Annotated in this window: 101 protein-coding genes and 14 pseudogenes (2 of these 115 only partly in view); 15 read left to right on the plus strand and 100 right to left on the minus strand. The window is 39.5% G+C overall.

Annotated features, from left to right (window positions below; all coding sequences use genetic code 11):
- A pseudogene (locus NDM98_RS03185) lies at positions 1–376 on the plus strand (aminopeptidase); it begins 855 nt to the left of the window's first position.
- Between the two features lie 109 nt (positions 377–485).
- Here NDM98_RS03185 and NDM98_RS03190 read toward each other — a convergent pair.
- The 3 genes from NDM98_RS03190 to NDM98_RS03200 all read right to left on the minus strand — a co-directional run bounded on the left by NDM98_RS03190 (position 486) and on the right by NDM98_RS03200 (position 3,695).
- A complete protein-coding gene (locus tag NDM98_RS03190; RefSeq protein WP_251604552.1) occupies positions 486–1,880 on the minus strand; it encodes an alanine/glycine:cation symporter family protein in 1,395 nt (464 codons plus the stop codon).
- Between the two features lie 157 nt (positions 1,881–2,037).
- A complete protein-coding gene (locus tag NDM98_RS03195; protein ID WP_251604553.1) occupies positions 2,038–2,313 on the minus strand; it encodes an acylphosphatase in 276 nt (91 codons plus the stop codon).
- Positions 2,314–2,366: 53 nt separating this feature from the next.
- Positions 2,367–3,695, minus strand: a complete 1,329-nt coding sequence (locus NDM98_RS03200; RefSeq protein WP_251604554.1) for a S8 family peptidase — start codon at positions 3,693–3,695, stop codon at positions 2,367–2,369.
- A 241-nt stretch (positions 3,696–3,936) separates the two neighbouring features.
- Between NDM98_RS03200 and NDM98_RS03205 the strand changes: the two genes are divergently transcribed.
- Positions 3,937–4,215: a spore morphogenesis/germination protein YwcE gene (locus NDM98_RS03205; protein WP_251604555.1), complete on the plus strand. Its 279-nt coding sequence runs from the start codon at positions 3,937–3,939 to the stop codon at positions 4,213–4,215.
- A gap of 661 nt (positions 4,216–4,876) precedes the next feature.
- Here the strand turns inward: NDM98_RS03205 and qoxD are convergent.
- The 8 genes from qoxD to NDM98_RS03245 form a co-directional block, all read right to left on the minus strand.
- Complete coding sequence (gene qoxD, locus NDM98_RS03210) at positions 4,877–5,188, minus strand: cytochrome aa3 quinol oxidase subunit IV (RefSeq protein ID WP_251604557.1); 312 nt, start codon at positions 5,186–5,188, stop codon at positions 4,877–4,879.
- Between the two features lies 1 nt (position 5,189).
- Positions 5,190–5,807: a cytochrome aa3 quinol oxidase subunit III gene (gene qoxC, locus NDM98_RS03215; protein ID WP_251604559.1), complete on the minus strand. Its 618-nt coding sequence runs from the start codon at positions 5,805–5,807 to the stop codon at positions 5,190–5,192.
- A complete protein-coding gene (gene qoxB, locus NDM98_RS03220) occupies positions 5,808–7,754 on the minus strand; it encodes a cytochrome aa3 quinol oxidase subunit I (RefSeq protein WP_251604569.1) in 1,947 nt (648 codons plus the stop codon). It abuts the gene before it with no gap.
- Positions 7,755–7,861: 107 nt separating this feature from the next.
- Positions 7,862–8,767: a cytochrome aa3 quinol oxidase subunit II gene (gene qoxA, locus NDM98_RS03225; protein ID WP_251604576.1), complete on the minus strand. Its 906-nt coding sequence runs from the start codon at positions 8,765–8,767 to the stop codon at positions 7,862–7,864.
- Between the two features lie 328 nt (positions 8,768–9,095).
- Positions 9,096–10,268 carry an alpha/beta hydrolase gene (locus NDM98_RS03230; protein WP_251604577.1) on the minus strand — a complete coding sequence of 391 codons (1,173 nt, stop codon included), beginning with the start codon at positions 10,266–10,268 and terminating at the stop codon, positions 9,096–9,098.
- Between the two features lie 107 nt (positions 10,269–10,375).
- Complete coding sequence (gene msrA, locus NDM98_RS03235) at positions 10,376–10,894, minus strand: peptide-methionine (S)-S-oxide reductase MsrA (protein ID WP_251604579.1); 519 nt, start codon at positions 10,892–10,894, stop codon at positions 10,376–10,378.
- Between the two features lie 20 nt (positions 10,895–10,914).
- Positions 10,915–11,790: a UV DNA damage repair endonuclease UvsE gene (uvsE, locus tag NDM98_RS03240; RefSeq protein WP_251604581.1), complete on the minus strand. Its 876-nt coding sequence runs from the start codon at positions 11,788–11,790 to the stop codon at positions 10,915–10,917.
- A gap of 26 nt (positions 11,791–11,816) precedes the next feature.
- Positions 11,817–12,116 (minus strand): HesB/YadR/YfhF family protein, encoded by a 300-nt coding sequence (locus NDM98_RS03245; protein ID WP_251604582.1) that lies wholly within the window; start codon positions 12,114–12,116, stop codon positions 11,817–11,819.
- A 161-nt stretch (positions 12,117–12,277) separates the two neighbouring features.
- Here NDM98_RS03245 and NDM98_RS23405 point away from each other — a divergent pair, with 161 nt between their 5' ends.
- On the plus strand, positions 12,278–12,412 hold the full coding sequence (locus NDM98_RS23405) for a hypothetical protein (RefSeq protein WP_285803877.1): 135 nt from the start codon (positions 12,278–12,280) through the stop codon (positions 12,410–12,412).
- A gap of 51 nt (positions 12,413–12,463) precedes the next feature.
- Here NDM98_RS23405 and NDM98_RS03250 read toward each other — a convergent pair whose 3' ends face one another.
- The 3 genes from NDM98_RS03250 to NDM98_RS03260 form a co-directional block, all read right to left on the minus strand.
- The gene (locus tag NDM98_RS03250; RefSeq protein ID WP_307728626.1) at positions 12,464–13,363 is read right to left on the minus strand and encodes a chemotaxis protein CheV; all 900 of its coding nucleotides are present in this window, start codon (positions 13,361–13,363) and stop codon (positions 12,464–12,466) included.
- Positions 13,364–13,726: 363 nt separating this feature from the next.
- On the minus strand, positions 13,727–14,473 hold the full coding sequence (locus NDM98_RS03255) for a SurA N-terminal domain-containing protein (RefSeq protein WP_251604584.1): 747 nt from the start codon (positions 14,471–14,473) through the stop codon (positions 13,727–13,729).
- 197 nt (positions 14,474–14,670) lie between these two features.
- On the minus strand, positions 14,671–15,615 hold the full coding sequence (locus tag NDM98_RS03260; protein ID WP_251604586.1) for a dipeptidase: 945 nt from the start codon (positions 15,613–15,615) through the stop codon (positions 14,671–14,673).
- Between the two features lie 66 nt (positions 15,616–15,681).
- Between NDM98_RS03260 and NDM98_RS03265 the strand changes: the two genes are divergently transcribed.
- On the plus strand, positions 15,682–16,077 hold the full coding sequence (locus tag NDM98_RS03265; RefSeq protein ID WP_251604594.1) for an Hsp20 family protein: 396 nt from the start codon (positions 15,682–15,684) through the stop codon (positions 16,075–16,077).
- 13 nt (positions 16,078–16,090) lie between these two features.
- Positions 16,091–16,390 (plus strand): YppG family protein, encoded by a 300-nt coding sequence (locus NDM98_RS03270; RefSeq protein WP_251604596.1) that lies wholly within the window; start codon positions 16,091–16,093, stop codon positions 16,388–16,390.
- A 3-nt stretch (positions 16,391–16,393) separates the two neighbouring features.
- Here NDM98_RS03270 and NDM98_RS03275 read toward each other — a convergent pair whose 3' ends face one another.
- From NDM98_RS03275 to metA, 5 genes and pseudogenes are all read right to left on the minus strand, one after another.
- Positions 16,394–16,696 (minus strand): iron-sulfur cluster biosynthesis family protein, encoded by a 303-nt coding sequence (locus NDM98_RS03275; RefSeq protein ID WP_251604598.1) that lies wholly within the window; start codon positions 16,694–16,696, stop codon positions 16,394–16,396.
- A gap of 32 nt (positions 16,697–16,728) precedes the next feature.
- Positions 16,729–16,884, minus strand: coding sequence for an EAL-associated domain-containing protein (locus NDM98_RS03280; protein ID WP_251604599.1), 156 nt, complete (start codon positions 16,882–16,884; stop codon positions 16,729–16,731).
- A 13-nt stretch (positions 16,885–16,897) separates the two neighbouring features.
- Entirely contained in the window at positions 16,898–17,950 is a 1,053-nt protein-coding gene (locus NDM98_RS03285; protein ID WP_251604601.1) for an EAL-associated domain-containing protein, read from the minus strand.
- Between the two features lie 59 nt (positions 17,951–18,009).
- The gene (locus NDM98_RS03290; protein ID WP_251604603.1) at positions 18,010–18,840 is read right to left on the minus strand and encodes an alpha/beta fold hydrolase; all 831 of its coding nucleotides are present in this window, start codon (positions 18,838–18,840) and stop codon (positions 18,010–18,012) included.
- A 103-nt stretch (positions 18,841–18,943) separates the two neighbouring features.
- A pseudogene (metA, locus tag NDM98_RS03295) lies at positions 18,944–19,856 on the minus strand (homoserine O-acetyltransferase MetA).
- Between the two features lie 123 nt (positions 19,857–19,979).
- Here metA and NDM98_RS03300 point away from each other — a divergent pair.
- On the plus strand, positions 19,980–20,648 hold the full coding sequence (locus NDM98_RS03300; RefSeq protein WP_251604605.1) for a reverse transcriptase-like protein: 669 nt from the start codon (positions 19,980–19,982) through the stop codon (positions 20,646–20,648).
- Between the two features lie 24 nt (positions 20,649–20,672).
- Here NDM98_RS03300 and NDM98_RS03305 read toward each other — a convergent pair whose 3' ends face one another.
- The 8 genes and pseudogenes from NDM98_RS03305 to acnA form a co-directional block, all read right to left on the minus strand.
- Positions 20,673–21,539: a PHP domain-containing protein gene (locus tag NDM98_RS03305; RefSeq protein WP_251604607.1), complete on the minus strand. Its 867-nt coding sequence runs from the start codon at positions 21,537–21,539 to the stop codon at positions 20,673–20,675.
- Positions 21,540–21,565: 26 nt separating this feature from the next.
- Positions 21,566–22,396 carry an NAD(+) synthase gene (nadE, locus tag NDM98_RS03310; RefSeq protein WP_251604615.1) on the minus strand — a complete coding sequence of 277 codons (831 nt, stop codon included), beginning with the start codon at positions 22,394–22,396 and terminating at the stop codon, positions 21,566–21,568.
- Positions 22,397–22,458: 62 nt separating this feature from the next.
- Positions 22,459–22,763: pseudogene (locus NDM98_RS03315) on the minus strand (hypothetical protein).
- Between the two features lie 2 nt (positions 22,764–22,765).
- A complete protein-coding gene (locus NDM98_RS03320) occupies positions 22,766–23,194 on the minus strand; it encodes an acyl-CoA thioesterase (RefSeq protein WP_308807674.1) in 429 nt (142 codons plus the stop codon).
- Between the two features lie 86 nt (positions 23,195–23,280).
- Positions 23,281–25,584, minus strand: coding sequence for an AAA family ATPase (locus tag NDM98_RS03325; RefSeq protein ID WP_251604617.1), 2,304 nt, complete (start codon positions 25,582–25,584; stop codon positions 23,281–23,283).
- Between the two features lie 149 nt (positions 25,585–25,733).
- Positions 25,734–25,874 (minus strand): acid-soluble spore protein N, encoded by a 141-nt coding sequence (locus tag NDM98_RS03330; protein WP_143850241.1) that lies wholly within the window; start codon positions 25,872–25,874, stop codon positions 25,734–25,736.
- 72 nt (positions 25,875–25,946) lie between these two features.
- Positions 25,947–29,240, minus strand: coding sequence for an efflux RND transporter permease subunit (locus NDM98_RS03335; RefSeq protein ID WP_251604619.1), 3,294 nt, complete (start codon positions 29,238–29,240; stop codon positions 25,947–25,949).
- Positions 29,241–29,408: 168 nt separating this feature from the next.
- Positions 29,409–32,121: pseudogene (gene acnA / locus NDM98_RS03340) on the minus strand (aconitate hydratase AcnA).
- Between the two features lie 198 nt (positions 32,122–32,319).
- Here acnA and NDM98_RS03345 point away from each other — a divergent pair.
- Together NDM98_RS03345 and NDM98_RS03350 are read left to right on the plus strand one after the other, a co-directional pair.
- Positions 32,320–32,457, plus strand: coding sequence for a small acid-soluble spore protein P (locus NDM98_RS03345; RefSeq protein ID WP_251604621.1), 138 nt, complete (start codon positions 32,320–32,322; stop codon positions 32,455–32,457).
- 88 nt (positions 32,458–32,545) lie between these two features.
- Entirely contained in the window at positions 32,546–32,635 is a 90-nt protein-coding gene (locus NDM98_RS03350; protein WP_251604623.1) for a YjcZ family sporulation protein, read from the plus strand.
- Between the two features lie 434 nt (positions 32,636–33,069).
- Here the strand turns inward: NDM98_RS03350 and ykzS are convergent, their stop codons facing one another.
- Entirely contained in the window at positions 33,070–33,261 is a 192-nt protein-coding gene (gene ykzS, locus NDM98_RS03355; RefSeq protein ID WP_251604625.1) for a protein YkzS, read from the minus strand.
- Between the two features lie 56 nt (positions 33,262–33,317).
- Between ykzS and NDM98_RS03360 the strand changes: the two genes are divergently transcribed.
- The 3 genes from NDM98_RS03360 to NDM98_RS03370 all read left to right on the plus strand — a co-directional run bounded on the left by NDM98_RS03360 (position 33,318) and on the right by NDM98_RS03370 (position 34,476).
- Complete coding sequence (locus tag NDM98_RS03360) at positions 33,318–33,677, plus strand: GNAT family N-acetyltransferase (RefSeq protein ID WP_307728627.1); 360 nt, start codon at positions 33,318–33,320, stop codon at positions 33,675–33,677.
- Positions 33,678–33,760: 83 nt separating this feature from the next.
- Positions 33,761–34,195, plus strand: a complete 435-nt coding sequence (locus NDM98_RS03365; protein ID WP_251604627.1) for a DUF2621 domain-containing protein — start codon at positions 33,761–33,763, stop codon at positions 34,193–34,195.
- 113 nt (positions 34,196–34,308) lie between these two features.
- On the plus strand, positions 34,309–34,476 hold the full coding sequence (locus tag NDM98_RS03370) for an aspartyl-phosphate phosphatase Spo0E family protein (protein WP_251604629.1): 168 nt from the start codon (positions 34,309–34,311) through the stop codon (positions 34,474–34,476).
- Positions 34,477–34,498: 22 nt separating this feature from the next.
- Here the strand turns inward: NDM98_RS03370 and NDM98_RS03375 are convergent.
- The 8 genes and pseudogenes from NDM98_RS03375 to NDM98_RS03410 all read right to left on the minus strand — a co-directional run bounded on the left by NDM98_RS03375 (position 34,499) and on the right by NDM98_RS03410 (position 42,367).
- Positions 34,499–36,281: pseudogene (locus tag NDM98_RS03375) on the minus strand (ABC transporter ATP-binding protein).
- Positions 36,278–38,034, minus strand: a pseudogene (locus tag NDM98_RS03380) (ABC transporter transmembrane domain-containing protein). Before NDM98_RS03380 ends, NDM98_RS03375 begins: the two co-directional pseudogenes overlap by 4 nt.
- 54 nt (positions 38,035–38,088) lie before the next feature.
- Positions 38,089–38,304, minus strand: coding sequence for a YneF family protein (locus tag NDM98_RS03385; protein ID WP_088105199.1), 216 nt, complete (start codon positions 38,302–38,304; stop codon positions 38,089–38,091).
- Between the two features lie 102 nt (positions 38,305–38,406).
- Positions 38,407–38,865, minus strand: coding sequence for a sporulation inhibitor of replication protein SirA (gene sirA, locus NDM98_RS03390; RefSeq protein WP_251604630.1), 459 nt, complete (start codon positions 38,863–38,865; stop codon positions 38,407–38,409).
- A gap of 140 nt (positions 38,866–39,005) precedes the next feature.
- Positions 39,006–41,000: pseudogene (gene tkt / locus NDM98_RS03395) on the minus strand (transketolase).
- A 130-nt stretch (positions 41,001–41,130) separates the two neighbouring features.
- Entirely contained in the window at positions 41,131–41,370 is a 240-nt protein-coding gene (locus tag NDM98_RS03400; protein ID WP_251608908.1) for a DUF896 domain-containing protein, read from the minus strand.
- A 77-nt stretch (positions 41,371–41,447) separates the two neighbouring features.
- A pseudogene (locus NDM98_RS03405) lies at positions 41,448–42,126 on the minus strand (YneB family resolvase-like protein).
- Positions 42,107–42,367 (minus strand): hypothetical protein, encoded by a 261-nt coding sequence (locus NDM98_RS03410; protein ID WP_251604631.1) that lies wholly within the window; start codon positions 42,365–42,367, stop codon positions 42,107–42,109. The pseudogene NDM98_RS03405 and the gene NDM98_RS03410 overlap by 20 nt, the downstream one beginning before the upstream one ends.
- A 151-nt stretch (positions 42,368–42,518) precedes the next feature.
- On the opposite strand from NDM98_RS03410, the gene lexA reads away from it, so the two are divergent.
- Positions 42,519–43,148 (plus strand): transcriptional repressor LexA, encoded by a 630-nt coding sequence (gene lexA / locus NDM98_RS03415; protein WP_251604632.1) that lies wholly within the window; start codon positions 42,519–42,521, stop codon positions 43,146–43,148.
- Between the two features lie 633 nt (positions 43,149–43,781).
- Here the strand turns inward: lexA and NDM98_RS03420 are convergent.
- The 4 genes from NDM98_RS03420 to NDM98_RS03435 all read right to left on the minus strand — a co-directional run bounded on the left by NDM98_RS03420 (position 43,782) and on the right by NDM98_RS03435 (position 48,217).
- Positions 43,782–44,675: a carbohydrate ABC transporter permease gene (locus NDM98_RS03420; protein ID WP_251604633.1), complete on the minus strand. Its 894-nt coding sequence runs from the start codon at positions 44,673–44,675 to the stop codon at positions 43,782–43,784.
- Positions 44,656–45,537 carry a carbohydrate ABC transporter permease gene (locus NDM98_RS03425; RefSeq protein ID WP_251604634.1) on the minus strand — a complete coding sequence of 294 codons (882 nt, stop codon included), beginning with the start codon at positions 45,535–45,537 and terminating at the stop codon, positions 44,656–44,658. The genes NDM98_RS03420 and NDM98_RS03425 overlap by 20 nt, the downstream gene beginning before the upstream one ends.
- Before the next feature lie 73 nt (positions 45,538–45,610).
- Positions 45,611–46,888, minus strand: coding sequence for an ABC transporter substrate-binding protein (locus NDM98_RS03430; protein ID WP_251604635.1), 1,278 nt, complete (start codon positions 46,886–46,888; stop codon positions 45,611–45,613).
- Positions 46,889–46,918: 30 nt separating this feature from the next.
- On the minus strand, positions 46,919–48,217 hold the full coding sequence (locus NDM98_RS03435; RefSeq protein ID WP_251604636.1) for an alpha-glucosidase/alpha-galactosidase: 1,299 nt from the start codon (positions 48,215–48,217) through the stop codon (positions 46,919–46,921).
- A gap of 275 nt (positions 48,218–48,492) precedes the next feature.
- Here NDM98_RS03435 and NDM98_RS03440 point away from each other — a divergent pair, with 275 nt between their 5' ends.
- Positions 48,493–49,266 carry an AraC family transcriptional regulator gene (locus tag NDM98_RS03440; RefSeq protein ID WP_251604638.1) on the plus strand — a complete coding sequence of 258 codons (774 nt, stop codon included), beginning with the start codon at positions 48,493–48,495 and terminating at the stop codon, positions 49,264–49,266.
- A gap of 77 nt (positions 49,267–49,343) precedes the next feature.
- Here NDM98_RS03440 and NDM98_RS03445 read toward each other — a convergent pair.
- The 4 genes and pseudogenes from NDM98_RS03445 to NDM98_RS03460 form a co-directional block, all read right to left on the minus strand.
- Positions 49,344–50,218 (minus strand): annotated as a pseudogene (locus NDM98_RS03445) (PhzF family phenazine biosynthesis protein).
- Between the two features lie 10 nt (positions 50,219–50,228).
- Positions 50,229–50,745 (minus strand): annotated as a pseudogene (locus NDM98_RS03450) (GNAT family N-acetyltransferase).
- 38 nt (positions 50,746–50,783) lie between these two features.
- Positions 50,784–51,560, minus strand: coding sequence for a YtvA family blue-light photoreceptor (ytvA, locus tag NDM98_RS03455; RefSeq protein WP_251604641.1), 777 nt, complete (start codon positions 51,558–51,560; stop codon positions 50,784–50,786).
- A 660-nt stretch (positions 51,561–52,220) separates the two neighbouring features.
- Positions 52,221–52,472 (minus strand): hypothetical protein, encoded by a 252-nt coding sequence (locus NDM98_RS03460; RefSeq protein WP_251604643.1) that lies wholly within the window; start codon positions 52,470–52,472, stop codon positions 52,221–52,223.
- A 221-nt stretch (positions 52,473–52,693) separates the two neighbouring features.
- Here NDM98_RS03460 and NDM98_RS03465 point away from each other — a divergent pair, with 221 nt between their 5' ends.
- Positions 52,694–53,011 (plus strand): TM2 domain-containing protein, encoded by a 318-nt coding sequence (locus tag NDM98_RS03465; protein ID WP_251604645.1) that lies wholly within the window; start codon positions 52,694–52,696, stop codon positions 53,009–53,011.
- A gap of 626 nt (positions 53,012–53,637) precedes the next feature.
- On the opposite strand, the gene glnA is transcribed toward NDM98_RS03465, so the two are convergent.
- The 4 genes from glnA to spoVK all read right to left on the minus strand — a co-directional run bounded on the left by glnA (position 53,638) and on the right by spoVK (position 58,680).
- Positions 53,638–54,987: a type I glutamate--ammonia ligase gene (gene glnA, locus NDM98_RS03470; RefSeq protein WP_251604647.1), complete on the minus strand. Its 1,350-nt coding sequence runs from the start codon at positions 54,985–54,987 to the stop codon at positions 53,638–53,640.
- Between the two features lie 145 nt (positions 54,988–55,132).
- Positions 55,133–56,386 (minus strand): methionine gamma-lyase family protein, encoded by a 1,254-nt coding sequence (locus NDM98_RS03475; protein WP_251604649.1) that lies wholly within the window; start codon positions 56,384–56,386, stop codon positions 55,133–55,135.
- A gap of 6 nt (positions 56,387–56,392) precedes the next feature.
- A complete protein-coding gene (gene hflX / locus NDM98_RS03480) occupies positions 56,393–57,658 on the minus strand; it encodes a GTPase HflX (protein WP_251604651.1) in 1,266 nt (421 codons plus the stop codon).
- Positions 57,659–57,735: 77 nt separating this feature from the next.
- The gene (gene spoVK / locus NDM98_RS03485) at positions 57,736–58,680 is read right to left on the minus strand and encodes a stage V sporulation protein K (protein ID WP_251604653.1); all 945 of its coding nucleotides are present in this window, start codon (positions 58,678–58,680) and stop codon (positions 57,736–57,738) included.
- 153 nt (positions 58,681–58,833) lie between these two features.
- Here spoVK and NDM98_RS03490 point away from each other — a divergent pair, with 153 nt between their 5' ends.
- The gene (locus NDM98_RS03490) at positions 58,834–59,838 is read left to right on the plus strand and encodes a tyrosine-type recombinase/integrase (RefSeq protein WP_251604655.1); all 1,005 of its coding nucleotides are present in this window, start codon (positions 58,834–58,836) and stop codon (positions 59,836–59,838) included.
- A 51-nt stretch (positions 59,839–59,889) separates the two neighbouring features.
- Here NDM98_RS03490 and hfq read toward each other — a convergent pair whose 3' ends face one another.
- The 52 genes and pseudogenes from hfq to NDM98_RS03750 form a co-directional block, all read right to left on the minus strand.
- Positions 59,890–60,123, minus strand: coding sequence for an RNA chaperone Hfq (gene hfq, locus NDM98_RS03495; RefSeq protein ID WP_251604657.1), 234 nt, complete (start codon positions 60,121–60,123; stop codon positions 59,890–59,892).
- Between the two features lie 40 nt (positions 60,124–60,163).
- Positions 60,164–61,081 carry a tRNA (adenosine(37)-N6)-dimethylallyltransferase MiaA gene (gene miaA, locus NDM98_RS03500; protein ID WP_251604659.1) on the minus strand — a complete coding sequence of 306 codons (918 nt, stop codon included), beginning with the start codon at positions 61,079–61,081 and terminating at the stop codon, positions 60,164–60,166.
- Between the two features lie 10 nt (positions 61,082–61,091).
- Positions 61,092–61,886 carry a class I SAM-dependent methyltransferase gene (locus NDM98_RS03505; protein WP_251604660.1) on the minus strand — a complete coding sequence of 265 codons (795 nt, stop codon included), beginning with the start codon at positions 61,884–61,886 and terminating at the stop codon, positions 61,092–61,094.
- 15 nt (positions 61,887–61,901) lie between these two features.
- The gene (mutL, locus tag NDM98_RS03510) at positions 61,902–63,737 is read right to left on the minus strand and encodes a DNA mismatch repair endonuclease MutL (protein ID WP_251608910.1); all 1,836 of its coding nucleotides are present in this window, start codon (positions 63,735–63,737) and stop codon (positions 61,902–61,904) included.
- A gap of 24 nt (positions 63,738–63,761) precedes the next feature.
- Entirely contained in the window at positions 63,762–66,374 is a 2,613-nt protein-coding gene (gene mutS, locus NDM98_RS03515; RefSeq protein WP_251604663.1) for a DNA mismatch repair protein MutS, read from the minus strand.
- Between the two features lie 114 nt (positions 66,375–66,488).
- Positions 66,489–67,055: an outer spore coat protein CotE gene (locus NDM98_RS03520; protein ID WP_251604665.1), complete on the minus strand. Its 567-nt coding sequence runs from the start codon at positions 67,053–67,055 to the stop codon at positions 66,489–66,491.
- Positions 67,056–67,717: 662 nt separating this feature from the next.
- On the minus strand, positions 67,718–68,128 hold the full coding sequence (locus tag NDM98_RS03525) for a YlbF/YmcA family competence regulator (RefSeq protein ID WP_251604666.1): 411 nt from the start codon (positions 68,126–68,128) through the stop codon (positions 67,718–67,720).
- Between the two features lie 6 nt (positions 68,129–68,134).
- Positions 68,135–69,739, minus strand: coding sequence for a tRNA (N6-isopentenyl adenosine(37)-C2)-methylthiotransferase MiaB (gene miaB, locus NDM98_RS03530; RefSeq protein WP_251604667.1), 1,605 nt, complete (start codon positions 69,737–69,739; stop codon positions 68,135–68,137).
- A gap of 160 nt (positions 69,740–69,899) precedes the next feature.
- Positions 69,900–70,160 carry a stage V sporulation protein S gene (locus NDM98_RS03535; RefSeq protein WP_251604668.1) on the minus strand — a complete coding sequence of 87 codons (261 nt, stop codon included), beginning with the start codon at positions 70,158–70,160 and terminating at the stop codon, positions 69,900–69,902.
- 131 nt (positions 70,161–70,291) lie between these two features.
- Complete coding sequence (locus NDM98_RS03540; RefSeq protein ID WP_251604669.1) at positions 70,292–71,089, minus strand: TIGR00282 family metallophosphoesterase; 798 nt, start codon at positions 71,087–71,089, stop codon at positions 70,292–70,294.
- A 56-nt stretch (positions 71,090–71,145) separates the two neighbouring features.
- A pseudogene (rny, locus tag NDM98_RS03545) lies at positions 71,146–72,715 on the minus strand (ribonuclease Y).
- A gap of 159 nt (positions 72,716–72,874) precedes the next feature.
- Positions 72,875–73,534, minus strand: a complete 660-nt coding sequence (locus NDM98_RS03550) for an AAA family ATPase (RefSeq protein WP_251604670.1) — start codon at positions 73,532–73,534, stop codon at positions 72,875–72,877.
- Complete coding sequence (locus tag NDM98_RS03555) at positions 73,524–73,778, minus strand: hypothetical protein (RefSeq protein ID WP_251604671.1); 255 nt, start codon at positions 73,776–73,778, stop codon at positions 73,524–73,526. The genes NDM98_RS03550 and NDM98_RS03555 overlap by 11 nt, the downstream gene beginning before the upstream one ends.
- A gap of 23 nt (positions 73,779–73,801) precedes the next feature.
- A complete protein-coding gene (locus tag NDM98_RS03560; RefSeq protein ID WP_251604672.1) occupies positions 73,802–75,226 on the minus strand; it encodes an AAA family ATPase in 1,425 nt (474 codons plus the stop codon).
- A complete protein-coding gene (locus NDM98_RS03565; protein ID WP_251604674.1) occupies positions 75,219–76,208 on the minus strand; it encodes a metallophosphoesterase family protein in 990 nt (329 codons plus the stop codon). The genes NDM98_RS03560 and NDM98_RS03565 overlap by 8 nt, the downstream gene beginning before the upstream one ends.
- A gap of 62 nt (positions 76,209–76,270) precedes the next feature.
- Complete coding sequence (gene recA, locus NDM98_RS03570) at positions 76,271–77,320, minus strand: recombinase RecA (RefSeq protein ID WP_251604676.1); 1,050 nt, start codon at positions 77,318–77,320, stop codon at positions 76,271–76,273.
- Positions 77,321–77,572: 252 nt separating this feature from the next.
- Entirely contained in the window at positions 77,573–79,183 is a 1,611-nt protein-coding gene (locus tag NDM98_RS03575; protein ID WP_251604678.1) for a DEAD/DEAH box helicase, read from the minus strand.
- Positions 79,180–80,427, minus strand: coding sequence for a competence/damage-inducible protein A (locus NDM98_RS03580; RefSeq protein WP_251604680.1), 1,248 nt, complete (start codon positions 80,425–80,427; stop codon positions 79,180–79,182). Before NDM98_RS03580 ends, NDM98_RS03575 begins: the two co-directional genes overlap by 4 nt.
- A 16-nt stretch (positions 80,428–80,443) precedes the next feature.
- Complete coding sequence (gene pgsA / locus NDM98_RS03585) at positions 80,444–81,022, minus strand: CDP-diacylglycerol--glycerol-3-phosphate 3-phosphatidyltransferase (protein ID WP_251608912.1); 579 nt, start codon at positions 81,020–81,022, stop codon at positions 80,444–80,446.
- Positions 81,023–81,197: 175 nt separating this feature from the next.
- Positions 81,198–82,085, minus strand: a complete 888-nt coding sequence (locus tag NDM98_RS03590) for a helix-turn-helix domain-containing protein (protein WP_251604682.1) — start codon at positions 82,083–82,085, stop codon at positions 81,198–81,200.
- 20 nt (positions 82,086–82,105) lie between these two features.
- A complete protein-coding gene (locus NDM98_RS03595) occupies positions 82,106–82,873 on the minus strand; it encodes a DUF3388 domain-containing protein (protein ID WP_373370352.1) in 768 nt (255 codons plus the stop codon).
- Positions 82,854–83,006, minus strand: a complete 153-nt coding sequence (locus tag NDM98_RS03600) for a hypothetical protein (RefSeq protein WP_251604686.1) — start codon at positions 83,004–83,006, stop codon at positions 82,854–82,856. Before NDM98_RS03600 ends, NDM98_RS03595 begins: the two co-directional genes overlap by 20 nt.
- A gap of 77 nt (positions 83,007–83,083) precedes the next feature.
- Positions 83,084–83,332 (minus strand): DUF3243 domain-containing protein, encoded by a 249-nt coding sequence (locus tag NDM98_RS03605; protein WP_251604688.1) that lies wholly within the window; start codon positions 83,330–83,332, stop codon positions 83,084–83,086.
- Between the two features lie 80 nt (positions 83,333–83,412).
- Complete coding sequence (locus NDM98_RS03610) at positions 83,413–83,718, minus strand: SDR family oxidoreductase (protein WP_251604690.1); 306 nt, start codon at positions 83,716–83,718, stop codon at positions 83,413–83,415.
- A 46-nt stretch (positions 83,719–83,764) separates the two neighbouring features.
- Positions 83,765–84,139 carry an SDR family NAD(P)-dependent oxidoreductase gene (locus NDM98_RS03615; RefSeq protein ID WP_251604692.1) on the minus strand — a complete coding sequence of 125 codons (375 nt, stop codon included), beginning with the start codon at positions 84,137–84,139 and terminating at the stop codon, positions 83,765–83,767.
- Positions 84,136–85,422 carry an EF-P 5-aminopentanol modification-associated protein YfmH gene (gene yfmH, locus NDM98_RS03620; RefSeq protein ID WP_251604694.1) on the minus strand — a complete coding sequence of 429 codons (1,287 nt, stop codon included), beginning with the start codon at positions 85,420–85,422 and terminating at the stop codon, positions 84,136–84,138. Before yfmH ends, NDM98_RS03615 begins: the two co-directional genes overlap by 4 nt.
- A pseudogene (gene yfmF, locus NDM98_RS03625) lies at positions 85,403–86,696 on the minus strand (EF-P 5-aminopentanol modification-associated protein YfmF). The gene yfmH and the pseudogene yfmF overlap by 20 nt, the downstream one beginning before the upstream one ends.
- Before the next feature lie 146 nt (positions 86,697–86,842).
- Positions 86,843–87,562, minus strand: a complete 720-nt coding sequence (locus NDM98_RS03630) for a GntR family transcriptional regulator (RefSeq protein ID WP_251604696.1) — start codon at positions 87,560–87,562, stop codon at positions 86,843–86,845.
- Positions 87,563–87,593: 31 nt separating this feature from the next.
- Positions 87,594–89,972 (minus strand): FtsK/SpoIIIE family DNA translocase, encoded by a 2,379-nt coding sequence (locus NDM98_RS03635; protein WP_251604698.1) that lies wholly within the window; start codon positions 89,970–89,972, stop codon positions 87,594–87,596.
- 117 nt (positions 89,973–90,089) lie between these two features.
- On the minus strand, positions 90,090–90,311 hold the full coding sequence (locus NDM98_RS03640) for a YlzJ-like family protein (RefSeq protein WP_251604700.1): 222 nt from the start codon (positions 90,309–90,311) through the stop codon (positions 90,090–90,092).
- Positions 90,308–91,027, minus strand: a complete 720-nt coding sequence (locus NDM98_RS03645) for a ClpP family protease (RefSeq protein ID WP_251604702.1) — start codon at positions 91,025–91,027, stop codon at positions 90,308–90,310. Before NDM98_RS03645 ends, NDM98_RS03640 begins: the two co-directional genes overlap by 4 nt.
- Positions 91,028–91,283: 256 nt before the next feature.
- A complete protein-coding gene (locus NDM98_RS03650) occupies positions 91,284–92,951 on the minus strand; it encodes a ribonuclease J (protein WP_251604704.1) in 1,668 nt (555 codons plus the stop codon).
- A 235-nt stretch (positions 92,952–93,186) separates the two neighbouring features.
- Entirely contained in the window at positions 93,187–94,050 is an 864-nt protein-coding gene (gene dapA / locus NDM98_RS03655; RefSeq protein WP_251604706.1) for a 4-hydroxy-tetrahydrodipicolinate synthase, read from the minus strand.
- 4 nt (positions 94,051–94,054) lie between these two features.
- Positions 94,055–95,302 (minus strand): aspartate kinase, encoded by a 1,248-nt coding sequence (dapG, locus tag NDM98_RS03660; RefSeq protein WP_251604708.1) that lies wholly within the window; start codon positions 95,300–95,302, stop codon positions 94,055–94,057.
- Positions 95,303–95,316: 14 nt separating this feature from the next.
- A complete protein-coding gene (locus tag NDM98_RS03665) occupies positions 95,317–96,363 on the minus strand; it encodes an aspartate-semialdehyde dehydrogenase (protein ID WP_251604712.1) in 1,047 nt (348 codons plus the stop codon).
- Positions 96,364–96,468: 105 nt separating this feature from the next.
- On the minus strand, positions 96,469–97,062 hold the full coding sequence (gene dpaB / locus NDM98_RS03670; protein WP_251604714.1) for a dipicolinate synthase subunit B: 594 nt from the start codon (positions 97,060–97,062) through the stop codon (positions 96,469–96,471).
- A 2-nt stretch (positions 97,063–97,064) separates the two neighbouring features.
- Positions 97,065–97,957: pseudogene (gene dpaA / locus NDM98_RS03675) on the minus strand (dipicolinic acid synthetase subunit A).
- Between the two features lie 689 nt (positions 97,958–98,646).
- The gene (locus tag NDM98_RS03680; protein ID WP_251604716.1) at positions 98,647–98,889 is read right to left on the minus strand and encodes a YlmC/YmxH family sporulation protein; all 243 of its coding nucleotides are present in this window, start codon (positions 98,887–98,889) and stop codon (positions 98,647–98,649) included.
- Between the two features lie 87 nt (positions 98,890–98,976).
- On the minus strand, positions 98,977–100,215 hold the full coding sequence (locus tag NDM98_RS03685; RefSeq protein WP_251604718.1) for a M16 family metallopeptidase: 1,239 nt from the start codon (positions 100,213–100,215) through the stop codon (positions 98,977–98,979).
- Positions 100,199–101,209, minus strand: a complete 1,011-nt coding sequence (locus NDM98_RS03690) for a polysaccharide deacetylase family protein (RefSeq protein ID WP_251604720.1) — start codon at positions 101,207–101,209, stop codon at positions 100,199–100,201. The genes NDM98_RS03685 and NDM98_RS03690 overlap by 17 nt, the downstream gene beginning before the upstream one ends.
- Positions 101,210–101,306: 97 nt before the next feature.
- Positions 101,307–103,421 carry a polyribonucleotide nucleotidyltransferase gene (pnp, locus tag NDM98_RS03695; RefSeq protein ID WP_251604722.1) on the minus strand — a complete coding sequence of 705 codons (2,115 nt, stop codon included), beginning with the start codon at positions 103,419–103,421 and terminating at the stop codon, positions 101,307–101,309.
- 140 nt (positions 103,422–103,561) lie between these two features.
- Positions 103,562–103,831, minus strand: coding sequence for a 30S ribosomal protein S15 (rpsO, locus tag NDM98_RS03700; RefSeq protein WP_251604724.1), 270 nt, complete (start codon positions 103,829–103,831; stop codon positions 103,562–103,564).
- A 140-nt stretch (positions 103,832–103,971) separates the two neighbouring features.
- Positions 103,972–104,922: a riboflavin biosynthesis protein RibF gene (ribF, locus tag NDM98_RS03705; protein WP_251604726.1), complete on the minus strand. Its 951-nt coding sequence runs from the start codon at positions 104,920–104,922 to the stop codon at positions 103,972–103,974.
- Positions 104,922–105,857 (minus strand): tRNA pseudouridine(55) synthase TruB, encoded by a 936-nt coding sequence (gene truB / locus NDM98_RS03710; protein ID WP_251604727.1) that lies wholly within the window; start codon positions 105,855–105,857, stop codon positions 104,922–104,924. Before truB ends, ribF begins: the two co-directional genes overlap by 1 nt.
- A 74-nt stretch (positions 105,858–105,931) precedes the next feature.
- Positions 105,932–106,288 (minus strand): 30S ribosome-binding factor RbfA, encoded by a 357-nt coding sequence (rbfA, locus tag NDM98_RS03715; RefSeq protein WP_251604728.1) that lies wholly within the window; start codon positions 106,286–106,288, stop codon positions 105,932–105,934.
- Positions 106,289–106,308: 20 nt separating this feature from the next.
- Positions 106,309–106,590, minus strand: a complete 282-nt coding sequence (locus tag NDM98_RS03720; protein WP_251604729.1) for a DUF503 domain-containing protein — start codon at positions 106,588–106,590, stop codon at positions 106,309–106,311.
- A complete protein-coding gene (infB, locus tag NDM98_RS03725) occupies positions 106,587–108,764 on the minus strand; it encodes a translation initiation factor IF-2 (protein WP_251604732.1) in 2,178 nt (725 codons plus the stop codon). The genes NDM98_RS03720 and infB overlap by 4 nt, the downstream gene beginning before the upstream one ends.
- 16 nt (positions 108,765–108,780) lie before the next feature.
- A complete protein-coding gene (locus NDM98_RS03730; protein ID WP_251604733.1) occupies positions 108,781–109,092 on the minus strand; it encodes a YlxQ family RNA-binding protein in 312 nt (103 codons plus the stop codon).
- Positions 109,089–109,367 (minus strand): RNase P modulator RnpM, encoded by a 279-nt coding sequence (gene rnpM / locus NDM98_RS03735; protein ID WP_308807675.1) that lies wholly within the window; start codon positions 109,365–109,367, stop codon positions 109,089–109,091. The genes NDM98_RS03730 and rnpM overlap by 4 nt, the downstream gene beginning before the upstream one ends.
- A 22-nt stretch (positions 109,368–109,389) precedes the next feature.
- Positions 109,390–110,523, minus strand: coding sequence for a transcription termination factor NusA (gene nusA, locus NDM98_RS03740; RefSeq protein ID WP_251604734.1), 1,134 nt, complete (start codon positions 110,521–110,523; stop codon positions 109,390–109,392).
- 35 nt (positions 110,524–110,558) lie between these two features.
- On the minus strand, positions 110,559–111,029 hold the full coding sequence (rimP, locus tag NDM98_RS03745) for a ribosome maturation factor RimP (RefSeq protein ID WP_251604735.1): 471 nt from the start codon (positions 111,027–111,029) through the stop codon (positions 110,559–110,561).
- Positions 111,030–111,204: 175 nt separating this feature from the next.
- Positions 111,205–115,343: pseudogene (locus NDM98_RS03750) on the minus strand (PolC-type DNA polymerase III) (it continues 161 nt past the right edge of the window).

Consider the following 115,343-nt stretch of genomic DNA (forward strand, 5'->3'; position numbering starts at 1 on the left):
CGGAAAAATTGTGGAAGCTACAGCAAAAAAAGGTCAAGAAACGTTAGATCGTTTACTTGAAAATGATGAAAACTCTCGCTACATTGGTGAAGTTGCACTCGTGCCTCACAAATCACCTATTTCAGATACAAATATCATTTTCTTTAATACACTTTTTGATGAGAATGCTTCAAATCATTTAGCGATTGGTAGTGCTTACGCCTTTAATATTGAAGGCGGTAAAGAAATGTCCAATGAAGAGCTTGAGAAAAACGGCATTAACACAAGCCAAACTCACGTTGACTTCATGGTTGGATCAGCTACTATGGATATTGATGGAATTCAAGAAGATGGAAGCCGTGTTCCTGTGTTCCGTAACGGAAACTGGGCTATCTAATCGTAAAAGAAACAACAAACGACGAACATCCCAATGATGTTCGTCGTTTGTCTGTCATTTCTTAGATTTTTTTACTAATAGTATTTTTAGTTATCTCCTTTTCTAGTTATTACGGTTCAAGACGTTCGCCTCTTCTAAATTCTTGGAATTTCTTTGTCTCCTTCACAATAACACCAGATAAAAACAGTAACGCAATTAAGTTTGGAATTGCCATTAAAGCATTAAAAATATCCGCTATACCCCAAATCAAATCCAGTTGTGAAACTGCACCTACAAAGACAAACAGTACATAAACGACTTTATAATAGTGAGCATTATGATCACCAAATAGATAACCAAAACACTTCTCACCATAATAAGACCAACCAAGTACAGTTGTGAAGGCAAAGAATACAATACCAAATGTTACAATATATCCACCAAAACCTGGCAATAATGCATTAAACGCTTCTCCTGTTAAAACGCCAGATCTATCAGATTCCATTCCTGAATATAATCCACTCATCACTATTACTAGGCCAGTAATTGAACAAATAATGATTGTATCTAAAAATGTGCCTGTCATAGAAACGAGAGCCTGTCGCCCTGGATAATCTGTTTTAGCAGCAGCTGCAGCAATTGGTGCAGATCCTAAACCTGCTTCATTAGAGAATACACCTCTCGCTACACCATAACGTATAGCTGTACCAAGAATACCTCCAGCTACTGATTCTCCAGTAAAAGCTGCTGTAACAATTGTTGAAAGAGCTTCGGGAACCATTGAAATATTCATAAAAATAATGATTAATCCGCCAACTAGATAAACAACTGCCATAAATGGGACTACAATAGATGCCACTCTACCAATTCGCTTAATCCCACCCAAGATAACTAAGCCTGCCAATATCGTTAATACGATCCCCGTTATCCAGGGGGTAATATTAAAACTAGATTCAAGTGATGCAGCAACTGTATTTGACTGCGTCATATTTCCAATCCCAAACGAAGCTAAAAATCCAAATAATGCAAAAAGAACCGCCAACCATTTCCATCCTAATCCTTTTTCTATGTAATACATCGGACCACCGGAAATTTCTCCTTTTTCATTTACAACTCTGTATTTAACTGCCAGTATAGCCTCTCCATATTTGGTTGCCATACCGAAAAATGCTGCGACCCACATCCAGAAAACAGCGCCAACACCGCCTAGTAGAATTGCAGAAGCTACTCCAGCAATATTACCAGTACCGATTGTTGCTGCTAATGCAGTCATTAATGATTGAAAATGAGAGATATCACCATCTTCTTTGATATCTTTTTGCTTTTTCTTAGAAGGAAAAAACACAAGCTTTAAAGCGTAAGGGAGATTAAATATTTGCAAAAAACCTAAACGTATTGTTAAAAATATTCCCGTTCCTACTATTAGTACTAGTGTGATTGGTCCCCAAACTATATCACCGAGTACTGAAACGGTAACCTCCAGTAAACTTATAAAAGAAGACCAGACATTAGAAATCAGATCCATATAAACTCTTCCCCTCTCCAATCACTGTCTTAATGTACATCGTTAAAGTTTACTTATTTCACTACCTCCAGTCAATATGTTTGTCATATAATTCGACACGAACATTTAATCTCCTCCATAAAAAATGGGATCCATTGAGGATCCCTAATTGCTGACGTTAATGTTTAATGTCAAATGATCTTTCGGAAATGGTTTCCTCTTTTAACCTCCGCTGGATGTTATTTACTTTTGCAAATCGATTCTTTGTTTTTAATGCATGAAGAAATGGTTCAAATAGCTGGTCTTCACCTTCGGCTTCTACTTCAACTGTTCCATCTGGTAAATTGCGCACCCAACCAACTAAACCAAACTGTTGTGCTAGCTCTTGTGTAAAGTAACGAAAACCAACACCTTGTACCCTTCCTTCAACGATCAGATGATGTCTTTTGATCATCAGAATCCCTCCAAATAAACTGGCTCCTATTCTATGACCGATACAAGGTTGTTTTAAACATTCCTTCTCCTTAAAAGATCTAATGATCGCTCCACATCTATCTGACCTACTCCATCTGCATTTACAAATGATGTTCCTTCAACAAGTAATTGTTTAATCATATTAGGTGTTAAACTTACATCAGATTGAAGCAACATGGCCGCAGCTCCAGCACAAAATGGTGTGGACATTGAGGTACCTGACATTTTTGTGTAATGTTTCTCATGACGATTCGACTTTTGAAATCGATCGATAAATGAGCCAGGCGTTCGCAAAGAAATAAGATCAACACCTGGCGCTAATAGATCTGGTTTTCTCTTTCCATATATGGTTGGTCCTCTACTTGAAAACGGTGCTGTGTTAAATGTCTCGCTTGGATAAATATGACTTGTATCAAGTGATCCAACCGTTATAACTTCCTCACTTACACCGGGACTAGCTATTGTAAATGGATCAGGTCCGTCATTACCTGCAGCCGTAACAACTGTAATTCCAGATTTCCATGCTTCCTCCACCATTCTGACTATAGGGTCATCTTGTTCTGTCATATATTTGGTTGCATGTGTTCCTAGCGATAAAGAGATAATGTGAATAGGATGACTAGGATGATTTTGATTATATTTTATACACCACTCCACACCCTGGATGATGGATTCAATCGTTCCCGTACCTGTTCGATCAAGAACTTTGATTCCAATAATATTTGCTTCTGGTGCCATTCCGTTATACGTTCCATTTGATAATAAGCCATTACCTGCAGCTATACCTGCACAATGTGTACCATGTCCATTATCATCATAAGCATTAGCTCGACCATTGATAAAATCTACAAATCCAGAGATTCTGCCTGCCAAATCTTCATGTTGAAAGACACCTGTATCGATAATCGCGATCGTAACTCCTTTACCTGTTAACAAACCTGGAGTATTTTTAGTTGGTTGTCCAGGTTTTTGTGCTTTATGACCAAACCTTAATGCTTTAATCTTCCTGTTAAGATAAATTCGTTTTATTGAAGGACAATGCGATAAAATAAATTCTAATCTTTCAGGTGTTATATATGCACTACAACATGAAATACTAGAGAAACGATTCCGAACACAACTTTTACCGTGACCATTTAACAATTGTTCCATTAGAAACGAATGAAAAAAAACAGCGGTCCTCTCAAACTCGATAATCACTGAAAGCTTCTGCTTTGTTTGTAGTCTTTTCTCAAGAAATCGATGAAGAAAACAGGGAGTAAAACGGAATGGTTTGTAAAGGTCAAGTATCGCTTCACGTAGCGGTTTATCTAGCTTTGTCGAATGTCCTCTTACTAATTTAACCATAGAATAATTAAACATAAGATCCCTCCATCCTAATTACCCTACCCTATACAATATGAATTCTAGAATAGAGCGACCGGATGTGTGTCCTTACACATGTGACAAAAGGCATATGTGCGAATAATAAAAAATATAAATGTAAGGGTTTTCAAAATGAGTTTAATGGGGTATACTAAAAATATCACAAAAAAGACACAACTTAGACACTGAATGTTCATACAATGATACAATTAGACTTTTTGAAGGAGATGAGAAAAAAATGGGTATTTTCTTTTTCTATATGTTTGTAGCAAGTGCCACTCCTCTGTTCTTATGGCTTGAGTATCATAAATTGGCTGTTGCAAGTATTCCTGGAATTTTCGCGATGTGGATTCTTGGTGCGATTTATATAATTAGTCCTTCGTGGTGGTTAGAGGCTTGGTTTATCTTTACATTTTCAGTTAACGTTGTTCTTGCACATTATGCGGCAATCGTTTTATATGGTATGCCTTATATCAAACAAAAACGACTTGAGCGTCAGCCTAAACGTTTGATTTGATCAAATACAGTGGCTGAACGAAAGTATACGGATAACACATAGAGACGGACGATCCTAAATTCAGGGTCGTCCCTCTTTTTGGTTTCAAGTTACAAATGAGAGAATGGATAAATTGCAGTCTCGCCGCTCCCGGAATATGGGTGGCACGCTTTCCGTGGGAGGCGTTGACCTAAATTGGCTACGCCATTTTAGATGAACCTTGCCTTTTAGTCCCACTGGAGTCAGCCTCCCCCATCCCGTGCGCTTTGAGAGAGCGCCAAATTATTTAACAGATTATTATTGGAAATAATACCTGGTTAAATTTATTAAATCTGGTATTTCTATATACTAGATGGTTAAAACTTCAGATGTATTTATGTACTCTTCAAAGTTCCAAGATTAGAGAGTACGAACGAATCTACATGTAATGAACCTAGGGCATAACGAAATGAATGTATCTCAAGATGAACAATTTTTAAAAAAACATTACTATTTAAAAATTTCGCTAAACTAAAAGGTGACTCATCAGCCTCCATGTTGGCGTTGCGGAGTGGAGGTTCCGAAGCTATAGACATCGGTTATTAATTTTGACAAACAAAAAAACGGACCATTATGTGAAAGTAACATCATAATGGTCCGTTTTTTATATTAGCTGAAACACTTATGTCCCAACCTCTTATTCTTACTGGTGCTGCGGTAAATGAATTCCAAATTCTAAAACAAAGTATGAGCCAATAACAATGATGACAGCGATAAAAATCGCAAAGATTGTATGGCCTGACTGTGTAACTCCGTCTTTTCCTTCACGCATATGCATGAACATAAATAATTGAACTCCTGCTTGAACAAAGGCAAACAAGAAAATAACAATTACTTTAACGAGTGAAGATAGATCTGTATAAAGTGCTATCCATACAGCAAACAGTGTTAATAGAATGGATCCAAGAAAACCAATAATATGTGACCAAGGTGCATGAGATTTATTTTCGCTCATCCTATAATCCCCCCAGACCCATCAGGTAAACACCTGTGAAGATAAAGATCCAGATAACATCAAGGAAGTGCCAGTACAAACTTGCAATAAACACTTTTGACGTTGTTCGTGGCGTGAAACCACGACGTTTTACCTGAATGAGTAATAACGTAATCCAACCAATACCAACGGAAACGTGCAATCCGTGTGTTCCAAGTAGAACAAAGAACGCAGACCAGAATGCACTTGTTGATAATGTGGCACCTTCGTGAGCGTAATGCCAGAACTCATAGATCTCAAATCCAACAAATCCTAACCCAAGAATCAAGGTAAGAATCATCCAATTAATCATCTGTTTCACTTTACCAGAACGCATCGCATGAATGGCTAATCCACAAGTGAAACTACTTGTTAATAGAAGGAACGTCATAATTAACACAAGATCTAGTGCAAATAAATGCCCAGCTGAAACACCACCAACCGTACGATTTACGAGTACAAAGTATGTTGCAAACAGCGTTGAAAAGAGGGCAAACTCTGCTCCGATAAAAATCCAGAAGCCAAGAATATTATTCCGTCCTTCTGCTGATTGAAATTCAAGCGGTTCATTGGCGTATTCTGCGTCTTCAGCATGTGCCATTTACTTCGCCTCCCTTGCACGTTTTTCAGTTTCTTCTATTTCTTCAACACTTACATAATAACCATCGTTGTAATCAAATGAACGGAAAGCCATGCAAGCAAAAATTCCGATTCCGCCTACAATACCCATCCAGAACCATTCGAATACGAGTCCAAATCCGACTAAGAACATAAAGCAACCCATTACAAATGGTAATGCTGTATTACTCGGCATATGGATCTTTTCATATTTCTCAATTTTATTAGGATCAATGCCTTCTTCTTTCATTTTCCAATAGGCATCCATTGAAGTAACTTCTGGTACCTTCGCAAAGTTATAATGCGGCGGAATCGCAGACGATGTTGCCCATTCAAGTGTACGTCCATCCCATGAGTCTCCAGTTGTCTCTCTTGGAGAGTAACGGAAGCTGTAATAGATGTTGTAAACAAGAATGATAAAAGCAAGCCCCATAATAAAGGCACCTACTGTTGAAATAAAGTTTAGTGCAAACCAACCATCTTCTACGCCATATACATTAATACGACGAGGCATACCATCAAGTCCTAGGAAATATTGCGGGAAGAAACAAATGTTGAATCCTGCAACAAAAATCCAAAAGAACCATTTTCCAATTCGCTCGTTTAACTTGTGACCAAACATTTTTGGGTACCAGTAAATAAGACCGGCAAAACAAGCAAATACTGTGGCTGCAATTAGAACATAGTGAAAGTGTGATACTAAGAAATACGTATTATGGTACTGGTAATCAGCTGCTGCCATCGCAAGCATAACACCTGTTACCCCACCAATAACAAAGTTCGGAATAAAAGCAATCGACCAAAGCATAGGTGTTGTAAAACTAATTCGACCTTTGTGCATGGTTAATAGCCAGTTAAAGATCTTAACCCCTGTTGGAATCGAAATCGCCATCGTTGTGATGGAGAAAAACGAATTAACAACAGCGCCAGACCCCATTGTAAAGAAGTGATGCACCCATACCAAGAAACTTAGTACGGAAATCGCAATAATGGAGTAAACCATTGCATTATATCCAAACAAACGTTTTTTCGAGAAGGTCGAGATAATCTCAGAGAAAATACCGAATGCAGGTAATGCCACGATATATACCTCAGGGTGACCCCAAATCCAAAATAAGTTTGCCCAAAGCATTGGCATACCACCGTTTGTTAAGTTAAAGAAATGTGTACCAAACAAACGGTCAAATGTCATTTCAGCAAGTGCAATTGTTAATACTGGGAACGCAAGAACAATAATCATTGAGGTGATCAAAGTTGTCCAAGTAAACATTGGCATCATAAACAATTTCATGCCTTTAGCACGCATCTTAAAGATCGTAACCATCATGTTAACACCAGTTGCTAGTGTACCAATACCTGAGATCTGTAAACCAAGAAGGTAATAGTTTTGACCTGGACCTGGGTTTAGCTCATTTGACGCAAGTGGCATATAACTAGTCCAACCTGCTGATGGTGATCCACCGATGATAAATGAGATGTTAAAAAGCCCCATCCCAATGACAAATGTCCAAAAGCTCAAGTTATTCAAAAACGGAAATGCAACGTCACGTGCTCCAATTTGCAATGGAACAACAACGTTCATTAACCCAATTAGAAACGGCATCGCCATGAAAATAATCATGATCGTACCGTGTGTTGTAAAAATTTCATTATAGTGCAACGAATCTAAAAATGTCATATTTGGTGCAGCTAACTGTGTGCGCATCATTAAGGCATCTATTCCACCGCGGAAAAACATTAAAATCGCGATTAGAATATACATAATCCCTAATTTCTTATGGTCAACACTTGTAATCCATTCATCCCAAAGCCATTTCCATTTCTTGAAATATGTGAGCACAAATACTGCTCCAATTCCAGAAATAAGGATGGAGATTTGGGCGCCTAAAATTAGCGGATCTCCAGTTATTATAAATTCATCCCATTTCAAAAGTAGCGTCCCCTTTCATTTGAAAGTGCCTCACTTGCTATTCTGTAGCAGTTTGACTTTCAAACCCTTCTATCTCTCCAGATTCTGATTGTGTCAGCTCAGGCATCTCATATGCTTTTCCAGGCACGGGAATGTGGATTTAATGGTACATAACCCATACGGTCCCACGCATTAATGGCATATTCTGCGTCTGTTGAATGATCAACCCAATCCAAATGTGTTGAACTAAATGTCATCTCTGAAGCAGAACCAGGAACCATCAGTTTGTCGTATTCATCTTGAGTTAACTCAGGGGCATCATTTTGTGTTTCTTCCACCCAAGTATCAAAATCACCTTGCTCTAACGCCACAACATCAAACCTTTGATCAGCAAATCCTTCACCTGTGTAGTTAGCATTACGCCCTGCGTATGTGCCAACCTCATCGGCTTGAAGGTAAAGCTGAGTTTCCATTCCGGCCATATTGTATTTTTGGCCACCAAGCTGAGGAATCCATAATGCTGCCATTGAATCGGCAGACGTTAACTTAAAGAGGATCGGTCGATCAGTTGGGATATTCAAATAATTAACCGTCTCAATTCCCTCTTCTGGATAGCTAAAAATCCACTTCCAGTTAACGCTTGTTGCGTGTACGACAACTGGTTCTTTGTGCGAGGTTGCAGCAGGTGCTTCCTCTAACTCAAAGATTGTCATAATAGTAGGTACAGAAAGAATAATAACGATAATGACAGGTATGATCGTCCATATAATTTCTAACTTGTGACTTCCTTCAATATCAGGTTGATATCCTTTATGGTCATCTCGTTCCCTATATTTCACAAGAATAACTGTTAGCAGAATGAAGACTACTAAAACAATTAATAGCATGAATCCAATAGAGAACAAAATTAGCCAAGCTTGCGATTCCGCAACCGGACCTTTTGGATCCAATACCGTCATATTTCCACATCCGCTCAAAAATAGGCTTAACGCAAGGAACGCCAACCACTTAAGAGACTTTCCATTTTTCAGCAAAGGTATCACCCTTCTTCCTAAGACGTAATTGCATAAACTTTTTTGTGAACCCTTGAACATACCTTTCATTGCTTTTATCCTACCATAAATCAGGATAGGTGCGGGTAGCAATCACATAAACTCTCACAAAAATATCACAAATTATGTGGCGTGATTTACTGACTTTGCCACATAATTGGAAGTTGATTCCAACATGTAAAACACATACCGAAATTCACCATTTTTATGTAAAAGATTATGCTTGTTTATGTACAAAAGACTTATTGATTGTGCCATATATCCGGACAAAAGTACAATTTTTTATCTTACAAAATTAAAAAGCTCTGTCTTACCTCCCAAAATTAAATGGGAACATAGACAGAGCCTGTTTGCTGACTAAATAACTACCAATCGTATACGCCTCTAATTCATCTTGAAGTGAAGATTTTATATCTCCGTGATCATAATAAGTGAGTTCATATTGTTCGGATATTCCATCATCATTAAATGTGTTATTAAGAAAACTTGCCGTTTCGTTTAAACCATGTTTTCCACTCTGCATGACTTCAAAAAAGGAGACAAAACCATGCATCACACCATTGTAACGTGTAGCTTTAACAGGCACACCAGCATCTGCTAGCCTTTGCGCGTAAGCCTCACCTTCATCTCTTAATGGATCAAACTCCGCCGTAATAATAAATGTTTGAGGCATATTCTTTAGATCAGCTTCTAATGGAGAACTATAAGGCGATATCCACATCTCTTCATCGGGTGTATAATTCAGTCTAGCAAGTTCCATCACATGACGAGACAAAAGATAATAGCCACTTGAATAATGATCACGAGAATAAAATTCTTGATCAAGGAATGTAGTGAGTGGATACAATAGTGCTTCAGCTTTCACTTCTGGACCATTTTGATCTCTTGACATCATGGTCACTGCCGTCGCAATATTTCCACCTGAACTATCTCCAACTAACGCGATATTGTTCACATCCCCACCAAGCTCATCTGCATGGTCATACACCCAGTTCAGTGCATCATAGCCATCGTGAATAGCTGTAGGAAACGGGAAGTCAGGTGCTAAACGATAATTAACTGCTAGAACAATACTATTTGTCTTTGCTGCAAGCGATCGAACAATATTATCATGTGTATCAATATTCCCGTACCCTTCCATAAAAGCACCACCATGAAAATAAAGAATCATAGGATGTGGCCCTTCTTCTTTTGGAAGATACAATCTTGCTTTTACAGAACTATCATCTGATGTTGGTATATCAATTAGAGACCGTTCAAACCGCGAAGGGCCTTTTGCTGCTAAAAAAGATGGTGCCTTAAGATCAGTTGGTAACAAATTATTTGCTACCGCATGAAGAATGACAGCCGTTTTCACCGGCACTTTCCCGGATTCTGTATGTGTCCAAGCCTGTACGGTAATGGTAACTGTGAGTATTAGCATGATTAATCCTAAAGAAAATGAGGCAAAAATGACAAGCCCTTTACGAAAAAAAGCCTTCAATAAAAATCTCCTCCATCAAATCGTAATCATGCTATTTAGTATATCAGAATAAAACGAAAAGAATAAGATCCACTTGTGACATTTTTACTGATTGTCACACATTCACCTTAATTCTTCCAGTTTTCATCAATAAATTCGTCACGACCAGATTGCTGCCGATCTTCTTTATATGCTTTTCTTTGTTTCTTATAAAAGTCTTGGTGTTCTTCTTCAGCAGGGTAAAATCGAGCAGCTGGCAATATCTCTGTTACGATTGGGTTTTTAAAGCGTCCACTGCTCTCGAGCTTTTGTTTGGATAAATCAGCAAGTTGTTTTTGCTCTGCTGTATGATAAAAAATCGCTGTGCGATATTGGTCCCCACGATCTTGAAATTGACCACCGGCATCTGTTGGATCAATTTGTACCCAGAATAAATCTAACAAACGTTCATAAGAAAATAACTGTGGATCATATTCTATTTCAACCGCTTCATAGTGACCTGTCTCCCCAGTTTTCACTTGTTCATACTGAGGATTCTCGAGATGTCCTCCTGTATAACCAGAAATAATTGAATGAATGCCAGGCATTTCATCAAATGGTTGCACCATACACCAGAAACACCCTCCAGCAAAGATCGCTTTTTCCATTTTAAGTTTCTCCCTTTTTTCTAAAGCTGCTCTCTTAATGATTGTAAAGCTAGCTCTTTTGATTTTGCTTCAAGCATACAGTCAACATCAATCTCTTGAATCACAGATTGTAGTCGCTTGAAATCCTCCAAACGAATATAATCCGCATGAGCAGGATCACTTTCAGAACGTTTACCAGAACTTATATGTACTTTCGGAATCTGTCCTGAGTTTTTCCACGTTTTATTCACTCGATAAAAAAGCTCTGTTAATTCCTCTTCCGTTCGCTTAAAACACATTTCATGGTGAATATCAAAACAAACCGTGACTCCACATTTCTCGAAAATCTCGAGCACATCCTGAGTATGAAACACCTTATCATCATTTTCTAAACGAATCATGCCTTGGATAGGAACAGGCAGTTTCTCGAATACTTGAATAAATGCTGCTTTGGCCTTCTCCTTATCCCCGTAAGCTCCACCTGTATGCAGAATAATATCTGTTCCACCAACTGCCTTCATAAAATCATAATGATAGTGAAGATCTTTAATCGCATTACCTACAACATGCTCTCTTGGCGAGTTTAATACTGTGTACTGTCCTGGATGCATGGAGAGTCTCATGTTCCACTTCGACTGCAGATCGCGGATCTCATGAAGTTCTTTTAACACCTCTTTATCCTCTTGCCAGTTCCAAGTCATTTCCGCATGTGTAGCGAAAGGAATCATATCACTTGAAATTCTGAAGAAAAAAATGTCATTCTCTACATTCCATTCAAGGACCCTCTTTAACTGATTAATATTGTGTAAAGTAAGCTCCTTAATAACACCCATTCCATTTTCCTGCATCGTTTTTAAACGACAGGTTTTAAACACAGTTGGTAACGTAAGGTTTTGACAGGGATAACCAAGGCGCATCTAATAATCCTTCCTTCTCATGGGATTTAACGAGTAACTTCTTGGGACTCAAATTCAATTTCATCATGTGTACGACTATACTTTACCTTTAAGTCATGTTGTCCAAAATACCAAGCATCCTTCTCTTCAACAAAAAAGATAAAATTATCAACCTCTATTTTTGCCAATGGATTTTCAGGTTCTTCTTGACTGATTCCCAAAGAGAAACCACTTTGAAAAGAACCACAGCCACCATAACGTGCAAAAAATCGAATATGTTTATGTTCACTTTCATTAAATTCTTCCTTAAACCATTTTACCGCTGGTTTTGTCACTTCAATATTCATTCTACTCACTCCTCCATCAATTCATTTTCTATCATATCAATTATTTGTTTAAAAAACCATGAATCCGAACAAGCTATACTCCAAATAAGTTTACTTGAGGAAACTTTTTTTGTTTGGTGCATATTCTAGATTAACTACTTTACAGTCTAGGGGGAGCATCCATGAATTATATCAAATCAATTGGCTATGCCGCTATTCTTCATTCATTAGGTGGACTAACCGAGGGCCAAAAAGAAACGTTCCTTGAAAGTCTAAAAAAGAGAAAACCAGTAATAAAAAAACGACAAGATCATTAAAAAAGCACCACAAACATTTTTAACGTGTTTGTGGTGCCTTTCTTGACCGGTTTATTTTAGAAGAAGTGAATCAACTAATTCGATTAATTGCACGATCTCCGGTTTGCTTATTTGGCCATCTGCTCCGACAGCTTGACCTTTGTGGAATAAATCATCTGAAATAATAGATGAAAAGATGACAATCGGTGTCTGTTCGTATGATGGGTGTTCCTTCACAAGCTTTGTTAAACGATGACCATCCATACGTGGCATCTCTATATCAGTAATGACTAAATCTACGGTAGCGACTGAATCTACGTTACTTAGTGCATCCCAAGCTTCTTGACCATTTTCATATAATGTAAGCTGATTATAACCTGCCTCTGTTAACGTATCTTTTAATAACTGCCTTAGAATACCTGAATCCTCAGCAATCACAATATGTTTTCCTTCACGATTACGTGGTTCAAGTGAATGAAGTGTTGACCGTTTGATTCCAGCATCAGGGTGTACTTCAACGACAATTTTTTCATAATCAAGCATAAAAGCAACATACGCTTCCATCTTCACGATGCCAGTTACATGACTGAATTCACCTTGAGAGAGCTCATTTGGCTTTTCAACTTGACTCCACGAGACACGATGAATCCTCGAAACATTATGGACACGGAAAGCAACCTTTAACTTATTTAATTCGGCCACTACAAACTTATGGTTTGTTTGATCCGTTTCTTCATTCACTTGAAGAACAACGGATAGATCAATTAATGGGATGATTTCATCACGGATTCGAATAACTCCTTCAACATAGGGATGTCTATTTGGAGTAGTTGTCACTTCAACTGGTTGAACAATCTCACGGACTTTTAATACGTTAATGCCATACGTTCCTTTTCCTACCTCAAACATAACTAACTCTAATTCGTTTGTACCGCTCTCTAATAATATATTTGATTGTGACATTTGGGTCATTTCATTTCCCCCGTTTTTTAGACTGCTGGCATAGTCAATCCTCTAAAGACTATCCTCATTAATATTTTCGGCCATTATAGACCAACAGTTAAGTCTATATACAAAAAAAGCTTGGAGAGAAGTTTATAAACAAATCAAAAAGGATGAAGTCTGAAAGAATGAATATCAAAATGTCTCAAATTCGTAAGTAACTACATGCATCTAGACTCTGGATGGTCATAGAATTTGGTTCAACTCAGAAGTAGTGAACCTCCGCTCTTATTTTAGATAAAACAAAAAACCGGACCATTATGTAAATGACACAACATAATGGGTCCGGCTTTGGTCATACTCGAACATCTCTGTCTGAGCTTTTATGTCCTATTAAACAAAGATCTCAACTTCACCTTGTTCTTTTAACTCGTTAATGATACCTTCTGCTGCTTCATTTGTTTGTTCACTTTTGATCTGAGCAACAATGTCATCTCGTACTTCTTCAAGTTCTGGTACATCTTCCTCTGTTGCAGAGGCAAATTCATCATATTTTGCTTCAATTTCTTCATCTGTTGGTTCTTCAATTTGTGCTTTCTGTTCAATGTACTTTTGCGGTTTCATACTTTCTTTTATTTCTTCTCTAAATTCATCAACAGTTGTATCTTGCTGACTTAAAATTGCTTCTAAATCTTCATCTGATTCAATTTGATTTACTGCTTTTAATTGGTCAAGTTGTTCATTGGCTTCTTCATCTGAGATCTCTATATCTTCTTCGTTAGAAGCCTGGACAAGCAACTCTGAGTTCACTAATAGGTCAACAGTTTGATCTTTAATTGCTTCATCTACTTCTGTTGATTCAGGATCAGCGGCTCCACCCATCATCATTTGATTTTGTTTTGCCGTATTATATTGTGAGACAAACTCGTCCTTAGACAAATCGACACCATTTATTGTTGCAATCACATCTGGAATGTCGTCAAAGTTTGTCTGTGCAACGGATGCTTCCTCCGTTTGCTCATCAGCTTGATCTGGCTGTTCGTTTGTGGAATCGGCATTCTCATCTGAATCTCCTGAGCAAGCTGCTAGCCCAACTGCCAAGGCAAAAGCTGAAATTCCTAAAACAAATTTATTGTACATGTATGTTGACCCCTTTCTTTTTCGCAAGTCTAGGGGCAGTGTAACATAGCTTGGACAGCTGTAAAAATCCATACAGTCACGCGTTAGCAACAATGTGTAATGATCTCAAAAAACAAATCGCAAAATAGCCCGTAAAATCTCGTCGTTAAAAGGTTTATACCTCAATTAACAAAAATATTGTGAAATCACCTACAACGTTATTTTGGCAGAGACCTTAGAAAATTCTCTGAACAAAAGCCTCTAATTTGTTCATCAGAATAATACCTTGATAATGCATCAATTAGCGCAGGGTAGCAGCCTGGATGATTTAGCTCATGTACATAGCTAGAAATACCATCAAAATCCGAGCCGAATCCAATCGATTTCTCTCCACCAATCGAACAAAGATACTCAATGTGGCGGATAACGTCTGTAAGACCCGCCTCTTCTTTATCGGTCAAAAATTTAGGCAAAAACACCATACCCATGTACCGGTTTTGTTTAAATAATGCTTGGGCCTGCTCATCATTTAAATTCCGCTGATGACCGCATATTGTTGCCGAATTGGAGTGACTGGCAATCACATAGTCAGCAGCCTCAAACGTATCCCAAAAACTTTTGATACTTAGGTGAGAAACATCTGTTAACAACTTGTGCTGGTTATGTCTTTCTATCACCGCTCTACCAAAGTCGGTGATACCGGCTCCTCTTGACTCTTCGACACCATCAGCACACAAATTTGCATCATTCCACGTTAATCCAACAGACAAAACACCTTGCTCAATTAAGATCTGATGTTTTTCTTCATCAGCCCCTACTGCATCCATTCCTTCTAAAGTTAAGATGGCTCCAATCTCACCGTCTTTTAAACTGTTAAGTTCTTCCCAACTTCTGATGTGTTTCATCTGTGGAAATGGTCGGATTACTTTTTGATGAAATAAGCGAATTTGTTCGAGTGCTGCTTGAAATTTTAATTCTTGTTTAATAAAAGGTTCAATAAATATAGCGAAGCATTGGACTCCTACACCTCCTGCAATCAAGCGGTTGAGGGTGACATCTAAGTGATGACTATCCAAAAAAGACTGTTGTGGGTTCATCCATAATTTTAATAACACATCACAATGTGTATCAATTACGTATTTTTTGGGGGCGTTTTGTACCATTCTACCAGCACCTTTCATTGAGAGTTTACATAGAAATAGATAAGAATGAGTAATGGGGGAATTTGAATGAGTGACCATAAATCCAGTGATTCTAAAAACTCGCTTGGCTATCAAGATGTGATGCGTTCCATTGATGATTTTTTTCACCAAACATATAGACGATTCCAATCTCCACCTTTATTCGCTCAATCCATTTCAATTCGGACATCTGATTCAACCGATGCATATACAATCCATGCTGAACTACCAGGTGTAGATAAGCAGCTTATACGGTTAGAGGCACTGCCTCACGCACTTGCCATCCGAGTTTTATCGAACGAATCTTCTGAACAATTAGTCGAAAAAGAACGCTTGGTTTCCATTCCTTTTGTATATAGTGATAAGGATATTAAAGCGAGCTATCAAAATGGATTATTAAGCATTACCATAACTCGGCATCGACAAAATATTAACATAGATTAAGGAGGAAACGACGATGCTTCATCAAAATCATGACCGCCGTAACCCACACCACAACTGGCCAAACCAAGGCAGGCAGCCTTATTATCACCAGGGGCACGGGCCAGTTCCACCTCGAAGAATGCGTGGTGGAGCTGGTCGCCCCCAACCTAGTTCACCTTCCGTCTCACGAACTGGGTTTATCAAAAAAGCATTTACCTCAGAAGATGGAAAATTTGATGTATCCAGAACTGCACAAACGGTTGATCAAGTCATTAAAACGGTCCAGCAAGTATCGCCATATGTGCGTAAAGTTGGTTCATTTTTTATCAGGTAAACCTTATTTTAAAGTGAGTCCATATGCAAGGGTTTGATTTTGATTCATCATCTTAAGACCTTGTGTAGATTTATAATCAATTTTAATCTGCGAGCCTATCTCATCGCTCGCTTTTTTGTTGTAAACAAACGTTTGACCTGCTATTTGTTCTTGTTTATCTTCTTCTGGGTTATAGCTGTCACGCTTTAAATAAAATTCAATCATAGTACTACACTCAAACGTATCACGTGCTACGATTCGAATGGCTTCAACTGGATCTATTTGATTAAAATACTCTTTAGCTGCATCCGTTACAGTAATGTTCATATGACCACTCCATTCTTAAAATCTCTCAGGTGTTAGATTAAATCATCTTGTTCATACAAGTATTCGTAAGGAATATCTATAAACAGATACAACGAATCTGAAATAGGATAGGCGAATGTTCGAATCTGTTCATCACGTTCAATATCCGTATAGAGGTCTGATAAGATTCCTTTTTTCTCAACGTTCATTCGAACAATATTTTCAAGAAAATAAGGTCTCCAAGCTCCAGTTTTTATTTAATCCTTCTTTTTTCAAAAGCCACTTTCCCTCTTCATCCTTCTCCACGTTGGATGTTTGTTGGAAGCCTTCTTCATTACATATATATATTCGGAACATATATTGGCTTAAATCCATGGCTACACTTAAGATCATTTCGTCTAATGTGTCTGATGTTTTCACTTGTTTCAAAGTGGTGCGTAAAGCTGAACCTAATTCATTAGAAAGTTCGTGCTGCGCCTGCATTTTCCTACGTTCATACGTAATAAAATGCTGAAAATCTTTTTGCATACGTTCTTTACATGCATCCTCTTCGATTAATTCACTAGAAGACGCCATTAAATAAGGTCCTTGATAATAACGTGCTCCATTCCGCCACGCGTAATTAAGCTGATTAAAGGTTGTGATGCCATCAAACAGTAAAGTTGCTCCAATTTTCCTTGAGAGCATAGCAAGTGATTGATGAACATCATTATATAATTGTGGCAATGAATCCTGATTTAAAAACGAAACATTCACACGAATAACATTTGGATGCACCATAGCAATTTGGTCCATTTGACTACTACTCTGTCCAAAGTTATCAATGCCAATGCGAATACCAAGACTTTGTAAATACGTTAAGACATGTTTGATTTCTTTATAATAAGTATGAACATCCTTTTCATTTAAACCAAGAATGATTTGATTATACGTTATGGATTGATTATCAATGTAGGGTTGAATACGATTTAAAAAACTCTCCCCCGCGTCTTTTACTAGCTGCCTGGCATCATAATTAAAGTACATGGTTCCTTTAAAATTTGATGCAGAATAATGATCAAGTGCAAGCTTTTGTAAATGATCATCTAATTCATTCCGATATTCAGAAGGAATGCTTTTATCTGTGAAAAACCAACCCAGCCTCTTCACCCCATCTGGAGTAACTAGTCTTGCAACAACTTCATATCCAACAACAATCTGTTTTTCTGCACTAAAAATCGGCAAAAAATATGGAATAACATGATCTTTTTCCATCATGACGTCCAACGGGTCCACGTTCATCCCTCCTCACATGCAAGCATAACCATTTTAGTATAGCATACGTGTGGCACCTATTAGGTAAGGAAACGTCTGATTATCTTCGCAGCTTTTTTCGGCTGTTCCTCGGGAATGAGATGGCCGGTGTGACTTAATACCACTAAAGCAGCATTTTGTAAATCTTGTTTTAACTTATAACCCGTTGAGACAGGAATGAGTGGATCTTGATCTCCCCAAATAATAAGGCATTTTTGAGTAATCTTTTGCATATCTTCAGAACTCATATCACCCTCCCTTTGTCTCATTAGATACATAATGGATTCATAAAAGGCTTTTTCTTTTAATGGTCTGCCATATTGCTGAACCATTTCATCTGATACGGAATGCTTTTTGTACATTAGCTGTTCAATATAGGTTTCACAGTTTTTTCTACTTCCCCATGTATACAGTAATGTAGGGAAGAAGGGGATATATGAAGCGTATGAATATATTTTTTTTACTCGATGAAAATAAGCGGAGGCTGAAAGAAGTACAAGAGAATCAACTAACTCTGAAGAATATCTTGCTGTATTTAACGCAACCTGACCACCCATAGAATGGCCAATAATTGTGACGTTTTTTAAATTGTACAAAGTGATGACCTCAGCTACTAGTTGAGCATAATTCTTACACTCATAACAAAATGATTTTTGTTTGCCACTACGACCAAACCCCGGTAAATCAATACAAATTAATTCATAATTTGTTGGCATTAATGGTAGGAGTTTGCGGAAACTAAAGCTTGAAGACAGGAACCCGTGAATAAATAACAAGGTTCCCTTAGGTTGGTCTACTGTGTGCGACCATCGCTCAATATAGACATGAGTTCCCCGCATATATAAAGTGGTATGTGTGTGTGTTCTCTTCAACCAATTCTCCTCCCTTTTTATGTATAGGTTCTCCTCTCTAAGATGGTTTACTCTTTTTACTCATAAAAAAAGACATGCCAGGGTTCCAAGCATGTCTTTAGATCTATTTTGATAAATCATAAGGTGTTTCTTGATATACATAATAGTTCAACCAATTTGTAAAAAGTAGATTAGAATGGGCGCGCCAACGTAGGGCAGGTGGAACGCTTTGATCATTATCTGGAAAGTAATTGATCGGCGGTTGGATGTCGACACCCTTACTAACATCTCGTTTGTATTCTTCATCAAGAGTTGTGACATCATATTCTGAATGACCCGTTACAAAAATATGCTTACCATCCTTCGATGCTGCTAAATAAAGTCCCGCGTCCTTTGATGTACTTAAGATATCAAGCTTACTTTCCTTTTCAATATCCGAAATTCTCGTCTCTGTATGTCTAGAATGCGGGGCTAAAAAGATGTCGTCAAAACCACGGAGCAATTTAATTGGTTCTGGATTCACTTCGTGTTCAAAAACACCAAATAATTTCTCATTTATTGGATATTTCTGAATTCCATAATGATGATAAAGTCCAACCTGTGCTCCCCAACAAATATGTAAGGTAGATGTAACATTATCTTTACTCCAGTCCATAATCCATTTCAGTTCATCCCAATAATCTACATCTTCAAATTCTAGCTGCTCAACAGGTGCTCCTGTTATGATCATCCCATCAAACTTACGCTTTTTAATATCATCCATTGTTTTGTAAAATAGGGTAAGATGATCGTGTGTTGTGTTTTTTGAGACATGTGTAGATGGATATAAAAAGGATACATCAAGCTGCAGGGGTGAATTACTAAGTAAGCGTAAAATCTGAGTTTCTGTAGTCTCTTTAACTGGCATCAAATTTAAGATCACTATGGATAAAGGACGAATATCCTGACTATATGCTCTACTTTCATCCATGATAAAAATATTCTCAGCGTTTAGTATCTCTCTAGCCTGGAAGATGGTCCGGTATTTTGATTGGCATAAAACTCTCCCTCCATGACGAAAAATAACGATTGATTAGCACACTACATTTGGCTATTTATGTTGATAAACTTATCATGAAACTAAACAATCTGCAATAATTCAGAAAAAGGAGCCATCATATATGAACATACGAATCGAATGGGTGTATAAGCTTCCTAAAAAGAATAATACGTATAAGATGATATCTGATGTGATGCCTGTTAAAGAAGCACTGCTATTAGAAGAAGATTTAACTCGTACAGGCAGAGTTGTGTCCTACCAATTTTTTGATGGAGATGATGATAGCTGGACCAAAAAAGAGCTGCTAGCATTCCTGAAAGAAATGGAAACAGAACCTCATGATCTCATTGCCTACATTGATGGAGGATATAATAAAGTGACTAGGGATGCTGGACTCGGCATTGCCCTTTATTATAAGCAGAATGGCCAACGTTGGCGTTATCGTGTAAATGAACGGATTGAGAGTATCGAAAATAATAACGAAGCCGAATTTGCTGCATTAGCCTATTTATTAACCATTTGTGAAGAGCTAGGCATACACCACGAGCCGATCACTATCCATACCGACTCCAAAACGTTGTATCATCAAATAAATGGAGAATGGCCAAGTTATGAGCAAACCCTCACTAGGTGGCTTGATAGGATTGAATCGAATACTACACGGCTTGGTATAAAAGCAGATTATAAACTGCTCCCACGACACGAGAACAAGGAAGCAGATCAATTAGCTTCACAAGCTTTGCAAAATATCCTCATATCAGGTAAAAAAGAACAAGCAAAAACCAAGTGACGAATCCCCATCACTTGGTTTTTATTATTCTCTATTCAACTTACGTAAAATTTGATTCGCGTACTGATCTTTTAGCCTTGTCACACCTAACGGCTCTTGCTTTCGTCCATAGGTTTCATGGTGAAAATCGGAGCCTCCAGAACGAAAAATCTGTTTTGCCGTAACCTGTTCGGCCTGCTTACAAATTGATTCATAGCGATTTTGGTCCTCTTCATTATGGTCACGATGATACACTTCTATACCATCCATACCCCACTCTTTGATCCAATTTACTAATTCATGATCAAGACCATAATAAGCAGGGTGTGCAACAAGTGATAGTCCACCTACTTGGTGAGTCCAATCGATCGCTTCCCGAACGCTCATCTCTCGTTCCTTCTCAACATAACAAGGTTTGCCCTCAGCCAAAAATCGATCAAATGCTTCAGCCACTGTATTTACAACCCCGTGGTTTAATAACACCTTCGCAACATGAGGCCTACCGATACTTCCTCCATCTGCTTGGGCAAGAACTTCCGCTTCTGTCACATGAACGCCGACATTAGCTAGTTTTGATATCATCACATTCATCCGACGCTCACGCATTTCTCGTTGCTTCTTCAGCATGTGTTGAAATTCATTGTGGTTGATATCTACTCCTAGTCCAAGCATATGAACACTTTTCTTTTCAAAGACACATGAAAATTCAATACCTGGTAAAACAGTTATACCAAAATGTTTCCCTGCCTTTACAGCCTCTTGCACACCTTCAACCGTATCGTGGTCTGTTAATGAAATTTGTTTTAAACCAACGGCGTGACATTTCTCTATAAGTTGAGCAGGTTTATAGCCCCCATCTGAAGCTGTGGAGTGCATATGAAAATCACTGTCAGCTCTCTCTCTTAGCTCCATGCAAATCTCCCCTTTTAAAACAATGCTTAGTTCTTCCACCACTTATCAAAGATGTTTGCCGGAAGTTGGCGCTTATGTTCTGTCTTTTGATAACGTTCTTCTAATCTCGCGGCAACCACTGTATCGATTTTTTTGCCTTCGAGATAATCATCAATCTGATCATAGGTCATTCCAAGTGCTTGCTCATCGGGAAGACCTGGCTGATCATCCTCAAGATCTGCTGTAGGAGCTTTTGTATATAAATGCTCTGGAGCACCTAACTCTTGTAATAGTTGTTTACCTTGACGTTTCGTTAATCCGAACAAAGGCGTCAAATCACATGCCCCGTCTCCAAATTTTGTGTAGAATCCAGTTACAGCTTCAGCAGAATGATCAGTACCTATAACAAGACATCCAAAATGCGCACCCAAATCGTATTGTACTTTCATTCTTTCACGGGCTTTTGTATTTCCTTTTAAGAAGTCAGATATCGGTTCTCCTACCGCATCTTTAAACGTTTGTGCTGAAGCGTCAACTGCTGGTTTAATATTCACTGTGTGTGTTTTGGTCGGCTGAATAAATTGAACCGCATCACGCGCATCTGCTTCGTCCTTTTGTTCGCCATGAGGAAGGCGCACTGCGTGGAATTCAAAGCTAGTACCAGGCTGCTCTTCATTTAATTCATTGATAGCAAGCTGCGTTAATTTACCAGCAAGTGTTGAGTCCTGCCCTCCAGAGATCCCTAGAACATATCCATTTGCACCACTCTGAATCAAATAATCCTTAAGAAACTGCTTTCTTTTTTGAATTTCTTCCTTTGAATCAACCGCAGGCTGCGTATGTAATGCTTCCATAATAGATAGTTGTGTTTCGTTCATTTAAAACCCCTCCTAAAATAGTGTATCTGTTTCTTTTCCCAAAAGTGTGGGAAGGTATGCTTCTATTTTTCTACTAATTGAGTTAATTGATCCAGCTGACCTTCTCTACTTAATATCTCTTTTTGCCAGTGACCAAATAGGTCAAAATGTGGATACTGATCGCGCTTGGTGAATCCATTCTTTTTTCAATCCATATTGTTCTCCCCAGGTGATCAATTTATCCAGGTCACAACAAGCCACCTTTGTAACAGTTGTACAATCTGGAAATCGATCATCCAACCAATAATGAGTTAAAAAAGCAATGTCTCCAAGCTTCAGCTAATTGTTTCCACTGATTCAGCTGGCTACGCTTAATACCAAATGCCATGTTTAATCCTCTTTCACCTTAATTGCTTCATATTTTGCATACCACTCTGGAAACACCTTTTTAAAAGCTGCCGGTTTAAAGGTTTCTTTACTCACAATAATATGAGTTGTTGATCCTTCAACACAAATGTCACCGTTTTGGTTTGTCACTTGATAACCGTACACAGTTCTTAAGCCATCATTTTTGGCGATCCAGGTTGTAACAGTTGCTTCATCACCATAACGGACTGGTTTTTTATAGGTTGCTTGCACGTCATAGACTGGCGCATAATATCCTTGATTCTCCATCTCAACATAACTGTAACCAATGTCTTCAATCAATCCAGTTCGTCCAAGCTCAAAGTACTTAAGATAATTAGCATGATAGACGACTCCCATCATGTCTGTATCAGCATAGAGTAATTGGATCGAACGTTTACTTTGAAATTCCACAAAAAAGTCTCCTTTAAACAGCTTCTTACTCTGTTCTCTCTTTGGTTAATTATAACATAATGGAAAACGCACACAATAAAATGCCCTTATAACGCTTGTTTTACATCTTCTCGTGAGATTATTTGTAACGTATCTGCATCGAGTTTGTTTTGTGTTGAGATTCTTAATGCTTGTTGTTGAACAATTTGTTCAAACAAGGCGCTCACATATCGGCCATTTGCTTTGTGTCCCTCTTTTGGTATCACTTGATGTAATTCGTCTAAGGCTTCCTGTAACAATTCATATCCATTTTGATGAGCAAGGTTTTTTATCATGCTCACAAGCTGTTCTTGAGAATAATCATCAAATATGAGTTGTTTACGGAACCTGGAACGCAATCCCGGGTTAGCTGAAAGCAATAAGTCCATCTCCTGCTTATAGCCAGCTAAAACAATGACTAGATTTTCATCATGGATGGTCATCGCCTCAACTAAAGCGGTGATCGCTTCCTGCCCATAATCTGAACCAGTGCCTTGAATAAGCGAATAGGCTTCATCAATAAACAAGACTCCACCAAGCGCATCTTTAATGACTTCTTTTGTTTTAAGGGCGGTTTGACCTGTATAACCTGACACTAGGTCTGCTCGACCTACTCGAACTAAATGACCTCTTTTTAATAGCCCAATTTCTTTAAGTGCCTGTGAATAGATGGAGGCAACCGTGGTTTTTCCTGTACCAGGAGATCCACTAAATGTTGTATGAAGCTGAAGTGGCATAGTGGTTAGCCCTTGTTCTCTTCTTAAACGCTGTACATCAGCATATGCTGTTAATTTTATCAATTCGTTTTTCACATGCCTGATACCAATTAATTGATCTAGTTTTGTTCTGGCAGGTTCACGTGGTGTTTCATTATTCGATCTAAAATGATTTGCCTCTAGTCTAACAAAATCAGTTTTAGTTTGTTGTTCTGATTCAGCTGCACCTTTTTCAAAAATCGCTTGCAATACTAAATTCTGCACCGATCGAGCATTACCAAAAGATTGATCAACTTGCGCTTTTTCAATTTGTTCACGCAGAGCAATAATCGCTTCATCACTTAAAACAAAATCATTGTCAATCGCCATACGTTCTCCAATTTCAATCAGCTCAGTAGACGTATAGTCTGGGAGATGCAGATGATTTTGGTCTGGGAACCTGCTTCTCAACCCTGGATTCGAGCGCAAAAATGTTCTCATTTCTTCTGGGTAACCTGCGAGTATTACCGCAAATGTTCCCGCATATTGCCCACTAGTCATCGCAGATACAATGGTGTCAATCACAGTTTGGCCATAATCGTTACCTGCTGCATCCGCACGTTTTAAACTATAAGCCTCATCAATAAATAGCACCCCTCCAGATGCTCGTTCTATTGCTTGAAGTGTCAGTTCCTCCGTTTGCCCAACGTAGCCTGCTACAAGTTGAGAACGATCAACCTCAAGAACTGCCTCACGTTTAAGCAAACCAAGCTCGTAATAAATTTTAGCAAGTAACCGTGCAATCGTTGTTTTTCCCGTACCCGGATTACCTGTCAAAATCATATTGAGATTTATTCCTTCTTTCATTTTGTAGCCCAGATTCTCTCTTTGTTTCTGATAGGACAAAAATTGATAGAGCTTACTCACTCGATTTTTGATTTCAGGTAGACCAATCATTTGTGAAAGTTGACTTAAAGCCGTCTCCTGTTGCTCTGTGTCTGTAATTTGGTGCAATTGTTCCTGCCACTGCACCTGAATCTTTTTAATATCCTCTACTGCTTGTTTAAGTTCTTTAAACTGAGAAGCAGAGTAATAAACACCGTCAAGTGAGTGGGCATACGCTTCCGTTGCCTTTGTTATACGTAAAAATGGTTCATGGAATTGAGTAAAAGTGTTCCACAATGTATCGATGTGTTGATAGTGAGTGTCATTCTCCTGCTTCAATTCTTGCATTGTGTCAATTTGAGTTTTCAGTTTATCCTCTGTACGGAAAAATTGCTCGGCTAATTGGAAATACATCTTAGCGGTTTTTCTTTTTGCGCTGCCATGATCCGTTTCTCTAATTGACGGAAATTCAAGCGGTATGGAAGCTTGTACAAATTGATCAATGATCAGTTCTGCTTGTAGAAACTGAGCCATTTTATTTGTTTCATCAAACGTTTTTGCTTCTTCAACCCAGCCTGAGATTAATGAATCAACTCGGTTTATCCGTCTAAATCGAGCAAGTGCAAGAAGGGTCAACCCATCAGCATATAATGTCTGCTCTCTTTCTTTAAGTTCCTCATCCCACATAGATAAGTGACGCCATAATCTCGTTTCATCTATCTTTGCATTTCCTGCTTTTACTTGTTCAATCCAGTCTTTTAATTCCTGTAACGATTCAATTGATTGCAACATGGTATCCTCTCCTAAACACTCAACCTCTATGTATGTAAACTATAGCAGACTTTGTTTTTCATCAAAAGAATAACGGTGATGCGCATAAGACATAAACGCAAATCATCCACCCTAATCTTACTCAGGATGGATGAAAATTTACGAAACAGTTAGCCTTTTGGCGGGACATAATCAGGCTGCTGATTAGATTTGGTATTCATTTTTTTACCTTTGTTTGAATCAGATTCTCGCGGTTGTGTTCCCAAATGATCTGGACGGAACTGCTGTCCTCTTTGATTAGGTTTGCTCATATGACACCTCCATTAAGATATATGAGTAGGATTTGCCATACAAGTTGTTCCTATCCATGAACATTGATCATCTTATTCGTCTTTATCCTTTCGTCTATTCCTTAATAAATCTTCAAGTGCATCTAAGATTTCGTCCTGTGAAAGAGAGGAATCCTCTTTCGATTTCTTTTTAATGGACTCTTCATTATCCTTTGCCTCTTCGGAAGTGGATGGTTCATTTTCAGTTGTAGGATCTTGAAGTTGGATTGACTCTTTTTGATCTTCTTGACTTTGCATTAAATGCGTAGAGTCTGACACCTCATAATAATCACCTTCAACCGTTACGTACCTGCGTTTACCTCTTGTTTCACGATCGAATAAACTATACATCACCGGTATAACAAACAGTGTTAATATGGTTCCACTAATTAGTCCACCGATAATCGCGATTGCCATTGGCTGCTGAAGCTCTGAACCTTCTCCAATCGCCAAAGCAAGAGGTACCATTCCAAGAATGGTGGTGGCTGATGTCATGATAATTGGACGTGTTCTGAGTTGAACAGATTCAACCAATGCGTCATAAGTTGACATGCCTTTTGCTTTTTGTTGATTAACAAAATCAAGCATCACGATTCCGTTATTGACAACAATACCTAGAAGGATAATGAGTCCAATAAATGCGGTGATCCCAATAGCTGTTTGTGTAACCACTAATGCAATCGACAATCCAATGACAACAAGTGGAACAGTAAACATGATAATAAATGGTAGTTTGAACGACTCGAATTGGGCAGCCATAATTAAATAAATGAAGACAGCTGCTAATACAATCGCTAAAATCATGCTATTGATCGAATCATCTAGAATTTCCTGTTCACCACCATATGTAAACGTTGTGGTGTCATCCAGTTCTAGATCATCAACAATCGTACTCACCGTGTTCGTAATATCACTTAAATTTGAGGATTGTGCATATGTTATCGTAAATTCAACGGCACCCTCTTGATTCATTCTTTGAATTGCTGCAGGACTTTCTCCTTCTTGGATATCTGCCACATCACTTAATACAATATATTCACCCTCTGAATTTCGAATGGTTAAATCCTCTAATTCAGAAATTGTTTCAGTCGCTTCCGACTCAAGCTGAACAATAACGTCTAGAAACTGATTATTTTCTTCGATGACCGTTGCGGTTTCACCGCGAGTAGATGTATTGACCTGTTGGGCAATTTCACCAGGAGTCACTAGATTCTCTCTAGCTGCTTCCTCATCAACCTCAATCACAATTTCAGGTACTTGTTCTTCAATACTTAATGCGATATCTCTCACATTTTGCTCTGAATCCAATTCGTCTTGTAACTCTTCTGCCTGCTCATATAACCTTGTTTGATCGCTATCGGTTATCGTAAACTGTAGCGTGTTAGCTTCCCCACCAAAAGCAGCTGAAGAAGTAAAGGCACGGATTTCTGCATCAGAATCTGCACGCTCTAATTCACGCTCAATCGATTCCACAAATTCAGCCGAACTTTGAGTTCGATCATCTTGATCAACCAGAGATACTGTAATATCAGCCGTATAGCTTGATTGATTGCCACCCATCGCTTGATTGTCACCTGAACCCGCCGAACTTACATAATTCTCGATCTCACGGTAATCATCTAACACCGATTCAATCGATTCAACCGCCTCTTGGGTACGCTCTAAACTCGTTCCCGGCTCCATTTCAACTTCAATAGTAAAGCTGCCTTGGTCGCTGTCTGGAATCAGTTCAGTACCAACTGTTGTTAAGCCAACTATCCCAACTAGTAATAGTAAAAAGGTCATAAATAATACAGCAATTCGGTGCTTAAGTACCCAAATTGTTGACCCTCTAAGCCAGCTCATCATTGGTGACTTACGTCTCTTTTCTTCTGATGATTCATTCGGCATTTTAAGTAATCGACTTGCAAGCATAGGTACGACCGTCATCGCCACTAGCAAAGAAGCTAATAAACTGAATGAAACAGTGTAAGCAAGCTCTTTAAATAAATCACCTACAATGCCACTGATAAATACAATTGGTAAGAAAACAGAGATTGTTGTTAATGTTGATGCAATGATTGCTCCACTTACTTCTTTTGTGCCATCAAATGCGGCTTGCTTAGGTTCTTTTTTCATTGATAAATGCCTGTATATATTCTCAATCACAACAATGGCATTATCGACAAGCATTCCAATACCTAAAGCTAATCCACCAAGGCTCATAATATTCAACCCTATATCGGCAAAAAACATAAAACCAAACGTCACTATCACTGAAAATGGAATAGCTATTCCTACTATGAATGGTGTTTTCAAATTTCTAAGGAAAAAAAGTAAAACAACCATTGCGAGTAGCCCACCAAATATCAGTGCACTTGTCACACTATCAATAGAAGCTGAAATAAATTCCCCTTCATCGTATAGAACCGCTGTATCTAAATCCTCATAGGATGATTCAAGTAAGAGTTCATCTATGCGATCATTCACCGCATTTGATATTTGAACGGTATTCGCACCGGATTCGGGCATAATGCTAAGCTGAATCGCTTCTTGCTGATTCGAACGAGTGATCACCTGCTGATCCTCGAGCTCAACACTTACATTAGCCACATCATTTAACGTGATTTCAGCATCAGTAATTGAACTGCCTACCACTACATTCTCTAAGTCTTCAACATTATTTAATTCACTAATGACTCGAGTCGTTAAACTCAAATCATCACGGATAACTGTTCCCCCAGGCAAAGAGATGTCACTGGCTTGAATCGTTGAAACAATATCACTTTGACTTAATCCAGCCTCTTCTAGTTCAGATTGGATTAGCTCTACCTGAATCTCTTCTGTCAAACTCCCACTTTCACCAACACTGGCTACTCCTGGAACTTTCAATAATTCATCTTCAAGATCTTTTACTTGATCTTGGAAATCAATTAAATCATCGTTTGACGTAACAGCCATTTGAATCATTGGCATCATAGACGGATCAAACTTAACAAAGCTTGGTTCATTCGCGTCACTTGGTAAGTTAGCACCTCTGATTGTGTTAATAATGTCTAATTCCACATCATCAATGTTCGTGGACCAGTCGAATTCAAGAATAATCATTGATGTGCCTTCCGTTGAATTAGAAGTCATATTTTTCAATCCAGAAGTTGTAGCTAATTGCTGTTCTAATGGAATAGTAACAGTATCTTCTATTTCGTTCGGATTCACATCACTATAACTTGTTATGACAGCAGCAACTGGGGGATTAATCTCCGGAAAAAGCTGTAGAGGCAGCCGTGATATGGAAACAATACCGATAATAATAAATAATATCATCCCCACTATCGTAAAAACTGGCCTTTTAATTGAAAAATTGATCATGTATGCTGCTCCTCCATCTTCCTATTGTCATTTTTATATGTATGTAGTAAAGAACACACTGATTCTGTCATTATATTCCCTCTTTTTCAAACAAGAAACCTTTTCTATCGTGTCAATTATATGAACAAAAAACAGCCTGTTAAAAACAGGCTGTTTCTATTGTCCTTATTAAGCAAGTTTACTACGTAGGACCATTGGAAGAATTCCACCATGGCGGTAGTAATCGACATCCACGTCACTATCAAAGCGAACAAGCGCTTCAAATGTTGTTACGTTACCAGACTCGTCTGTAGCTGTAACTGTAACGTGTTGACGAGGCTTCACGTCATTTGTGATATCAACACTAATCGCTTCTTTACCTGTTAATCCTAATGATTCAGCTGTATCTCCATCTTTAAATTGTAATGGAAGCACACCCATTAGAACTAGGTTACTACGGTGAATACGCTCGTAGCTTTCTGCGATTACTGTTTTGATTCCAAGAAGATTTGTACCTTTTGCTGCCCAGTCTCTAGAACTTCCCATTCCATAATCCTTACCAGCAAGAATAGCAAGGCTTGTTTCAGTTTCCTTGTATTTCATTGCCGCATCATAGATAGGCATAACTTCTTCAGTTGGCCAGTAGGTAGTGAAACCACCTTCTGTACCCGGTGCTACTTCATTACGAATTCGAATGTTCGCAAATGTACCACGCATCATCACTTCATGGTGACCACGACGAGAACCATATGAGTTAAAGTTACGAGGCTCTACACCCTTGTCGATCAGATATTTACCGGCTTGGAGTTGTTTTACCAATAGCTCCGGTTGGAGAAATATGATCCGTTGTAACAGAATCTCCGAACTTACAAATCACTCGCAGATCAGATAGAGATTCAATCTCTTTAGGCTCCTGAGTTAATCCTTCAAAATAAGGAGGGTCCGCGATATAAGTAGAATCCTCATCCCATTTGTATAAAGAATCATCTGTTGTTTCGATTTCATTCCAACGCTCGTTAGCAGTAAATACATCCGCATATTGTTCTTTAAATAGCTCAGGTGTAACCGTTTCTGCAACAACTTTTTTCACTTCATCAGTTGAAGGCCAGATATCTTTGAAGAATACATCGTTTCCATCTTTATCTTTACCAAGTGGATCATTTTTCAGATCTACATCAACCGTACCCGCTATTGCATAAGCAACAACTAGAGGAGGTGAAGCAAGATAGTTTGCTTTTACTAATGGATGGATACGACCTTCAAAGTTGCGGTTACCAGATAATACTGATGTAACCGTTAAATCATTTTTGGAAATAGCTTCTTCTACCTCAAGCTCAAGTGGGCCTGAGTTCCCAATACAAGTCGTACAGCCGTAACCAACATTATTAAACCCTAATGTGTCCATATAAGATTGTAAACCAGCTTTAGCTAAATATCCTGTTACCACTTTTGAACCTGGTGCCAGTGATGTTTTCACATACTCTGGAACAGTTAATCCAAGTTCTACTGCTTTTTTAGCAACAAGTCCTGCACCAAGCATTACATAAGGGTTAGATGTATTCGTGCAACTTGTGATCGCTGCAATAGCAATTGAACCAGTTTTCATGCTAGTTGTACGACCATCCTTGTACTCAACGTCAACAACTTTATCAAATTCCTTCTTATCAAGACCAAGTCCTTGTGTACCAGATGGAGCAACTACAGCTTTTTTAAATTGTGATTGCATATCTGTCAATGGAATCAAATCTTGAGGACGTTTTGGTCCAGAAAGATTAGCCTCAATTTCAGATAGATCAATTTCAACAATACTTGTGTACGTTGGATCTGGTGTTTCACCAGGCACATAAAATAGTTCGTTTGCTTTGTTATAGTCTTCAACAAGTTGAATTTGCTTCTCTTCTCGACCGGTTAATCTCATGTAATCAAGAGCTTCTGTATCTACCGGGAAGAATCCACAAGTTGCACCATATTCAGGAGCCATGTTCGAAATAGTTGCTCGATCGGCCAATGGCATTTCTGAAAGTCCAGGTCCAAAGAACTCAACAAACTTTCCAACTACTTTTTTCTCACGAAGCACTTGAGTTACTTTAAGCGCAACATCAGTTGCTGTGGTACCGCTTGCTAAATTACCAACAAACTTCACACCAACTACTTCTGGCACTGGGAAATATGAAGGCTGTCCAAGCATTCCTGCTTCAGCTTCGATTCCTCCAACACCCCAACCAAGTACACCAATACCATTAATCATAGTCGTATGAGAATCTGTCCCTACAAGGGTGTCCGGGAAGGCTACTGTATCTTCACCTTGTTTCACAGCTTGTACTACATTAGCCAGATACTCTAAGTTCACCTGGTGAACAATACCTGTTGCAGGTGGAACCGCTTGATAATTATCAAATGCTTTTTTAGCCCAATTTAAAAATTCATAACGCTCTTCATTACGTTCAAATTCCAAGTTCATATTAAAGGCTAAAGAATCACTTGTACCAAACTTATCTACTTGTACGGAATGGTCAATAACCAAATCTACAGGGATTTCAGGATTAATTTCAGTTGGATCTCCACCCATCTTAGCCATAGCTTGTCTAAGTGCAGCTAGATCTACAACCGCTGGTACTCCTGTAAAGTCCTGAAGAATAACGCGCGTTGGTTTAAAAGGAACATCAATTTCCTGTTGGCCAGAAGTTCCCCACTGCGCTAGATTTTCAACATGCTCTTTTTTGATCACATAATCGTCATACTGACGAAGTACTGATTCAAGAAGTACTCTTACTGAAAATGGCAGCTTGCTAATTTGGCCTAAGCCTGCCTTCTCTAGAGCTTCAAGTGCATAATAGTGATATGTTTCTCCCCCGCTCTGAAAGGAAGAACGTGCATTAAATACATCGTTGCTTTTTGACATGTTAGACCCTCCTTCTCAACCTATCTTACCTTAGATCAACATCATTGTCTAAATGTGAGACCTTATTAGAAAGCGCTTAAATATGTATTGATTCGCTCCCCCTAAATAGAATAGCAAAAAAAGGGCAGATTAGAAACTATTTTTCGTGCAAATACTAAAATGAAGACATTAAACATTTAAACATTAGGAGGAAAAAACATGACAGAACGTCATAATGCAAAAGACATTAGAAGTAATGCTGGTAAAGCGAAAAATGGTGGGCAACCTGAGCCATTAAGTGGATCTAAAAAGGTTAAAAAAGCGAATCACGTCAGTCAGACAAACGGAGAAGGATAACTTTTGTAATCCACCTAGGCAGATAGAATGTCTCTTCAAATCACGCCGCATATAATGTACCAATCCGAATAACAAGGAGGTGCTTTATATGGGTGGATACGAAAAAGGAAATGGTTTCGCGTTAATCGTTGTGCTTTTTATTCTTCTTGTAATCGTTGGCGCTAGCTGGCTTTATTAATTATAAAACAATTGTCAGCTGCATTTAAAAAGAATTGCTGGCACAGAATTGTTTTAGCTATAACAAACAAAAGAGGCTGAGACAGAACTCTTTTAGTTATCTAAAAACCCGAACTATCATGGTTCGGGTTTTTGACGGTTTTTGACCATTAAAAATATGAGAGTGGGGCCTCCGCTCCGGACATACACTCCGCACCCGCGTGGGAGGCCGGTGACCTCTACTCCCACAGAAGTCTACGTGTATGTCCTACGCTAATTTTTGCTCATTTGAAATGGGATTGAGTTACTTAAGGATAAGTAAATTAAAGTTATAGCTTGTACTATTGATTGAAATTGTTCGTCTTTTCATAACATCTGTATGATTATGTCCCAATCTCTAAAGTCCTGGATTTAGTTTAGTACTTCTCTAAAGATTATCCGTTTCATTTCTTTATGTTATGACCAATTTGGTTCATACGTATAAATTGTTATTCCATGGTGTCTCGCTGTGCCACGAAAATTCAGCACATCTTCTGCAGCCATTAAAGACTGCCTAAATACCAGAAAATCCGCTTTATCAATCGCAATGTTGCTTTTTGCACCAGTTCGTAATTCTTCAAGAATGGATTGCGCCTGCTCATTCGTCATTGTCTTCACCTATTTCTATGTTATTCTAAGAATATATTAGTAGAGGATGTGTAATCATGCAACTAACCTATCATGTAAATGCTCCTGTTACAGCAGAAGAAGTGGCAGATGTTTTCAAATCATCTGGAATTATTAGACCGGTTGATGATTTAGATAGAATTGAAAAAATGCTTCAAGCCGCTCAGTTAGTGATCTCCGTTCGAGATGGTGAACAACTAGTTGGAATCGCACGATCATTAACTGACTTTTGTTACTGCTGTTATCTATCAGATTTAGCTGTTTCAAAAAACTATCAGTCTGCAGGCATTGGGAGCGCTTTAATTGAACGAACGAAAAATGAAATAGGCGAGCAGTGTAGCCTTATTCTTTTATCAGCTCCAAGCAGCAATGGACTACTATCCAAAGGTAGGATTTGAATTGGCGAACAATGCTTTTTTTATACGACGTAGCCATTAAGTTGGGTAATTGATTAAAATAATACAGAAAGGGTGACCTGTACATGTCAGATTGGTTTATCTGGTTTATTGTTCTCTGGACTATATTTCTTATCACAATTATGTTTATCGGTGGGTTTTTTATGTTTCGTAAGTTTTTAAAACGTCTTCCAAAAGAAGATGGAAAATCCATTCTTGACTGGCAGGACTATTATATTGAACGAGCTCTTCCACTCTGGGACGAGCCTCAAAAGAAATTATTAAATGAACTTGTTGAACCTGTTCCCGAAATATTTAGAGATATCGCAAAAGGAAAAATTGCAGGAAAGATTAGCGAAATTGCATTAAAAGAAGATGCTTCTAGTATTACAGAGCCTCATATCATCCGTGGATATATTCTAGCAACACCCAAACGCGATCATAAATTTCTTATTAAAACGTTGCAAAAAAAACAAATCGATGTGACACCCTACAAACATTTATTTGAAGCAACTTCATAGATTTATCCTTATATCTGGACATTTTCACATCGTTTATTCTTAATTTGTACATTGTCAATTTGATAAAATATTAGTACTCTTAAACGTAGTTTAGTATAGAAGGGACGTCTTATATGTTGAAAAGTACCTTATATGAAGTCATTGAAAACAAACGCCTGCAACTTCTTAAGGCGTCTCAATCAAATGACCTAAGTTCATCACATGTATTAAAAATCAGCCAAGACTTAGACTTGCTTCTTAACCAATATGACAAAGAGATAAAACGCACCTCTTACAGTTAACTGCTGTAGGGTGCGTTTTTAACTAGTTCGGTATAGCCTCTTTCCCTTTTTGTAGCTCGTACATATTTTTGTACAGACCGCCAAGTGTTAATAATTCCTCATGATTTCCACGCTCTACAACCTCCCCTTGATGGAGGACAAGAATATGATCGGCTTCTTTAATCGTTGACAAGCGATGGGCAATGGCAATGGTTGTCCGGTTTGCCTGCATCCGTTTTAACGCTGTTTGAATTATTTCTTCAGTTTCCGTGTCGATGCTTGCGGTTGCTTCGTCTAGTACTAGAATACTCGGATTATGTGCCATCGTTCTCGCAAAAGATAGTAATTGCTTTTGCCCACTTGATAGAGTTGTCCCTCTCTCCGTTACACCTGTTTGCCATTGATTAGGTAACTCTTTAATAAATGTATCTGCACCAACAAGTGTGCATGCCTCTATTGCCGCACTTTGTGACACTGTTGGACGGTTTAATGTGATATTCGTTTCGATGGTTCCACTATATAAAAACGAGTCCTGGAGTACTAAGCCTAATTTTGAACGGAGCTCTTCATTAGAGCGGTTAGAAATTGACTCACCATCAATCAAAATGTCACCCTCCTCCAACTCATAAAACCTCATTAACAAATTAACAATGGAACTTTTTCCACTACCACTATGTCCAACAAGTGCCAAAGTCTCTCCCTTGTTCACTTTAAAGGAAATATTCTTTAAGATATTGGATTTTTGATCATATGAAAACGTGACATTTCTAAATTCAATACTTCCTTCCGAAATCGGTATATTGCTCTCGCCTTTTTTGGTTGGTGCATATTCGTTATGATCCATCAAGGAGAATACTCGACCAGCAGATACTATCGCTTGCTGGTACATCGAAAGACGCATCATAATTTGATTAACCGGCTCAAAGAAACGGTCCAAGTAATTTACAAACGCATATAAAACACCAATTTCAATTGTTGTTTGTAACGATTGAACACCGAAAAATCCAAGCACAATAACGAGTGCAAGAATTGCCAGAATATCTACCATTGGTCGAAGCAACAATCCATCTACCTTCATTGCTTTTAATCCAGCAGACATATGTGAATCATTAACCTCTGCAAATTCTTTTCGTAGTCGTTTCTCCTGACGAAACATTTGCACAATAGTCATGCCTTGAATCGACTCATTCATCTTTCCATTTAATTGACTAAGTCTACCACTGAGATTCGCATAAAATTTTGCACTCATCGATCTATACACTCTCATTAATAAGAGGATTAAAGGTAAAAAGATCAGACAATAAAGGGCAAGTGTCGCATTTAAATAAAACATCGCAACAAATGTTCCAATTAGAAATAAAAAGTTTTGAACAAACACAGCAAGAACACTCATATAGAGCTCTTTAATAGACTCAGTATCGTTTGTTATTCGAGAAATCAATCCACCCTGGCGTCCTATCAAAAAAAGATAAGCCTAGTTTTTGTACATTTTTAAATACGTCCATACGTAAGGTTTGAATGATTTTTAATGCGATCTCTTGAAACATATAACCTTGAATATAAGAAATAATCACAGCCCCAAAGTGTAAGACAATGTAGGATATTGCAAGCCAAACAAGTGGAGATGTTGGAAATTGTCCAGGTGCAAGGTAGTCATCAATAAAAATTTTCACTAAAATCGGTCCAAGGAGCTCAGCACCAGTTGCCAATCCTAATAACAAAAGAGCAATGGTAATTTTGAATCGATGTGGTTTAATATAACGTAACAATCGAAATAAAATTTGTTTTTGGTCTTTACCTGTTAGAACACGATCCTCATGTTTCACTCATTAGCCCCACCTTTCTCAACCAAATTCTCAAGCTGCTGCTGAGTATACATTCTGCTATACCAACCTTTTGCTTGCATCAGCTCTTGATGATTCCCACATTCAACGATTTCACCAGCACTTAATACGATAATCGTATCAGCATGATAAATCGCGCTGAGTCGGTGTGCTGTTATAATATTGGTTTGATTTTGTCGATGTTCTCTCAGCTGACTCAAAATATGCTCTTCTGTCGCTGCATCTACTGCTGATAAAGAGTCATCCATTATAAGTACTTCGGGATCAACCAATAGAGCCCGAGCAATGGAAATACGTTGCTTTTGCCCACCAGATAAGGTAACCCCGCGCTCCCCTACTAATGTGTCATAGCCTTCTTTAAATGTACTAATGTCTCGGTGAATGCCTGCCAGTTTACAAGCATCTACAATTTGTTCTCTTGTCGCATTTGGTACAGCAAATGCGACATTTTCAGCAATGCTTGCCGAAAACAAAAAGTGCTCCTGTGGAACAATGCCATACATTTCTTTTAAACGAGTAATCTTTAGCTTCTCAATTGACGTATCTCCAATTGTTATGCGGCCATCTGCAAGGTCGTATTCCCTCTGCAACAATCGAAGCATCGTTGTTTTTCCACTTCCTGTTTTTCCGACAATACCTAATGTTTTTCCTTCATAGATATTCAGGTCAATTCCCTTTAGAGCAATTGACGCAGAACCTGGATATTGGAATGTATGAATATTGACTGAAATTGTTCCTGTTGCTTTTTTATCAACTGAATCTGGAAAATCCAAAATTTCATCGTCTTCAGCTAGAAGCTTTTGAATACGATCATAAGAAGCCCGCCCACGCTCCACCGTATTAAAAAACATACCAAGTGCAAGCATTGGCCAAATTAACAGTGATAGGTACACAGTGAAACTTGTTAGTTCACCAATCGTTAGCTCTCCATTAATAACAAACCTAGCACCAAATGCAACGGCAAGAAAATAACATATTCCTACAATTAGTGAAATCGTTGGTGAAAATAACGCATCAATACGAGCAACCTTCATATTTTTTTCACAACATCCAATGATTTTAATCTGAATTCCTCTGTCTCTGCCTCTTCTTGACCAAAGGCTTTTGTTACTCGGACCCCACTGATTACACTTTGAACATTATCATTTAATTCTGAAAATGACCCTTGTGCAACATGAAAACGCTTATGTAATAATCCACCATAATAATTTGTTAATATCGCCATAAGTGGCATCGGTGCTAACGTAATTAATGTCAGTTTCCAATCAATGACTATCGCCATCGTCAACACAACAAAGCCTCCCATTGTAAGGGAGTCAACAATTGTAAGAACCCCTTGACCTGCTGTCATCTGAACAGCACGAACATCATTGGTTCCATGAGCCATCAAATCTCCTGTTCGAAGCCTCTGATAAAATCGACTAGACATCTTTGTAAAGTGTTGATACAACTGATTACGTATAGTTCTAGCCAGCTGGATCGACGCTCCAAAAATCATAATTCTCCAAACATAACGTAATCCATATGTAATAACTCCAACCCCAATAAGTAAAAGAATCCAACCTGTGAGTGAATCGCTCGTTAAAGTAGAGTCATAAATTCCATCAACTACTCGACCAATCACATACGGTGGCACTAGCACCAGTATTGATACTAGAACTAAGACTATTATGCCAATAATATAAGCTTTTTTCTCTTCTTTAAAAAACCACCACAAATCCCGGTAAACTCTCATACACATTCTCCCCTTCAAAGCAGAAAACACCCCATATAGAGGTGCTTGCATCATTTATTTAGTTTGCTGCTTCTGCATCGCTTTCATCATTTGATTAATCTTTTTCTGGGATGGGTTTTGTCCCATTTGCATCATCATCACTCGTAACATTTGCTCGTTAATAGGCGGGTTCTTTTTCAAGTAAGACATCATTGTTTTACGTGCAATAAAGAATCCGATAGCCAATCCCGCAAGTACGGCTACAGTATAACCAATAATATGAATCCACATCTCGGTGAACGTCCTCCTTCAAACTAGATCAAACGTTCGGAACGAATCCGAACATACTCATCTATTATATCGCATAATGAGGCTCTTTAAAAGGACAGCTTTTCAAATTGAATGACTGTTTTGGAAAGCCTGTACTTTTTTTATCGGTCCAAGCCAGCCAAAACGTCGTTGTCCAACGTTTACCGCAAAAAAATACGTATTTAATTCCTTTAGTCGCTCAAAGAGTCTTGTCTCAATTTCCATTTTCCCAAAAGCCATCAAGAGCAGATGGTGATCTCGAAGTTTCACATCAACCCAACTACCGGATGGACTATGCTCCATTCGATACGTAGATACATTTACTTGTTCACTGCTTAAATAATGGTCTTCTTTTGATAAAATTTTCAGTAATTCCTTTGTTGGCAAAGGTTTAGTAATATACTCAACCTGTTTAGTCAGTAAGGGTTTTAGCGTATGATCAGCCTGAAATCGTTCACAAAATAAATTAAAAAGCTTAATTTCTTGCCCGTAATAACGATTCACAATCGCCTCATCTAGCAAATATAATTGATAGCTTCTCATCCTTACCCTCCTGTATTACGGAATTTGTGCTTAGTATACATGCTTCCGCTTAAAAAGGCTGTTTGTTAGTGTCGAACATTTCGTCGAGACTTGTCTAAAACAAAAAAGAGGCAGTCAATTGACTACCTCCATACAAATTCTTATTGAAGCAACGATTTAGCTCGTGCCACAACATTTTCAACTGTAAATCCATACTCAGCTAGAATTTCAGAGCCTTTACCAGATGCGCCAAAGCGGTCAATCGCAAGAATTTGTCCTTCATCTCCAACATAACGGTCCCATCCTAATGAGGAGCCAACTTCAATTCCTAAACGAGCTTTAATATTTTTCGGAATGACGCTGTTTTTGTATTCTTTTGATTGTGCTTCAAAACGATCCAAGCTCGGCATACTTACGACATTTGCAAGAATACCTTCTTTTTCTAGTTCTTTTTTCGCCTCAACAGCTAGTGCAACTTCTGAACCAGAAGCAAGAAGTAGAAGATGTGCTTCTCCATTTGCTTCATCAATCACGTACGCACCTTTTTTTGTTCCTTCGTACGCATTTTCAGCTGTTCCTTCAAGAGTCGGAAGGTTTTGGCGGCTTAATACAAGTGCTGTCGGCTGATCTGTTGATTCTAATGCTAATTTCCATGCAGCTGTTGCTTCATTTCCATCAGCCGGACGAATAATAGAAAGATTCGGCATTGCTCGTAGTGCAGCCAGTTGCTCAACCGGTTCGTGTGTTGGACCATCTTCTCCAACCGCGATACTGTCATGAGTGAACACATACGTAACAGGAAGTCCCATTAATGCAGCTAATCGGATAGCCGGACGTAGGTAGTCAGAGAAAACAAAGAATGTTCCTCCAAATACTTTTAATCCGCCATGTAACGCCATTCCATTAAGTGCTGCTCCCATTGCAAACTCACGTACACCAAACCAAATGTTACGACCATCGTACTGGTCACGACTGAAGTTATCTTGGCCTTTTAACGTTGTGTTGTTAGAACAGCTAAGTCAGCAGAACCACCAAATAATTGTGGTACGTTTTTAGCAAATGCATTTAATGCTTGTCCCGCAGATGCACGACTTGCCACACTTGTACCCACTTCATGAACGGGTGCATCTTTGTCCCAAGCCTTCAGGTAGTTTTCCAGCGATCGCTAGTTCATACTCTTTAGCAAGCTCTGGGAACTCAGCCTTGTAGCTTTCAAATAATTGATTCCATTCTTTTTCTTTATCAGCGCCTTCTTCAACCACACGAGCAAACAATTCAGCCGCTTCGCTAGGAATATAAAAATCGCCTTCGTAGTCCCATTTATATGCTTCTTTTGTTAATTTCACTTCATCGGCACCCAGTGGTGAACCATGAGAAGCAGATTTTCCTGATTTATTTGGTGAACCAAAACCAATTGTCGTTTTCACTTCAATTAAAGTTGGACGATCATCAGCCTTAGCCGATTCAATGGCTTCAGAAATCTCTGTCACATCATTTCCATCTTCCACACGAATCACTTGCAAGCCGTATGCTTTGTAACGATCTTCTACACTCTCTGAGAAAGAATGATGTAGATCTCCATCTAATGAAATATCATTAGAATCATACAGCACAATTAAACGGCCTAACTTCAGATGACCTGCAAGTGAAGCAGCTTCAGCCGAAATCCCTTCCATTAAGTCACCATCACCACAAATACTATAAGTGAAATGGTCGACAACTGGGAAATTTGATTTGTTATAAGTAGCTGCAAGATGTCTTTCAGCCATTGCCATACCAACTGCCATTGCAACACCTTGTCCAAGTGGGCCAGTTGTTGCTTCTACGCCTGGTGTATGACCATACTCAGGATGTCCAGGTGTGCGACTTCCTAGCTGTCTGAACTGTTGAAGATCCTTTAAGCCTAAATCATAACCTGTAAGGTGCAAGAGGCTATATAAAAGCATCGAGCCGTGGCCAGCAGACAAGACAAAACGGTCTCTGTTACTCCACTCTGGATTACCAGGATTATGATTCATAAATTTTGTCCATAAAGCAAAAGCCATTGGTGCAGCTCCCATCGGCATTCCTGGGTGACCCGAATTGGCTTTCTCAACACTATCAATAGACAATGTGCGAATCGTATTTATTGCAATATTTTCAGCATTTGTAGACATATGTATGTTCATCCTCCCGTAGATCATTATTTTCTTTTTTCTCCCTCATCATATACAATCTACATCAATTTCACAAGGTCAGACAACTATCAATAATAACAAAAAAAAGAACTAGTCTAAAAGCTAGTCCTTAATGAGTATTCCCGTTATTACGTTTTTTACTTTCCTTAAGTGCCTCAGGGGTCACATCCGTGCCTTCTTCATCAACAACCGTGACAGAATGTAACTGGTTTTTAAATGAATTTCTAAACCCTTTTAGATATTCCGCACGTAATTCTTTTTGTTCTTTTGCTTCTGAAAGTGTTAAGCCACTCTCCTTCGCCTTTTTAGCTAGTTGATTAATCCTGTTTAATTTATCTTGATGAAGCATCATAAACACTCACTTTCCTGAACATATCTTATGAGTGGTATGTTACCATGACTAATCGCAACCGGCAAATTCAATGCCTAATTCTTCTCATCTAGTTCGCGCTTTTGATTCTTCATATATTCCTGATATCTTCTATGAACGGTCGCTTTTGATAAGTTATACCCAAGCCCTTTTAATGTTGCAGAAATATCATAAAAAGCTAAGCCACGTTCCCGCAGACGGATAATCTCCTGAAGTGGGACATCTAGACGGTCTCTTCCTCCACCACCTAAACTGGAGAAATTTTGCTCAGGATGATAGCCTTCAGCCATCGCACGTCTCATTCCTCTTCTTATTTTAAGATTATGAAGCTTCCTTTGATATTCCTCAACAATTGAGACGATACTTAAAACCATTTCATCAGCTTCAGATAGTTGCATGCGGTCCTTATCTTGCAATGTATAAACCTGTATACCATATTTCTTTAGCTGATAAAGAAGAGCCATTCTGGCATGTCCTCTTGCTAGTCGTGTTTCATCTTGAATCACAAGGCAATCAAACGCCTTCTCTTTTGCTAAATCGAGAATCGTTAATAGTTCTTCTCGATCTATTTCATACCCACTTGCTTTTTCCTTTATTGACTTAACGAGAGTCCAAGCCCTTTTCTTCAACCATTAATGATAACTCTTGATGCTGTCTTTCAAGCGATGTTTGTTGTTCTTCTTTCTCCGTGCTTACCCTGCTGTAAATGATTACTCTATTCGTTGTCTGCACCATTAGTTCGTTCTCCACTGTTAAATTTATACGCATAATCTTGATTGCTTGTTCCATTGATTTGACCATTATCATATTCAGAATCTACAAACTGTTCTTGCTCTTGTTTCTGATCTTCTATGCCATCCACAAACTGATCATCACCAAATGAACCTGGAAGTAAAATTGTCAAATACATAAGACATAACGTACATACGGCTGCTCCAAGTAAAAAGAATTCCTGTCCTGTCCATTTCTTACTCATAACGCTCACCTCTTATAGAATGTTTGTTCGCCTTTTATATTAAAGGGAACATCCGTTTGTGTCAACATTTAATTTAGAACTTATGTTTGCGTTACATATGTTCGTATGGTACGATTTATCTATAAAGGAAACGTAAGAGGAGTGTACTGGTATGACAAAGCTTTCAAGACGTCAGGAAGAGATTCTTGGTTTTATAAAAGTAGAAGTCCGAAAAAAAGGCTATCCGCCATCCGTTCGTGAAATTGGAGAAGCTGTTGGGTTAGCATCTAGCTCTACGGTACATGGGCATTTATCAAGACTTGAAAAAAAGGGCTACATTCGTCGAGATCCCACTAAACCTAGAGCAATTGAAGTATTAGACCTTGAAGATATGCTAGCAGAAAACGAATCCCCAAAACGACAAGCAAGCTATGCACCAATTATCGGTAAAGTAACAGCCGGTCTTCCTATTACAGCAGTCGAGAATATAGAAGACTACTTACCTCTTCCTGAACATATGTCGGCTGATGAGAATACATATGTGTTAGTAATTGAAGGGGAAAGTATGATTGAGGCTGGCATCTACGACGGTGATATGGTCATTGTTCGTCAACAACAAACAGCAAACAACGGTGACATCATTGTTGCGATGACCGAGGACAACGAAGCAACAGTAAAACGCTTTTTTAAAGAAAAAGATCGTATTAGGCTCCAACCAGAGAATGCTTCAATGGATCCAATTATCTTATCTTCTGTGACGATCCTTGGAAAAGTCATTGGTGTATTCCGTACCATTCATTAAAAGTTGACAGTGAGACACCTCAAACATTAGATGTTTGAGGTGTTTTTATGTTTACTCATTTCTAGAGACTAATTCATGTATCTGCTCAATTTACGGTACGTGAAATTTAATGAATGAGAGTAATGTTATTCGGTTGGCGTTCCATATATACAACAAGTGTTTTCTATAGTACCTTGACTACCTGGGGCAAATCCACCTGCAGTTGCTAAGTCCTTGGAATTGAAAAGGATTCTAATAGGATACAAAGGGATGCAGACTGTAACAGGAATGTGTAAAGAATTTTTCATTTTTCATAGAAACGCGGAGAAATGGTTGAGAGTTGAGATAAAACATATATATCGACTTTTTATCTGTCTTTAGTGCTACTCTATTGATTTGCTCGGGGGCATCTTTTCATATGGTGCTCTATCGTTTCACTTTTGCCTTCTATCGTTTCAATCGGTGCTCCATCGTTTCAATTTGGTCTTCTATCGTTTCAATTGGTGCTCCATCGTTTCAATTTAGTCTTCTATCGTTTCAATCGGTACTCCATCGTTTCACTTTGGTCTTCTATCGTTTCAATCGGTACTCCATCGCTCCACTTTCCCCGAAACCACAGTCAAATCCCCAGCGTATATACACTGGGGGTAGCTTCTATCCTTTTACTCCGGTTAAGGCGATTCCTTCAATGATTTGGCGTTGGGCAAAAATGTAGATGACTAGAACAGGAATGACGGAGATTGTTGCTCCAGCCATCATTAATGGCCAGTCGGTTACGTATAAGCCTTTAAATGTTGCGAGTAATAGTGGCACCGTATAAAGGTTTTGATCACTCAAAAAGACGAGTGGTTGGATAAAGTTATTCCAAATTCCGATAAATGAAAAGATACCGAACGCAGCTAGTGCCGGGCGAACTAATGGCAAAATGATTTTCCAATAAATATATAGTGGGTTTGCTCCATCCATTACCGCTGCTTCTTCCATTTCTTTTGGGATACCCATGATAAATTGTCTTAGAAGAAAAACACCAAATGCATTAAACAGTGCGTTTGGTACAAGGATCGATAAATGACTGTTTACCCAGTTAATACTGTCCATAATAATATACAAAGGAATTAACGTCACTTGCATCGGCACCATCATTGTTGCCAAAAAGGCGATAAAGAGAAATCGTGAGCCTGGGAACTTAATTTTTGCAAAGGCATAGGCTGCCATCGAGCAAGTGAGTAATTGACTAAATACAACAACAAATGAGATATAGAAGCTATTAAAATATGCGCGACCAAATGGCATCGCATTTAGTGAATCCGTAATATTACTCCACATAAATGGATCTGGAATCCACACTGGAGGTACGGCAAATATCTGTTCAAATGATTTTAAGCTGCTTAATGCCATCCAAATAAAAGGGCCAGCCATGATAAGTGAACCCAATATGAGCGCAAAGTGTAGGGCAATTTTTGATGGTCTTAACTGAGATCCAGTCGCTGGTTTTAGCTTTCCTGGCTGTTTTTGACGTAGTGGTGTCCTACTTTCCTCCATCTTCATAATGCACCCACCTTCTTGAAACTGAGAATTGGATTAGCGTAAAAATTAAGATGATCACAAACAGGACCATAGCGGAAGCTGTACTTGGTCCAAAGGCAGAACGACCAAATGCAGTTTCATAAATGTGATACACAAGGGTATAACTTGCTTTACCTGGCCCACCTTGTGTCATGACGTATGCCTGATCAAATACTTGAAACGAACCAATAACGGACATAATGGCGACAAAAAAAGTTGTTGGTGATAGTAGTGGAAAAGTAATATGCAGAAATTTTTGGATGGATGTTGCTCCATCGATGTCTGCCGCTTCATAATAACTTCTAGAGATGCCTTGAAGCCCGGCCAAAAATATAACCATATTGGTCCCAAGACCCCACCAAATACTTAATCCTGCGATCGAGGGAAGGACTAGACTACGGTTTGTTAACCAGTTTGGTCCATCAATACCTATCATCGCTAAAAGCTGATTAATAAGTCCAATGTCACCATTTAATAACCACATCCAGATTACCCCAATGGAGACGGAGCTCGTAACAACAGGCATAAAGAAAAAGACTCGATAGACGGTTTTTCCTTTGACTTTGTTTAAGGCTAATGCAACTAACAGAGCTAGAGCAATACCAAGTGGGATCACTAATACAGAATAGTAAGCAGTGTTTACAAGAGCGGTGATAAAATTATCATCTCGGAACTGACCAATGTAGTTAGCTAAACCGACAAATTCACGCTCACCAAAGCCGTCCCACTTCATAAAACTTAGTCCAAAAGCAAATCCCAAAGGAAGAATCGAAAAGGCCAGCATGCCTATTAGTTGTGGGGCAATAAAAAAATACCCCCACCATTTTCGCTTAGAATCATTCATCAGTGGTTCCTCCTATTAACATGATCATTTGTAAAAGGAGCCAGAGCAATCACGCTGACTCCTCCGTGCTTTTTTATGATTCTTCAAGCATTTCTCTAGCAACATCAGCAGCCTTATCAATTGCTTCTTCTGGAGTTAGATCCCCAAGTAACATCACTTCATAAATGTCTTCAAGTTCTTTGTTTAATCCAGGCGCGGTAAATTCATAGCCAACTACTCGCCCGGTCTGTCGTGCGTCTAACAAGTATGAACCATGCTCTGGTTTATCTTGATTCACAACAACTTCATCAATGCCTTCAACGGATGGGACGGCATTCCCTTCACCATCTAATCTCGTTTCCTGTCCTAATTGAGAGGTGTAGAATGAGACAAATTCTTTGGCTTCTTCTACATGATCCCCTTTGGCATTCGCGCTCATGTAAGCGGTTGCAATATTAACGCTAGGTATTTCTTCATCTGTGTTTGTTGGCCATGGAATATAATCAAAATCAATGCTTGTTTCTAAAAACATAGGAGTTAACCATCGTCCAGCTGCTACCATTCCTACTTGGTTGGACATAAACATCGCGTCCATTCCTTGACCTTCAGGTAGTGTGCCGGCGAAGATAAAGTTTTTCTCACTAACCATTCGCTCTACAAATTCAAACGCTTCAAGTGTCAAATCGTTCTCATCAGCAACGATCTGGTTATCCTCTTCAAATAATCCACCGTTTGCCCATACCCAATTAATGATATTTCCGTGCCCGCCCTCTTGTACAAAGCCATATTTTCCGGCATCACGTAGTTCGGAAGTTACCTCTTCCATCGCTTCCCAATTCCAGTTACCTTCATCAAAATACTCTTGAGGCGACTTGATCCCCGCTTCTTCAAACATACCTTTGTTGTAATACATCAAAAATGGATTACAATCAACAGGCAGTCCATAGATTTGATCATCTTTTTGTGACGCCCCCCATAACCCGTCGGCAAACTCATCTGCTTTTACATGAGACGCGTCAGAGTTTAAAAAGTCATTTAACGGCTCGATCGTTCCATTTGAAATCAAAGTAGAAATATCCTCTGCCCCTACATAAAATAAATCTGGCGCCTGCCCACCTTGAAGCCTCGTGGTTAGCGTTTGAAAATAATTGTCATTCGGGATTCCTGTCAGGTCCACCTCGACGGTATCACTTTGTTCATTAAATGCATCTACAGCACGTTGATAAACCTTTAACTCTGCAGGGTTGCCCCATGCAGAGAAGGTTAATTCTACCTTGCCATCACCCGATGACCCTGAGCTTGAGCATGCACTCAGGGCGATTAAACCAACTGCCATTCCTCCTAGCACTAACACACCAGACCTTTTTTTCATGATGTACTCCCCCAAAATTTATTTTGTCCATCATTGGTACTTTGGTAAGTAGTCCCCATGAGCCTCTATTAGTTCATCACACATCGAAACAATATCATCAATAGATAACTCCGCTTTTGTATGTGGATCAAGTAAGGCGGCTTGGTAAATGTAATCTCGTTTTTTTGTGACTGCAGCTTCAATGGTTAGGAGCTGCGAGTGAATATTTGTATGGTTTAAACCAGCAAGTTGAAGTGGCAACTCGCCAACAAAGGTCGGAGTGATACCACTACGATCTGCAATACAAGGAACTTCTACCGTTGCTTTTGTTGGTAGATTAGTGATTAGGTTTCCAGTATTAAGTACGTTCCCACCGAATTTAAATACTTGATTAGTTTCAATCGCTTCGATAATCTGTGAACCATATTCCTTTGAACGTGTATGTGTAACACCTTCTGATGTGAGTGTTTTTTGAACCTTTTCCCAATTTGCGATTTGTTCTTCACAACGTCGCGGATATTCATCAAGTGGGATATTTAATTGCTCAATCAACTCAGGATAGTTTGACTTGATAAAGTATGGATGATACTCTGCGTTGTGTTCAGATGATTCGGTTACATAATAACCAAAGTGCTCCATTAATTTAAAACGAACCATATCGTGATGGCGCTCCTGTTGCTTTTCTAATGCTTTTCTTTTGATTTCAGGATAGAGATCTACTCCATCTTGTTTGACCTCGAGCAACCATGCCATATGGTTAATGCCTGCTATTTTTTCCTCGATCCGAGAATGGTCCATTCCTAGATTTTTAAATAGCTCTTTTGTGCACGCTTGAACACTGTGACATAGTCCTACAGACTTTACGCCGGAATGCTGTTGCAAGGCTCCCATAAGAGTGGCCATTGGATTGGTATAATTCATAAACAACGCATCAGGTGCAACATCCTCAATATCTCTCGCAAAATCTAACATGACTGGTATCGTTCTCAACGAGCGAAAAATTCCACCTATTCCAACGGTGTCTGCAATAGTCTGACGTAATCCATATTTCTTTGGAATCTCAAAATCAATCACCGTACTTGGTTTGTAGCCACCTACTTGAATAGCATTGAATACATATTTGGCACCTTGTAACGCTTGCTTGCGATCTTGATACGAGCGAATCGTAACATCTGCATCAAGTGCCTCTGCCAACTGTGTTAATAAGTTTTGTGATTCACTCATTCGTTTCTCATCAATATCATACAAAGCAAATTCAAATCCCTGTAGAGCTGGTACTAACATACAATCACCAAGAACATTTTTTACAAATACAGTACTACCTGCCCCAATAAACGTAATTTTAGACATTAATTATACCTCCATCATCATTTCGTTCTGTTAAGAAAAACAAATTATTGCTATACTAGCTATAAAATCATCATACAATGAAAACGCTTTCTTATATACGGTAATTAAATCTGTATGTAGGGTAAATTAGTTGCAACTGCATTCCATTTTCTCATTATAAATTGTTTTAATGGAGGTTAGGTTTATGCTAAATAAGAAGGACCTGCTCATGAATCAAATGTACGAATTTGATTTTAATCAATTAAACCACTTACCATCAGTGTTGCTAACAAACGTTGGCTTGGGAAACTCGTTCTGAGACTACCTATGATTACCATGGTCTCACCAGAAAGCACGATCATGGATTTTTAATTTTTCAATATACATTGTCAGGAGTAGGTTGTCTTGAGTATGGTGGGAAACAGTACCGTCTGCAAGCAGGCGATGCCTTTTTTGTGTCTGTGCCAAGTGATCACCGATATTACGTTCCGAGTAATGAAGAGCCGTGGGAATTTGTCTTTTTAACATTAGGGGGGCATGAAGCCGAGAAAATTTGGAGAAATATTGTGTCGGTAAAAGGACCGGTTACTTCAATTGGTCGAAACGAACCGATCATTAAGCTGTTGTTTTCAACGATTGAGGAAACGATGTCTGATCGCTTAGAGGATCCGTTCCAGGCTTCTTTACATGGTTATCAGTTTCTACTTGCTTGCATGAAGCATTTTTTATGTTATCGTGAACCAGAAACAGAACCTCACAGCTTTAGGCAGGCGATACGTTTTATCGAAGAGAACTACCATCAACCAATTTCACTAGAAGATATTGCAGAAAGTGTCCATTTATCACGCTATGCCCTACTTAGACTATTTAAACAACATGCGCAAACTACTCCTATCCAGCATCTCAATCAACTACGGATACAGCATGCATGCCGAATGTTAACGTATACAAATAAACCAATTAAGGATATTGCAGTTGAGATCGGTTATGCCAATGCGAATTATTTTAATAAAGCCTTTCGAAAAGCAATGGGCATGTCGGTTGGCACGTATAGGACGAATAATCGATAGGAACTCGGTGATTGGAAAGTCAGCTCAGCCATAAAAAGCCTCTTTGGAATGGATCCCGAGGCTTTTTCTGTCTAATTTTATATAGAGATCTTTAAATCCTTCACGTATTGAGCTGTTCCGCTAATGGCAATGGATAGCCCGGCTTCTTTCCTAGTCACATGTACGTGTACACGACCGTTTTTGCCGATCTCCTGTCCTTGTTCCACCATTAACTCATAAGGCTCATCGCCAGGTTTTATATACGTTGCGTAATAAGCACCCATTACCCCTGAAGCAGTTCCCGTTACAGCATCTTCAATGGTGCCAGAATACGGGAGGAAAAATGCCTAGCATGCATCTGTGCGTTTCGGTCAATGCTTTCCAAGCAAAATGGATGAATGGACACACGTGGCATATCCTCTAGTACATCTGGAAACTGGTTCTGTTGCGGTTGCATCCGTAAAAATGCGTCAAGTGACTTAATTGGAAGTAATAATGTCCAAATTCCCGTGCTTCCGTAAACAATCGGAAAACGTTCATCGATGTCCTCTTCTGTTAATCCAATGGCTCTCATAAGCAAGTGTTTATCCCCGTTAAATGGATGAAATTCAGGTCTTGCATGTTGCATTCGACATAAATGCTCACCCATCTGTATAGGCAAGATCCCTGCTTTTGTTTCGATTGTAAAAGTATCTGTCTTTGGAAGCAGCCCCTTATCCTGTAAAGCAAAACAAACAGCCATTGTTGCGTGTCCACATACATTCATCTCATGACCTGGTGTAAAATAACGAATCCCAAAATCTGCAGTTTTTGAATCGACGACAAAAGATGTCTCATTAAATCCGACTTGTTGTGCAATGTGCTGCATATCCTCATCCGTTAAAGAATCAGTATCAAGCACCACTCCAGCAGGATTACCTTTGTTTACTTCCATACTAAAAACATCCCAATGCAACACGCGTATCGATTTCATATAAGACCACCTATTCCTTAGAATGAATTGGTCCTGGCAATTCTAACTGATAAAACGCCAAATCCAAGCCATTTATCAAATTTATATCCTGCCTTCTTAATTGTGCCAGCATGTGTGAAACCAAAACGAGTATGTACAGCAATGCTATTAGTGTTTACTGCATCAATTCCTGCAACTAATGTCGCGTACCCTTCTTTTTTGGCAACGTCGATTAGATCACTTAACAACTTACTGCCAATGCCTTTTTTACGATAGTCACTATGTACATAAATCGAATGTTCAACTGTGTATTGATAAGCAGCATGTGGCCTGAAGGAACCAAAGGTCGCAAAGCCATAAATGATTCCATCCTCTTCGCCCTCAAATACTAAAACCGGGAATCCTGCCGTTTTCTTATCATCATACCACTGCTTCATCATCTCAAATGTATAAGCCGAATAATGATAAACGGCAGTAGTGTGTAAAATAGCCTCGTTATAAATCTCTAAAATCGCCTGTATATCTTTTTCCTCTGCAGATCTAATCATTCATTTACACTCCTTTATAAATAGGTGACATACGTTGTTTAATCCATTAACTCTGCTAAAACTGATTTAACTGAATTTGCTGTTCGAATATCACTAGCCAACATGCCATCCAATGCGATCGCTTTTGCGGCAATTTTAGCAGATACACCACTTATAATGAGTTCAGTGCCTAGTAACTTAAGTACGTCTCTTAATTTAATTAAATCTCTTAAAACCAAGTCATTAAAAGTTGTTAAGCCCGACAAATCAACAATAAGTGTAGTCATTTTCAGTTTTACTACTTGGGTTGTAGAAATATCAAAAATACGACTAAAACGCTCTTCATTCATCTCGCCGATTAATGGCAAAACAGCTATGTCTTTTACTAGCGGAACAATTGGACAAGCGAGTGACTTAATTTCTAAAAGAGACCGCTCATAACTTTCTTCCACCTCTCTTCTATAAGACACATCTTTTTGCACGCCAATAAAATATGATTTGTCTTCATCATCCATATGTAAACAATCAACTGATAAATTGTTCCAAAATGGTGTACCGTCTTTTTTATAGTTTAATAATTCCACAGTCACTGACTGCTGTTTTTTTATCGCATTTCTAAGTTTAGCTACTTCATCAGCATCAGTATTCTCACCCTGTAAAAAGCGGCAATTATGGCCGATAATTTCTTTTGGCTCATAACCCGTCATCTCAAAAAAACCTTGATTCGCATAAATGATTGGATTATCTTCTTGGTTTGGATCTGTAATAATGATACCTGCTCGTGTATGATTTAGTGCCTTAATCAAAAGCTTCTGATTTGCAAAGATCCTTTCCATGTAAACCCTCCGACGACATGTATTGAGTTACCATGTTATCATACCAAAATACGATTTGAATGAGAATGGTGGTCCTTTCCAGTGGTTTGATAGAGGGCACTTAAATAGAATAAAATTACATCAAGAGATTTATGTAGTTTAGGAAGAGATTTATGTAGTTTAGGAAGATGGATTGACTGTTAAGTCAGAAACTTCGGGGGTTAGCAAGACCGATTGGCGCTCCAGTCAGAACTTTAGAGGGTTACCAAGACGGATTGGCGCTCCAGTCAGAACCTTAGAGAGTTACCAAGACGGATTGGCGCTCCAGTCAGAACTTTAGAGGGTTACCAAGACGGATTGGCGCTCCAGTCAGAACTTTAGAGGGTTACCAAGACGGATTGGCGCTCCAGTCAGAACTTTAGAGGGTTACCAAGACGGATTGGCGCTCCAGTCAGAACTTTAGAGGGTTACCAAGAGAAACTTTGAAGGATCAAGAGGAGAAGTATTTTAGCAAGATTCACAAATTCTTTAGGCTACCTACTTCCCATTAAACGTTCTCCATGATGAGATAAAAACAACAATTAAACCAATTATCGCCACTCCAATTAATGATAGATGTAGTAGATTCATTTAAAATCCCCTTTCATATGATTGAAATAAGTTAATAGAAAAAATAATATCTTACATCGACATTAAATTATAAATTCCTGCACTTAAAGGTAATGTAAAAGTTAGCAGACCTAACATGAAATAGCCTACTTTGTGCGTCCATTTTTCTTCCTGCCATACGGCGATAATGGTGATCGTTAAAAATAGTAAACCTACATACAAAAATAAAACTGTTTCTGCAGACCCGGTAAGTGGGTGAGTGAAACTTTCAATTAAATACCACACCAGAAAAATCAACGCGAAGAATCGAGCTGTTTTATACAACCTAACACCCCCACCACTTTTATAACATATTAAGTACTATTTTCCTAGAAGGTTTGTGTACATTGTGCATTTAATAAGATTTCACGCACCTAATATACTTTCTATCCTTTCTATTTCAGTGCCTCCAAAAAACAAATGTCTTTTTTTGTCGAATGTGTAACAAAAACAAAAGACCGTGTTATAGTATGAAAGAACTATTACTTTTTGCGGAGGTATTTACTATGAATAATGTACTATTAAAAAGAGATCTAACTGGTGAACAACTTTCTATTGTCCAGTCTGAGTTAGATAAAAAGTCTAAAAGCAAGGTCATAATGTATCTATTGTGGTGGTTTACCGGTGGAGTTGGTGGACATCGTTATTATTTAGGTGATGTTGGTTATGCGATTGGAATGACTCTAACATTAGGTGGATTTGGTTTCTGGGCACTTATAGATGTATTTTTCATTGGAAAAAGATTAGAAAAGAAAACAGAGATTCTTGAAAGAGATATCATTGAAAATGTTAAAAATTATACAACTTCAAAAATAGCAAATTAAAAAGAACCATTTTTTGGTTCTTTTTTTTATTGAAATTATCTATATCTAAAGTGTTGAGCGGTCTAAATAATACGTTTCTAATTATTGATCTCTTTCCCTTAAACGGAGTTGTATTTTAAACTAATTTAGCTTGATGAAAAAAATGAGATAAATTCTTAGTTTAGTCTTACTGTGACAAAACTCAGGTGAACCAACTTACTTTTTAAGCTTTAATATAACAATAATGATAACGATCCAAAGTATAAGTGAGATAGGTATCGCATATATCAAACCTTTAAACAAGCCGCCTTTTTCTCTAACTGTAACCGCCTCCGACAAATATCTATACTGTTTTATCGGAAACATGAACACTATATTTAAATTAAATAAAACAATTAACAAGTGGCATTCCTTCATGTATTAGATTAGATTTACTTTTATTCCAAGTATAGTGATTTCAAAAGTTTAAGCCGACTAAATTAGAAGTTGCCTCCTTACATCTTTCAAATAGAATCTTTTCCTTTTTTACATTTAGATAAGGAATTAGGGACACATCGGGGGACATTTAATCTTACCCCTTCTAATATATTCAAAATCCTAAAATACAAATAAAACCCCAACACCCAAGGCGTCAGGGGTCTCACTTATTAATAAGTCTCTAAATATTGATCTCTTTCCCACGGGTGTACTTGCGTACGGAACATGTCCCACTCGATTTCTTTTGCTTCGATAAAGTGCTCAACTGCGTGCTCGCCTAGAGCATCAACGATCACTTCGTCGGTTACAAGTTTGTTTAGAGCGTCTTTTAATGTTGCTGGAAGGTCATTGATTCCTTCTTCAATACGCTCTTCTTTGCTCATCACATAGATGTTGCGGTCTGTTGCTTCTGGTGGAGTCATTTTGTTTTTGACTCCGTCTAGTCCAGCTGCAAGCATTGCTGCAATAGCTAGGTATGGGTTAGCTGCTGGGTCTGGGCTACGTACTTCAATACGTGTGCTGATACCACGTGATGAAGGGATACGGATTAATGGTGAGCGATTACGCATCGACCATGCCACGTAAACTGGTGCTTCATATCCAGGTACTAAACGCTTATACGAGTTTACAATTGGATTCGTTAGGGCTGTGAATGCTTCTGCGTGTTTAAGAATTCCTGCAAGGAACTGCATAGCTGTTCTACTTAGCTGAGACTCCGTATTTTCGTCGAAGAACACATTGCCTTTTTCATTAAATAGTGACATGTTGCAGTGCATACCTGATCCATTCACACCAAATAGTGGTTTAGGCATAAAGGTTGCATGCAGTCCGTGCTTACGAGCAATCGTTTTAACAACTAGCTTAAATGTTTGGATATTATCACACGTTGTGATGGCATCCGCATATTTAAAGTCAATTTCATGTTGTCCTGGAGCTACTTCGTGGTGAGATGCTTCAATTTCAAAGCCCATGTCTTCAAGCTCAAGCACGATATCACGACGGCAGTTTTCACCTAGATCTGTTGGAGCTAAGTCAAAGTATCCACCTTTATCATTTAACTCAAGGGTAGGTTCCCCTTTTTCATCATTCTTAAATAGGAAGAATTCAGGCTCTGGTCCAATGTTAAAGTCCGTGAAGCCAAGCTCTTCTGCTTGCTTAAGAACACGCTTTAAGATTCCACGTGGATCGCCTTCAAATGGAGTAGGTTCTTCACCTGGTTTACCTGGTTGGTAAATATCACAAATCAAACGTGCTACTTTCCCTTTTTCAGGTGTCCACGGGAAGACAACCCATGTATCTAAGTCTGGATATAGATACATATCTGATTCTTCAATACGAACAAAACCCTCGATTGATGAACCATCAAACATCATCTTGTTGTCTAATGCTTTTGGAAGCTGATCAATTGGAATCTCAACGTTCTTAATGGTTCCTTGCAGATCAGTGAACTGCAAACGGATAAAACGAACGTTGTCCTCTTGAGCAATGCGTGTAATGTCTTCTTTTGAATATGATGACATAGTATGTACCTCTCCTTTATTCGAATGGATTTATAGGAAGAACATCTGCTTAAGGCATAGTTCGACTTATTTTTATATTTTACTATTTATATTCCCTATCTCTCATCCTACTAAACGTCTGTCCAATCGTCAAATTCTGAATCTTCTAGTTTTTTGTAGGGTTTATTGCATCTAATGCTTGCATCACTGCGATCTTCACATGCTCGTAGGTTAATCCGCCTTGAACATATGCTGTGTAAGGTGGACGGATTGGACCATCCGCAGTTAATTCAATACTAGCCCCTTGTATAAAAGTACCAGCTGCCATAATCACATCGTCACTGTAACCTGGCATAAATCCAGGTTGTGGCGTTACATGTGCATTAATGGGTGAGGCTGCTTGAATTGCCTGACAAAATGTAATCATAGCTTCTGCATTCGGAAAATGCACCGCTTGAATCAGGTCTGTCCGTGTTTGATTCCACGCCGGTGTTGAATGGTAACCTGCAAGTTCCAACATGGCCGCTGTAAAAATCGCTCCTTTTAAAGATTGAGAGACTACATGCGGGGCGAGGAAAAAGCCCTGATACATCTCAAGCAAGCTGTATAAGCTTGCGCCTCCTTCTGCACCTATACCTGGAGCAGCTAAACGATAGGAGGCGAGCTCAACATATTCTGCTTTGCCCGCAAGGTAACCACCTGTTTTTACAAGGCCACCACCTGGATTTTTAATGAGTGATCCTGCGATTAAATCAGCGCCAACATGGCAGGGTTCCAATTCTTCGACAAATTCTCCGTAACAATTATCAACAAAAATGACGACATCTTCTTTGATACTGCGAACATACTGAATCATGTCTTCTAGTTCTTTAATCGTGAAGGATGGTCTGTTCGCATAACCACAAGAGCGTTGGATACCAATCATCTTTGTATTTGGATGAATAGCGTCTCTCACAGCTTGCTTATCTACTTGCCCGTCATCTAATAAAGGAATCGATTGATAGCTAATTCCAAACTCCTTTAATGATCCTTTTCCATTGCCACGTATTCCGACAATTTCTTCAAGTGTGTCATAAGGTGCACCAGTAATGTAGACTAATTCATCCTCTGGACGTAATACGCCAAATAATGCCGTCGCGATGGCATGTGTGCCTGAAATGATTTGTGGTCGAACAAGTGCCGCTTCTGCTCCAAAAACGTCTGCATACACTTTTTCTAACGTATCACGTCCCGCGTCATCATAGCCATATCCCGTAGAAGGAGTAAAATGAAAATCTGAAACCTGATGCTTTTTAAACGATTCCATCACTCTAAATTGGTTGTGAAGTGCAACCTCTTCAATTTGTTGATGCATGTGTTTAATTTGTTGCTCTGCTTTTGCAGCAAGAGTTTGTATATACTCTGGGTTCTGTAGATTCATGAAGTTCTACTCCTGTTCTTGTTCACTTGCTTGTAATACGGTGGCTAGTGGGCTATCTGATTTCACAAAACCTGATGCGTTATAGCCATTTTTGTCTTCATCCCACTCAAGACTTGTGACAATTGTATTGGTTTTAATTGTCGATAGTAACTTGCCATTAGACGGTTCAATCTCAACTTGATAGGCAAGCATTTTTTTAATTAATTCACGCTCAATTTGACCAGACAATAAATCTACATCCTCCGGCTTATAGGCACTCATCTCAACAGATGGGTAGCTGTGATCTGGATAAAACGCACCAGTTCTTTTTTCTTCTTTATTATATATGAGTAGCTGCGGGATATGGCCTACATCCAACTCTTTGATTAGTTCTTGTACGGTGTGTTGATGTTGCTCGTATTCATCATGTGAGCTATCCACTACGTGTAGAATCAAGTCAGCTTCTGCTAATTCTTCTAATGTCGACCTGAACGCTGCAATAAGTGATGTTGGCAGATCGCGTATAAAACCTACTGTGTCAGACAAAATGACCTCTAAACCGGATGGCAGACGAAATTGTCTTGTTGTTGGATCAAGCGTTGCAAACAGCATGTCCTCTTCTAAAATAGCAGACTCTGTTAAGCGATTAAGCAATGTCGATTTTCCGGCATTTGTATAACCTACAAGAGCAATTTGAATCACATGATTGTGCTTACGACGCTCGCGATAGCGTTTTCTATGTTCAACAACCGTTTTTAATTGGCGTTCAATATCCGTCATTCGGCGTTTGATATGTCTACGATCAGTTTCAAGCTGTGTTTCACCCGGACCCTTACTTCCAATTCCGCCACCTTGTCTAGATAAGGCAAGCCCTTGACCTGCTAATCGAGGTAATAAATAACTCAACTGCGCAAGTTCAACCTGAAGCTTACCCTCTCTTGAATCTGCACGTTTAGCAAAAATATCTAATATTAATTGTGTACGATCTACCACGGTCACACCGGTTTCTCGGTTCACATTTCGAACTTGTCCTGTCGTCAATTCATCATTAAAGACAATTAAATCCGCTTCAAGTTCCTCTGCTAGTGCAGCTAGCTCGTCCACTTTACCGGCACCAATATAAGTAGATGGTTCTACTTTTTTACGATTTTGCGTTAAGGTTGCAATAACCTCTCCGTCTACTGAGCGAACAAGACCATCTAGCTCTGTCATCGACTGCTCAAAACTTGCTTCATTCCCGTCGAATTGGCACCCCACTAGGATGACCCGTTCTTTTTTATTTTTATCTGTCAATGTCCATTCTTCCTTCCTTACACACGTAAGAAGCAGAATGTCACTCTGCTTCTCTTGTTCAATCAGATTGTCACTCTTTAGAGTTTATCATGAGTCTCGTAAAATTTGAAATCCTCAGCTGTTAACGAGATAAGTGCTTGTCGTTCATATAGATGATATTTCATTAAACGGACAGCCTGATGCCTAACTGCTTTTTCAATTAAATTACGCATATATCGACCATTACTAAATGTTGCTTCATTCTCTACACGTATATGCTTAATATGATCACGCACTAATTGTTCTGCATCCTTACTGAGTTGATAATCCCGTTCCCGAGCCATACCATGTATCATTTCCATTAATTCCTGTGTTGAATAGTTAGGAAAGTCGATTGTAATTGGAAAACGTGACGGTAGCCCAGGATTTAGAGAGAGGAAATGGTCCATTTCTTTTGAGTAGCCAGCGAGGATCAGGATAAAATCATGTAATTTGTCCTCCATACCTTTTACTAGCGTATCAATTGCTTCCTTCCCAAAATCTTTTTCTCCGCCTCTGGCAAGCGAGTAAGCCTCATCAATAAATAACACTCCACCACTCGCCTGTTTAATAAGATCTCTTGTTTTTTGTGCTGTATGTCCGATGTATTCTCCTACTAAATCTGCCCGCTCTGCCTCAATAAAATGTCCTTTAGATAACACTTTCATGTCATGAAAAAAACGCGCAATTACCCGAGCGACTGTTGTTTTACCCGTTCCAGGATTTCCTTTAAAAATCATGTGTAACACTTGTTTATTTGTTTTTAGGCCCTGTAGCTCTCTACGTTGATTCATGTACAGCCAGGCATAGATCTCCTTAACGAGACGTTTTACTTCATCTAAGCCTACATATTGCTTTAATTGCTCCTCAAATCGAATTAAGGTATCATGCGTTTGTTTTTCTTCTTCTGTCTGTAACCAATCATCAGTGCTAATGCCTTGAGCCTGTTGGTTTAGAACAACATTTATGCGCGCATTTTTCTTCACATTTGTTGGGTGATTCATCACACATCCCCCTTTATCATTCTCATCGGTGCAGTTCAGATGCTGTGTACACTTACTATACGCAGATGATTAAAAAGCGTGACAATCGCCTATTTTTTTCTTGATTCAGTTGTATGTACTGGTATACTGAAAAGAAAAGTGAGGAACCAACATATGCCTGAATTGTATACTCACCCTGAATTTGTTATTGATTTTCTTGATTCCCTCAGAGAAAAAGGACGTGCATCTTCAACCATTAAACGCTATAGCTATGACTTAGAAGATTTTTTTAAATGGATGATGAATGATCACAATAAAGACGCAGAGACGGTTTGGTCCACACTAACACACGAACAGCTAGATACATTCTTTTTGTATCTTATGGAGAAAAGGGCCTACAAAGTACGAACAATTCGCAGAATAATTTCCGTTACGAAACAATTAGCAAAACATACGATTATGAGTGGCTTCATTTCACGACATCCGGCAACTGTATACGACGCACCGAAGCTGATGGTTACACCCTTAACACGTGAGGAATGGCTATCTAATAAAGAAGTGGAGCGTTTGCTTCAATCCGTTCAATCAGAAGATGGTTTAACTGAAAATCAACTCTTAGCTCGGCCAATGTTAACGAAACGGAACGACTGGATTTTTTCATTATTTTTAATCTATGGTTTAACCTTACAGGAAGTTTCCCGAATGACCATGTTCGATATTCTCTTTGCGCAAAATCAGGTACGTATTCAATCTCATAGTGATTCAGCAAAAACAAGAGTCATCGATTTACGAGAAGAAGACAAACTGAAAGCATATGCGTATTATGAAATGATCCCGGAACCTGTACGACCGAGACAACATAGTAAGGAGCCCTTTCATATCGCATTTGATTTCCAACGCAAAACCTTCCACTGGTCTTATGAACAGGATCATCCAAAGGCATTAACCGAAATTGCCATTCAAAAAATGATTCGTAACGAGATCCAAAGAGCAGGATTACGAAAAGGAACATCTGCACAGCATTTACGGCACACCTTTATCCTCCAACAGCTTTGTCAAGGAGCCTCTGTTGAAGAATTACAGAATCATCTCGGATTCTCCAGTGCGTTATCATTGGATCGTTGTTTGTTAACTCTTGACCATTTAACAGAAGAAGAACGACTTTTATTAAGCACATAAAAAAGCTGCCAACGGTTGTTTGTACAAACCCGTTGGACAGCTTTTTTGAACCTACTCTTCTGATTCTGTTTTTAGTTGAACATTACGCTGTGGCGCAAATGTTGAGATAGCATGCTTATAAACAAGCTGCTGCTTTCCTTCTGTTTCGACAATCACCGTGAAATTATCAAATCCTTTTATAAGACCACGTAATTGGAATCCGTTTAATAGAAACACCGTAATAGGAATCGAATCTTTACGTAGTTGATTTAGAAATTGATCCTGAATGTTAATCCCTTGTTTCATCTGTATAGACCTCCTCTGTTTATAAGTATACATTCGTCATTTACGATTGGTTTCCTTCAACAAAATTCTTAATTTGACTAAAAAGTACATCTTTCTCTTCAATACCAGCATCAAACCAAGTCATATCCATTTTATTTCGAAACCATGTTAGTTGTCGTTTGGCATATCTGCGTGAATTTCGCTTTAATAACTCAATTGCTTCTGCTTTGCTGCATTCTCCACGCAAATACATAATAATTTCTTTGTAACCAATCGCTTGCGCAGAGGCGTGGTTATCCAATCCTCTATCCATAAGTGATTGCACTTCAGCTACCAAGCCATATTCAATCATTTTGTCGACTCGATTATTAATTCGTTGATACAATGGCTCGCGATCTAGATCAATTCCGATACCAATAAACGGTCGAGTCGCTTCTTGAACTTGTTGTTTTGAAAATGGAATACCAGTCACTTGATGTACCTCTAAGGCACGAATCACACGCCTCACATTATTTGGGTGAATGTCTTTTGCTGCTTGTGCATCTACTTCTTCAAGTAGCTTGTGTACATATTCATTTCCCTTTTGAGCAGCATCCTTCTCTAGTGAATCTCGCAACTGTTTATCTTCAGGCTTGTCCACAAATTGATAACCGTGCGTAATTGATTGAATATATAAGCCGGTACCACCAACAATAATGGGTAGTTTGTTTCGAACGGCCAGATCTTCGAGTATACGTGTGCATCTCTCTTGAAACTCCGCAACAGAAAAGGCTTCGTCTGGTTCTTTTATATCAATTAAATGATGAGGAACCCCGTCCATTTCTTCCGTTGTTACTTTGGCTGTTCCAATATCCATTCCCTTATAAATTTGCATGGAGTCGCCACTAATTACTTCTCCATCTAATTCCTTTGCAAGACGAATCCCCAGATCTGATTTGCCAACGGCTGTTGGTCCAGCAATCACTAGTAGCTTTTTCATTATTGCAGCCTCACTTTACTTCTGTTTCATTATCGATCATACCATATTGAAATTCCGCAACTCTTCTTTTCCTCACTTGAAAACCAAGCTCTGAAAAACGACTACTTTGCCAGTGATCTTTTAGAACCACTCTTCGCTTGGCAACTCGAAGTGCTTCTTGAACGATCTCTTGACTAAGTGGTTCATAGTGAGCAAAAGGTTTAAGTGCTTGAATCCCTATTGATGCATGAATCGTTACTTCAAACATCGGATCAAAGTATACCACATCAAATGAGTTGTCAGGTAAGCTCTTTAACAGGTGAAAGTGGTGTCCTGTCATCACTTCAATTGTACGCATGGCACTAAGCAGAGAAGGATGAGCATCTTGCCAGCTCCTAAGCCCAGTCTTCACAATATACGCCATTATAGGATTAGCTTCAACTCCAGTTACCCTTCCAGATGGACCCACCGCAAGTTTAGCCATTAATGCATCTGCAGCTAATCCTAACGTACAATCCAACACACTCTCACCTGTTTTTAATGCAGCTGTTTCTATAAATGTATCATACCCGTTTTTTAAGTAAGCCTTCGCTCTCACCTGTGCTGCATTAGGATGATAAAAAAACGGTACGTTCTGTCCTTGTCGGTATAAGCTTAATCTATTGCTCCCAACCACTAGTAAATCCGTTTCCCATTCCGCTAATAACTGTTCCACAGATCGGTCTTGTCTCTGTCTAAATGGCATTTGCAGGTCATCTGCAACTTGTTTAGCAGGTGCCTCAAGCTTATCTGCCCGTTTACGTGCTGTTGTGACATTGACGTTCAAATGCATTCCTTCCTTCTACATGACCCGCTTAAACATTTTCTCCATCTCATAGGTCGTGAATTGAATAATAACCGGGCGTCCATGCGGGCAAGTAAATGGGTCCTCACAGGAACGTAGTGTTTGTAGCAGTGCTGCAATTTCATCATCTCGTAAATGCCGATTAGCTTTTATGGCTGCCTTACAAGCCATAAGAATGGCCGCATCTTCACGCAGCTTTCCAATATCAATCCGAGCATTTTCTAGAAGTTGATCAAGTAGCTCACGAATGGTTTCCTCCACTAATCCATCAGGAAACCAGACGGGATGTGAGCGGACTCGATAGGTTTGTTGGCCAAACGAATCAAGAAATACTCCCACTGCTTCAAGTTTATCAAGGTTTGAATCGATTAAAGCAGCTTCTTGAGCTGTACATTCAATAGTAAAAGGCGTTAACAGCTCTTGAACATGAGGAGTCTGTTCTGCCACTTTCACACGGAAAAATTCATAATTTATTCGTTCTTGTGCTGCGTGTTGATCTATTAAATATAATCCGAGTTCATTTTGAGCAATGATATAGGTCCCGTGCATTTGTCCGATTGGATAAAGTGGTGGAATCCGTGACTCCGGTTCTGTAAACTTCGGCTCCGGTTCTTCCACAGTTGGTTCGGCAGAAATGACTGGTTCAGTTGATTCCTTTTTAGGAACAGATTCAACCTGCTCATTATACGAAATGGTCTCACGCACCTGTAAAGTCGGTTCCTCAGTGGTGGTACTTGTTTGCGACTGCGTACGTTTTTCTTCCCGTTCTTCCTGAAAAGAAAAAGGAATCTGTGTTGATTGCACCGTTTGAGTTGGTTGCTTTGGCTGCTGTTGTTCCGGAATTAACTGAGTTTGTTGAAACGCTTTTTTAATTGCTGATGTGAGTAAGGCGCCTAGTTCTGCTTCCTTGCTTAACCGTACTTCCATTTTTGCTGGATGAACGTTCACATCTACTAAAGTTGGATTCATCTCGATTTGAACAACTGCAACAGGATAACGTCCAATGGGTAATAAGGTATGATACCCTTGCAAAATCGCTCCTGCTAATGCGTAATTTCGAATGTATCGCCCATTAATATAGACAGAAAGATATTGCCTTGACGAGCGATTGACCTCTGGACGGCAAACATAACCCGTAACCTGATAATCTAATGAAGACTCTTGGAACGTAACTAGTTTTGTTGCAACAGAACGTCCATAGATTTGAGCCATTACTTGGCGGATATCACCATTACCTGATGTTTTTAATACTTGCTTCTCATTATGCACGTATTCAAAAGCTACTGTAGGATTGGACATCGCCAGTCGATTCATAACATCACTAACATGCCCAGCTTCAGTGTGAGATGTCTTTAAATATTTTAATCTCGCTTGTGTGTTATAAAAAAGATTGGAAATAACAAGCTCCGTTCCTTTTCGTGAAGGGGCAGCCGTGCGTTTTTTCAGGTGACCACCTTCAAGCTGAAGTTCAACTCCTTCACCCTCTCCCGTGCTTGTCCTGACCAAAACATGAGAGACAGAAGCTATACTCGGTAATGCCTCACCTCTAAAACCTAATGTATGAATATTAAATAGATCTCGATCGGTTTGAATCTTACTTGTTGCGTGTCGTAAAAACGCTGTTTCTACATCTTCAGATTCTATACCACTACCATTATCTACGACTCGTATAGACTGAAGTCCAGCCTCTGCAAGTTCTACTAAAATAGTTGTACTGCCAGCATCCAACGCGTTCTCAACTAACTCCTTAACAATAGCTGCTGGACGCTCCACCACTTCACCAGCGGCAATTTTGTTGGAAAGTGCATCATCTAGCTGCCGAATCGCTGCCATCATCCACCCTCTCCTTTCTGTTTCTTAATCCTTTAATTGTTGCTGCCATTTATTAATAAGCTGCAGTGCCTCAAAAGGAGTCACATGCATAAGCTCTGCTGAGCCAATCGCATCCAATACGTTTTTTTCTTTTTTTGAAGGAGCTTTTTTTGTTTTGCGAGAATTCTCATCCACTGCAAAAAGCGACAATTGTAGATCTGCCTCTGCTCGTTCATTGGCTGAATTAACATCAGGTTTTTCTACGGTTACAGCCATTTCACGACTTGCACCTTCAAGTTCTGCTAATAAGATCTCTGCTCTTTCAGTCACCATATTAGGAAGGCCAGCTAACTCTGCAACATAGATTCCATAGCTTCGATCTGCCGGTCCATCAATAACCTTGTGTAAAAAGACAACATGACCGTCTTTCTCTGCTGCTGACACATGAATATTCTTTAGCTGGGTAAGACTTTGCTCCATTTTTGTTAATTCATGATAGTGCGTAGAGAACATCGTTTTTGCTTGAATGCGTTCATGAATAAATTCCATGATCGATTGAGCAAGAGCCATTCCATCATATGTTGATGTTCCACGTCCAATCTCATCAAGTAAAAGTAAGCTATCTTGCGTTGCTTTTGTCAGCGCATGTTTGGTTTCTAGCATCTCTACCATAAATGTACTCTGACCACTTGCCAGATCATCAGCAGCACCAATTCGAGTAAAAATTTGATCAAAAACTGGTAGCTCCGCTTCATCAGCTGGGACATAACATCCAATTTGCGCCATAACGGCCGTCAGAGCTAGCTGTCTCATATACGTACTTTTACCACCCATGTTTGGTCCAGTTAATAGCAGCATACCGCGACTGTCTCCCATTGACACATCATTTGGCACATATTGTCCACGAGGAATCACTGTCTCAACAACGGGATGACGATTGTTCTGAATTTGAATCTGTCGTTTATCAGAAAAGGTTGGCTTTACATATCTTCGTTGTTCGCTCACTGATGCAAAGCTTGCATAAACATCTAGCTCACTCATCTGACTAGCCAATTGTTGAAGCTCAGGCACATATTGTTTAACCTGATCTCTAATTTGAACAAACAATTCATATTCTAGCTTTTCAGTTTGGTCGTTTGCTTCAAGAATAAGAGCTTCCTTCTCTTTTAATTCAGGGGTAACAAAACGCTCGGCATTCGTTAGTGTTTGTTTTCTTTCATAACGCCCCTCTGGAACAGATGCTGCATTGGCACGTGTAATTTCAATATAATAACCAAACACTCTGTTGTAGCCAACTTTTAATGTGCGAATGCCAGTGACTTGCCGTTCCTTTGCTTCAAGTTCTGCAATCCACTGCTTACCATTTTTACTAGCATCCCGATATGTATCCAAATCCGAATGATAACCTGATTGAATAATACCGCCTTCCTTCAAAGAGATAGGAGCATCCTCAATCAAACTGGTTTCTAATAGGTCAGATATCTGTTTATATGTATCTGAATCTTTAAACCATCCTTTAGCAAAGTCTGCTTGCATCGTAGAAAGCAGTTGTACAATAGCAGGGACTCGTTGAAGCGACTTCTTTAGCTGAACGAGTTCTCTTGGTGATACACTTCCATAGGCGACTCGAGCTGCTAACCTCTCCAAATCGTATACGGCTTTTAGCTCATCCCGTAATTCTTCTCGTTCAAAAAACTGCGTTAAGAAGGTATGAACAGCCTGTTGACGCGCGATAATCTTATCTTTTATTACAAGAGGTCGCTCAATCCATTGCCTCAGCATTCTTCCACCCATAGCTGTAACCGTTTGGTCTACGATTGACAGGAGTGAACCTTGTTTCCTTTTTTCTCTTAACGTTTCCGTTAACTCTAGGTTTCGTTTTGTATGCTGATCCATTTTAAGGTAAGAAGTGGAAGCATAATAAGTAGCCGGCTGAAGATGGGCTAAAGATCTTTTTTGAGTGCGAACAAGATATCGTAACAACCGAGCATATGTAGCTTCAAGCTTTTCCTGCTGCAGGTTCTGATAAACAGACGCATACTCCTTTTGGTCATCTAATTCATCTTCAAAGGAGATCGTTAGCTGTTTTTCTTGTTCCAAACGATTAAGCAATTCAGAATCACTAGTACTTGCGATGATCACTTCCTTAGACTTAGCAGTAAGGACTTCCTGAATAGCGTCTTCCAATTCATCGCCAGTAATTGTTACTCTACCTTCACCTGTTGAAAGGTCCGCAAACGCCACCCCATATGAGCCATCCTCACACACATGAATCGTTGACAAATAATTGTTTTCTTTCTCCTGAATAAAATGATCACTCATCATTGTTCCAGGGGTTAACAGTTTCACAACTTCGCGCTTTACAACACCCTTAGCCGTTTCCGGATCTTCTACTTGTTCACAAATTGCTACTTTATAGCCTTTTTCAATTAAGCGAGTCATATAGTTCTCAGCTGAATGATGTGGAACACCACACATAGGGATACGTGTTTCACCTTGTCCACGTCCGGTTAACGTTATCTCCAGTTCTCTAGAAGCCTTAACGGCGTCATCATTAAACAGCTCATAAAAATCACCTAATCGAAAAAATAAAAAAGCATCCTCATACTGTGCTTTTATCTCTAAATATTGCTTCATCATTGGGGTTACTTGTGCCATACCTGCCTCCAACCGTTCATTCATTCTTACGTGTATTATAGCATAGAGCAAAGCTTGCCTGCACTTGGAATGCAACAACAAAAAAGAGCGGTGCTATGCACCACTCTATCTCGCTTACTTATCCAATTCTTCGTGCATAAAGTGCGGGTCAAGATTTTCGAGCTCTTCATCCGTCACCTGGTCTACATAATCAGAAATTGGATAATCTTCAACGATGCCTTGAGGATTAACGGCAACCGCTACCTTGGTTTCACCAATACACTCCACAATGAATTCTCTTTCTACTTGCACATCAACGGTTGTTCCATTATCCGACACAGTTGCCTCAAGTGTATTCGGTTGTTGAATGGCACGAGCAACAACATCAAGATCTTCCGTTAACACATTCTCATCTTTCATCGACAGTGGCACAATATCCGTATACGTGACTGTTTGCGTGGCAACATCTGTTTTTGTGTTATTCGTATACGAGAACCAGACGTTAATATCATATGATCCTTGAACCTCTACCGTATCTCCGCGCTTTTCGGCATCATAACTGTGATTTATTATCCAGCATCCTAAGATACTGGTTGGTCTGTGAGTTGGTGTAATATGGTGTGTCGCTTCTGAAAATTTCCGTCCCTTGCCGCAAACCGCCTTTGTAATAATCTCTCGGTAACTAATTTCATTTTCAGCCATATGCTGACCCTCCTATTCTCATATCCTTGCTGGTGAGGATGATGTGTCGGCTCCTGCCTACCGTTCCGCCCAATCACCCCCATCCTATGCAGGGGGTCAAACGAATGTGAATGAAGACTAAATAGGTAGGGCAAACCGTTTCTATACAAGATATGAGCGAAGAAAAAGAATAGTACAGGAATCTTTGTGTTGAAAATAATGCTCGAAACGTTACATGGACTAATGTGCACCATTTGTGTCTAGGTTTGTTCATTTAAGTAGCAAGTGGGTTTGGTGGAGTATCTCCGCTAGCGGGATGTTGGAGCGTCTTAAATTTCGTACTGTTCACATTTACTTGGTTACATAATTTTAATTTACTGCTTCATAGAAAAGAGATTTTTAAAAAATATTATATACCCTTCAAAACACCGAGATTACAGAATAAGAATAACTGTCAAAACGAAGAATTTGAATCAATTACTCAACCATATTAGAAACTGATTGAACTAGAAGAAACTCAATCCTGCGTAAAAAATCTTACAAATCAGCTTTAGACATACACAAAGACAATGGTACTAGGTCTTCTATTTTGTTGAAAATAAAAAACCAAACCATTATGTGAGTTAAACATCATAATGGTTTGGTTATGTAATAGTTGATATAATTCTGTCCCGTGCTCTCTGTTAAAATGGGCTTTTTACTGTGCGACCTTTTAATAGGTCACCATCCGTTGAGATAATGATTTCATCTGTAACCGTTTTTGAGATCGTGTTTGAGATCATTTGTAGTAAGTAATTGACTTCAACTTGACTACGTTTAAACTCTTGCACTAATGGGATTTCATCAATTTCTTCATGTAAGGCATCAATTCGGGCATCTACTGCCTTTAGAGCTTCCGTTTTTCCATAATGCTTTAAATTCACGGCTTCTTTTTGCTCTTTTTTAATTTGAGCAATGAGCTCTTGAATACGGAGATGGTCGTTCACTTGTTTTTCTGCACGCTTATAAAAGTCTACTTCTTCTGTTTCTGCCACCATTTTTGCAAGTTCTCTTGCCTTTTGGCGAACATCATCCTTTGTATATAGCTTGTTCATCTGTATTTAAACCTCCACCGTTTCTGTGATTTCACCGTTTAAAGACCACGTTTTTGCTTCCGTAATTTTCACATGCACAATGGTACCAATAATCGATTCTGGACCACGGAAGTTTACCATACGATTTGTGCGTGTACGTCCTGCCAAAACATTAGGATCTTTTTTACTTTGACCTTGAACAAGTACTTCTACAATTTTGTCTTGGTACTCTAGGTTTTTCTTGGCTGATGTTTCATTCACCAATGCATTTAACCTGGCTAGGCGTTCTTTTTTCACTTCCATCGGCACATTATCTTCCATTTTTGCCGTTGGTGTGCCTTCTCGTGGTGAGTAGATATACGTATACGCACTATCAAATTCGACTTCTCTCATAAGCGACATTGTTTCTTCAAATTGTTCGTCCGTTTCATTTGGGAAACCGACAATAATATCTGTTGTAAAAGAAGCATTTGGTATGGCTTGTTTAATTTTTCCTGCCAATTCCAAATAACTTTCGCGTGTATATTTACGTGACATTAGTTTTAAAATTTGTGAGCTACCGTGTTGAACAGGTAAATGAATATGTTCGACAAGGTTACCACCTTGAGCTAACACTTCAATTAATCGGTCATCAAAGTCACGTGGATGGCTTGTCGTAAATCGAACACGAGGGATATCAATTTTATGGATTGCATCCATTAGTTCACCAAGTCCATAACCATTATTTAAGTCTTTTCCGTAAGCATTAACGTTCTGACCAAGTAGAGTGACTTCTTTGTATCCCTGTCTTGCGAGATCTCGTACCTCAGCAATAATATCCTCAGGAAGTCGACTACGTTCTTTGCCGCGCGTATATGGCACAATACAGTAGGTACAGAACTTATCACAGCCATACATAATGTTTACCCATGCTTGCGTTTTCCCCTCACGCTTACGAGGCATGTTCTCTACGATATCGCCTTCTTTTGACCAAACTTCTACAACCATCTCTTTTCCAAATACTGCGTCACGAAGCAAATGTGGTAAGCGATGGATGTTGTGTGTGCCGAATACAAGGTCAATATGTTGGTGTTTCTGGAGGATCCGATTGACGACGCTTTCCTCCTGCGACATACAGCCACATACTCCAATGATCAGTTCTGGTTTTTCAAGTTTAAGAGGTTTTAAGTGACCAATCTCACCAAATACTTTATTTTCAGCGTTTTCACGAATCGCACAGGTGTTGAGTAAAATGACATCTGCTTCCTCTGTGACATCTGTTGATTCAAATCCCATTTCTGTTAGGAGTCCTGCCATATTCTCAGAATCATGTGTGTTCATTTGGCAGCCATAGGTGCGAATCAAATATTTTTTACCAGCACCAAGTTGACTTAATTCAGGAGGGATTACGTGTTCAGGTCGAATCACTTGCGTTGTTTCCTTACCTCGACGTTTTCCTTGCTTATAGTCTGGTTGCTCGTGAATGGTAATATCTCGTCCATTAATTCGCATAACCTTTTTGTTTTCATCTTCTGAGATGATCTTTGCCTTTGAAAAATCAAAGTATTGACTATAGTCCTTTTTTTGAGTTTGTTGTTTGTTTTTATTTATATGAGTATTACCTGATTGACCTAATCGTTGTTCTTCGTTCATTATGAGATTAACTCCTTCCAAAACATACCGTTCTTCTAATCGTATATTATACGTGCGAATGACCATAAACACAATGCATGTGCAGCTAGTAAAACAAAGAAAAGAAGCGTTTATCTGCCGAATGAATCAACAGATAAACGCTTTTTTTCGAGACAGAGAGTTAACGAGGTTCAATAATTAGTTTAATGGCGGTGCGCTCTTCCCCATCAATCTCAATATCAGTAAAAGCAGGAATACAAACTAGATCAATTCCGCTTGGTGCCACAAATCCTCTGGCAATTGCAACTGCTTTAACTGATTGATTCAGCGCCCCTGCTCCAATCGCCTGTATCTCCGCTGAACCGTGTTCTCGAATGACTCCAGCTAAAGCGCCAGCTACAGAATTTGGTGTAGATTTTGCTGAGACTTTTAAGACATCCATTTTAGAACCTCCTCTGTACATGAGTCATTGGTTTCTTGCCGTAGATAAACAGGTGGTTAGAAGTAGGATTTGATCTCCAAGTTGGAGAAACGTACTTCATACTTATTAATAAAACGGATAAATATTCCTATCTAAAGCTCTAGATACGGATGATCCTCATTAATAAGCAAACGTTTAATAGACGTTGCCTGACCTGTTTTAGGATTCACATCTATAACGACACCACTCAACTGTTCCCTGCCTGAAGCAACTTCAAACCTTGCAGGAAGATTTGTTAAAAATCTATGAATTACAGGTTCACGTTCTACACCAAGTATTCCATCATAAGGTCCTGTCATGCCAACATCCGTAATATAAGCCGTCCCCTTTGGTAGAACGCGCTCATCTGCCGTTTGAATGTGAGTGTGAGTACCAACCATAGCCGTTACTCGACCATCCAAATACCAACCCATTGCGACCTTCTCACTTGTAGCTTCTGCATGAAAATCAACAAAAATATAAGGAGTACGTTTTTCAGCTTCTGCAATCAATTCATCTGCTTTTTTAAACGGACAATCATTGGCCGGTAAAAACGTACGCCCCATTAGATTGATGACAGCCACTTCTATTTGATTAATCTGTACAAAAACCATACCTTTACCAGGCGTACCTTCTGGATAATTGGCCGGACGAACCATCCATTTAGCTGAATCAATAAATTCAAATACATCCCGATTCGCCCATGCATGATTTCCTAACGTAATGGCCTGTGCTCCTGAATCTAAAAAGCTCTTATAAATTTTCTCTGTAATGCCTTTTCCCGCTGCTGCATTTTCTCCATTAATAACCGTTAGAGTTGGTTTATACTGTTTTTTTAATCGTTTAACATATTCTTGAACCATTGAGCGACCCGGAGAACCTACAACATCTCCAATAAATAAAATCTTCATAACAACGTAACCTCTTTCTTTCATCATAGAAACAAAATAAAGCGGCATTAGCCGCTTTATTTTGCATACTCAACTGCCCGTGTCTCTCGGATAACCGTTACCCGAATATGTCCTGGATAGTCAAGTTCGTCTTCAATTCGTTTTGTAATATCTCTCGCTAGTTTATGAGCTAACGTGTCATCAACTAGTTCAGGGCGTACCATAATCCGAACCTCTCGACCTGCTTGAATGGCGTAGGTTTTCTCTACTCCTTCAAACGACTCTGAGATCTCTTCTAGCTTCTCTAAACGGCGAATATACGTCTCAAGTGTCTCTCTTCTTGCTCCTGGGCGTGCTGCTGATAACGCATCCGCTGCAGCAACAAGGGTAGAAATCACCGATGTCGACTCTGTATCACCGTGGTGAGATGCAATGGCATTCACAACAACCGGATGCTCTTTGTACTTCGTAGCAAGCTCCACGCCAATTTCAACGTGACTTCCTTCAACCTCATGGTCAATTGCTTTCCCAATGTCATGAAGAAGACCAGCTCGTTTCGCAAGCTTCACATCTTCACCCAATTCTGCTGCCATTAATCCGCTTAAGTGTGCAACCTCAATAGAATGCTTAAGAACATTTTGTCCATAACTTGTGCGGAATTTCAAACGACCTAGAATTTTAATCAAGTCCGGATGCAAACCATGAATACCCATTTCAAATGAAGTCTGTTCACCATATTCACGAATCGCTTCATCAACCTCGCGACGGGATTTGTCTACCATTTCCTCAATCCGTGCTGGGTGAATACGACCGTCCTGCACAAGCTTTTCCAATGCAGTACGAGCAATTTCACGACGGATCGGATCAAATCCAGAGAGAATAACAGCTTCAGGTGTATCATCAATAATTAAATCGATACCCGTTAATGTCTCAAGCGCTCTAATATTACGGCCTTCTCGACCAATAATACGACCCTTCATTTCATCGTTAGGAAGATTAACAACTGAAACAGTTGTTTCAGCCACATGGTCCGCAGAACAACGCTGTACAGCTAAAGAAAGAATTTCTCTCGCTTTTTTATCAGCTTCCTCTTTCGCCTGAGCTAATCGCTCTTTGATAAGAAGTGCGGTTTCATGTGCAATCTCTTCTTCGACCTCTGATCGAACAGATAATCTTGCTTCTTCACGACTCATACCGGATATACGCTCCAAGCTCATGCTGTTGCTTTTTTATGAGCTCATCCACTTTACTGTTCATCTCTTCAATTTGTCGTTGTTTTTTGGTGAGAGATTCCTCCCTTTTCTCCAAAGAATCTTCTTTTTTATCGAAGGTTTCGCTTTTTCGGTCTAGAATCTCTTCTTTTTGTACCAAACGATGCTCTTGTTTTTGAATCTCATTCCTACGTTCACGAACCTCACGTTCTGCCTCTGTACGAAGAGTATGAACTTCATCCTTCGCTTCAAGAATGACTTCTTTCCTGTTCGCTTCCGCATCGCGTTTTGCATCTTCTACAATTTGATTCGCAGCATGCTCCGCGCTTACGATTTTCGCTTCTGCAATGGATTTTCGAACAAGATATCCAACAACTGCAGCTAATGCAGAGACAACAAGTATAATGGGGATGAGAATATACCATGGTATAAACATATTTTCACCTCCTCTTGCTATCTAATTGTTGGTTCAATAACACTGTTTTGCATAGATCTTCTTTAATAGTAAACTTAAGTTCCATACATGAAAGCGGAATAAAATAGTAAAAATAAAAGCCGCTTCACTTTTTAATTGTAAAGTGCCCTACCCTTGATGTCAAGCTGAGGAGATAGGTGTAACTTCACTAATCCCATCACGAATTGACACGTCAAAAGCTCGATCTGCTGACTCTGTTAAATGGTGGTTATGCGTTACCATTATAATCTGTCGTCCAAACATGGTACTGAGAGATTTTAGAAACTCGTATAAATAATAGACATATTCATTGGATACATGTTTACCAGGCTCATCAAGAATTAGCGGTCCATTTACTTTTGGTTGGACTGTTTCCATTAATGCGACACGTAGCGCTAATGTCACAATATCAACCACACCACCACCTCGCGAGTCTTGAGGTTTGGTTTTCACTTGTACACCTTCATATTCTGTGGTGACATAAAACTCAGCTACTGTGCGATTTCCATGCTCTTCTAACTCAATCTGAAAAAAGAACAGGGGTCCAAATACATACTGGAGTGCATTGGTTACGAGAGTCTCCATTTGTTGTCGAGCTTGTTCTCGTGCATACTCTGCTGATTGTTGTAGTAACACTCTCGCTTTTTCGTATACATCAATGGTATCTAGGTATTCATTTAACTTAGCTTCAGCCTGCTCAAGCTGATCTGTTAATACCTGTCTGCGTGCATCGAGTCTAGTCCACGTATCATGTGCTTGTTTAATAGATTGTTCAAGCTTTGTGATCTCTTCACGACTCATTTTGAATCAACTCTTTTGGGATTAGTGACCACGTTTCCTCCATCGCTTGCCCGATCTCTGTTTCAAGTCTCTTAATTTCCGTTTCAAGTCCATCAGGTGCAACACCCAACTCTTCTAATTCTTTTAAGATCCGTTCTTTTTGATTTTCAAGCTCTTCAAGCTTTGCCTCTGCTCGGTATCTCACATCACGTGCCTGATCAATCGCTTTTTTCATTTTGTTTAAATCCTGTTCCATTTGATTCATCGCTACCTACCCCTTTCAACATTTTAGTGTGAATGTGCTTTTTGAATGGTTTGACCACAAGTTGGGCAGATTCCATCCTTTTTCAAAAGCTCTTCATAACGATTTTGAAGCTCTTCTAATTCCAGCTTCTGTTTATGAACAAACGTCTTACCATCTTGAATTCGTTTAGCTACATCGTTGTAGTTTTGTTGTTTTGATAAAAGCAGTTGGAACCGTTGATGTGTTTGATCCAAGCCGCTAACCATATCGTTTAACTTCTCTACTCGTAATGTGTTCTCTTTTTGAGTTTGCTGCTCATTTATTTGTTTGTGCACACTCTGATACTGATCTAACAAAAACACTAATCTCTGTCTTTTTTGCTCAAGTTGTTTAATCGTATCCTGCCAGCTTGTATCCACTTGCCGTACAAAATTTGTTTGGTCCAACACATGATGTGCCTTCTCTTTTACACGGTTAAGCTTTACATATTGCTCTTGGAGATAGGCTAGCTTTTTTCGCTTATCCTCAAGTTGCTCAGCCTTACTACGAGAAAGCGCTGCTTGTTCAATGGTTTCGGTTAGCTGTAGTTGTTGTTTTACTGCTTTTGTTTGCTGTGTGTGACTTTGATATTGCTCCTGTAACTTCAGTAATGCAGTTTGTCTAAACGTAGCTACTTGCAGTTGCTGAAACAATAACTCCATTTTAGGCAGGTTTGCCACGGCTTCTAATTGGAGCGACACATCATGAATGGTTTGTTTATTTGTCAACAAATCTTGCTGTTTAGTTCGAAGACCCTCTAAAGCAGCTTGCTTGGACTTTAACTCTTCCAATTGACTAGATGCTTTTTGAAGTCGCTCGCCAGCCGCAACAACATTCTCATAAGGCTCTAAATCCTTTTGCAGCTGTTCTGTTTGCTCTTCACTCCATCGTTTGCTTTGGTTTAATGAGCTAAGATCTCGTGACGTATCCCTAATTGCGGCATCTAAATAATGCGCCCCACTAATTCGCCCAATCGTTTTTGCCCTCATCGAGCCTGGTTGCTCTAACATAAACGGACCATCAAGCTGTTGTGCAAGATGAATCGTTAATTCATGATCGCGGTCAATTCGTAATGGTCGCATACCATGAAGGCTTAATACCTCTTCTGGAACATGCTGTCCAAAGCTTTCAAAGACCTGTTGCTCTTCACCGGCCTTTTTAATCATATAGCGATTTTTGGAAGCCGTTCGCTCTCGTATAATCTTATCTCCATTTTCAAACTGTACGGTCACACGGACAAAATCACTACCTGCTCGAATAAAATCGGTTCCACGAGGCTGGTTAAACAATGCCCAACGAATACCTCGAATCACGGCTGTTTTCCCACTATCAGACTGGCCGATTAGTACATTTAAACCATCTGTAAACGTAAAACGAGAATCCAAATGCGACTGGAAGTTCTCAAGGCGTACGTCTGTTATGTTACTCATCCATGTCACCTCCCCAGCTTTCCTCTACCTGGGTCATTCGCCGAAGGGCTTCTTGCTTCACTCGATCTTCAACATTTGATAGCGACGCAAGCTCACGAATAATATCGTTCATATGTAGGTTTTTAAAATCACTTTGTTCTCTCACTTGCTGAACAAATGCATTTAATTTTTCTTCTTGATTTAATGCCTTTTCCACATATGTTCGATCAAGTACATCCTCCCCTTTTTTAGCGGTTGTTAGCACTTGTTCCCTTAATGTAATACCTGATTTTGTAACCTCACCAATAACAACCTTTGGAAGCCTGTTAAGCTCCATCCAATGATTATTAATTCGTGAGATGGCCCCAGGATTACAAATGAACTTTCCATCTTGCTCTTTAATGCCAAAGCCTCCATGAAAATGGCCCGTCAAAACGACATCTGCAGGTGTAGTCCAAATATGATCAACAAGTGTATGAGGAATTCCTTCAGGTAGTGCTTTTTCAACTAACATACTGTGGACAAGATGGATCATATAATCTGCATTATGTTGATTAATTGGATAATAATCTAGCTTCACATCACGTTGGTCTAGGTCATAGTGATACGGTTGTCCAGATATCTGAACCTTTACACCATCCTTTTCAATAAGTAACGGCTCATCTGGGTGAATAATCGTCATAATTCCAAATGAATCAAGTAGACCAAGCATCGTTCGAGAAATGGTATCAGGATTATGTCCAAACGTATCATGGTTGCCTGAAATCGCATAAATCGGAATCTGAACTTCACGAAACAGTTTAGCAAACTGACCAACTACATTTGGCGACAAATCAGGACGATCAAATACATCTCCTCCATGTAGCATGAGATCAACTTGTTCTTTTTCAGCAATCTGCATGACCTCTGTTAACTTTAGCTTAATCGTTTCAGAGAATGTATCCAGCCTATTTTTTGGTGTTGTTCCACGGATATGCGTATCTGTAAAATAAAGAAATTTCATCTATTTTATCACCTCAAACTGAAAAGAATAAGCACCCATACGGTGCTTATTCAGCTAGCTATTTATTTTAAGTCTAATGGAACATCTTCAAATTCGTCCTTCGATGGAGCCGGCACTTCTACCTGTCCGTCTAGTCCATGATGCGCACGAATTAGTCCTTCGATTTCTGCCATCATTTTTGGATTTTCTTTCAAGAAAATCTTAGAATTCTCTCGCCCTTGGCCAATTCTCTCTTCATTAAATGAGTACCATGCTCCACTTTTTAAAACGATATCTAGTTCTGCTGCGATATCAAGAACAGAACCTTGTCTAGAGATACCTTCCCCATACATGATATCTACTTCAGCTTGTTTAAATGGAGGAGCTACTTTGTTTTTGACAACCTTAATTCGTGTCTTATTCCCTACCATATCGTTTCCTTGTTTTAGTGTTTCTGCACGACGAACTTCAAGTCTAACAGATGAATAGAACTTAAGGGCACGACCACCAGGAGTTGTTTCAGGGTTACCAAACATAACACCGATTTTCTCACGGATTTGGTTAATAAACAACGCAATGGTTTTCGATTTGCTAATCGCACCAGAAAGCTTACGAAGCGCCTGAGACATCAGGCGGGCTTGAAGACCTACGTGACTGTCTCCCATATCTCCTTCAATTTCCGCCTTTGGTACAAGTGCAGCCACACTATCAATAACAATAATATCTACAGCTCCACTACGAACAAGTGCTTCTGCAATCTCAAGTGCCTGTTCTCCTGTATCTGGCTGTGAAAGAAGTAATTCCTCTACGTTTACTCCAAGTTTTTGGGCATAAACAGGATCAAGCGCATGCTCGGCATCAATAAAAGCAGCCGTTCCACCATTAGCTTGCACTTCAGCAATCGCATGAAGAGATACCGTTGTTTTACCAGAAGACTCTGGACCATACACTTCAATTATACGTCCACGCGGATATCCACCTACACCTAATGCAATGTCCAACGCAAGTGAGCCACTTGAGATGGTTGCAATTCGTTGATCAGTTTGATCCCCTAATTTCATAATAGACCCTTTACCAAATTGTTTTTCGATTTGGCGCAGAGCCATATCTAATGCTGCTTTACGGTCACTCATCGCAATCTCTCCTCTATTTAAAAAATCACTATTTAATAAGCGAATTCTCATCATCATTACTTTCTACTGTTCTATCATAACTCGTTTTATGAGATTTGCCAATAGAAAACCGAACATTTATTCGTATTTTTTTCAAGCAAGCAAAGTGGGGTAAAAGTCTGGAATGTTTTCCGATTGATTGTATGAAATAAAAGGGGGAAATGAAGGAAAGAGAATGGATGCAGCTGTACATAGAGCAAGCTGCATCATCAGTTATGAACGCGTGGTTGTATTACTTCGGTTTGTTCGTTTTGGACGTGGTTTTGCTGGTTCAAGATTCACTCTGGCGCCATTAATACGGGAATGACGTAAGGCCTCATACACAAATGGAGCCGAATCCTCAGGAACATCAACAAACGTGAAATTATCAAAAATATCAATTCTTCCAATGCTCTCAGCAGGTATACCAACTAATCTAGCAATCTCTTCCGAAAGGATTTTTGGTGTGAGTTTGACATTTCGGCCGACATTAATAAAGAAACGAATCATGCCTGGGGCTCCTCCCGTCTCACCAAACTGATAGCCAGATTCTTCAGAGGCTGAATCCGAGGAAAACTGAAGTGTTAGTAACGCTTGAACGACTTCCTCTGCTGAATAATCCGTTAGGAGCTCTGTCACCAATGGTCCAAAAAGTTCTTTATCTTTCCCTTTTGAATTAATGGTGTCTGAGACTAGATTCTTCCATGTATTCTGCTGCTTCTCAACAACTTCTTCAATTGTTGGTACATCATGAGTCGGAATCATCATTTTAATCTCTTGTTCAATTGATCGTAGGTGTTTCATTTCTCGTGGTGTAACTAAAGTTAAGGCTAAACCGGTACGCCCTGCACGCCCCGTTCGACCGATCCGGTGTACATAACTCTCAGGATCTTGAGGAATATCATAATTAATGACATGAGTCACATTTTGCACATCAATTCCACGAGCTGCTACATCCGTTGCGATCAAAAATTCAATCGAGGCATCACGAAATTTCTGCATCACAACATCTCGTTGTGACTGAGACAGATCACCATGTAAACCGTCTGCTAAATAACCACGAGCTTGTAAGGCCTCGGTTAACTCTGCTACCCCTTTTTTTGTTCTGCAGAAGAGAATACCAAGTTCCACATCATCACTGTCAATAATTCGACAGAGAGAGTCGATTTTATTGCGTTCGAGAACCTTAAAATACCGTTGTTCCACAAGAGGCGCTGTTACTTCTCCTTTATTAATGGTAACGGTTTTTGGGTTATTCATGTATTTGTGAGATAGCTTACGGATTGCATAAGGCATAGTAGCGGAAAAAAGAAGCGTCTGTCTGTTTGTACTAACATTACTTAAAATTGATTCAATATCTTCTACAAAACCCATATCAAGCATTTCATCCGCTTCATCAAGAACCACCGTGTGCACCTTGTCTAATTTAAGTGTTTGGCGACGAAGATGGTCAAGGATTCGGCCAGGCGTACCAATCACGACGTGCACACCTTGCTTTAAGGCACGAATCTGGTGACCAATCGATTGTCCACCATAAATCGGAAGCGTCCGAATTCGTTTATGCACAGATAGCTTTTGAAGCTCTCCTGATACCTGGATGGCGAGCTCTCTTGTTGGAGTCAAAATCAACGCCTGAATATAAGGATCGTTTGAAACTTTATCAACCACAGGAATCCCAAATGCAGCTGTTTTACCAGTACCGGTTTGAGCCTGCCCGATCACGTCTCCACCACTAAGAATAGCCGGTATTGCCTTCTCTTGAATAGGAGAAGGCTCTTCAAAACCCATGTCTTGGATCGCACGTTTGACCGGGTCCGAAATCTTAAAATCTGTAAAATAAGTCATTTTGTTGCATTCCACCTTTTTATTTCGGTCAACAAGTAGAAGCAGCAATACTTTACAGCACGCTCTCGAATCGCTTGCCGACTACCACTTAACAGAAGAGGATAAACGGTCTCTGTATTATCTGGTCCAACAATGGCGATATAGACAGTACCCGGCTCTTTTCCTTCCTGAGGATCTGGTCCAGCCACTCCAGTGAAGGAAACCCCGATATCTGTTGAGAACATCTTTCGTACAGCACTTGCCATTTCCCTTGCACAAGACTCACTTACTACCCCACTTTGCTTAATGGTTTCTTTCGACACATGTAGTACATTCTCCTTCACATGAGTTGAATAAGCAGAAATTCCACCATAAAAAATGGATGATGAGCCTTTAAATGATGTTAGACCAACCGTGAATAGACCACCTGTAAAGCTTTCAGCAGCAGAAACCGTTAAACCTGCCTCTTTTAAATGGAGTGTAACCTGCTCCATTAAACCAATCTCGCCATAGCCGTAGAAGAATTCTCCAACTCGTTTTTGAATTAGCTCTTCGGTCTCATCCAATAATCGTATAGCTTCGTTCTCATCCGTATGTTTTACAGTCAAACGAAGTTTTACCTCGCTATTACCGGCAAGAGGTGCAATGGTTGGATTGGTTTGAGCATCAATCAAGTCTTCAAGATCTGTTTCAAGCTGAGATTCTCCAATGCCATAGTAACGTAAAACCCGAGATGTAATAGCCGTTCCTGAACCATCTAGTAAAAGTGGTTTCAGTTCAATCTCAAACATAGGTTGTAATTCCTTTGGTGGACCAGGCATCAAAACAAGCTTACATTTGTCTGTCTCAAGAAACATACCCGGAGCCATACCTGTGTGATTGGTTAAAACGGTTGAACCTTCAATGACCAATGCTTGTTTTCGGTTATTTGGTGACATTGGTCGTTGTCGTTTTTCGAAATAGGCTTCGATTGATGAAAGTGCTTCTTTGTCATGAACTAAACCTCGACCACAAAATGCTGCAACCGTCTCTTTTGTAAGATCATCCTTTGTTGGACCAAGTCCTCCGGTTAAAATAACTAGATCTGCCCGATTTGCTGCAAGTTCTATCGATTGTGCCAATCTCGCTTCATTGTCACCAACTACCGTATGTACATAGACATCGATCCCTATTTCAGCAAGCTGCTTAGAAAGATACTGTGCATTAGTATTTGTAATCTGACCTAATAAAAGCTCTGATCCTACTGCAAGAATTTCAGCATTCATCGAACATTCCTCCATATTATTTAGATTTTAAAATGACATGTTTACTTTTAATAAAATAATCTACTCCAGATATAATCGTCAAAATGGTGGCAATCCAGATCATAATTTGATCAAAAGGGATCGACAACGCAGCAAATGGAACATTATGTAATAGACAAGCAGAGATTGCAACAATTTGCGCTGTTGTTTTCCATTTTGCTAATTGACTGGCTGCAATAACATCACCATCTGCCGCAGCAACAAGACGAATTCCAGTTACGGCGAATTCACGACTAAGAATGACAATAACCATCCAAGCTGCAACGACTCCTGACTCCACTAAACCAATAAGGGCTGCCGTCACGAGTAATTTATCTGCTAATGGGTCAAGAAACTTCCCAAAGTTAGTGATCAGATTTAACTTTCGTGCAAAATAGCCATCAAGCCAATCTGTTGCAGATGCAAAAATAAAAATAAGCGCTGCAATAAAATCAGAAACAGCTAACTCTGTTCCATAAAAATCGATCACACCAAAAGGCCAATCGATAAGTAAAAACAACATAAAAACAGGAATTAATAAAATGCGAGAGATTGTAATTTTATTTGGCAGATTCAACATAGCCCCTTCTTTCTTAAACAAATTCTGTGGTTTTTTTCCTTTTGACTAGTATTCAAATAAGGGGTAACCGTCTCATCATTGTATCATAACACTCCCACATACGTTAAAGCATAGTCTTTCGGAAAAAAATAATAGCCGTTCCTGCTATTGTTTACAGGAACGACCATTTTGATTAAGGATTATACGTAATTTCAATTTTTTGATGAACAAGATCAAGTGGAAGCTCTACCTCTTCATCATTTATAAATACAGTGGCGTTTTGAGAAGCTCCAAGGTTGATCAAAATGGACTCCTGATCGCTATAATCCTCTGAAATCTCATTGCCATCACTAAAGCCAGTAGATGGAACAAGAAACTCACCGTCTGCATCTTTAATGTCGGCATAACAATCACCAGTAAATTCAACCCGAACATCAAAATCAGGTGCTTCAAGGTCAAATGAAGAGGTATTTCCTGAGCTTTCGTTAAACGTCAGGGTACTTGTTGGCTCGTCTTCTTCAGTCTCATCTTCTGTATCTGATGTTCCCTCATCCGATGAGTCTTGCTCGTCTTCCGCCTCGTCTTCAGCAGGTTCATCTTCTGGCTCTGGCTCGTCACCGTATTCAGCATCTATTGTGGGTGTATTCTCTGGAGCAATAGGCGCATTGTCTCCGCTTGAGAAATTCCCTCTAAACACCCATATTGCTGCTGCAATCACAATTAAAAAGACAATGACTGCAATGACCGGTAAAACAGATGCCACACGAGACTTTCTGTTAGCCGGTTGTTCAGGTATTGGTTTTCTACGTTCTGACCTAGATGGAATATTTTCTGCATTTTTGCTTGGCTGTGGTAATTCATTTTTGTGTTGCTCCAAAAATTCCGTTGAATCAATTCCAACAGCTTCAGCATACGTTTTAACAAATGCTCTTGCATAAAATAATCCAGGAAGAGAATCAAACCGTCCTTCTTCAATGGCCAGTAGATATCGCTTCTGTATTTTGGTTATCCGTTGCAAATCCTCAAGGGAGAGCTGTTTTTCATCACGTGCTTGTTTTAACTGTAATCCTAATTCTGACATCTTAACACCCACCTACACCTTTAGCTTATATCAAAGGAAGAGAATCCTGGCTCGACTACATCATAGGTGATTTTTTCATTTTCATCATTACGCAATTCAATAATGCAGTCAAAATCCTCGAGTTCATATTCCGTTTCCCGAACAAAAATATCTGGATGCTCAACTACCTTGACCACAGGTTGCCTCATTACCTCAGCTACTAAGGTTCTGTGCTTCTCTGTAGATCGCATCGTTGAAACAATTCCATCAATGATAAAGATATGATCTCCACCGAGCTCATCTTCTGCCAACTGGCTACGAACGGTCTGTCTTAGCAGTGTGGAAGAAATAAAGGACCAACGTTTGTTTGCACACACACTTGCTGCTACAACAGACTCTGTTTTTCCGACCCGTGGCATGCCACGAATGCCCACTAAATAATGTCCATCACGTTTATAAAGCTCGGCCATAAAATCAACCAAAAGCCCCAGTTCACGACGGATAAAACGGAATGTTTTACGTTCAGCTGCATCCCTTTCAATATAACGTCCATGTCTAATCGCTAAGCGATCACGGACTCTTGGTTCACGAAACTTTGTTACTGATACACTGCCAATCGTATGTAAAATGGATTTAAAGCGTTCCACTTGGTCATCACTGTCACTACTAAGTAACATACCTCGTCGACTGTCATCAATACCGTTAATGGTCATAATATTAATGGAAAGCATCCCAAGTAACGAAGAAATATCCCCTAGAATCCCCGGTCTGTTTTCTAATAATTGGTATTCAAAATACCATTCCTTCATAATCAACACCGCCTTGTCCAAAAAAGAATGATGGAACATGGATTCTGACAAATTCAGCTAAAATATTCACTACTTTTGTTAATGATAATGGATTTTTAGCTGAATTGAAAGGTTTTTTATAGATGCCATACATTTTATTCAATCCTAATTATGTTTAACATATAAAAAAGGCACCGCTACTATAATATGCGGTACCTAAAAAACATATGACTATTTGTGATCAACAAGTTTCACCATCATGTTGGCAATGGCATGCTGTTCTTCTTCATCTGCTACTTTCCAAAGCTCAGCAAGCACACGTTCTTGTTCATTTTTTGGCTCTACTTGACCTGCAAGGTATTCGCCAACTTGATGAGCTACATCTGAAATAACTCCTTCAGATAAGCCTTGATCCTGCGCTTGATCCAAACGAACATTTAAAAACTCTTTCCAATGGTCCCAGTTATCAACTACTGACATGGTTAGATTCCTCCTTAAATTGTACTACGCAATTAGCATTCGTCATTTAGCCAATTTTATACGGAGAAATTCAAGGCTTTTTAATGCCAGGCACCATTTACTTCGATGATTTGTCCATTTAGATAATGAGAATCAGGACCAACTAAAAAGAGCACTGCGTTAGCGATATCCTGAGGTGTACCTAATGTTCCCGCTGGAATGTCATCTTCAATCAATTGTCGATCCTCTTGGCTGTAATCGTGCATCATTCTTGTTTCAATCGCACCAGGAGCTATCGCATTCACTTGAATTCCACTAGGTGCAACTTCCTTTGCAAGTCCTTTAACAAAACTGTTAAGCCCACCTTTTGCTGCAGAGTACGCCACTTCATATGATGCACCGGTCACTCCCCAGATGGAAGAGATTGCAATGATTTTCCAGCTTTTTTTTGAATCATTGCTGAAGTAGCTGGCGAGCAAGCTTCATCGGAGTAAACAAATGCACCATCATCAGCTCTGTTAAATCTTGATCAGTTAATTCGGTTAATAGTCCACGTATGGAGTGACCTGCAGCGTGCACAAACACATCAACCGGACCCGTTAATTGCGCTAATAGACGTTCAGGTCCATCAGGTTGAGATAAGTCAGCCTGGATCAATATCACTTCTGCACCGTTACGTTGACACTTTTTTTGAACCTGTTCTGCTTGTTCGCGGTTCCGGTGATAATGAATACTTAACAATACATCTGGTGTCGCAAACGTTTCTGCAATCGCTGCACCAATGCCACCAGATGCACCAGTAATCAAAGTATGCTTTTTCTCGATCATGCTTCTGCGCGTACCTGACAAACCGTTGAACGAGATAGCTGAAAATGATCACGCAATATGTCTTCTAGCTCTGTTTTTGTGAATGATTCTAATACAGGAACCACATCAAATAGGTTCATTTGATTAAATTGATACCTTGTAAACTGAGTGGCAATAAACTCAGGTGAATTTAACGAACGTAGGAAAGACCCTATTTTTTTCTTCACAGCCCGTTCCATGCTTTGCTGATTAATCTCACTTTGGACAAATTCTTGGATCATGCTTTTAATTTGCTCAGCTAATTGATCCGGATCTGGCGAATCTCCACCAACAATCGTGAAGCCAAATCCATGTTCACCAGTGTATTCATATGAAAACGTATCATCAATCAAACCTGAATCATATAACGTTTGATAATTCTTAGAACTTTGCCCAAACATTAAATCAAGCAGAATTTTGACCCCAAGCTCACGTTTTAATAAATCATGTCCTTGACGATCCGTACCTGTTTCCTTAATACCTACTAAGCATTTTGGTGCTTGAACAGGCATACGAATGATTGTTTTTTCTTTTGCAACATGATCTGGTTCTTCTTCAAAAAAGCGCTTAATGTCCTGTGGTGGGGCAAACGTTTTGCCAGCCTGGTTCGCTTTAATTTGCTTCATAACTTCTTCTGGTTCCACCGCTCCAACAACAAATAAGAGCATATTGCTTGGATGATAGAAGGTGTGATAACACTTGTATAACCAATCATCTGTAATATGTGAAATTGATTCGATCGTACCTGCGATATCAATTTTTACAGGATGATGCACATAAAGATTCTCTATCACACCAAAATAAAGTCTCCAATCAGGATTATCATCATACATCGTGATTTCCTGATTAATGATTCCTTTTTCCTTCTCGACACTTTCAGGAGTAAAATAAGGATGCTGAACAAAATCAACTAATGTCTCTAAGTTCTTAGCAACGTTAGACGTACTAGAAAATAAATAGGCTGTGCTTGTAAAACTAGTGAATGCATTAGCTGATGCACCTTGCTTACTAAAATCATGGAATACGTCGCCCTTTTCATCTTCGAACATTTTATGCTCTAAGAAATGAGCGATGCCATCTGGAACTAAAAGTTCTTCGTCTCCATCAATCGGTACAAAGCGATGATCAATGGAACCATATTTTGTTGTAAAAGTCGCAAACGTCTTATTAAATCCCTCTTTTGGGAGAATGTAAACGTTGAGTCCATTTTCCAGTGTTTCATGATAAAAGGTTTCATTTAATTGCTTAAACGGCACTTGATTCATTTTCTTCTCCTCCCTTCAGAAAGTAGATCGTATCAAGCTCACATTTGTTTGCAGCAGCAATGATCTCTTCTCTGCTAACACTCTCAATTTGCTCTAACAGCTTCTCGACTGATTGATTAGCGTTACTAAGGACCTCGCGATAATTTAGCTCGATTTGGCCAGAGGCTGAATCGGAAGTCTCGAGTAATTGATTACGTAACATGGATTTTGTCTGCTCAATCTCATCCTCTGTAAAATCGCCTTTTTTCATTAAAGAAAACTGTTCTTGAATAATCTCTACTGCTCGATCATATTTTTCAAATTCAATGCCTGCCATTACCATCAAAATACCTTTATGACTCTCAAGACGCGAGGCTGCATAATAGGCTAGACTCTCTTTCTCACGCACATTTATAAATAATTTGGAGTGTGAGAATCCGCCGTACATCCCATTAAATACTTGCATTGCCGCATAGTCAGCATCACCATAATGAGTATGTGTACGGAACCCCATGTTTAGTTTACCTTGTTTAATCTCTTGAGTCTCCGCTACCACCTTTACCTCTTTCACAACTGGTGACTTAGGACGTTTTGCAGGTTCATGTTTATTTGATTGTTTTAGTTGAAACGCTTGGTGGATCTCGTCGGTAACCTGCTTTTCATCCACATCACCAACGATATATAGATCGATGTTGTCGGTTTGTAGCATGCCTTTGTAATACTCATAAAGTGATGTAGGAGTGATGGCTTCTACTCCAAGCTATATCACCAAATGCCGGAATCGCATAGGCTTCACCTTTGCACATCACTTCTGTTGCTTTCATATTGGCATAACGCATCTTATCATCGTAAACAGACTCAATTCGTTGCTTTAATGTTCTTTTCTCAGTCTCAACAACCTCTGAAACAAAGGCTTCATCTTTGAGCTCAGGATGTAAAATCACATCTGAGAGAACTTCCAAAGCTTGTTGCAGCAAAGAATCTGTATCACGTAAATAACGTTCATTTGCAACATCCATAAAAAATGTCATAACGTGCTGTTCTCCACTTTTACGAACATCTCCACTTAATCTCGCTCCGTACAAATCATCAAGATGTACCCGAAGTTTTTGGCGTGATGGCCATTTTTTAGTTCCACCTTGCAGCACATGTGGCAATAGTGCACGTAAGGCAACCGTTTCTTTTTCGAGTGGTGCACGAAGCATAACCATTAGTGTGGTCGTTTTGTATTTATCCGTTTTCATCACGTGAACATGAATACCTTGATGCTCAAATTGCTGTTCATTTTGTTCCATATCGGCACTCATTCCTTTCCATAAATAGCGTCATTAAAGCAACCTGCATATCCTTCTAGTATACCATATTAAGGAATCATTCATGCCTAATCAGACTTCAATTTCATAAAAAACAACCGAGATCCTTTGATCCGGTTGTTTTTTGATTACGTCATAAATCGTTTACGAAGCACATGAAATTTAAATTTATCAGCTCGGAAATAATTTTGCGAGTATAAGATCGGTTGGTCATGCTGGTCATAATGAGTTTGATTTAAAAGAAGTAGTGCAGAACCTGCATCCGACTCAAGCAGCTCTGATACCGTTTCATGATATCCAATCGGTTCAATATACGTAACAGCATACGTAATGATTTTACCAATTTCACTTAAAAATTGAAAAAGGGATTTCGTTTCATGAACGGAACGATTTGAGAGTAAATGATAAGGCACCCGATCAAGACAATAGACAACAGGCACATCATCCGCGGTACGTAGCCGCTCAATTTGAAAAACCTTTTCTAAATCACGTTGTTTAAAGAGCTCCTGATCTTCTTCTGTTGCTTCTAAAATAGAGTCAGATAAAAAAATCGTGCCAGGCTCCATATTTGCCTTACGAATCATATCCGTCACACTTGATAGTTCTTCAATTCCAGCAGTTAGCATGGGCTTTGCGTTTACAAATGTGCCAACACCATGCCTCCTCACTAGAAGACCCTCATCCTCAAGCAGACGAAGCGCCTCCCGTAAAGTAGCACGGCTGACTCCAAGTTGTTTGGCTAATTCAAATTCAGATGGAAGTTGCTTTCCCTCTTCGTATTTCTCTATGTCTTGGCGCAACTTATCAATAACCTGTAAATATAGTGGTCTGTAATCAGTTTTGATCACAGTCTCTCCCCCCATTCATCTTCTATACAACCTAAGACGACACTTCATCCTCTGATTTGGCTGAAATAAGCACCTCACGTGGTTTGCTACCTTCATACTTACCTACGATTCCGCGGAGCTCCATCTCATCAATTAACCGGGCAGCTCGTGTATAACCAATTCTAAATCGGCGTTGTAGCATCGATACAGAAGCGGTATTCATCTCCACAACAAGGTCAACTGCTGACGAATAAAGCTCATCTTGAACCTCTGCTTTTGGCGTTTCTACTTCCTCAGTTGGTGTCATCTCTTCTTGATATTGTGCTTTTTGCTGAGAAATGACAAAGTCAACAATATCCTCTACCTCTTCATCTGATAAGAATGCACCTTGAATTCTTGTCGGTTTATTTGCACCAACAGGCAAGTACAACATATCCCCACGACCTAATAACTTCTCGGCTCCACCTGAATCCAGAATCGTTCTCGAATCCGTTTGTGAAGAAACACCAAAAGCAATTCGAGAAGGAATATTCGCTTTTATGACCCCTGTTATTACATCTACTGATGGTCTCTGTGTCGCAATAATCATATGGATACCAGAAGCTCTTGCCATTTGTGCCAATCTGGCAATCGAATCTTCTACATCCCCTGATGCAACCATCATTAGATCAGCCAATTCATCAACAATCACTACAATATAAGGTAGGAAAGGTTGCTTAGCCTCTCCTGACTCATTTTGCTTTCTAATTAATTCGTTGTAGCCTTCCAAATTCCTCGTTCCACTATGCGAAAATAAATCATAACGTCTTTCCATTTCAGCGACTACTTTTTTTAAGGCTTGTGAGGCTCTTTTAGGTTCAGTTACAACAGGTGTTAGAAGATGTGGAATCCCATTATAAACATTTAACTCAACCATTTTAGGATCAATCATCATCAATTTTACTTCATGTGGTTTTGCTTTCATTAAAATACTTGTGATAATACCGTTAATACATACACTTTTCCCGCTACCAGTTGCTCCGGCTACGAGTAAGTGAGGCATTTTGTTCAACGGCGCAAGCACAGGTTCACCAGAAATATCTCGTCCAAGTCCAACGGAAAGTACATGCTCGTCTGCTTTAGATGGTGTAGAATCAAGTACTTCACGTAAAGAAACAATCGCCACTTCTTTATTTGGAACTTCAATTCCAATCGCTGATTTTCCTGGTATTGGTGCTTCAATTCGAATATCTTTTGCTGCAAGTGCAAGTGCCAGATCATCTGCAAGATTTACGATTTTACTCACTTTTACGCCAATATTCGGATTCACTTCATATTTGGTTACAGCTGGTCCTAAATGAACTTTTGTTACACGTGCTTTAACCCCGAAACTATCTAACGTCTGCTCTAGCTTTCGGGCATTAGATGTTAGCTGCTGTTTCTCTTGATGTTGACCTGGTGTAGATGCTGATTTTAATAAGTCAAAAGAAGGAAGTATGTATGATTCATTTGTTTCTCCAGCTGTCACAAGAGAAGCCGAGACCATCGTTTCTTCCTCTACTGATTCGTTACTCTTAGCTGGTTCTGTTTTTACTTGAGTTTGTTCAGCTTGCTTTTGTTGTGCAGGTTGCTCAGGTGTTTGATCCTGATAAGCATTTTGAGAGAAATCAACGATCTCAGGAATTTCCGTTGGATACGTTTCCTCTGGCTCGGTAGTTGTTGAACGTGTTTTTCTTGTTTTTTTGTTTTCTTCCTGACTCTGTTGCTCTTTCTTCTTCTCTTCTCGAAGCGTTCGTTCTTCTTTCATTTTTTCTTTGGACTGTTTACTCCACTGTAAGCTCTCTTTAAATAAAGACGTCATAAAATCAACAATGCCAAGATACGTCTTTCTAAATCCTTTACCTAACAGTTCAGAAACAGATCTACCTGTGATGAGAATCGTTCCAATAATCATGAGAATAATACATAAAAAGATGGTCCCACCACTTGCAAAAAGAAAGTGACTTACAGCAAAGGCAACTGCACCAATCATACCTCCACCTAGTTCACCACTTAGACTGTTTCCACTTGCTTCAAGCCAAAATAAATCCCAAGTATTACGGATGACAGATGTATCCGAAAAACCTCCACTTGCACCTAGAGACCGAAACAAGCTCCAGTGACCAAGCAAGGCAAGTGAGAGAACAATGATATAAAAACCTGCCATACGCCTTGACCAAAATGCAGGTTTTGTTCTCTTGAACATGATAAACAAAGATACAACAAGCAGTCCAATGGCCAAAAGGAAAAACCATTCCCCTAGAAAAAAACGAAACAAACGAACAAAGGCTTCTCCTACACTACCTAACCTCGCTAGTGTTACAACCGCTACTACAAGTAGGGCCAAGCCTACAATTTCGTAAGTCAGCTGCGATTTCCAATTTGTCTTTTTCCGTTTTTTGCGTCTTGCCATAGTACGGTCACCCTTTTATCCATTCGTCTATCCTAATATGAATAAGCAGCCAGATTGGCTGCTTTTCATGTATTCGATGGCTATTATTATAGCATAATCTGCATGTAGAACGAGCAATTAAATTAGCGGATTTGCATCAATAATTGCCCCTGGGCTAAGCTGTTGATTTAAATACAGACTTACATCACTAGAAACAAGACGAACAACCCTATATCTACCTGATTCAATTGGCTCAACAATCAGCTGTCCACTTTCAAAAGGAATTGTCATTTGTTGACTAAACTCATCACCTGTAGCTGGATACACTTGATCAAGAGGCATGCTTGTATATAAAATCATTGCATAATCTCTCCTTGCTTATATCCCTCGATCAACTGATTCAACTTTTTCATCGCTTTCCCAATACCACCAACTTCATTGATCAATCCACAGTCAACTGCATCCACACCAATCACATTGGTCCCAATATCTCTTGTTAAATTCCCCTTAGAGAACATCAACTCTTTGAATTTCTCCTCAGAAATATCTGAATGGGCTGTCACAAAGCGAATAACCCGCTCTTGCATCTTATCCAAATATTCAAACGTTTGTGGTACACCAATGACCATTCCCGTTAGGCGTATCGGGTGAATCGTCATCGTTGCCGTCTCAGCAATGTACGAGTAATCGGATGCCGTTGCAATTGGAACTCCTATTGAATGGCCTCCACCTAGCACTAACGTCACTGATGGCTTAGACATGGAAGCAATCATTTCTGAAATCGCGAGCCCTGCCTCCACATCCCCACCAACCGTATTCAATATTATGAGTAATCCCTCAATTTTTGAATTCTGCTCAGCTGCCACAAGCTGAGGAATAATATGCTCATATTTAGTTGTTTTATTTTGTGGAGGTAACTGCATATGCCCTTCAATCTGACCAATTACAACTAGACAATGTATATTTGATGCTTCCATTTCAGGCACATTTGTTTGACCAAGCTCTTGAATTTTTTCAACCAACGAAGACTTTTTCTCCCCTGGATCATTCGGCTGCTGTTCAGGTTTTTCGTTCATGGCTTTCACTCTCCTTATTTGTGTACATAGACGTAGTATGTTCGGTTAGACCTTCGCTCATGCGTGAGAAGAAATTGTTGATGATTAATAAGGTGAGACTCGGCTTTTGGCTTGTTAGCTCCTCTTTTGGCTTGTGGGGGTGGGGTTTTGGCTAGTATCCACTCCGCTCATGAGCCTTATCCTCCGCCAACAACCTGCCTCTCTCACTTTTCAGACACAAAAAAGCACAGCTCGCTGAGCTGTGCTTTTTAATCATTTACACTTCCATAATAATCGGTAGGATCATTGGACGTCTTTTAGTTTTTTCATAGAGGTGTCTGCTTAGTCCTTCTCTTACGTTGCTTTTTAGAGATGACCATTCGCTTACTTTCTCTGACATGCATTTCTTTAAAATATTACTTACGAGTTCGTTTGCATCCTCAAGTAGTTGCTCTGATTCTCGTACGTAGACAAAACCACGTGAAATGATGTTAGGTCCAGATTCAATTGTACCTGTTTTTTTGTTCAGTGTAACAACTACAACTAAGATACCATCTTTAGATAGGAGTCTGCGATCACGTAAAACAATGTTACCTACGTCACCAACACCTAATCCGTCAATTAGAACATTACCGGATGGAATTTTGCTTGCTCGTCGTGCTTGTTTATTTGTAAATTCAACAACTTCACCTTTTTCTACAATGAAGATGTTTTCATCTGGAATCCCTACACCTAATCCCAAATTACGGTGCGCATGTTGCATACGAACCTCACCATGAACTGGTAGGAAGTATTTTGGTTTCATTAGATTTAGCATCAGCTTTAGTTCTTCTTGGCTACCGTGTCCAGATGCATGAACTTTTGAGGAGCCATAGACAACTTCTGCTCCAATTCGATGCAATTTATCAATAACCGCAGAAACAGATTTTTCATTACCAGGAATCGCTGAAGCGGCAATAATCACGGTATCATAAGCATTGATTGTGATTTGACGGTGAGCCCCTTTTGCCATACGGGTTAAGGCAGACATCGGCTCTCCTTGGCTACCAGTTGTTAAAATCACTAGTTGCTCAGGCTTATATTTGTTCACCTCATCTAATTCAATGATTAGATCCTTTGGTGGAGATAGATAGCCTAATCGAGTTGCAATGGAAATAACACGAATCATACTTTTTCCAACGATTGCTAGCTTACGATTTGCTTTAGCTGTTGCTTCAATAATCTGTTGGATTCTGTGCACATTTGATGCGAACGATGTGACAATTAGTCGCCCGGTTGTTTTACGGAACACATCTGTAATACCAATTCCAACTTCTGATTCAGATTTAGTTGTTCCAGGACGTTCAGCATTTGTACTATCAGATAAAAGGCAAAGAACACCCTTATGACCGATGTTTGCCATTTTTCCGATGTCGGCTTGTTTTCCATCAACTGGAGTCTGGTCAAATTTAAAGTCACCTGTATGTACAATCGCACCCTGAGATGTCTCAACACATACACCAACACAATCCGGGATACTATGGCTTGTCCGGAAAAAGGAAACCGGAGTTGAACCAATCTTAATGCGTGATTTAGCATCAATGGTTTTAAGCTTAACAGAACGTAAAATACCCGCTTCTTTCAGCTTCTCTTCAACTAATCCCAATGTTAATTTTGTGCCATACACTGGTACGTTTACTTTTTTAAGAACGTAAGATAATCCTCCAATATGGTCTTCGTGTCCATGTGTGAGCACGATGCCCTTCACACGATCTGCTTGCTCTGTTAGATAAGATACATCCGGAATAACAATGTCTACTCCTAACATATCGTCATCTGGGAACATCAACCCTGCATCAATAATAATAATATCTTCATCAACTTCTACTCCGTACATATTCTTTCCGATTTCGCCAACGCCACCTAGGGCGAATACACGAATTTTTTCAGTAATCTGCTTCGACAATGGTCTTTCCTCCTATACATGTTTGCAAAATTCTCATATCAAAATCGGCGTCCTTATTTCTATAGGTCGCCTGGTCGATTCCGTTCCCCGTTTCATTCTTATTAATCCTTTACTTATCCATCCTGAATAAGTACCCGAACGCATCACTTGATTTCAGTATACCTTATTTTTCTAGTGAAAAACAAGTACAACCAAAACGAAAAACCCGACTATTAAAGTCGGGCTTTCTGAACTACTATGAAAAAAAGGAATCTACTAATTCTTGCTCTTCAGATGTTAACGAGAGTAAAGGTAATCTGGTTCCACCAGTATCGATTCCTATTTTTTTTAAACGATGTTTTACACAGACTGGATTCGGTGATAAAAACAGTGCCTTCATCTTTGGCAAAAGACTAAGATGCAATGTTGCAGCACGTTTTGTTTCACCTGATTTAAAAGCATTAACCATTTCTTTCATCTGATTTCCTATCACATGAGAGGCAACAGACACGACCCCGTGTGCTCCAATTGAGAGCGCAGGTAGTGTTAACGAATCGTCTCCACTATAAACAATAAATTGTTCATCAGTATGATCAATAATCGTTGCCATATGCTCTAGATCACCACTTGCCTCTTTTAACGCGATAATATTATCAAGCTTAGATAAGGCAATCACTGTCTCAGATAACATATGTGCTCCTGTACGGTGAGGCACATTATATAACATGACAGGCAAAGAAACGTTTGTGGCGATTTGCTGAAAATGGGCAAACATACCGGATTGGTTCGGTCGATTATAATAAGGAACAACCGCCATAATGCCATCTGCCCCAAGAACTTCTGCCTGTTTAGACAAAGCTACAGACGATGCTGTATCATTAGAACCCGTCCCAAGTATGACGGGAACTCGTTTATTTGTATAATCAATCGCAAATTGAAACAACTCTAGCTTTTCTTTTGTTGAAAGCGTTGGGGACTCCCCCGTTGTTCCTGCTACTACTAAAGCATCTGTACCCGTTGCAATCAAATGGTCAATTAATTCGGAGGCCGCTTTAAGATCAAGTTCTCCATTCGAATCAAAAGGAGTCACCATCGCGGTTAATACCTGCCCGAAATCCATCTGCTCACTCTCCTCGATGTCCGAATAACGCTTCTTGGCCGAGTCCTGCTTTTTCAAGTTGAAACATGTGATGAAGAGCATTAACTGCTTTACTCATATCCTCATTTTTCACTAAAACCCAAATTGTTGTATGAGAATCAGCCGACTGGAGAATTTGGATATTTTCTTGTGACAAGGCACTAACAATCTTAGCCGTGACACCTGGGACACCAGTCATACCTGCTCCAACCGCAGATACTTTTGCACAATTGCGCTGTACTTCTGGTTTAAATCCAAGTCTAGTTAAGGTCTCAATCGCACGATCAGCCGCCGCATCCATAACGGTGTAAACCACACCACTAGGTGAAATATTAATAAAATCAACGCTGATTTTTTCCATGGCCATTGACTTAAAGACTTTTTCTTGTACATCATAATGACCTTCACGTGCTGATACTTTAATTTGAGTTACATTTGCCAAATGAGCAATACCTGTAATCAATTGCTCCTGAACATCACTTCCTGCACCTCCTGGATGCATGGTTGTAATTAATGTTCCTTTTTTGCTCGAGTATGTCGAGCGAATATGAATCGGAATTTTAGCTTGCATCGCAATTTCAACGGCACGAGGGTGAATCACTTTTGCCCCTTGATAGGCCATATTACAAATTTCATTGTACGTCATTGTTTTAAGCGGTCTTGCTTTCTCAACAATACGAGGGTCAGCTGTCATCACACCCTCTACATCTGTGAAAATATCGACCCATTCCGCATTGACAGCAGCTGCAAGAGCAGTAGCTGATGTATCGCTGCCTCCTCGACCAAGTGTTGTGGTTTCACCAGTTTTGGATTGCCCTTGAAACCCTGCAACAACAAGAACGTCATGATGCGTTAACAATGAACGCAAGTGGTCTGATTTCATATCTAAAATCTTGGCGTTCGAGAAATCTTCGTTCGTACGAAAACCAGCTTGAGCTCCGGTCATCGCTCTAGATTTGAGACCCACAGATGCAAGTAAATCAGAAAAGATAACGGATGAGATCACTTCTCCACATGAAGCTAATAAATCTTGTTCTCTTTTTGGTAGTTCGCTGCTAGCCAAACCGAGTAAGGTGTCCGTTGCGTATGGATCGCCAGCACGACCCATAGCTGAGACCACAACGATTACTTTTAATCCTTCATCTACCGCCTTGCGTACATGGTTTGCTGCTAATTTTCTTGTCTGATCATCTTTGACGGATGTTCCTCCGAATTTTTGAACAATTAGTTTCATAGCTCACACTCTTCTTAGGATAATAGATCTTGCTGAATTAGACTTTCTGCGATTTGAACAGAGTTCAGTGCTGCACCTTTTAGTAGGTTATCTGACACAACCCAGAAGTGATACCCATTTGCTTTGTCTAAATCTTGACGAATTCTACCCACAAAAACATCATCTTGCCCTACTGCATTAGATGCCATTGGGTAAATTTGATTTGCTGTATCATCTTGTAGTGTAACCCCTGGTGCATCACTAAGAAGTGTTTTAAGTTCGGCAACTGTAGTACCTTCTTGCTCGGTTTCAATATAAACAGATTCTGAATGCCCTGTTTCTATCGGTAGACGAACACACGTTGCAGACACTTGCAGGTCAGCCATATTTAAGATTTTTTTTGTTTCATTTATCATTTTCATTTCTTCATATGTGTAGCCATTTTCTTGAAAAACATCAATTTGCGGGATCGCATTAAAAGCAATTTGATAATGCTTTTTGTCTCCTCCAACAGGAAGGATCTCGGCTTTTGCTTCCTTACCAGCAAGGATATCAGCGGTTTGGCTCTTTAATTCATTTACAGCTTCAAGTCCTGCACCAGATACTGCTTGATATGTTGAAACAATGACCTTTTTTAATCCGATTTTTTGGCGAATTGGTTCTAGTGCGGCAACCATTTGAATCGTTGAACAATTTGGATTTGCAATAATTCCTTTGTTCCATTTTAGATCAGTTGGGTTAACTTCCGGCACAACTAGAGGTACTTCAGGGTCCATACGGAAAGCACTTGTATTATCTACAACAATCGCTCCTCGTTTAACGGCCTCTGGCGCTAACGCTTTAGAAACCGATCCACCCGCACTAAATAATGCAATTTGAATTCCTTCGAATGATTCTGGAGTTGCCTCTTCGACAGTATACGCTATTCCTTTAAAAGAAATCTCTTTGCCCGCTGAGCGTTTTGAAGATAATAGTTTTAAGCTTGCAATTGGAAAATCTCTTTTTTCAAGAGTAGCCAGCATTTGCTGTCCTACTGCACCTGTTGCACCAACAACTGCGATATGGTAACCATTTTTAGACATTATTCATTCTCCCTTCCCATCCAACAAGTTCGTATTCTCTTTGGCATAAGCCATTTACTCTATTAAACTTTACGGGAAAAAGGGGTTTTGTGCAACCTTGGTCATTTAATCACGATATTTTTCGATAATGACAGGCTGAAGCTGACGCCCTAAAATAGCAGCTTCAACAGTATCTGGTAAGGCATCCATTCGTGCGACCATAGACGTTGGTTTTTTATCTGGTGCATCCTGGCCAAATGGAATAAAATAAATATGTTTGGCTGCCATTAACTTCATAATATTCACACCGTTTAATCCCAGTGCATCATTTGTAGAGATACCTAGTACAACCGGATTCCCATTTCGTAATGTTGCTTTGGCGCCCATTAGCACAGGGTTATCTGTTAATGCATTCGCAAACTTGCTTGCTGAATTACCAGTTAAAGGTGCAATCACCATACAATCCAATGGCGTAGTAGGACCAAATGGCTCGGCTTTAACTATTGAATTGACAAGAGGTTCCGATGTGATGGAAGCTATTTGTTCTAACCAATCATCACTGTCACCAAACTTTGTATCAGTTGATTCGACTGTATACGTTGCAAAAGGTGTTACTTTTGCCCCTAACTCTACAAGCCTTTTCATTTGTGGTAAAACCTCGCTGTATGTGCAATGAGAACCTGTTAAACCAAAACCTATATGTTTTCCTTTAAGACTCATAATCATTCATCCTCCAATTCGTCGCTTTTAAGTAAATCGGCAAGAATAGCAGCTAGGATTTTCCCCGCTGTTTTTGGCGCAACAATACCAGGCATACCAGGTACTAGCATCGCCTTCATCCCTCTTTTTTCTGCGTATCGAAAATCGGTCCCACCTGGTTTTGAAGCCAAATCAATAATTAAGGAATGCAATGGCATTTCAGTAAGTACTCGAGCTGTAATCATGCGAGCAGGAATGGTATTAATGCAGATATCAATATCTTTTAGTTCCGTTTGGATATGCTTTGTATGGAATGGCTTTAAACCCATTTCGCTGATTCTAGCAAGCAGAGCTGAGTCATGTGCACCTACCTTTACTTTTGCCCCTAAGGCAGCGAAACTTCTTGCAATGGTCATGCCAATTCTCCCTAAACCTAGTACTGCCACATTGGCATTATGAATCGTTATATCCGTATGCTGAATCGCCATCATTATAGCTCCTTCAGCAGTGGGAATTGAATTGTAAATGGCCACATCATCACGTTCCATTAACTTAACAAGCGGTCTTTTGGCCATCGTTTGGAGCTGATCGAGAAAATCATTACTAATGCCTGTATAAATGGTGCAATGTTTTGGCGTTTTCTCAAGTTGCTCTAGTGATAATGATAGGGTTTCGTTTGAAAATACCGTATCAATCCAAGCCATCTGCACTCATTCCACTCACTGGCAATATAATTGCATCTACTGTTGTCCAGTCGATTTCATCCATAGCGTATTTTGACGCACCAATAAATCCATCATCAAGCTGTTCAAAACCAGCTGAAGGAGATCTTGGCATCAAGAGTCGATAATGTGCGAATAATTTCTAAGTGTCTAGCATCTCCGCCTATTAAAAGGATATGTTTTCCGGTTAACACATTGTCCCTCCTTCTAAAACTCGATTTGTTCTCTGTACTAACAAGCACAGATCATCGTTTTAATCGTTATCTGTGTTTCATCATATGTAATGAGAGATAATCAGTGAATGTTCGTTTGAAGCACAATTAGAAGCTGGGTGAGAGGTGTCTGGATAATCTAAGGCCAAGGTTCTCAGCAGACATTCCGCTCCCTGGATGGAGGCACGCCTCGCCAGGAGGTCGCCCGCCTAATTTGGCTTTGTCAATTCATTTCAACTTTGCCCTTTAGTCAAGCTGGAGTTGGCCTCCCATCCCGTCCGCAATGTGTGAGCATCTATATTTTAATAGGACATAATAAGATTAGTTGTATTAGTGCTACAAAGCAAAAAACCCAAATATTAATGTACGAATAAATCAACATGGAAAAAGCTTGGGCTTGACCAAACGAATGAATTTTAATGAGAACAGTATTGATTAACCGCATGATCTACATTAGAACTTCGCTGATCTGTAAATAACTCAATTTCATTTACAAACAACACAAACTAGTTTAAGGCAGCAGATTCCACCGCGTAAGAAGGGTCTGTCCGAAGCGGTTGCCCTTCTCCTGATTTTTGATCAAACAAAAAAAGAACCATTATGTGTGAATTACACAACATAAGGGTTCTTTTATGGTGATAACTAATACATTTCTGTTTAATCTGCTTTGCCTACACAGTTGGATCAACGTCAATGATGATCATATCTTCGCCAATCTTTTTAATTTGTTGCCAATAGACCGTGACAACCTGATCCTTTTTGCCAAATTGAAACCAGCGCGATGTTGGAATAATAAAAGCGGTTATTTCGCCAGTTTCTTCATTTATGAGCAAATCCGTTTGACCTAATACGCCTAAACGTTCTCCCTTTTGATAATCAACAATTTCTTTTGAGGAAATTTCACTTAATCTCATGCAATCACTCCTTGGTTTTGACCTATTTCAACCTATGTGCTTTTCCATAAAAAAAGACCAAGCCTGATTGGACTGATCTTCGGAATTCTATTTTAAAGCATTTGGCCATTCTCCAGTAGTGCTGACAAGCGATAAAGCCGGTTTTGAGGTTAATATACGCTCAGATAATTCATTCACTGAATCCAATGTCACACTATTAATTTCATCTAGCATTTCATCCATGGTTCTGTGCTGTCTTAGCATGAGTTCGTTTTTACCATTTCGGCTCATTCGACTGTTTGTACTCTCTAAACTAAGCATTAAACTTCCTTTAAGCTGTTCTTTACCATTTTTTAGTTCTTTTTCAGTCATACCTTTTTCCGCCATCTCATGAGTCGTTTCTTCTACCGCTTCAACAAGTGCATCAAGCTGGATATACCCGTTCCAAGCATAAAGTGTTAAAAGACCACTGTCTGAAAATGAAGAGTGATAGGAGAAGACTGAGTAGCATAATCCTCGTTTTTCACGAATCTCTTGAAATAAACGACTACTCATGCTTCCACCAAATGAGTTATTTAACAGCACAAGTGAATAGATAGAAGGATCATCGATAGCAAGACCATTATAACCAATACATAAATGTGCTTGTTCTGCTTCTTTCGCTCGAATTCGCTGCTCTTGAACAAACTGAGGTTTAGTAAGGATTTCAGTTTGCACAGTCGGTTTCACTTTAGCAAACGTTGTTTTTAATTGTTCAATTAACGTCTCATCAATATTCCCTGCAACTGAAATCACAACATAATCACCCGTATAAAATCGATCCATATAAGCACGGAGATCAGCTGATGTAAAAGAAGAAAGCGTTTGATCAGTACCTAAAATTGGATACGCTAAAGGGTGTGAACCATAACAGGCTTCACTTAATAACTCATGAACTAAGTCATCGGGGGTATCTTCGACCATTCGAATTTCTTCTCCAATGACATTTTTCTCTTTTTCCAACTCTTCTTCATCAAATGTAGAATTGAAGAACATATCTTGTAGGACATCTAAGGCAATAAAAGAATGTTCATCAAGTACTTTTGCGTAATAACACGTATATTCTTTAGATGTAAAAGCGTTCACCTGACCACCAATCTGATCAAAAGCTTCAGCAATATCCTGAGGAGACCGGGTGTGGGTTCCCTTAAACAACATATGCTCCAACAGGTGTGAAAGTCCATTTTCCTTCTGTGTTTCGTTTCTTGAACCCGTTCCAACCCAAATGCCCATCGATACGGAGCGAACAGTAGAAATCGGTTCTACTAAAATTCGGACTCCATTGGCTAAATCAATTTTCTGTATCAATCTCTGACCCCCTACTTTTGTCCGTTGGCTTAGGAAACTGTGTACGTGTTTCAGCCAATAAATCGGACACTGTTCCAATTTCATACCCTTTTTCTTTTAATCCAATAATTAATTGCTCTAAACCTCTTGCTGAAGAATCAGTTGGATGCATTAAAATGGTTGCTCCTGGGTGTACTTTACTCAAAACGCGTTGAACCATTTCCTGTGGTTGTGGCTTGCGCCAATCAATGGTGTCAACTGACCATAAAATAGTATGCATGTTCTGATTCGCTGCCTCTTCTACTACTGTGTCTGTAAAGCTGCCACTTGGCGGAGCAAACCACTTTGGTGTAACACCTAGTGTTGCGTCAATGACATCATTTGTTCGTTTTAGTTGATCTATAATTTCAGTCCGCGTTAATTTCTGCATATCAGGGTGGGTATAAGCGTGACTTCCAATTTCATGACTTTCCTCAAAGATCATTTGAGCAACATTGGGATTGTCATGTACCCAAGACCCATCTAAAAAAAATGTCGATTGAACATCGTGACGTTTCATTGTTTTTAATAGCTCTGGGATGTATTCATTGCCCCAAGCAACATTAACAAGTAAGCTGACCATCTGCTTTTGTTCATTTCCGCGGAAAATAGGAGAAGGAGGGAGGTCTTCTAGGTGAACACGTGGCTCCACTTCTTTAAAGACGAGTTTTTTTTCATCAAATACCCCAAGCTCCTTCATCTTATCATACGATTTTCGAACGTCAACCTGTATCCCATTATAGCCAGGAATCGCTTTCCATACCCTATCAACCTTCGCATCTGATGGGGGAATTGAAAACGTTTTAGCTTCTTCTGAAATTTTTTGATATAAGGCGTCTTCTTTTGTGGAGACTGCCTCTGTTTGTGTGAACCGTATCGCATCAACATAAGAAAGTGTAAATGGATTTTGTAGCGCTCCGGCTGTCAATAGAATCAAAGTTAGGACTAAACAAACATGAATTACCGCCCTTTTCATAACAAAACCCCCTCTTCACCGAATCTATGCAAGAGGGGGACAAGGTAGAACATAAAAAAGACTGGTTCATAGCCAGTCCTTCTAAATGGTTTGTATATTATTGTTTGGCTTCTGCTTGTCTTTCTTTATCTTCTTTTAAGATGACTTTACGAGAAAGATTCACTCGACCTTGGTTATCAATTTCTGTTACACGCACCATGATTTCATCACCGATTTTGACAACATCTTCAACTTTGCCAACACGTTCTTCAGCTAGCTGAGAAATGTGAACTAAGCCGTCTTTACCTTTAAACAATTCAACAAAGGCACCAAACTTTTCAATTCGTTTGACTTTACCAAGATAGGTTTCGCCAAGCTGTACTTCTCTAACGATGTCTTCAATAATTTTGCGGGCTTTTTCATTCATTGGTTTTTCAGTTGATGAGATATAAACTGTACCATCTTGTTCGATGTCAATTTTGACACCCGTTTCTTCGATGATTTGGTTAATAATCTTACCACTTGGTCCAATAACATCACGAATCTTATCTGGATTGATTTTCATCGTCATAATCTTCGGAGCAAAGTCTGAAAGATCACTACGGTGTTCACTGATTGCCGTCAACATATTATCTAAGATGATCATTCGTCCACGTTTTGCTTGAGCAAGCGCTTCTTCAAGAATCGTACGATCAATACCTAAGATCTTAATATCCATCTGCAATGCAGTAATTCCGTCTTTTGTTCCTGCTACTTTAAAGTCCATGTCTCCAAGAGCATCTTCCATACCTTGAATATCTGTTAACACACTGACATGCTCTTCATGTTTCACTAGTCCCATTGCAATACCAGCAACTGGTGCTTTAATTGGAACTCCAACATCCATCATAGCTAGTGTGCTCGCACAAATACTCGCTTGAGACGTTGAACCGTTTGATTCAAGTACTTCAGAAACTAAACGAATGGTGTATGGGAATGATTCTTCGGATGGGATAACGGCTTCAAGAGCTCGCTCACCTAATGCTCCATGTCCAATTTCACGACGGCCAGGTGCACGAATAGGGCCTGTTTCCCCTACACTAAATTGAGGGAAGTTATAGTGATGCATAAAACGTTTTGATTCTTCAAGGCCTAGACCGTCAAGAATTTGAACGTCTCCAAGTGCTCCAAGTGTACAAATACTTAATGCTTGTGTTTGTCCACGAGTAAACAACCCAGATCCGTGTGTTCTAGTTAAGTAGTTAACTTGAGACGACAGTGGACGGATCTCATCAATAGCTCGTCCATCAGGACGGACTTTTTCTACCGTAATTAGTCGACGTACTTCTTCTTTTACGAATTTCTGTAAAATTTCTTTTACTGCTGAGACAGCAACGGTTTCATCCTCTTCGAAAGGTTCTACCGTCTTTTTAATAACAGCATCAATTGCTTCCTGACGAGCATGTTTTTCTTGAACCTGAACCGCTTGCTTTAATTCAGCTTCAGCAAGTTCACGAATCTTTGCCTCAAGATCAGCATCCGTTGTTTTTAAAACAACTTCTTTTTTCTCTTTACCAACTTGAGCAATAATCTCTTCTTGGAAGGCAATTAAACGCTTAATTTCATCATGACCAAACATAATCGCTTCAAGCATAAGTTCTTCCGATAGCTCTTGTGCTCCAGCCTCTACCATGTTGATTGCCTCTTTTGTACCAGCAACTACAAGATTCAGATCACTCGATGCCAATTGATCAGTAGAAGGGTTAATCACTAGCTCACCTTCAATACGGCCAACAGTCACACCAGCAATTGGTCCTGCAAACGGGATATCAGAAATCGATAGTGCCATTGAAGAGCCAATCATCGCAGCCATTTCAGAAGAAGCATTAAGATCTGAACTCATAACAATACTGATTACTTGAACCTCGTTACGAAAACCATCTGGAAATAACGGTCTAATTGGACGGTCAATTAAACGACTCGTTAAGATAGCACGCTCACTTGGACGTCCTTCTCTTTTAATAAATCCACCAGGGATTTTTCCAGCTGCATATAGGCGTTCTTCATAGTTCACTGTAAGTGGAAAGAAAGGAAGATCCTTTGGTTCCTTAGAAGCTGTTGCAGTTGATAGTACGGCAGTGTCTCCATAACGGACAAGTACTGCACCGTTTGCTTGTTTAGCAAGCTGACCTGTTTCAATTGTCAGTGTGCGTCCAGCCCATTCCATAGAAAATTCTTGTTTACCTTGTTCCATTTGCGCGTACTCCTCTCTTGCACAGATTAATCATATTCATCTTAGTATGACCAAGCATTCTAGACGAGCATAATTGTGTTATTTACTACATGTTATCAAACCAAGAAAAAAGCGGGAACAAGTCCCCGCTTTTGTCGTGTTTATCGGCGTAAGCCAAGCTTGTCAACTAGATCACGGTAGCGCGCTACGTCTTTATCACGTAAGTACGTTAATAAGTTACGACGCGAACCAACCATTTTCAAAAGACCACGTCTTGAGTGATGATCCTTTTTATGAGTACGTAAATGCTCATTTAGTGTGTTGATTTGCTCTGTAAGGATAGCTACTTGAACCTCTGGAGAACCAGTGTCAGTATCATGCGTTTTAAATGTAGCAATTAGCTCATTTTTACGCTCTTGTGTTAATGCCATCCTGTTCACCTCCTTTAAATTGTATCCAGATTCCGAGCAGACGTTGGTGAAGCGCCGTGCCAAGAAACGGTTGTGTACAATAAGTACATGAATTACTATACCTTGCTTTTCCATAGATTGCAAGGGCAAACCGATGAGAACTAAAGATTGTTTTCGCGAGCGACAGCTTCCGTTTGTTGCTTATCTAAAGCAAGCTGCGCCTTTAGCTCTTCAATGCCATTAAAGCGCTTTTCATCTCTAATTCGAGTAAACCAGGAGATTTTTACTGTTTCCCCGTAAATCTGTTCATCGAAATCAAGTAAATGTACTTCAATGGACGGAAGATCTTTACGCTGCTCATGAAAGGTCGGTTTAAATCCAACATTACACATTCCGACATACTCTGTATCATGAACTGTTACCTTCACCACATAAACTCCTGTCTTTGGGATCAAGTAACGTTGGTTAAGCTTAACATTAGCTGTCGGATAGCCAATTGTACGTCCTCGCTTTTCACCATCTTCAACAGTTCCTTCTACTACATAGTGTTCACCTAAAAGATCCTTTATCTCTGCAACTTTTCCTTCTTGCAAAAGCATACGTAATGCAGTTGAACTCACTTTTATCCCTTCTCTTTCCACCTTAGATACGGCTGTCGAACTGAATAAACCTCTAGAATGAAGTGGCATGGTGTCCATTGTTCCCTTGCCTTTTTTACCATAGGTAAAGTCAAATCCAGCAACCACGTGCCTAGCACTCAAAGCAATTAAGTATTGATCTACAAATTCCTGAGGTATTAAATTGGCTAAAGATTGATTAAATTCTACCACATACGTACGATCAACACCTAGTTCAGCGATTCTCTCTAGTTTATCCGGTAGCGGCGTTAGAAAATGCATCGGCTGACTAAGCTGTTGCAGCACCTCTTTAGGGTGGGGATGGAACGTCATCACTGCACTAATCAGATTATTTTTTTTCGCATATTCAACGGCTTGATTAATGACATGCTGATGTCCTTTATGCACTCCATCAAAGTAACCAAGAGCAAAAACAGTTGGTTCGGAAAAAAGTTGCGACTGATCAATTGGATGGCTAAGATATATCGTTTGCATCAATCCTTTTCCTTTCTAGCTACTTGCTCTGGAGCTTGAAACAAGATTTTTTCTGGTTTCATTTTATTTGGTTTTTCTGGATGTGGTTTATAAATGGCAAGCAACTCGTTGTTTATGGAATATACAACAACTCGATCACTTGTACCAAGTTCTTCACATGATAACACAGCACCATTGCGAATTCGCGCCTCAACATCAGATGGAACCTGAATCGTTTTCCATCCTGTTAACGCACGTTCAAATGGTAATAGTTGATCCATTCGTTTTTCAAGTTCCATCTGTTCGAGTTGTTCAAGCGTTACACAATCAGCTAATGTAAACGGTCCAGATGCGGTCCGTTTTAGCTTAGACATATGTGCTGGATAACCAAGAGCTTCTCCAATCGCAACGGCTAATGTACGGATATACGTACCTTTGCTACATGTAACGGCAAAACGAATTGAATATGTATCGTGGCTATTTTTTTCTAATTGTATCAACTCAATTGAGTGGATGGTAATTTGTCTTTTTGGTCGCTCTACCTCTTGATTTGCTCGTGCATACTCATATAATCGCTTTCCGTTAACTTTTACGGCTGAATACATCGGTGGAACTTGTATTTGTTCACCTAAAAAAGAGTTGAGTACAGCTTTTATTTCTGCTTCGGTCCATGTTTGATCGACAATTTTTTGTTCAACGATTTCTCCATCTGCATCTTCGGTAGTCGTTGTATAACCAAGTGTTAATTCAGCCTCATACGTTTTCCCAAAGTCAGACATATACTCAGCTACTTTAGTTGCTCTTCCAATACAAATTGGCAGAACCCCCGTTACACTGGGATCTAACGTTCCAGTATGACCTACTTTTTTTGTCTGATAAAGTTTACGAATGCGATAGACACAATCATGTGACGTCATGCCTGCCGGTTTGATAAGTGGTAGTATTCCTGTTGGCATCAGTTGCGCTCCTCTCCAAACAACATTGAGTGCAAAAAAAGGATAGGAAGCACTATGCTCCGCTATCCTTCCAATTAGTTAGAATCATTGTTTCGATTAAGATCTGATAGCAGCGTCTCAATACGATTGCCATATTCAATGGACTGATCAATTTCGAATTCTAATTCAGGTGTTTTACGCAAGCGGATTCGTTTTCCTACCTCTGAACGTAAAAACCCTTTTGCTTTGTTTAAGCCTTTTAAGCTGGCTTCTTTCTCTTCTTCACTACCAAGAACTGTAATGAACACTTTTGCTTGTTGAAGATCTCCAGTGACATCGACTCCCGTAACGGTTACAAATTTCACACGAGGATCTTTTAATCCGCGAAGCATAATGTCACTAAGTTCTTTTTTCATTTGTTCTGCAACTTTGTTTGCACGAACTTTACTCATATTGTCACCTCATTGTTCGGCTAAAGCCATTCAAATTGTGTCAGCGTCCGTTCTGAGTCAGGATCCGCATCGATTAGAGCCAATGCTTTTTGTAGCTCTTGCTCACATCGTTTCTTAGTGGTAGACACAGCAACAATGCTAAGCTCCGAGCGCTGCCACAAATCATGATGGTCCGTTTCTGAAACGGAGAGATTATATCGCTGCCCTAAGCGAGTCAGCAAACTTTTTATGACTGCTCGCTTTGCTTTTAATGACCCTGCCTCATAAATAAACAGCTCACAACGGACAGCACCTATAATCATTTACGGACGATTTCTTCCATAACATACGCTTCAATTAGGTCGCCTTCTTTGATGTCGTTAAAGTTTTCTAGCGTAATACCACACTCATATCCCGCAGCTACTTCTTTTACATCATCTTTAAAACGTTTCAGCGCATTGATAGCACCTTCGTAAATCACAATGCCATCACGGATTAAGCGAACCGTTGAATTACGTGAAATTTTTCCGTCTGTTACATAAGAACCAGCAATCATACCAATTTTAGATACTTTAAAGGTAGTACGGATTTCTACTTGACCAATGATTTTTTCTTCATACTCTGGGTCAAGCATACCTTTCATTGCTAATTCAATTTCATCGATTGCATTATAAATGACACGATGTAGTCGAATATCTACTTTTTCAACTTCAGCTGTACGCTTAGCATTTACATCTGGGCGAACATTAAAACCAATCACAATTGCATTAGATGCAGAAGCTAAAATAATATCCGATTCAGCAATCGCTCCAACACCAGTGTGAATAATATTAACCTTGACACCTTCAACCTCTATTTTTTCAAGTGAACCTCGCATTGCCTCAACTGAACCTTGAACATCACCTTTAATAATGATGTTAATATCTTTCACTTCACCTTGTTGGATTTGATTAAACAAATCATCTAAAGAAACACGTGAAGTTTCAGTACGGTTCTCGTCACGATGACGAGCATTTCTAGCTTCCCCTATTTGACGAGCTTTCTTCTCGTCTTTAAAGGCTTGGAATTGATCACCAGCAAGAGGTACATCATTTAGACCAGTAATCTCTACTGGTGTAGATGGCCCTACTGACTTCACTCTACGTCCAAGATCATTAACTAGTGCACGAACACGACCAAATGTGTTACCGACAACTAGTGGATCTCCTACGTTTAGTGTACCCGCTTGAACAAGTAATGTTGCAACAGGTCCACGGCCTTTGTCAAGCTGTGCTTCTACAACAGAACCTACTGCTAGTTTATCTGGATTTGCTTTTAATTCTTCTACTTCAGCTACAAGAAGAATCATTTCAAGAAGCTCATCAATTCCTGTACCGTTAATAGCAGATACATTCACAAAGATTGTCTCTCCGCCCCATGCTTCCGGAACCAATTGATATTCCGTTAGCTCCTGCATAACTTTATCTGGATTTGCTGCTTCTTTATCTACTTTATTCACGGCTACGATAATCGGTACTCCAGCTGCTTTCGCGTGGCTGATGGCTTCTTTTGTTTGTGGCATAACACCATCATCCGCTGCAACAACTAGGATTGTGATATCAGTCACTTGAGCTCCACGAGCACGCATGGTTGTAAATGCTGCGTGACCAGGGGTATCAAGGAAAGTTACCTTTTTACCGTTTGTTTCAACTTGGTAAGCACCAATATGCTGTGTAATCCCACCAGCTTCACCAGCTGTAACTTTAGTATCACGAATCGAATCTAGAAGCGTTGTTTTACCATGGTCAACGTGACCCATAATCGTTACAACTGGAGGACGCTCTTGAAGTTCCTCTGTAGAGTCATCTGCATTGTAGTTATCAATGTCCAGTTCATCAACAGGAATGATTTCCTCTGCTTCGACTCCATAATCTGTTGCAAGAAGTTCAATCGTATCCTTATCAAGCTCTTGGTTAATTGTAGCCATCACACCAAGACCCATTAATTTTTTGATAATCTCCGATGCTTCACGGTGAAGCTCTTTTGCAAACTCACTTACTGTCAGTGACCCAACAAATGTGATTTTTCCCGGAAGTGGCATCTGCTTTACAGGCTGCTGACTACGGTTTCGTTGATTGTTATTACGGTTACGATTGCGATTATTATTGTTGTTACGATTTTGCGGTTGATTACGGTTTTGGTTATTTGGACGTTGTCCTCCGCCCTGTTTCTTAGCTGCAGGTCTAGCAGACTGGCCAGCTTGATTGTTGTTTGCCGGTTTTGGACGACTTTGTTGACTTTGTTGACTCTGTTGCTGCTTTGCAGCGGGTGCTTTGCTTTCTTGTTGAGCCGGTTTAGCTTGGCTAGATGTTTGGCCTGAGGCTTTTTTTAGCGTATCTTCATCTACAACAGACATGTGATTGGATACCTCAACACCCATTCCTTTTAGCTGGTCAATCAATTGTTTACTTTGAACGTTGTGTTCTTTTGCATATTCATATATTCTCATTTTTTTCATATACTTACCTCCACATTCATTGGTCCAATAATTCGGTTATTTTTTTAGCAAATCCCCTGCTTTTGATGCCAATGACTACTCGTTCTGCTTTGCCTACTGCAGCACCAAGAACGGCTCGATCTGCAACTTGTTTTAATGGGATCTTATAATGTGTACACTTGTCTTTCACCTTTTTAGCCGTTGCATCAGAGGCATCTGCTGCAAGCAATACTAAGCATACTCGATTTTTTCGTACATCCTGCAAAACAAGTTCTTCACCTGTTACTAGCTCTCTAGCTCTGGCAGCAAGTCCAAGCAGAGATATCCATTTTTCAGAAGGATTGGTCATTTTCCACTGTTTCCTTTTGGTCTGGAAGCAAGCAGATCATCATATTGAGCGGGCGTTACTGTGACATTTAAATGCCTAGAAAGGACGTCCTTTTTTTTAGCAAGTAGAAAAATGTCCTCTTCATTTGTTAAATACGCGCCGCGCCCATTCTTTTTACCAGTCACATCTAACTGGACTTCTCCTTCAGGTGACCGGACAATTCGAATGAGTTCTTTTTTAGGCTTCATAACATTTGTTACAACACATTTTCTCAGAGGAATCTTACGCTCACTCACAGATCCATCTCCTTCTTAACTCTTATTCCCGTTCATCAGAAGTATAATCAGTTGATTCTTCAAACGTATTCTCATCTTTAACAGGAACAGGTTCAAAGTTCTTCTCTTCTAGAAGGCCAAGCTCTTCTGCCTCTGACTCACTCTTAATATCAATTTTCCACCCGGTTAACTTAGCAGCTAATCGTGCGTTTTGACCACGTTTTCCGATCGCAAGTGATAATTGATAATCCGGAACAATAACCTGCGTCATCTTATCAGTTTCGTTCACACTCACACGAACAACTTTTGATGGACTTAATGCATTTGCTACATATTCAACCGGATCTTCAGACCACTTGACAATATCAATTTTTTCGCCTTTTAATTCATTTACAATCGTTTGAACACGTTGTCCTCGTGGACCTACACATGCACCTACTGGATCCACTTCAGGATTGTCGGAATGAACGGCAATTTTTGAACGATCGCAAGCTTCTCGTGAAACCGATTTGATTTCAACTGTACCATCATAAATTTCAGGTACTTCAAGCTCAAACAATCTTTTTAATAAGCCTGGATGTGTTCTAGATATCAGGATCTGAGGTCCCTTTGTTGTTTTCTCAACCTTGGTAATAAACGCCTTCATGCGGTCGTTATGCTTATAGGATTCATTAGGCATTTGTTCATTAAGTGGAAGTAGTGCCTCAACTTTTCCTAAATCAACATAAATAAACCGATGATCTTGACGTTGTACAATTCCTGTCATGATGTCTTCTTCGCGATCAATAAAATCAGAATAAATGATTCCTCGTTCTGCTTCACGTACACGTTGAGTGACAACCTGTTTAGCCGTTTGTGCAGCAATACGACCAAAATCCTTAGGTGTTACTTCAATTTCAATGATGTCATCTAAGACATAGTTCGGATCCATTTGAAGTGCCTCATCTAAAGTAATCTCTAAACGGGTATCAAATACTTCCTCAACGATCACTTTTCTTGCAAAAACTCGAATGCTACCGTTGTCACGATTTACGTCAACTCGGACATTTTGAGCTTGATTAAAATTACGTTTATAACCAGAAATTAGAGCAGCTTCAATGGCCTCAATAATAATGTCTTTTTTGATTCCTTTGTCATGCTCAAGCGTAGATAGTGCTTCCATAAACTCAGTATTCATGGATTCTTGTCCCCCTTTCAAACTTGGGCCTTACTTTAAAATATAATGGCTAAACGCGCATTTGCGACTTTTGTATATGGAATGTGATAGACCTTTTTTCTTGTTTTGATTGTGACTTCAATAACAACTGTCTCATCATCAAAAGAAATCAAGGTTCCTTCAAATCCTTTTTGTCCTTCTACCGGTTCATAGGTTGAAATGGCAATGTATTTACCAATTGCTTTGTGTAAGTCAGAAGCCTTCTTTAAAGGACGTTCTGCACCAGGTGAGGATACTTCTAAAAAGTACGCCTCTTCAATGGGGTCAGTCCGGTCTAATTCCTCACTTAAACGCTCGCTTACCGTTCCACAATCATCTAAATCAATACCTGAATCGGAATCTATAAACACACGTAAAAACCAATTTGGCCCCTCTTTCTTGTACTCAATATCTACGAGCTCAAGATTGAGTTCAGCTAAAATTGGTGTCACTAGGCTTTCTGTAGTGGTTGTGACATTCTTGCTCAAACTTTACCCTCCTTACATTCTATCTATTGAATCATTCGTCTCGTCTAATACATATGAGGCTGCACAAAAATGAAAGAGTGGGTTGCCCCACTCTCCTCCGAACGTATTCTAAGTATTACCATATCAAGATTAGCATACTCATGGTGCTTTTGCAACTGATGAAGCTATCGCACTCTTAGAACAAAGAGAGCTGATTTGAATCTGGTAATCCCTCTAAACAGCCATGATCATCTAAATTTTCAACGACTGTTTTTGTGAGCTTACCACGTTGCTGTAAATCCTCTTTTGATAGGAATTCTCTCTCCTGCCTAGCTCGTACTATATTATGAGCAGCATTGGTCCCAACACCAGTTAATGAATTAAATGGTGGAAGCAAACTCACCCCATCGACAATAAACTCATCAGCAGAAGAACGGTAGAGATCTGCTTTTTGGAATGAAAATCCTCGCTCACACATTTCAAGAGCTAATTCTAAAACCGTTAACACGGCTTTTTCTTTTGGTGCGGCGTCTAATCCCTTTTTGTTAATTTCATCGATTTTAGCACGGATAGCCGTTGAACCTTTTATCATCGTATCCATATCAAAATCATCTGCACGAACCGTAAAATAAGATGCGTAATACAAAATAGGATGATGCACTTTAAAATAGGCAATTCGAACGGCCATCAAAACATAAGCGGCCGCGTGGGCTTTAGGGAACATATATTTAATCTTTAAGCATGATTGAATATACCAATCTGGCACATTGTTTTTCTTCATCTCATCAATCCACTCTTGTTGCAGCCCTTTTCCTTTACGCACAAACTCCATAATCTTAAAGGCTAAAGAGGAATCAAGACCCTTATAAATTAAATACACCATGATATCATCCCGGCACCCAATTACATCTTTTAACTCGCATGTACCATTGTAAATTAACTCATTGGCATTATTCAGCCATACATCGGTTCCGTGTGAAAGACCAGAGATCTGGACGAGCTCAGAGAATGTACTTGGTTTGGTTTCCTCAAGCATTTGCCTTACAAAACGCGTTCCGAATTCCGGAATCCCAAGTGTACCGGTTTTACACATAATTTGTTCTTCATCGACACCGAGCACATCTGGACCACTAAAGATTTTCATAACCTCTGGGTCATCCGTTGGAATGGTTTTTGGATCAATGCCACTTAGATCTTGGAGCATACGAATTACGGTTGGATCATCATGGCCAAGAATATCAAGCTTTAACAAATTATCATGGATAGAATGGAAATCAAAATGAGTTGTTTTCCACTCAGAGTTCTTATCATCAGCCGGGAATTGAATTGGACTGAAATCATGAATGTCCATATAATCTGGGACAACGATAATTCCACCAGGGTGCTGTCCAGTTGTTCGCTTTACTCCTGTGGTTCCAGAAACAAGGCGATCAATCTCTGCTCCCCGCATGATTAAGTCATGATCACTTTGATAGCCTTTCACATAACCATACGCCGTTTTTTCGGCAACCGTTCCAATTGTTCCCGCTCTGTACACATATTCTTCACCAAATAGCTCTTTGGTGTATTGGTGAGCACGCGGTTGGTAACTACCTGAGAAGTTCAAATCAATATCGGGAACTTTATCTCCTTTAAATCCTAAGAAGGTTTCAAAAGGAATATCTTGACCATCCTTCACATAAGCCGTTCCGCACTCTGTGCAATCCTTATCCTTTAAGTCAAAGCCAGAAGCGACACTACCGTCATCAAAAAACTCAGAATGACAACATTTTGGACATACATAGTGAGGTGCTAATGGATTAACCTCTGTGATCTCCGTCATCGTTGCAACGAGCGAGGATCCAACAGACCCCCTTGATCCAACAAGATACCCATCTATCAATGACTTTTTCACGAGCTTATGAGAAATAAGATAGATAACAGCAAAACCATGCCCAATGATACTTTTCAACTCTTTTTCAAGTCGAGCCGTTACAATTTCAGGTAGTTCTTCACCATAGATGCTTTTAGCCATGTCATAACTCATTTGCCTAATCTCATCATCGGCACCTTCAATTTTTGGCGCGTACAGATCATCTGGTACCGGCTTGGATTCCGTCTTCTACCAAATCAGCAATCGCATTCGTTTGCGTCACCACAATCTCCTTCGCTGTTTCTTCACCTAAAAAGGAGAAGAGCTGAAGCATCTCTGTTGTCGTACGGAAATGCACTTCAGGCAACTCTTGACGATTTAACGGATTTGCTCCACCTTGTGAAGCAATGAGGATTTTGCGGTTAATATGATCTTCTTTTTGCAGATAGTGTACATTGCCTGTCGCAACGACTGGTTTGTCTAGTTTTTTACCAAGCTCAACGATATTACCGATGATCTCATGTAAGGACTCTTCATTTTTAACCAATTCCCGCTCAATTAAATGAGCATAGTTAGACGGCGGTTGCACTTCAAAATAATCATAAAAAGCGGCCAAGCTCTCAACTTCATCTGCAGATTTCTGCATCATCCCTTCAAACACTTCACCTTTATCACAAGCCGAACCAATAATTAATCCTTCACGGTACTTGTTTAACTGTGAGCGCGGAATACGCGGATTCCTGAAAAAGTATTCTAGATGCGAAATGCTTATAAGTTTATATAAATTTTTCAGACCTGTTTGTGATGTCACAAGAATTGTACAATGTGACGGTCGTTGGCGATGAAAATTCCCTTGTCCCATGTGTTGATTAATCTCGTCATGAGAAAGAATTTCTTTTGCACGAGCATCCTTAAGCATTTTCCAAAGCAAATAACCTGTGGCTTCCGCATCATAGATAGCCCGGTGATGACTCACAAGCTCGATATCAAATTTCTTACATAATGAATTTAAGCGGTGATTTTTCAACTCTGGATATAAAAACCGGCCAAGCTCAAGTGTGTCAATGACTGGGTTTGTTACTTCTCCCATATCCATCCTTTTGTAACCAACATTTAAGAATCCAATGTCAAAGCTAGCATTATGAGCAACAAGTACAGACCCTTTTGCAAACTCATAAAAATCCTTCAACACATCTTCTACTTCCGGCTGCCCTCGTACCATATCATCTGTGATACCAGTCAAATTCATGATAGTGTGACTTAAAGGTTCATGTGGGTCGGCAAAAGACTCAAAGCGATCAATTATTTCCCCATCTTTAATTTTGACAGCAGCAAGCTCAATAATTGTATTATAGACGGCTGACAAACCAGTTGTCTCCACGTCAAAAACAACGTATTCAGCGGTTTCAAGATCTAGCTTTTTTTCATTGTAGGCAATCGGAACCCCATCATCGACTAGATTCGCTTCTAGACCAAATAATACTTTTATCCCGTGTTTTTTACTTGCAGAGTAGGCCTCTGGAAAAGCTTGAGCAACAGCATGATCAGTAATAGCCATTGCTTTATGTCCCCACGCCGCTGCTTGCTCAACGTAGCGACCAACAGACGTCATACCATCCATTTGACTCATTGATGAATGGAGGTGAAGTTCTACTCGTTTCTCTTCTGCGTTATCCGTAATAACTTCTGGTTGAATCTGATTGATATCATTCGCGATCATAACGAGGTCGCGAACAAACGTATCGTTTTGGATGCCCCCTCGAACCTTCAGCCACATTCCTTTTTTAACAGCTGAAAGCAGTGGCAAGTCTTCCTTATCACGAGAGAAGATTTTCACCAGGATAGAGTCCGTGTAATCTGTTATTTTAAAGGTTAATAACGAGCGTCCGCTACGTAGTTCACGAATTTCTGAGGCAAACACTAAGCCTTGAACCGTAATTCTGCGTTCTTCATCAAGAATGCCTTCAATCGGTGTCGCATCGTCTTTAATAGGATAACCAAGCATAAGAGGTTTGCCTTGCAGATCATTTGCTGCCTGTTCCTCTGCTTTTTTCTTCTCAATCATCGCTTCGACCACTTTGGAGTGGTCCTCTTCTTCACGATTTTTGACAAATTGCTCAAAGGCTTGAGTGGATTCCTGATATTTTGCTTCGAGTAAAACGTTCGGCAATCCAAATGTTGAAAGACATTCATTTAATGGTTCTGCAAGTTTACGTTTTAATGCAGTCGCTTCTGTTTCATTACGCACCTGAATGGTCGCTACTCTTCCATCAAATGCTGGTGTTTGATTTTTTAATAATGTACGTAATGCATCAGAGACGTCCGTGACCTTTGAAACAACAAGTGGCCAATAGCCTAACCAAACCGATTCTGTTGGGGCACTTGTTTCATAATGGAAGCTATGGGTTACTTCAGCTATATGTTTAAATGTATGTGTAAGACGGTCCGCAAACAACTGATAAACAGATGCTGGAACAAGCTGC

The organism is Alkalicoccobacillus plakortidis, from assembly GCF_023703085.1.
GTDB classification, from domain to species: Bacteria; Bacillota; Bacilli; order Bacillales; family Bacillaceae_D; genus Alkalicoccobacillus; species Alkalicoccobacillus plakortidis.

Excerpts from the sequence above, each read along its gene's own strand:
- NDM98_RS03190 (WP_251604552.1), bottom strand. The coding sequence starts at position 1,880 with ATGGATCTGATTTCTAATGTCTGGTCTTCTTTTATAAGTTTACTGGAG.
- NDM98_RS03195 (WP_251604553.1), bottom strand. The coding sequence starts at position 2,313 with ATGATCAAAAGACATCATCTGATCGTTGAAGGAAGGGTACAAGGTGTT.
- NDM98_RS03200 (WP_251604554.1), bottom strand. The coding sequence starts at position 3,695 with ATGTTTAATTATTCTATGGTTAAATTAGTAAGAGGACATTCGACAAAG.
- NDM98_RS03205 (WP_251604555.1), top strand. The coding sequence starts at position 3,937 with ATGGGTATTTTCTTTTTCTATATGTTTGTAGCAAGTGCCACTCCTCTG.
- qoxD (WP_251604557.1), bottom strand. The coding sequence starts at position 5,188 with ATGAGCGAAAATAAATCTCATGCACCTTGGTCACATATTATTGGTTTT.
- qoxC (WP_251604559.1), bottom strand. The coding sequence starts at position 5,807 with ATGGCACATGCTGAAGACGCAGAATACGCCAATGAACCGCTTGAATTT.
- msrA (WP_251604579.1), bottom strand. The coding sequence starts at position 10,894 with ATGGAAAAAGCGATCTTTGCTGGAGGGTGTTTCTGGTGTATGGTGCAA.
- uvsE (WP_251604581.1), bottom strand. The coding sequence starts at position 11,790 with ATGCGCCTTGGTTATCCCTGTCAAAACCTTACGTTACCAACTGTGTTT.
- NDM98_RS03245 (WP_251604582.1), bottom strand. The coding sequence starts at position 12,116 with ATGAATATTGAAGTGACAAAACCAGCGGTAAAATGGTTTAAGGAAGAA.
- NDM98_RS23405 (WP_285803877.1), top strand. The coding sequence starts at position 12,278 with ATGAATTATATCAAATCAATTGGCTATGCCGCTATTCTTCATTCATTA.
- NDM98_RS03250 (WP_307728626.1), bottom strand. The coding sequence starts at position 13,363 with ATGACCCAAATGTCACAATCAAATATATTATTAGAGAGCGGTACAAAC.
- NDM98_RS03255 (WP_251604584.1), bottom strand. The coding sequence starts at position 14,473 with ATGTACAATAAATTTGTTTTAGGAATTTCAGCTTTTGCCTTGGCAGTT.
- NDM98_RS03260 (WP_251604586.1), bottom strand. The coding sequence starts at position 15,615 with ATGGTACAAAACGCCCCCAAAAAATACGTAATTGATACACATTGTGAT.
- NDM98_RS03265 (WP_251604594.1), top strand. The coding sequence starts at position 15,682 with ATGAGTGACCATAAATCCAGTGATTCTAAAAACTCGCTTGGCTATCAA.
- NDM98_RS03270 (WP_251604596.1), top strand. The coding sequence starts at position 16,091 with ATGCTTCATCAAAATCATGACCGCCGTAACCCACACCACAACTGGCCA.
- NDM98_RS03275 (WP_251604598.1), bottom strand. The coding sequence starts at position 16,696 with ATGAACATTACTGTAACGGATGCAGCTAAAGAGTATTTTAATCAAATA.
- NDM98_RS03280 (WP_251604599.1), bottom strand. The coding sequence starts at position 16,884 with ATGAACGTTGAGAAAAAAGGAATCTTATCAGACCTCTATACGGATATT.
- NDM98_RS03300 (WP_251604605.1), top strand. The coding sequence starts at position 19,980 with ATGAACATACGAATCGAATGGGTGTATAAGCTTCCTAAAAAGAATAAT.
- NDM98_RS03305 (WP_251604607.1), bottom strand. The coding sequence starts at position 21,539 with ATGGAGCTAAGAGAGAGAGCTGACAGTGATTTTCATATGCACTCCACA.
- nadE (WP_251604615.1), bottom strand. The coding sequence starts at position 22,396 with ATGAACGAAACACAACTATCTATTATGGAAGCATTACATACGCAGCCT.
- NDM98_RS03325 (WP_251604617.1), bottom strand. The coding sequence starts at position 25,584 with ATGTTGCAATCAATTGAATCGTTACAGGAATTAAAAGACTGGATTGAA.
- NDM98_RS03330 (WP_143850241.1), bottom strand. The coding sequence starts at position 25,874 with ATGAGCAAACCTAATCAAAGAGGACAGCAGTTCCGTCCAGATCATTTG.
- NDM98_RS03335 (WP_251604619.1), bottom strand. The coding sequence starts at position 29,240 with ATGATCAATTTTTCAATTAAAAGGCCAGTTTTTACGATAGTGGGGATG.
- NDM98_RS03345 (WP_251604621.1), top strand. The coding sequence starts at position 32,320 with ATGACAGAACGTCATAATGCAAAAGACATTAGAAGTAATGCTGGTAAA.
- NDM98_RS03350 (WP_251604623.1), top strand. The coding sequence starts at position 32,546 with ATGGGTGGATACGAAAAAGGAAATGGTTTCGCGTTAATCGTTGTGCTT.
- ykzS (WP_251604625.1), bottom strand. The coding sequence starts at position 33,261 with ATGACGAATGAGCAGGCGCAATCCATTCTTGAAGAATTACGAACTGGT.
- NDM98_RS03360 (WP_307728627.1), top strand. The coding sequence starts at position 33,318 with ATGCAACTAACCTATCATGTAAATGCTCCTGTTACAGCAGAAGAAGTG.
- NDM98_RS03365 (WP_251604627.1), top strand. The coding sequence starts at position 33,761 with ATGTCAGATTGGTTTATCTGGTTTATTGTTCTCTGGACTATATTTCTT.
- NDM98_RS03370 (WP_251604629.1), top strand. The coding sequence starts at position 34,309 with ATGTTGAAAAGTACCTTATATGAAGTCATTGAAAACAAACGCCTGCAA.
- NDM98_RS03385 (WP_088105199.1), bottom strand. The coding sequence starts at position 38,304 with ATGTGGATTCATATTATTGGTTATACTGTAGCCGTACTTGCGGGATTG.
- sirA (WP_251604630.1), bottom strand. The coding sequence starts at position 38,865 with ATGAGAAGCTATCAATTATATTTGCTAGATGAGGCGATTGTGAATCGT.
- NDM98_RS03400 (WP_251608908.1), bottom strand. The coding sequence starts at position 41,370 with ATGCTTCATCAAGATAAATTAAACAGGATTAATCAACTAGCTAAAAAG.
- NDM98_RS03410 (WP_251604631.1), bottom strand. The coding sequence starts at position 42,367 with ATGAGTAAGAAATGGACAGGACAGGAATTCTTTTTACTTGGAGCAGCC.
- lexA (WP_251604632.1), top strand. The coding sequence starts at position 42,519 with ATGACAAAGCTTTCAAGACGTCAGGAAGAGATTCTTGGTTTTATAAAA.
- NDM98_RS03420 (WP_251604633.1), bottom strand. The coding sequence starts at position 44,675 with ATGAAGATGGAGGAAAGTAGGACACCACTACGTCAAAAACAGCCAGGA.
- NDM98_RS03425 (WP_251604634.1), bottom strand. The coding sequence starts at position 45,537 with ATGAATGATTCTAAGCGAAAATGGTGGGGGTATTTTTTTATTGCCCCA.
- NDM98_RS03430 (WP_251604635.1), bottom strand. The coding sequence starts at position 46,888 with ATGAAAAAAAGGTCTGGTGTGTTAGTGCTAGGAGGAATGGCAGTTGGT.
- NDM98_RS03435 (WP_251604636.1), bottom strand. The coding sequence starts at position 48,217 with ATGTCTAAAATTACGTTTATTGGGGCAGGTAGTACTGTATTTGTAAAA.
- ytvA (WP_251604641.1), bottom strand. The coding sequence starts at position 51,560 with ATGGAAAGGATCTTTGCAAATCAGAAGCTTTTGATTAAGGCACTAAAT.
- NDM98_RS03465 (WP_251604645.1), top strand. The coding sequence starts at position 52,694 with ATGAATAATGTACTATTAAAAAGAGATCTAACTGGTGAACAACTTTCT.
- glnA (WP_251604647.1), bottom strand. The coding sequence starts at position 54,987 with ATGTCATCATATTCAAAAGAAGACATTACACGCATTGCTCAAGAGGAC.
- NDM98_RS03475 (WP_251604649.1), bottom strand. The coding sequence starts at position 56,386 with ATGAATCTACAGAACCCAGAGTATATACAAACTCTTGCTGCAAAAGCA.
- spoVK (WP_251604653.1), bottom strand. The coding sequence starts at position 58,680 with ATGAATCACCCAACAAATGTGAAGAAAAATGCGCGCATAAATGTTGTT.
- NDM98_RS03490 (WP_251604655.1), top strand. The coding sequence starts at position 58,834 with ATGCCTGAATTGTATACTCACCCTGAATTTGTTATTGATTTTCTTGAT.
- hfq (WP_251604657.1), bottom strand. The coding sequence starts at position 60,123 with ATGAAACAAGGGATTAACATTCAGGATCAATTTCTAAATCAACTACGT.
- miaA (WP_251604659.1), bottom strand. The coding sequence starts at position 61,081 with ATGAAAAAGCTACTAGTGATTGCTGGACCAACAGCCGTTGGCAAATCA.
- mutL (WP_251608910.1), bottom strand. The coding sequence starts at position 63,737 with ATGGCAGCGATTCGGCAGCTAGATGATGCACTTTCCAACAAAATTGCC.
- mutS (WP_251604663.1), bottom strand. The coding sequence starts at position 66,374 with ATGGCACAAGTAACCCCAATGATGAAGCAATATTTAGAGATAAAAGCA.
- NDM98_RS03520 (WP_251604665.1), bottom strand. The coding sequence starts at position 67,055 with ATGGCTGAAAATGAAATTAGTTACCGAGAGATTATTACAAAGGCGGTT.
- NDM98_RS03525 (WP_251604666.1), bottom strand. The coding sequence starts at position 68,128 with ATGAACAAGCTATATACAAAGGATGATGTTCGCCAAAAGGCAAGAGAA.
- miaB (WP_251604667.1), bottom strand. The coding sequence starts at position 69,739 with ATGAACGAAGAACAACGATTAGGTCAATCAGGTAATACTCATATAAAT.
- NDM98_RS03535 (WP_251604668.1), bottom strand. The coding sequence starts at position 70,160 with ATGGATGTCTTAAAAGTCTCAGCAAAATCTACACCAAATTCTGTAGCT.
- NDM98_RS03540 (WP_251604669.1), bottom strand. The coding sequence starts at position 71,089 with ATGAAGATTTTATTTATTGGAGATGTTGTAGGTTCTCCGGGTCGCTCA.
- NDM98_RS03550 (WP_251604670.1), bottom strand. The coding sequence starts at position 73,534 with ATGAGTCGTGAAGAGATCACAAAGCTTGAACAATCTATTAAACAAGCA.
- NDM98_RS03555 (WP_251604671.1), bottom strand. The coding sequence starts at position 73,778 with ATGAATCAAATGGAACAGGATTTAAACAAAATGAAAAAAGCGATTGAT.
- NDM98_RS03560 (WP_251604672.1), bottom strand. The coding sequence starts at position 75,226 with ATGAGTAACATAACAGACGTACGCCTTGAGAACTTCCAGTCGCATTTG.
- NDM98_RS03565 (WP_251604674.1), bottom strand. The coding sequence starts at position 76,208 with ATGAAATTTCTTTATTTTACAGATACGCATATCCGTGGAACAACACCA.
- recA (WP_251604676.1), bottom strand. The coding sequence starts at position 77,320 with ATGAGTGACCGTAAAGCAGCATTAGATATGGCTCTGCGCCAAATCGAA.
- NDM98_RS03575 (WP_251604678.1), bottom strand. The coding sequence starts at position 79,183 with ATGACTTATTTTACAGATTTTAAGATTTCGGACCCGGTCAAACGTGCG.
- NDM98_RS03580 (WP_251604680.1), bottom strand. The coding sequence starts at position 80,427 with ATGAATGCTGAAATTCTTGCAGTAGGATCAGAGCTTTTATTAGGTCAG.
- NDM98_RS03590 (WP_251604682.1), bottom strand. The coding sequence starts at position 82,085 with ATGTCAGAATTAGGATTACAGTTAAAACAAGCACGTGATGAAAAACAG.
- NDM98_RS03595 (WP_373370352.1), bottom strand. The coding sequence starts at position 82,873 with ATGAAGGAATGGTATTTTGAATACCAATTATTAGAAAACAGACCGGGG.
- NDM98_RS03600 (WP_251604686.1), bottom strand. The coding sequence starts at position 83,006 with ATGTATGGCATCTATAAAAAACCTTTCAATTCAGCTAAAAATCCATTA.
- NDM98_RS03605 (WP_251604688.1), bottom strand. The coding sequence starts at position 83,332 with ATGTCAGTAGTTGATAACTGGGACCATTGGAAAGAGTTTTTAAATGTT.
- NDM98_RS03615 (WP_251604692.1), bottom strand. The coding sequence starts at position 84,139 with ATGATCGAGAAAAAGCATACTTTGATTACTGGTGCATCTGGTGGCATT.
- yfmH (WP_251604694.1), bottom strand. The coding sequence starts at position 85,422 with ATGAATCAAGTGCCGTTTAAGCAATTAAATGAAACCTTTTATCATGAA.
- NDM98_RS03635 (WP_251604698.1), bottom strand. The coding sequence starts at position 89,972 with ATGGCAAGACGCAAAAAACGGAAAAAGACAAATTGGAAATCGCAGCTG.
- NDM98_RS03640 (WP_251604700.1), bottom strand. The coding sequence starts at position 90,311 with ATGATTTTATATACAAGCATGCCTCTTGATCAAGTGTATCCAGCTACA.
- NDM98_RS03645 (WP_251604702.1), bottom strand. The coding sequence starts at position 91,027 with ATGAACGAAAAACCTGAACAGCAGCCGAATGATCCAGGGGAGAAAAAG.
- dapA (WP_251604706.1), bottom strand. The coding sequence starts at position 94,050 with ATGGATTTCGGGCAGGTATTAACCGCGATGGTGACTCCTTTTGATTCG.
- dapG (WP_251604708.1), bottom strand. The coding sequence starts at position 95,302 with ATGAAACTAATTGTTCAAAAATTCGGAGGAACATCCGTCAAAGATGAT.
- NDM98_RS03665 (WP_251604712.1), bottom strand. The coding sequence starts at position 96,363 with ATGTCTAAAAATGGTTACCATATCGCAGTTGTTGGTGCAACAGGTGCA.
- dpaB (WP_251604714.1), bottom strand. The coding sequence starts at position 97,062 with ATGAGTCTTAAAGGAAAACATATAGGTTTTGGTTTAACAGGTTCTCAT.
- NDM98_RS03680 (WP_251604716.1), bottom strand. The coding sequence starts at position 98,889 with ATGAGATTAAGTGAAATTTCCTCAAAAGAAATTGTTGATTATCAAAAG.
- NDM98_RS03690 (WP_251604720.1), bottom strand. The coding sequence starts at position 101,209 with ATGAAAAGGGCGGTAATTCATGTTTGTTTAGTCCTAACTTTGATTCTA.
- pnp (WP_251604722.1), bottom strand. The coding sequence starts at position 103,421 with ATGGAACAAGGTAAACAAGAATTTTCTATGGAATGGGCTGGACGCACA.
- rpsO (WP_251604724.1), bottom strand. The coding sequence starts at position 103,831 with ATGGCATTAACACAAGAGCGTAAAAATGAGCTAATTGCTACATTTAAA.
- ribF (WP_251604726.1), bottom strand. The coding sequence starts at position 104,922 with ATGCAAACGATATATCTTAGCCATCCAATTGATCAGTCGCAACTTTTT.
- truB (WP_251604727.1), bottom strand. The coding sequence starts at position 105,857 with ATGCCAACAGGAATACTACCACTTATCAAACCGGCAGGCATGACGTCA.
- rbfA (WP_251604728.1), bottom strand. The coding sequence starts at position 106,288 with ATGAGTAAAGTTCGTGCAAACAAAGTTGCAGAACAAATGAAAAAAGAA.
- NDM98_RS03720 (WP_251604729.1), bottom strand. The coding sequence starts at position 106,590 with ATGATTATAGGTGCTGTCCGTTGTGAGCTGTTTATTTATGAGGCAGGG.
- infB (WP_251604732.1), bottom strand. The coding sequence starts at position 108,764 with ATGAAAAAAATGAGAATATATGAATATGCAAAAGAACACAACGTTCAA.
- NDM98_RS03730 (WP_251604733.1), bottom strand. The coding sequence starts at position 109,092 with ATGACCAATCCTTCTGAAAAATGGATATCTCTGCTTGGACTTGCTGCC.
- nusA (WP_251604734.1), bottom strand. The coding sequence starts at position 110,523 with ATGAATACTGAGTTTATGGAAGCACTATCTACGCTTGAGCATGACAAA.